The 115,343-nt window shown below is 32.0% G+C and carries 127 protein-coding genes, 1 tRNA gene, 1 other RNA gene and 1 pseudogene (2 of these 130 only partly in view); 23 read left to right on the plus strand and 107 right to left on the minus strand.

Going from position 1 to position 115,343, the window contains the following annotated elements; translation table 11 throughout:
• Together EKN01_RS03200 and EKN01_RS03205 are read right to left on the minus strand one after the other, a co-directional pair.
• Window positions 1–979, minus strand: the 5' portion of a protein-coding gene (locus EKN01_RS03200; RefSeq protein ID WP_129044943.1) for a formate--tetrahydrofolate ligase. 704 nt of this gene lie to the left of the window's left edge; only the first 979 of its 1,683 coding nucleotides appear in the window; its start codon is at window positions 977–979; the stop codon falls past the left edge of the window.
• A 1-nt stretch (window position 980) separates the two neighbouring features.
• Window positions 981–1,361, minus strand: coding sequence for an EbsA family protein (locus EKN01_RS03205; protein ID WP_129044944.1), 381 nt, complete (start codon window positions 1,359–1,361; stop codon window positions 981–983).
• A 28-nt stretch (window positions 1,362–1,389) separates the two neighbouring features.
• Here EKN01_RS03205 and EKN01_RS03210 point away from each other — a divergent pair, with 28 nt between their 5' ends.
• From EKN01_RS03210 to EKN01_RS03220, 3 genes are all read left to right on the plus strand, one after another.
• Entirely contained in the window at window positions 1,390–1,779 is a 390-nt protein-coding gene (locus tag EKN01_RS03210; protein WP_129044945.1) for an RNase H family protein, read from the plus strand.
• 65 nt (window positions 1,780–1,844) lie between these two features.
• On the plus strand, window positions 1,845–2,858 hold the full coding sequence (lplA, locus tag EKN01_RS03215) for a lipoate--protein ligase (RefSeq protein ID WP_129044946.1): 1,014 nt from the start codon (window positions 1,845–1,847) through the stop codon (window positions 2,856–2,858).
• A 63-nt stretch (window positions 2,859–2,921) separates the two neighbouring features.
• Window positions 2,922–3,866 carry a magnesium transporter CorA family protein gene (locus EKN01_RS03220; protein WP_129044947.1) on the plus strand — a complete coding sequence of 315 codons (945 nt, stop codon included), beginning with the start codon at window positions 2,922–2,924 and terminating at the stop codon, window positions 3,864–3,866.
• 2 nt (window positions 3,867–3,868) lie between these two features.
• Here EKN01_RS03220 and EKN01_RS03225 read toward each other — a convergent pair whose 3' ends face one another.
• From EKN01_RS03225 to EKN01_RS03240, 4 genes and pseudogenes are all read right to left on the minus strand, one after another.
• Window positions 3,869–4,984, minus strand: a complete 1,116-nt coding sequence (locus EKN01_RS03225; RefSeq protein ID WP_129044948.1) for a THUMP domain-containing class I SAM-dependent RNA methyltransferase — start codon at window positions 4,982–4,984, stop codon at window positions 3,869–3,871.
• Between the two features lie 76 nt (window positions 4,985–5,060).
• Window positions 5,061–5,418, minus strand: an RNA gene (gene rnpB / locus EKN01_RS03230) — RNase P RNA component class B.
• A 537-nt stretch (window positions 5,419–5,955) separates the two neighbouring features.
• A pseudogene (locus EKN01_RS08000) lies at window positions 5,956–6,094 on the minus strand (DivIVA domain-containing protein); the annotation flags it as partial.
• A 78-nt stretch (window positions 6,095–6,172) separates the two neighbouring features.
• Window positions 6,173–6,751, minus strand: coding sequence for an SLOG family protein (locus EKN01_RS03240; protein ID WP_129044949.1), 579 nt, complete (start codon window positions 6,749–6,751; stop codon window positions 6,173–6,175).
• Window positions 6,752–6,790: 39 nt separating this feature from the next.
• Here EKN01_RS03240 and recU point away from each other — a divergent pair, with 39 nt between their 5' ends.
• Both recU and EKN01_RS03250 read left to right on the plus strand, forming a co-directional pair.
• Window positions 6,791–7,429, plus strand: a complete 639-nt coding sequence (gene recU / locus EKN01_RS03245) for a Holliday junction resolvase RecU (RefSeq protein ID WP_129044950.1) — start codon at window positions 6,791–6,793, stop codon at window positions 7,427–7,429.
• On the plus strand, window positions 7,416–9,695 hold the full coding sequence (locus EKN01_RS03250) for a transglycosylase domain-containing protein (RefSeq protein ID WP_129044951.1): 2,280 nt from the start codon (window positions 7,416–7,418) through the stop codon (window positions 9,693–9,695). Before recU ends, EKN01_RS03250 begins: the two co-directional genes overlap by 14 nt.
• Window positions 9,696–9,708: 13 nt before the next feature.
• Here EKN01_RS03250 and EKN01_RS03255 read toward each other — a convergent pair whose 3' ends face one another.
• From EKN01_RS03255 to EKN01_RS03285, 7 genes are all read right to left on the minus strand, one after another.
• Window positions 9,709–10,353, minus strand: coding sequence for an endonuclease III domain-containing protein (locus EKN01_RS03255; protein WP_129044952.1), 645 nt, complete (start codon window positions 10,351–10,353; stop codon window positions 9,709–9,711).
• Window position 10,354: 1 nt separating this feature from the next.
• Window positions 10,355–10,978, minus strand: coding sequence for a DnaD domain-containing protein (locus tag EKN01_RS03260; RefSeq protein ID WP_129044953.1), 624 nt, complete (start codon window positions 10,976–10,978; stop codon window positions 10,355–10,357).
• Window positions 10,979–11,044: 66 nt separating this feature from the next.
• Window positions 11,045–12,343, minus strand: coding sequence for an asparagine--tRNA ligase (gene asnS / locus EKN01_RS03265; protein WP_129044954.1), 1,299 nt, complete (start codon window positions 12,341–12,343; stop codon window positions 11,045–11,047).
• 16 nt (window positions 12,344–12,359) lie between these two features.
• The gene (locus EKN01_RS03270) at window positions 12,360–12,839 is read right to left on the minus strand and encodes a cell wall elongation regulator TseB-like domain-containing protein (RefSeq protein WP_129044955.1); all 480 of its coding nucleotides are present in this window, start codon (window positions 12,837–12,839) and stop codon (window positions 12,360–12,362) included.
• 49 nt (window positions 12,840–12,888) lie between these two features.
• The gene (locus EKN01_RS03275) at window positions 12,889–15,690 is read right to left on the minus strand and encodes a helicase C-terminal domain-containing protein (RefSeq protein WP_129044956.1); all 2,802 of its coding nucleotides are present in this window, start codon (window positions 15,688–15,690) and stop codon (window positions 12,889–12,891) included.
• 18 nt (window positions 15,691–15,708) lie between these two features.
• Complete coding sequence (gene addA / locus EKN01_RS03280) at window positions 15,709–19,305, minus strand: helicase-exonuclease AddAB subunit AddA (RefSeq protein WP_129044957.1); 3,597 nt, start codon at window positions 19,303–19,305, stop codon at window positions 15,709–15,711.
• 3 nt (window positions 19,306–19,308) lie between these two features.
• Window positions 19,309–22,791 (minus strand): PD-(D/E)XK nuclease family protein, encoded by a 3,483-nt coding sequence (locus EKN01_RS03285; protein ID WP_129044958.1) that lies wholly within the window; start codon window positions 22,789–22,791, stop codon window positions 19,309–19,311.
• A gap of 110 nt (window positions 22,792–22,901) precedes the next feature.
• Between EKN01_RS03285 and mvk the strand changes: the two genes are divergently transcribed.
• The 4 genes from mvk to fni are packed head-to-tail and all read left to right on the plus strand — an operon-like array spanning window position 22,902 to window position 26,951.
• Complete coding sequence (mvk, locus tag EKN01_RS03290) at window positions 22,902–23,852, plus strand: mevalonate kinase (RefSeq protein WP_129044959.1); 951 nt, start codon at window positions 22,902–22,904, stop codon at window positions 23,850–23,852.
• Entirely contained in the window at window positions 23,845–24,804 is a 960-nt protein-coding gene (gene mvaD, locus EKN01_RS03295; protein WP_129044960.1) for a diphosphomevalonate decarboxylase, read from the plus strand. Before mvk ends, mvaD begins: the two co-directional genes overlap by 8 nt.
• A 13-nt stretch (window positions 24,805–24,817) precedes the next feature.
• Entirely contained in the window at window positions 24,818–25,915 is a 1,098-nt protein-coding gene (locus tag EKN01_RS03300; RefSeq protein WP_129044961.1) for a phosphomevalonate kinase, read from the plus strand.
• Window positions 25,899–26,951 carry a type 2 isopentenyl-diphosphate Delta-isomerase gene (fni, locus tag EKN01_RS03305; RefSeq protein ID WP_129044962.1) on the plus strand — a complete coding sequence of 351 codons (1,053 nt, stop codon included), beginning with the start codon at window positions 25,899–25,901 and terminating at the stop codon, window positions 26,949–26,951. Before EKN01_RS03300 ends, fni begins: the two co-directional genes overlap by 17 nt.
• On the opposite strand, the gene EKN01_RS03310 is transcribed toward fni, so the two are convergent.
• Genes EKN01_RS03310 through EKN01_RS03320 form a run of 3 tightly spaced genes read right to left on the minus strand, consistent with a single transcriptional unit; the run spans window position 26,940 to window position 30,053 of the window.
• Window positions 26,940–28,292 carry an RsmF rRNA methyltransferase first C-terminal domain-containing protein gene (locus tag EKN01_RS03310; protein ID WP_129044963.1) on the minus strand — a complete coding sequence of 451 codons (1,353 nt, stop codon included), beginning with the start codon at window positions 28,290–28,292 and terminating at the stop codon, window positions 26,940–26,942. The two genes, fni and EKN01_RS03310, sit on opposite strands and share 12 nt — an antisense overlap.
• 3 nt (window positions 28,293–28,295) lie before the next feature.
• A complete protein-coding gene (locus EKN01_RS03315; protein ID WP_129044964.1) occupies window positions 28,296–29,270 on the minus strand; it encodes a hypothetical protein in 975 nt (324 codons plus the stop codon).
• A 15-nt stretch (window positions 29,271–29,285) separates the two neighbouring features.
• Window positions 29,286–30,053, minus strand: a complete 768-nt coding sequence (locus tag EKN01_RS03320; protein WP_129044965.1) for a hypothetical protein — start codon at window positions 30,051–30,053, stop codon at window positions 29,286–29,288.
• Between the two features lie 139 nt (window positions 30,054–30,192).
• Between EKN01_RS03320 and lepB the strand changes: the two genes are divergently transcribed.
• Together lepB and EKN01_RS03330 are read left to right on the plus strand one after the other, a co-directional pair.
• Window positions 30,193–30,855 carry a signal peptidase I gene (gene lepB, locus EKN01_RS03325; protein ID WP_129044966.1) on the plus strand — a complete coding sequence of 221 codons (663 nt, stop codon included), beginning with the start codon at window positions 30,193–30,195 and terminating at the stop codon, window positions 30,853–30,855.
• 21 nt (window positions 30,856–30,876) lie between these two features.
• Window positions 30,877–31,068 carry an LBP_cg2779 family protein gene (locus EKN01_RS03330; protein ID WP_129044967.1) on the plus strand — a complete coding sequence of 64 codons (192 nt, stop codon included), beginning with the start codon at window positions 30,877–30,879 and terminating at the stop codon, window positions 31,066–31,068.
• A gap of 27 nt (window positions 31,069–31,095) precedes the next feature.
• Here EKN01_RS03330 and thmT read toward each other — a convergent pair whose 3' ends face one another.
• The 15 genes from thmT to rpsU form a co-directional block, all read right to left on the minus strand.
• Entirely contained in the window at window positions 31,096–31,284 is a 189-nt protein-coding gene (gene thmT / locus EKN01_RS03335; protein WP_099974806.1) for a 2-hydroxymuconate tautomerase, read from the minus strand.
• Window positions 31,285–31,401: 117 nt separating this feature from the next.
• Window positions 31,402–32,649, minus strand: coding sequence for a peptidase T (pepT, locus tag EKN01_RS03340; RefSeq protein WP_129044968.1), 1,248 nt, complete (start codon window positions 32,647–32,649; stop codon window positions 31,402–31,404).
• Window positions 32,650–32,661: 12 nt separating this feature from the next.
• Entirely contained in the window at window positions 32,662–33,447 is a 786-nt protein-coding gene (locus EKN01_RS03345; protein WP_129044969.1) for a Nif3-like dinuclear metal center hexameric protein, read from the minus strand.
• Window positions 33,447–34,139 (minus strand): tRNA (adenine(22)-N(1))-methyltransferase, encoded by a 693-nt coding sequence (locus tag EKN01_RS03350; protein ID WP_129044970.1) that lies wholly within the window; start codon window positions 34,137–34,139, stop codon window positions 33,447–33,449. The genes EKN01_RS03345 and EKN01_RS03350 overlap by 1 nt, the downstream gene beginning before the upstream one ends.
• Before the next feature lie 15 nt (window positions 34,140–34,154).
• Window positions 34,155–35,351: an SAM-dependent methyltransferase gene (locus EKN01_RS03355; protein ID WP_129044971.1), complete on the minus strand. Its 1,197-nt coding sequence runs from the start codon at window positions 35,349–35,351 to the stop codon at window positions 34,155–34,157.
• Between the two features lie 147 nt (window positions 35,352–35,498).
• Window positions 35,499–36,623 carry an RNA polymerase sigma factor RpoD gene (gene rpoD, locus EKN01_RS03360; RefSeq protein ID WP_129044972.1) on the minus strand — a complete coding sequence of 375 codons (1,125 nt, stop codon included), beginning with the start codon at window positions 36,621–36,623 and terminating at the stop codon, window positions 35,499–35,501.
• A gap of 24 nt (window positions 36,624–36,647) precedes the next feature.
• Window positions 36,648–38,474: a DNA primase gene (gene dnaG / locus EKN01_RS03365; protein WP_129044973.1), complete on the minus strand. Its 1,827-nt coding sequence runs from the start codon at window positions 38,472–38,474 to the stop codon at window positions 36,648–36,650.
• Between the two features lie 89 nt (window positions 38,475–38,563).
• The gene (gene glyS, locus EKN01_RS03370; RefSeq protein ID WP_129044974.1) at window positions 38,564–40,630 is read right to left on the minus strand and encodes a glycine--tRNA ligase subunit beta; all 2,067 of its coding nucleotides are present in this window, start codon (window positions 40,628–40,630) and stop codon (window positions 38,564–38,566) included.
• Window positions 40,623–41,528: a glycine--tRNA ligase subunit alpha gene (gene glyQ, locus EKN01_RS03375; RefSeq protein ID WP_129044975.1), complete on the minus strand. Its 906-nt coding sequence runs from the start codon at window positions 41,526–41,528 to the stop codon at window positions 40,623–40,625. Before glyQ ends, glyS begins: the two co-directional genes overlap by 8 nt.
• Before the next feature lie 230 nt (window positions 41,529–41,758).
• Window positions 41,759–42,517 (minus strand): DNA repair protein RecO, encoded by a 759-nt coding sequence (gene recO, locus EKN01_RS03380; RefSeq protein WP_129044976.1) that lies wholly within the window; start codon window positions 42,515–42,517, stop codon window positions 41,759–41,761.
• Window positions 42,517–43,425, minus strand: coding sequence for a GTPase Era (era, locus tag EKN01_RS03385; RefSeq protein WP_129044977.1), 909 nt, complete (start codon window positions 43,423–43,425; stop codon window positions 42,517–42,519). The genes recO and era overlap by 1 nt, the downstream gene beginning before the upstream one ends.
• Window positions 43,425–43,826, minus strand: a complete 402-nt coding sequence (locus EKN01_RS03390; protein ID WP_206731615.1) for a cytidine deaminase — start codon at window positions 43,824–43,826, stop codon at window positions 43,425–43,427. The genes era and EKN01_RS03390 overlap by 1 nt, the downstream gene beginning before the upstream one ends.
• Before the next feature lie 24 nt (window positions 43,827–43,850).
• Window positions 43,851–44,321: an rRNA maturation RNase YbeY gene (gene ybeY / locus EKN01_RS03395; protein WP_129044978.1), complete on the minus strand. Its 471-nt coding sequence runs from the start codon at window positions 44,319–44,321 to the stop codon at window positions 43,851–43,853.
• 1 nt (window position 44,322) lies between these two features.
• Window positions 44,323–45,288 carry a PhoH family protein gene (locus EKN01_RS03400; protein ID WP_129044979.1) on the minus strand — a complete coding sequence of 322 codons (966 nt, stop codon included), beginning with the start codon at window positions 45,286–45,288 and terminating at the stop codon, window positions 44,323–44,325.
• Between the two features lie 104 nt (window positions 45,289–45,392).
• Complete coding sequence (gene rpsU / locus EKN01_RS03405) at window positions 45,393–45,575, minus strand: 30S ribosomal protein S21 (protein WP_010623558.1); 183 nt, start codon at window positions 45,573–45,575, stop codon at window positions 45,393–45,395.
• Window positions 45,576–45,692: 117 nt separating this feature from the next.
• Here rpsU and EKN01_RS03410 point away from each other — a divergent pair, with 117 nt between their 5' ends.
• A complete protein-coding gene (locus tag EKN01_RS03410) occupies window positions 45,693–46,520 on the plus strand; it encodes a pyruvate, water dikinase regulatory protein (RefSeq protein WP_129044980.1) in 828 nt (275 codons plus the stop codon).
• 11 nt (window positions 46,521–46,531) lie between these two features.
• Here the strand turns inward: EKN01_RS03410 and EKN01_RS03415 are convergent, their stop codons facing one another.
• From EKN01_RS03415 to hisS, 6 genes are all read right to left on the minus strand, one after another.
• The gene (locus EKN01_RS03415) at window positions 46,532–47,425 is read right to left on the minus strand and encodes a deoxyribonuclease IV (protein WP_129044981.1); all 894 of its coding nucleotides are present in this window, start codon (window positions 47,423–47,425) and stop codon (window positions 46,532–46,534) included.
• A gap of 24 nt (window positions 47,426–47,449) precedes the next feature.
• Window positions 47,450–48,325, minus strand: a complete 876-nt coding sequence (locus tag EKN01_RS03420) for a YitT family protein (protein WP_099974822.1) — start codon at window positions 48,323–48,325, stop codon at window positions 47,450–47,452.
• 77 nt (window positions 48,326–48,402) lie between these two features.
• A complete protein-coding gene (gene msrA, locus EKN01_RS03425; RefSeq protein WP_129044982.1) occupies window positions 48,403–48,921 on the minus strand; it encodes a peptide-methionine (S)-S-oxide reductase MsrA in 519 nt (172 codons plus the stop codon).
• A gap of 6 nt (window positions 48,922–48,927) precedes the next feature.
• The gene (msrB, locus tag EKN01_RS03430) at window positions 48,928–49,365 is read right to left on the minus strand and encodes a peptide-methionine (R)-S-oxide reductase MsrB (protein WP_099974824.1); all 438 of its coding nucleotides are present in this window, start codon (window positions 49,363–49,365) and stop codon (window positions 48,928–48,930) included.
• Between the two features lie 112 nt (window positions 49,366–49,477).
• The gene (gene aspS / locus EKN01_RS03435; protein ID WP_129044983.1) at window positions 49,478–51,238 is read right to left on the minus strand and encodes an aspartate--tRNA ligase; all 1,761 of its coding nucleotides are present in this window, start codon (window positions 51,236–51,238) and stop codon (window positions 49,478–49,480) included.
• A gap of 2 nt (window positions 51,239–51,240) precedes the next feature.
• On the minus strand, window positions 51,241–52,506 hold the full coding sequence (hisS, locus tag EKN01_RS03440) for a histidine--tRNA ligase (protein ID WP_129044984.1): 1,266 nt from the start codon (window positions 52,504–52,506) through the stop codon (window positions 51,241–51,243).
• Window positions 52,507–52,826: 320 nt separating this feature from the next.
• Between hisS and EKN01_RS03445 the strand changes: the two genes are divergently transcribed.
• Window positions 52,827–54,146 (plus strand): N-acetylmuramoyl-L-alanine amidase family protein, encoded by a 1,320-nt coding sequence (locus tag EKN01_RS03445; RefSeq protein WP_129044985.1) that lies wholly within the window; start codon window positions 52,827–52,829, stop codon window positions 54,144–54,146.
• A 12-nt stretch (window positions 54,147–54,158) separates the two neighbouring features.
• Here the strand turns inward: EKN01_RS03445 and EKN01_RS03450 are convergent, their stop codons facing one another.
• The 8 genes from EKN01_RS03450 to EKN01_RS07800 form a co-directional block, all read right to left on the minus strand.
• Window positions 54,159–54,785: an HAD-IA family hydrolase gene (locus EKN01_RS03450; RefSeq protein WP_129044986.1), complete on the minus strand. Its 627-nt coding sequence runs from the start codon at window positions 54,783–54,785 to the stop codon at window positions 54,159–54,161.
• 2 nt (window positions 54,786–54,787) lie between these two features.
• The gene (dtd, locus tag EKN01_RS03455; protein ID WP_129044987.1) at window positions 54,788–55,225 is read right to left on the minus strand and encodes a D-aminoacyl-tRNA deacylase; all 438 of its coding nucleotides are present in this window, start codon (window positions 55,223–55,225) and stop codon (window positions 54,788–54,790) included.
• Window positions 55,225–57,456: a RelA/SpoT family protein gene (locus tag EKN01_RS03460; RefSeq protein ID WP_129044988.1), complete on the minus strand. Its 2,232-nt coding sequence runs from the start codon at window positions 57,454–57,456 to the stop codon at window positions 55,225–55,227. The genes dtd and EKN01_RS03460 overlap by 1 nt, the downstream gene beginning before the upstream one ends.
• Before the next feature lie 20 nt (window positions 57,457–57,476).
• Window positions 57,477–57,818, minus strand: a complete 342-nt coding sequence (locus EKN01_RS03465; RefSeq protein ID WP_099974831.1) for a hypothetical protein — start codon at window positions 57,816–57,818, stop codon at window positions 57,477–57,479.
• 1 nt (window position 57,819) lies between these two features.
• Window positions 57,820–58,578, minus strand: a complete 759-nt coding sequence (locus EKN01_RS03470) for an RsmE family RNA methyltransferase (RefSeq protein ID WP_129044989.1) — start codon at window positions 58,576–58,578, stop codon at window positions 57,820–57,822.
• Window positions 58,559–59,470, minus strand: a complete 912-nt coding sequence (gene prmA / locus EKN01_RS03475) for a 50S ribosomal protein L11 methyltransferase (protein ID WP_129044990.1) — start codon at window positions 59,468–59,470, stop codon at window positions 58,559–58,561. Before prmA ends, EKN01_RS03470 begins: the two co-directional genes overlap by 20 nt.
• Window positions 59,471–59,541: 71 nt before the next feature.
• Window positions 59,542–59,943, minus strand: coding sequence for a hypothetical protein (locus EKN01_RS03480; protein ID WP_129044991.1), 402 nt, complete (start codon window positions 59,941–59,943; stop codon window positions 59,542–59,544).
• Between the two features lie 132 nt (window positions 59,944–60,075).
• A complete protein-coding gene (locus EKN01_RS07800) occupies window positions 60,076–60,249 on the minus strand; it encodes a hypothetical protein (protein ID WP_164966353.1) in 174 nt (57 codons plus the stop codon).
• A gap of 64 nt (window positions 60,250–60,313) precedes the next feature.
• Here EKN01_RS07800 and EKN01_RS03485 point away from each other — a divergent pair, with 64 nt between their 5' ends.
• On the plus strand, window positions 60,314–60,805 hold the full coding sequence (locus tag EKN01_RS03485; protein WP_129044992.1) for an aminoacyl-tRNA deacylase: 492 nt from the start codon (window positions 60,314–60,316) through the stop codon (window positions 60,803–60,805).
• Between the two features lie 62 nt (window positions 60,806–60,867).
• Window positions 60,868–62,094 (plus strand): M20/M25/M40 family metallo-hydrolase, encoded by a 1,227-nt coding sequence (locus EKN01_RS03490; RefSeq protein WP_129044993.1) that lies wholly within the window; start codon window positions 60,868–60,870, stop codon window positions 62,092–62,094.
• 74 nt (window positions 62,095–62,168) lie between these two features.
• Here the strand turns inward: EKN01_RS03490 and EKN01_RS03495 are convergent, their stop codons facing one another.
• The 49 genes from EKN01_RS03495 to EKN01_RS03725 form a co-directional block, all read right to left on the minus strand.
• Window positions 62,169–63,344: a nucleotide sugar dehydrogenase gene (locus EKN01_RS03495; RefSeq protein WP_164966354.1), complete on the minus strand. Its 1,176-nt coding sequence runs from the start codon at window positions 63,342–63,344 to the stop codon at window positions 62,169–62,171.
• A gap of 1 nt (window position 63,345) precedes the next feature.
• Window positions 63,346–64,812, minus strand: coding sequence for a glycosyltransferase (locus EKN01_RS03500; RefSeq protein WP_129044995.1), 1,467 nt, complete (start codon window positions 64,810–64,812; stop codon window positions 63,346–63,348).
• A 413-nt stretch (window positions 64,813–65,225) separates the two neighbouring features.
• Window positions 65,226–65,735 carry a hypothetical protein gene (locus tag EKN01_RS03505; protein WP_129044996.1) on the minus strand — a complete coding sequence of 170 codons (510 nt, stop codon included), beginning with the start codon at window positions 65,733–65,735 and terminating at the stop codon, window positions 65,226–65,228.
• A 190-nt stretch (window positions 65,736–65,925) separates the two neighbouring features.
• Entirely contained in the window at window positions 65,926–67,059 is a 1,134-nt protein-coding gene (locus EKN01_RS03510; RefSeq protein ID WP_241685237.1) for a GH25 family lysozyme, read from the minus strand.
• Between the two features lie 4 nt (window positions 67,060–67,063).
• Complete coding sequence (locus EKN01_RS03515) at window positions 67,064–67,444, minus strand: hypothetical protein (RefSeq protein WP_129044997.1); 381 nt, start codon at window positions 67,442–67,444, stop codon at window positions 67,064–67,066.
• A complete protein-coding gene (locus EKN01_RS03520) occupies window positions 67,444–67,833 on the minus strand; it encodes a hypothetical protein (protein WP_129044998.1) in 390 nt (129 codons plus the stop codon). The genes EKN01_RS03515 and EKN01_RS03520 overlap by 1 nt, the downstream gene beginning before the upstream one ends.
• Window positions 67,834–67,835: 2 nt before the next feature.
• Window positions 67,836–68,399 (minus strand): hypothetical protein, encoded by a 564-nt coding sequence (locus tag EKN01_RS03525; RefSeq protein WP_164966355.1) that lies wholly within the window; start codon window positions 68,397–68,399, stop codon window positions 67,836–67,838.
• Window positions 68,400–68,403: 4 nt separating this feature from the next.
• Window positions 68,404–70,923, minus strand: coding sequence for a phage upper tail fiber protein (locus EKN01_RS03530; RefSeq protein ID WP_129045000.1), 2,520 nt, complete (start codon window positions 70,921–70,923; stop codon window positions 68,404–68,406).
• The gene (locus tag EKN01_RS03535; RefSeq protein WP_129045001.1) at window positions 70,916–71,143 is read right to left on the minus strand and encodes a hypothetical protein; all 228 of its coding nucleotides are present in this window, start codon (window positions 71,141–71,143) and stop codon (window positions 70,916–70,918) included. Before EKN01_RS03535 ends, EKN01_RS03530 begins: the two co-directional genes overlap by 8 nt.
• On the minus strand, window positions 71,127–71,345 hold the full coding sequence (locus EKN01_RS03540) for a hypothetical protein (protein WP_129045002.1): 219 nt from the start codon (window positions 71,343–71,345) through the stop codon (window positions 71,127–71,129). Before EKN01_RS03540 ends, EKN01_RS03535 begins: the two co-directional genes overlap by 17 nt.
• A gap of 9 nt (window positions 71,346–71,354) precedes the next feature.
• The gene (locus tag EKN01_RS03545) at window positions 71,355–73,472 is read right to left on the minus strand and encodes a phage tail protein (RefSeq protein ID WP_164966356.1); all 2,118 of its coding nucleotides are present in this window, start codon (window positions 73,470–73,472) and stop codon (window positions 71,355–71,357) included.
• Window positions 73,472–74,182, minus strand: a complete 711-nt coding sequence (locus tag EKN01_RS03550) for a phage tail domain-containing protein (RefSeq protein ID WP_129045004.1) — start codon at window positions 74,180–74,182, stop codon at window positions 73,472–73,474. Before EKN01_RS03550 ends, EKN01_RS03545 begins: the two co-directional genes overlap by 1 nt.
• The gene (locus EKN01_RS03555; RefSeq protein WP_129045005.1) at window positions 74,179–77,145 is read right to left on the minus strand and encodes a tape measure protein; all 2,967 of its coding nucleotides are present in this window, start codon (window positions 77,143–77,145) and stop codon (window positions 74,179–74,181) included. Before EKN01_RS03555 ends, EKN01_RS03550 begins: the two co-directional genes overlap by 4 nt.
• Window positions 77,146–77,160: 15 nt before the next feature.
• On the minus strand, window positions 77,161–77,313 hold the full coding sequence (locus EKN01_RS07805; protein ID WP_164966357.1) for a hypothetical protein: 153 nt from the start codon (window positions 77,311–77,313) through the stop codon (window positions 77,161–77,163).
• A 20-nt stretch (window positions 77,314–77,333) separates the two neighbouring features.
• Complete coding sequence (locus tag EKN01_RS03560) at window positions 77,334–77,726, minus strand: hypothetical protein (protein WP_129045006.1); 393 nt, start codon at window positions 77,724–77,726, stop codon at window positions 77,334–77,336.
• Window positions 77,727–77,823: 97 nt separating this feature from the next.
• Window positions 77,824–78,414 carry a major tail protein gene (locus tag EKN01_RS03565; protein ID WP_206731616.1) on the minus strand — a complete coding sequence of 197 codons (591 nt, stop codon included), beginning with the start codon at window positions 78,412–78,414 and terminating at the stop codon, window positions 77,824–77,826.
• Window positions 78,415–78,428: 14 nt separating this feature from the next.
• A complete protein-coding gene (locus EKN01_RS03570; RefSeq protein WP_129045007.1) occupies window positions 78,429–78,749 on the minus strand; it encodes a hypothetical protein in 321 nt (106 codons plus the stop codon).
• On the minus strand, window positions 78,746–79,105 hold the full coding sequence (locus EKN01_RS03575) for an HK97 gp10 family phage protein (RefSeq protein WP_129045008.1): 360 nt from the start codon (window positions 79,103–79,105) through the stop codon (window positions 78,746–78,748). The genes EKN01_RS03570 and EKN01_RS03575 overlap by 4 nt, the downstream gene beginning before the upstream one ends.
• On the minus strand, window positions 79,086–79,400 hold the full coding sequence (locus tag EKN01_RS03580; protein WP_164966358.1) for a phage head closure protein: 315 nt from the start codon (window positions 79,398–79,400) through the stop codon (window positions 79,086–79,088). Before EKN01_RS03580 ends, EKN01_RS03575 begins: the two co-directional genes overlap by 20 nt.
• Entirely contained in the window at window positions 79,390–79,674 is a 285-nt protein-coding gene (locus EKN01_RS03585; RefSeq protein WP_129045010.1) for a head-tail connector protein, read from the minus strand. The genes EKN01_RS03580 and EKN01_RS03585 overlap by 11 nt, the downstream gene beginning before the upstream one ends.
• 13 nt (window positions 79,675–79,687) lie before the next feature.
• Window positions 79,688–80,326 (minus strand): hypothetical protein, encoded by a 639-nt coding sequence (locus EKN01_RS03590; RefSeq protein WP_129045011.1) that lies wholly within the window; start codon window positions 80,324–80,326, stop codon window positions 79,688–79,690.
• Window positions 80,327–80,391: 65 nt separating this feature from the next.
• Window positions 80,392–81,618, minus strand: a complete 1,227-nt coding sequence (locus EKN01_RS03595; protein WP_129045012.1) for a phage major capsid protein — start codon at window positions 81,616–81,618, stop codon at window positions 80,392–80,394.
• Window positions 81,611–82,417, minus strand: a complete 807-nt coding sequence (locus EKN01_RS03600) for a head maturation protease, ClpP-related (protein WP_129045013.1) — start codon at window positions 82,415–82,417, stop codon at window positions 81,611–81,613. The genes EKN01_RS03595 and EKN01_RS03600 overlap by 8 nt, the downstream gene beginning before the upstream one ends.
• Entirely contained in the window at window positions 82,398–83,591 is a 1,194-nt protein-coding gene (locus EKN01_RS03605) for a phage portal protein (RefSeq protein WP_129045014.1), read from the minus strand. The genes EKN01_RS03600 and EKN01_RS03605 overlap by 20 nt, the downstream gene beginning before the upstream one ends.
• A gap of 12 nt (window positions 83,592–83,603) precedes the next feature.
• Window positions 83,604–85,298 (minus strand): terminase large subunit, encoded by a 1,695-nt coding sequence (locus tag EKN01_RS03610; protein ID WP_129045015.1) that lies wholly within the window; start codon window positions 85,296–85,298, stop codon window positions 83,604–83,606.
• The gene (locus EKN01_RS03615; protein WP_129045016.1) at window positions 85,295–85,663 is read right to left on the minus strand and encodes a hypothetical protein; all 369 of its coding nucleotides are present in this window, start codon (window positions 85,661–85,663) and stop codon (window positions 85,295–85,297) included. Before EKN01_RS03615 ends, EKN01_RS03610 begins: the two co-directional genes overlap by 4 nt.
• A gap of 201 nt (window positions 85,664–85,864) precedes the next feature.
• Window positions 85,865–86,179, minus strand: coding sequence for an HNH endonuclease (locus EKN01_RS03620; RefSeq protein WP_129045017.1), 315 nt, complete (start codon window positions 86,177–86,179; stop codon window positions 85,865–85,867).
• A 410-nt stretch (window positions 86,180–86,589) separates the two neighbouring features.
• Window positions 86,590–87,018 (minus strand): DUF722 domain-containing protein, encoded by a 429-nt coding sequence (locus EKN01_RS03625; protein ID WP_129045018.1) that lies wholly within the window; start codon window positions 87,016–87,018, stop codon window positions 86,590–86,592.
• Between the two features lie 149 nt (window positions 87,019–87,167).
• Window positions 87,168–87,533: a hypothetical protein gene (locus EKN01_RS03630; protein WP_129045019.1), complete on the minus strand. Its 366-nt coding sequence runs from the start codon at window positions 87,531–87,533 to the stop codon at window positions 87,168–87,170.
• 28 nt (window positions 87,534–87,561) lie between these two features.
• Window positions 87,562–88,032, minus strand: a complete 471-nt coding sequence (locus EKN01_RS03635) for a MazG nucleotide pyrophosphohydrolase domain-containing protein (protein ID WP_129045020.1) — start codon at window positions 88,030–88,032, stop codon at window positions 87,562–87,564.
• Entirely contained in the window at window positions 88,029–88,271 is a 243-nt protein-coding gene (locus tag EKN01_RS03640) for a hypothetical protein (RefSeq protein ID WP_129045021.1), read from the minus strand. Before EKN01_RS03640 ends, EKN01_RS03635 begins: the two co-directional genes overlap by 4 nt.
• Window positions 88,272–88,383: 112 nt before the next feature.
• The gene (locus tag EKN01_RS03645) at window positions 88,384–88,632 is read right to left on the minus strand and encodes a hypothetical protein (protein ID WP_129045022.1); all 249 of its coding nucleotides are present in this window, start codon (window positions 88,630–88,632) and stop codon (window positions 88,384–88,386) included.
• Entirely contained in the window at window positions 88,632–89,096 is a 465-nt protein-coding gene (locus EKN01_RS03650) for a hypothetical protein (RefSeq protein WP_129045023.1), read from the minus strand. The genes EKN01_RS03645 and EKN01_RS03650 overlap by 1 nt, the downstream gene beginning before the upstream one ends.
• Before the next feature lie 11 nt (window positions 89,097–89,107).
• Entirely contained in the window at window positions 89,108–89,794 is a 687-nt protein-coding gene (locus EKN01_RS03655; protein ID WP_129045024.1) for an N-6 DNA methylase, read from the minus strand.
• Window positions 89,791–90,027: a hypothetical protein gene (locus EKN01_RS03660; RefSeq protein ID WP_129045025.1), complete on the minus strand. Its 237-nt coding sequence runs from the start codon at window positions 90,025–90,027 to the stop codon at window positions 89,791–89,793. The genes EKN01_RS03655 and EKN01_RS03660 overlap by 4 nt, the downstream gene beginning before the upstream one ends.
• Before the next feature lie 109 nt (window positions 90,028–90,136).
• Window positions 90,137–90,742 (minus strand): hypothetical protein, encoded by a 606-nt coding sequence (locus EKN01_RS03665; RefSeq protein WP_129045026.1) that lies wholly within the window; start codon window positions 90,740–90,742, stop codon window positions 90,137–90,139.
• Window positions 90,735–90,899, minus strand: a complete 165-nt coding sequence (locus EKN01_RS07810) for a hypothetical protein (protein WP_164966359.1) — start codon at window positions 90,897–90,899, stop codon at window positions 90,735–90,737. Before EKN01_RS07810 ends, EKN01_RS03665 begins: the two co-directional genes overlap by 8 nt.
• A gap of 12 nt (window positions 90,900–90,911) precedes the next feature.
• Window positions 90,912–91,118 (minus strand): hypothetical protein, encoded by a 207-nt coding sequence (locus EKN01_RS03670; RefSeq protein ID WP_129045027.1) that lies wholly within the window; start codon window positions 91,116–91,118, stop codon window positions 90,912–90,914.
• Entirely contained in the window at window positions 91,118–91,531 is a 414-nt protein-coding gene (gene ssb / locus EKN01_RS03675) for a single-stranded DNA-binding protein (protein WP_129045028.1), read from the minus strand. Before ssb ends, EKN01_RS03670 begins: the two co-directional genes overlap by 1 nt.
• Entirely contained in the window at window positions 91,524–91,760 is a 237-nt protein-coding gene (locus EKN01_RS03680; protein ID WP_129045029.1) for a hypothetical protein, read from the minus strand. The genes ssb and EKN01_RS03680 overlap by 8 nt, the downstream gene beginning before the upstream one ends.
• Window positions 91,753–92,169, minus strand: a complete 417-nt coding sequence (locus EKN01_RS03685; RefSeq protein ID WP_241685238.1) for a RusA family crossover junction endodeoxyribonuclease — start codon at window positions 92,167–92,169, stop codon at window positions 91,753–91,755. The genes EKN01_RS03680 and EKN01_RS03685 overlap by 8 nt, the downstream gene beginning before the upstream one ends.
• Entirely contained in the window at window positions 92,159–93,067 is a 909-nt protein-coding gene (locus tag EKN01_RS07900; RefSeq protein WP_241685239.1) for a phage replication protein O, read from the minus strand. Before EKN01_RS07900 ends, EKN01_RS03685 begins: the two co-directional genes overlap by 11 nt.
• Window positions 93,068–93,069: 2 nt before the next feature.
• Window positions 93,070–93,726 carry a putative HNHc nuclease gene (locus EKN01_RS03695; protein ID WP_129045031.1) on the minus strand — a complete coding sequence of 219 codons (657 nt, stop codon included), beginning with the start codon at window positions 93,724–93,726 and terminating at the stop codon, window positions 93,070–93,072.
• Window positions 93,726–94,532, minus strand: a complete 807-nt coding sequence (locus EKN01_RS03700) for a PD-(D/E)XK nuclease-like domain-containing protein (protein WP_129045032.1) — start codon at window positions 94,530–94,532, stop codon at window positions 93,726–93,728. Before EKN01_RS03700 ends, EKN01_RS03695 begins: the two co-directional genes overlap by 1 nt.
• The gene (gene bet, locus EKN01_RS03705; RefSeq protein ID WP_129045033.1) at window positions 94,486–95,226 is read right to left on the minus strand and encodes a phage recombination protein Bet; all 741 of its coding nucleotides are present in this window, start codon (window positions 95,224–95,226) and stop codon (window positions 94,486–94,488) included. The genes EKN01_RS03700 and bet overlap by 47 nt, the downstream gene beginning before the upstream one ends.
• 180 nt (window positions 95,227–95,406) lie before the next feature.
• Window positions 95,407–95,604, minus strand: coding sequence for a hypothetical protein (locus tag EKN01_RS03710; protein WP_129045034.1), 198 nt, complete (start codon window positions 95,602–95,604; stop codon window positions 95,407–95,409).
• Between the two features lie 5 nt (window positions 95,605–95,609).
• A complete protein-coding gene (locus tag EKN01_RS03715; RefSeq protein WP_129045035.1) occupies window positions 95,610–95,840 on the minus strand; it encodes a hypothetical protein in 231 nt (76 codons plus the stop codon).
• Window position 95,841: 1 nt separating this feature from the next.
• Complete coding sequence (locus tag EKN01_RS03720) at window positions 95,842–96,183, minus strand: DUF771 domain-containing protein (RefSeq protein ID WP_164966360.1); 342 nt, start codon at window positions 96,181–96,183, stop codon at window positions 95,842–95,844.
• 5 nt (window positions 96,184–96,188) lie between these two features.
• Entirely contained in the window at window positions 96,189–96,677 is a 489-nt protein-coding gene (locus EKN01_RS03725; RefSeq protein ID WP_164966361.1) for a helix-turn-helix domain-containing protein, read from the minus strand.
• A gap of 51 nt (window positions 96,678–96,728) precedes the next feature.
• Between EKN01_RS03725 and EKN01_RS03730 the strand changes: the two genes are divergently transcribed.
• A complete protein-coding gene (locus EKN01_RS03730) occupies window positions 96,729–97,241 on the plus strand; it encodes a hypothetical protein (RefSeq protein WP_129045038.1) in 513 nt (170 codons plus the stop codon).
• On the opposite strand, the gene EKN01_RS03735 is transcribed toward EKN01_RS03730, so the two are convergent.
• On the minus strand, window positions 97,213–97,431 hold the full coding sequence (locus EKN01_RS03735; RefSeq protein WP_129045039.1) for a protein-tyrosine phosphatase family protein: 219 nt from the start codon (window positions 97,429–97,431) through the stop codon (window positions 97,213–97,215). The genes EKN01_RS03730 and EKN01_RS03735 overlap by 29 nt on opposite strands.
• Window positions 97,432–97,519: 88 nt before the next feature.
• On the opposite strand from EKN01_RS03735, the gene EKN01_RS03740 reads away from it, so the two are divergent.
• On the plus strand, window positions 97,520–98,065 hold the full coding sequence (locus tag EKN01_RS03740) for a TIR domain-containing protein (RefSeq protein WP_129045040.1): 546 nt from the start codon (window positions 97,520–97,522) through the stop codon (window positions 98,063–98,065).
• On the opposite strand, the gene EKN01_RS07815 is transcribed toward EKN01_RS03740, so the two are convergent.
• Together EKN01_RS07815 and EKN01_RS03745 are read right to left on the minus strand one after the other, a co-directional pair.
• Window positions 98,062–98,214 carry a hypothetical protein gene (locus EKN01_RS07815; protein ID WP_164966362.1) on the minus strand — a complete coding sequence of 51 codons (153 nt, stop codon included), beginning with the start codon at window positions 98,212–98,214 and terminating at the stop codon, window positions 98,062–98,064. The two genes, EKN01_RS03740 and EKN01_RS07815, sit on opposite strands and share 4 nt — an antisense overlap.
• A 72-nt stretch (window positions 98,215–98,286) precedes the next feature.
• Window positions 98,287–98,490, minus strand: a complete 204-nt coding sequence (locus tag EKN01_RS03745) for a helix-turn-helix transcriptional regulator (protein ID WP_129045041.1) — start codon at window positions 98,488–98,490, stop codon at window positions 98,287–98,289.
• A 147-nt stretch (window positions 98,491–98,637) separates the two neighbouring features.
• Here EKN01_RS03745 and EKN01_RS03750 point away from each other — a divergent pair, with 147 nt between their 5' ends.
• The 5 genes from EKN01_RS03750 to EKN01_RS03770 all read left to right on the plus strand — a co-directional run bounded on the left by EKN01_RS03750 (window position 98,638) and on the right by EKN01_RS03770 (window position 103,311).
• Window positions 98,638–98,982, plus strand: coding sequence for a helix-turn-helix domain-containing protein (locus tag EKN01_RS03750; RefSeq protein WP_129045042.1), 345 nt, complete (start codon window positions 98,638–98,640; stop codon window positions 98,980–98,982).
• Between the two features lie 5 nt (window positions 98,983–98,987).
• A complete protein-coding gene (locus EKN01_RS03755; protein WP_129045043.1) occupies window positions 98,988–99,791 on the plus strand; it encodes a type II toxin-antitoxin system PemK/MazF family toxin in 804 nt (267 codons plus the stop codon).
• A gap of 147 nt (window positions 99,792–99,938) precedes the next feature.
• Complete coding sequence (locus EKN01_RS03760) at window positions 99,939–100,349, plus strand: ImmA/IrrE family metallo-endopeptidase (RefSeq protein WP_129045044.1); 411 nt, start codon at window positions 99,939–99,941, stop codon at window positions 100,347–100,349.
• A 199-nt stretch (window positions 100,350–100,548) separates the two neighbouring features.
• Window positions 100,549–102,063, plus strand: coding sequence for an RNA/DNA-binding domain-containing protein (locus tag EKN01_RS03765; RefSeq protein ID WP_129045045.1), 1,515 nt, complete (start codon window positions 100,549–100,551; stop codon window positions 102,061–102,063).
• Between the two features lie 111 nt (window positions 102,064–102,174).
• Window positions 102,175–103,311 (plus strand): site-specific integrase, encoded by a 1,137-nt coding sequence (locus tag EKN01_RS03770; RefSeq protein ID WP_129045046.1) that lies wholly within the window; start codon window positions 102,175–102,177, stop codon window positions 103,309–103,311.
• Between the two features lie 204 nt (window positions 103,312–103,515).
• Here the strand turns inward: EKN01_RS03770 and EKN01_RS03775 are convergent.
• The 4 genes from EKN01_RS03775 to EKN01_RS03790 all read right to left on the minus strand — a co-directional run bounded on the left by EKN01_RS03775 (window position 103,516) and on the right by EKN01_RS03790 (window position 107,196).
• Window positions 103,516–103,605, minus strand: a tRNA-Ser gene (locus tag EKN01_RS03775).
• 21 nt (window positions 103,606–103,626) lie between these two features.
• Window positions 103,627–104,145 carry an adenine phosphoribosyltransferase gene (locus EKN01_RS03780; protein ID WP_099974846.1) on the minus strand — a complete coding sequence of 173 codons (519 nt, stop codon included), beginning with the start codon at window positions 104,143–104,145 and terminating at the stop codon, window positions 103,627–103,629.
• An 18-nt stretch (window positions 104,146–104,163) separates the two neighbouring features.
• On the minus strand, window positions 104,164–106,473 hold the full coding sequence (gene recJ, locus EKN01_RS03785) for a single-stranded-DNA-specific exonuclease RecJ (protein ID WP_129045047.1): 2,310 nt from the start codon (window positions 106,471–106,473) through the stop codon (window positions 104,164–104,166).
• A gap of 60 nt (window positions 106,474–106,533) precedes the next feature.
• Window positions 106,534–107,196, minus strand: a complete 663-nt coding sequence (locus EKN01_RS03790) for a class A sortase (protein WP_129045048.1) — start codon at window positions 107,194–107,196, stop codon at window positions 106,534–106,536.
• Window positions 107,197–107,341: 145 nt separating this feature from the next.
• Between EKN01_RS03790 and galE the strand changes: the two genes are divergently transcribed.
• Window positions 107,342–108,331, plus strand: a complete 990-nt coding sequence (gene galE, locus EKN01_RS03795; protein ID WP_129045049.1) for a UDP-glucose 4-epimerase GalE — start codon at window positions 107,342–107,344, stop codon at window positions 108,329–108,331.
• A 29-nt stretch (window positions 108,332–108,360) separates the two neighbouring features.
• Here the strand turns inward: galE and EKN01_RS03800 are convergent, their stop codons facing one another.
• The 6 genes from EKN01_RS03800 to hrcA form a co-directional block, all read right to left on the minus strand.
• Entirely contained in the window at window positions 108,361–109,311 is a 951-nt protein-coding gene (locus EKN01_RS03800; RefSeq protein ID WP_129045050.1) for a GW dipeptide domain-containing protein, read from the minus strand.
• Window positions 109,312–109,459: 148 nt separating this feature from the next.
• Window positions 109,460–111,295, minus strand: coding sequence for a translation elongation factor 4 (gene lepA / locus EKN01_RS03805; protein ID WP_129045051.1), 1,836 nt, complete (start codon window positions 111,293–111,295; stop codon window positions 109,460–109,462).
• A 90-nt stretch (window positions 111,296–111,385) separates the two neighbouring features.
• Window positions 111,386–112,525 carry a molecular chaperone DnaJ gene (gene dnaJ, locus EKN01_RS03810; protein WP_129045052.1) on the minus strand — a complete coding sequence of 380 codons (1,140 nt, stop codon included), beginning with the start codon at window positions 112,523–112,525 and terminating at the stop codon, window positions 111,386–111,388.
• Between the two features lie 75 nt (window positions 112,526–112,600).
• Complete coding sequence (gene dnaK / locus EKN01_RS03815; RefSeq protein ID WP_129045053.1) at window positions 112,601–114,433, minus strand: molecular chaperone DnaK; 1,833 nt, start codon at window positions 114,431–114,433, stop codon at window positions 112,601–112,603.
• 22 nt (window positions 114,434–114,455) lie between these two features.
• Window positions 114,456–114,998: a nucleotide exchange factor GrpE gene (gene grpE, locus EKN01_RS03820; RefSeq protein WP_129045054.1), complete on the minus strand. Its 543-nt coding sequence runs from the start codon at window positions 114,996–114,998 to the stop codon at window positions 114,456–114,458.
• A 14-nt stretch (window positions 114,999–115,012) separates the two neighbouring features.
• Window positions 115,013–115,343, minus strand: partial view of a heat-inducible transcriptional repressor HrcA gene (gene hrcA, locus EKN01_RS03825; RefSeq protein WP_129045055.1) — the end only. It continues 716 nt past the right edge of the window; only the last 331 of its 1,047 coding nucleotides appear in the window; its start codon lies off the right edge, out of view; its stop codon occupies window positions 115,013–115,015.

A 115,343-nucleotide genomic window follows, 5' to 3' on the forward strand; every position in this document is an offset into this window, starting at 1 on the left:
GCGATGCTCCTAATTTTGGAGTAACAATATCAAGAAATTTCTCTGCACCTAGATCAGCTCCAAAACCTGCCTCAGTAATTGCGTAATCACCTAATCTTTGAGCTAGTTGTGTTGCCAAAATACTGTTGCACCCATGTGCAATATTGGCAAATGGTCCGCCGTGTACAATTGCTGGAGTATTTTCAATAGTTTGTACTAAATTTGGTTTTAGTGCATCTTTTAGAAGCATGGCAATAGCTCCTTGCACTTCAAGGTCTTTCAAGAAAATAGGTTCTCGATTATAGTTATAAGCTACTAATATATTGCCTATTCTAGTTTTTAAATCATCTATACTTTCTGCAAGACATAGTATAGCCATTAGTTCACTAGCAACCGTTAATTCAAATTGATTTTCTCTAGGTATTGAATTGACTGGACTACCTAGTCCGATAACCGTTTGACGTAGAGATCGGTCGTTAATATCTAAAGCACGCTTCCAAATAATTCTTCTTTGATCAATATTTAATTCATTTCCTTGATGTAAGTGATTATCAATAATGGCGGCAATAGTGTTGGCAGCACTAGTTAATGCGTGCATATCACCTGTAAAGTGTAGATTAATATCTTCCATTGGAATAACTTGTGCCATTCCTCCGCCGGTTGCCCCACCTTTTAATCCCATAACTGGTCCAAGAGATGGCTCACGTAATGCAAGAACGGGTTTTTTACCGATTTTTTTTAACGAATCAGCTAGCCCAATTGCCACAGTCGATTTTCCCTCACCTGCTGGTGTTGGATTAATTGATGTAACTAGGACTAACTTATTAGGTTTTTTCTCTAATGTTTTATTAATTGTTTTGTATGAAAATTTAGCTTTATAATGACCATATGCTTCAATATCATCATCAGTTAATCCAATATTTTTGGCAATTTCAGTAATTTTCTTGATTTTTTTCTCTTGAGCGTCTTGCGCAATTTCAATATCTTTTGGGAAAGTCATATTAATCAATCTCCTCAAGTAATTTATTTAAGTTCTTTTTTGTAAGCAAAACTGTCTGTGGAAAATAGTCATGATTGTTAAAGATGATATTTAGTTTAAAAGATTTCGTTTTCTCTAAAGTAACATCTTCCAAATCAAAGGATCTAGCTTGGAAAAACATGGGTAATTTTATCCAGAATTTATTATTCTCTATTTTTATCCAAGAATTAAAAATAATGTGTCCTAGATACAATGCTGCAAAAACCCATATAATTATAGGTACAATCGTAAAAGATAGTTTTTCTAGTTGAACGATTATTCCAAGAAAGATTATTATAAGTAGGATAGACCACAGAATAATTCCCCATGATCCTGAGGCTTGAATATATATTTTTTTCTTCATTAAAATCTCCTAGAAAGGGGTTAAATACATGATTAAATTGTACACCGACGCCGGTATAAATACTAATCAAAATATTGCTGCAATTTCTTATTATATCGATGATAACGGAAATCAATATGAACATTCAGAAAATGTAAAATCTGAGAGCAATCACTACTTAGAATTTTTGGCTTTGAAAAAAGCTTTGGAATATTTAAAAGAAAAACATTCTAACGATATACTATTAATTTTTACTGATAGTAAAATTTTACATGATAGTATAAATAAAAATTACGCCAAGTCATTTCAAAATATTTTAGATGATATCATGGCTTTACTTAAGGATTACCCGGACTATTTTATTAAAGAGATTCGCGACAAGCAAAATAATCATGCACATATGTTAGTTCATAAACAAATTTATTCAAAATATAAATGAGTAATTATTTGTATTAAAATATTGTTGTGCTAATATGAAAGTGTTTTCAAATAGGAGGTTTCATTATGAAGTATGTTGTTATGAAGGACCAGGATATTAGAGATAACTTAGCTACAGAAACTTTTGTTATGAATAATATTAAAACAGATGAACCTGTAGTGCTATTTTATTTTGAAGGACCATGTATTATTGTTGGACGAAATCAAAATACAGTAGAAGAAATAAATAACGAGTATGTAAAGGAAAATGATATTACAGTTACTAGAAGACTTTCTGGTGGTGGTGCTGTATATCAAGATCTTGGTAATCTTTGTTTTAGTTTTGTAGTTAACTCAGATGATCAAAATTTTGGTGATTTCAAATCATTCACTCAACCTATCATTGATGTATTGAAACGTATGGGGGCATCAACTGCAGAAATATCAGGTCGTAATGACTTGTTAGTTGATGGTAAAAAATTCTCTGGTAATGCGATGTATTCAAGAAATGGTAAAACTTACTCACACGGAACACTTTCATATGATGTTGATCTTAGTGTATTGACTAAGGCTTTGAATGTTCCAGAAGATAAAATTAAATCTAAAGGTATTAAATCTATTAGAAGTCGTGTGACAAATATAAAACCATACTTGAATCCTGAATTTCAAAACCTAACTATAGAAGAGTTTAGGGATTCAATTTTACTTGAACTTTTCCATGCAAATAATTTAGATGAGATTAAAGATTCAGAATATCAAATAACTTCAGATGATCAAAAAGAGATAGATAAAATTAAAGAAAAATATTTCTATAACTGGAACTGGGTTTATGGAAAATCTCCTAGTTTTACTGCTAAACAACGTAAACACTTTGATATGGGAACTGTTGATGTTCGTTACCAAATCGAAAATGGTTTAATAAAAGATGTTAACATTTACGGTGATTTCTTTGGTATGAAAGATGTTAAAGATATTAAAGATTCACTTTTGGGAATAAAATTTGAACATGATGCCATCAATTCGGTATTAGATAAATTTAACTTAGATGACTACTTCAAGGGAGTCCCTACTGCAGAACTACTTAAGCTATTTATGCCATAGAAAAAGCCCACACTTATGTGTGAGCTTTTTTATGTTAATATACTTTTAATGAGGTAATAAATAATGATTGAAAATGTAGTACTAAAGGATAAAACTAACCTAGTTCTTATAAAATCCGAAGCATCACTCAGTGAAGATGACAAAAAGATTTTGCTTTCTGAAAAGTACAAGTTAACGGATGAAATTATTGAGTACGTTAGTGATAAAAATGAACGCGCAAGAACAGAGTTTGATGAGCACAATCAAAGTTGGTTAATTGTTTACAATATTCAGAGAGACCGGTCAAAAAATAAAACATTTAAACCTACAATACCTATTTCATTTGTAATCAAGGATAATAAAATATTCTGCTTCACTATAAAATATAGTGAATATATTGACGATTATATCTTAAGAGCAGATAATCACTACTCTGTCGACCATGATAATAGGCATTGGTCAATGATTTTTTATGTAATGGATCTTGTTTCAAGTGACTTTGAAGATTCAATTAATGATTTCAATATTGAAAGAAATAGAATTCAAAAGCATTTGAATAGCAAGAAAACCACTGATGAAGAAATACTTAATCTAGCTAAATTAGAAGATGCTATTATATATTTGAGCACTGCAATTAGTGGTAATCAATTTGTTGTTAGTCAGCTGTATGCTACATCAGATAATGTAAATTCTCATATGGGACTTACAAAGATAACGCGGGAATTACTCAATGATTCATTAATTGAAATAAATCAGGTTAAAGAGCAGGCATCTATTTGTTCAGACATAATTGGACGAACCACAAATACATATAATAATATTCTTAATAATCAAACAAATACAAGTATGAGAATTTTAACTATATATACAATTCTTTTAAGTATTCCAACTATTGTCTCTGGATTTTATGGAATGAACATGTTTCTTCCAATTGCGGATAAAAAAAGTTCATGGATAATTTCCTTAATCATTACTTTGGTGATTATGGTTGTTGTGTTACTAGATTTACGTCGAAGAAAAATTAAATAAGATTAGTTTCTTTTTCCCCAGAATTGGAAGTACTCAGTCTTAATACGACCGTTGTAAAGTTTTCTCTTTTTAGTTGCCTTTTCACCATAATTTTTTTCAAATTCTTCATCACTAGTTAGTATATATTTACTCCAAGTGGGGGCAGTTGCAAAGACTGTCCCCATTTCTTTGTATATACGACGAACAGTTTCAAGATCTTTCATACGTTGACCGTATGGAGGATTGGAAATAATTACACCGTTTTCCCCTTCTATCTTTAGATCCTTAACAGCTACTTGTTTGAAAGTAATGTCATGAAGAGTACCAGCTTTGTGGGCATTTAATTTAGCGATATCGATCATAGAACCGTCAATATCACTTGCCAAAATATTTAATTCAATATTTTTTTCGTTTTCTTTAGCTTCTGCTTTTAGATTATCTAATATTTTAGGATCAAACCAATCAAAATTTTCAAACAAGAAATGACGATCAATACCAGGAGCAACATTTTTAGCAATTCTTGCTGCTTCAATAGCAATTGTTCCTGAACCAGTAGTTGGATCAATGAAAGGCATATCAGGACTCCAGTTAGTTAGTAGAATCATTGATGCCGCAAAGTTTTCTTTCAATGGAGCTTCACCATGATCAGTACGATATCCACGTTTATAAAGAGATTCACCAGTAGTATCAAGTGTTACTTGAACTTGATCTTTTACGATTCTTACTTCAATACTAAAAGTAGAACCACTTTCTGGCAGTCTGCCTCTTCTTGAGTAAACATCTGAAAGTTTATTGGCAATGGCCTTTTTAGAAATTATTTGAATATCTCTCTCAGAATGCAATTGTGATTTGACTGAACGTGCTTTAATAGGAAATGCAGCATTAAGTGGCAACCAATTATCCCAAGGTATGGCATAAATTTGATCAAATAAATCTTCAAATGATTTTGATTCAAACTCGGAAATTAGAATTTTAATTCTATCTGCACTTCTTAACCAAAGATTTGCTTTAGCAATATCCTCGTATTCACCATCAAAATATACTTTTCCATTTTCTGTTTGAACTTCATAACCTAAATCTTGAAGTTCTTTTTTTGTAACAGATTCAAATCCACTTGCCATAGTTGCAATTAATTTCATTAGAGTTACTCCATTATTAATTATTGTTTTGTTGTAAAAAAAAAGGACGAACAAGTCGTCCTCTGCCTAGGTAAATTCCTATAAGCCACGTTTTGTTCTCATAATAAGTGGCAACAAATTATGAGCAGTAATCATCTATCTACAATAAAGTCTTCATAGTAGATTCATTTCTCGTTATGAAGCGCCCCTACCAAAGTTTGGGTTGCCCGCTCGTGGGGTTTACCGCGTTCCACTATCAGAATTTCTTCTGATACTCGTCTCTGTGGCACTTTCAAGTTAATAACACATAGCCAAAGCCTTAGTGCTTTCACTGCCGTTACTCCAAAGGAGTACCTTAGCTTATTGGGCTAAGCGCGAACACTACAAGCAATCTCAGCTTGTGCGGGCGTGGACTTTCCTCAGCTTGCATAAGCAAACCGCGATTACCAGGAACTTACCAATGAAAAATATTATACACTAAAAGTTACTCTTGTTGTTGAAATTATCATTGAAACCATTGAAATTTTGATTAGAATTGATTTCGTTGTGACCATTTTCGAATCTGTTATTATTGTTGTTTGTGTTGTATTGATTAGGAACAACAGCTGAAGAAAATTGTTGAACATTTTGGTTGTTATTTGGTTGAGGTTGTTGATTAGTTGGATTTGATTTTGGTTGATTGTTATTTGCAAAATCATGACCAAATACACGTTGTTCAAGATTTGATAATCTTCTCAAAATATCGTAGTATGTTTCATCCATTGAGTCAGAATTTATAGACTTGTTTGAATTTTGTGATTTATTTGGATTTGCAGCTGCCTGTTTAGGTGCTTGTGGACGAGCTTGCATGTTAGGATTTTGACCTGGTTGAGGTTGTTGCATAGGTCTTTGTTGTTGATTATTTACACGAGGACGTTGTGGTCCTTGTGGATTGCTGTTTCGTTCAGATTCTAGCATAGCTATTTCATTTTTTAGAGTAGCAATTTGACTTTCAAAAGATTCATAGTCTTTGATAACATTATCAAGGAATAAATCAACTTCATTTTGATCATAACCACGCATCTTAATCTTAAATTCTTTTGAAAGAATGTCATTTGGTTCAAAATTTAAGAAAAAGTCGTTATTATTCATATTTGGATCAGGTTGTGGACCTTGCTGAGGATTAAAATTGTTCATATTATTCATGTGTAGGAGCTCCTTTTATGTAATTCAATAATTGTCAAACATTGAGTTAGCAAAATCTTGCATAGAGTCAAAATCAACAAGTTCTAATGAGTAATCTGGATTCTTCTCAATATACTTGATGACCGCTTCGTAGTCATATTTTGGCTTACCAACATTCTCCAAATCGTAGAACATCAAGACGCCATCTGTATGTTTCAGCATGAAACTTTGCCAATTTATTAACTGTACGTAGTTAGTATAACTTAAATCTGATAAATAGCTAAAATAGTCAGCTTTTCTTAAAAAAATATTTAGTTTTTGCTTGTTGTTGTCATTCCAATTCCCCTCGAAATTTTGATAAGGAATAATAACTGCAAGCTCAATTTGATAATTTTCTTGTTTAAGCTCTTCTACAACTTCGCCAATTATCATCTCGGTACCAAGGTTTGCACCGGTTAGTATCCATTCTACCCCATTTTCAATATAGTTAATTATTCTATTTTTGAAATAATTTTTTATAACTTTTACCTTTAGGTCATCATCTTTAAATATTCCCAACTCATAAGATCGATAACCTGTAATCCATAAATTTTTCAGAAGATGTTCCCCTTTTTTATAAAATATCTAATCATGGTATAATGTCACACAATAGGAGTTGATTATTTGACATTAAATTATCCTGATGGACGCTCATTCAGTAGTAATGGTAACACATCTAATACCCAAAAAAGAACCAAAAAGGAAGTACGTTTTGGCGATCGTGGTATGCATCTAGAAGAAGAAATAAACGAGACAAATATATTTTATAGAGAGCATGATCAAGCTGTAATTTATAAAAAACCTATCCCCGTTCAAATTGTTAAGGTAGATTATCCTAAACGTAGTAAAGCAGTGATAAAGGAAGCTTATTTTAAACAGGCTTCCACTACCGACTACAATGGAATATATAGAGGATATTATGTTGATTTCGAAGCAAAAGAAACTACTTTAAAACAATCTTTTCCTTTGAAAAACTTTCACCAGCATCAAATTGATCATTTGAAAGCTTGCAAAAAGCAAGGCGGAATATGCTTTGTAATTATGAAGTATGTAACATTGAATCGTTATTTTTTGGTAGATGCCGATATTATATTTGATTATTGGGACAAGAAAAATATTGATGGATCAAAATCAATAAAAGTTGATCAAATTGAAAAAATTGGGATAGAACTAAAAAGTGGCTATCGACCAACACTCGATTATTTGCCGGCAGTTGATAAATTGATTGCTGCAAAACAAGGAGAACTAAATGAAGACTACTAAATATTGGAAAAAAGGCCTTAAATACTTTGGGATTTTCATAGCACTATGTATCGTGATATTCCTAAGCGTATTTACCTACTATGCCTTTAAATCACCTACTGTTACAAAAGAAGATCTACAAAGCGGTGGATCATCAGTAATAGTAGATACAAGTGGAAAACAAATTGTATCCTTAGGTAATAGCAAAAGAAATTATGTGACAATTGATAAAGTACCAAAGCAAATGCAAAATGCAGTTGTTTCTATAGAAGATAAACAATTTTACAATGAAACTTTTGGAATTAATCCAGTGAGAATTGTTAAATCAGTATTTAATAATGCATTTGGAGATGATGGTCTTCAAGGTGGAAGTACCCTAACCCAACAACTTATTAAACTAACTGCTTTTTCAACTGATGTAAAAGACCAAACGTATAAGCGAAAACTACAAGAAGCATGGTTGGCTATCAAGTTAAGTCAACAGTACTCAAAAGATCAAATTTTAGAATACTACGTAAACAAGGTATATATGAGTAATGGTGTTTATGGTATTCAGACAGCATCTAAGTACTATTACGGCAAATCATTAGACGAGTTGACTTTACCTCAACAGGCTTTATTAGCAGGATTGCCAAATGCTCCATCGAGTTATGACCCATATAAGCACCCTGATAAGGCCAAGGAACGTAGGGATCTAGTTATTCGTGCTATGTATAACAATAATAAAATAAGTAAATCTCAAGCGCAGGAAGCTATTGCAACACCTATCGACAGTGGTATGAGAGCTTACCATAATATTCAGTCGTCTGATGATAATAATCGTATGATAACAGATCCTTATGTTAAAGAAGCCATTACTGAGGTTCAGAAAAAAGGATACGATCCTTATAGAGACAATTTGAAAATCACTGTAAATATGGATTACGATGCACAAAAACGTCTTTATAATATTGTGAATAGTTCAAATTATGTTCAATTCCAAGATTCGAAGATGCAAGTAGGTGCTTCAATCGTCAATCCTAACAATGGTAAAGTAATTGCCATGATCGGTGGTAGAAATCTTCAAAATATTCAGTTTGGACTTAACAGAGCTGTTCAAACGTCTAGAAGTAATGGTTCTACTATAAAACCAGTGTTGGATTATGCACCGGCAATCGAGTACCTAAATTGGTCAACCTATCATCAATTAGACGATAGCAAATACACATATCCTGGTACAGATATCGTACTTGGTGACTGGGATAATACCTATCAGGGACAAATGAGTATGCGAGAAGCACTTATAGGTTCAAGAAATGTCCCTGCTGTCAAAACACTCCAATCTGTTGGATTTAGCAAAGCTATCAACTTTGCTTCCAACATGGGGATAGATGTAAGTAACAGCCAAGGTCTTTCAGCTGGTATTGGTGCTAATGCTTCGAGTCTTCAAGGTGCAAGTGCCTACTCCGCATTTGCCAACGGGGGAACTTATTATAAGCCAACATATGTAAGTAAAATAGAAACTGCAGATGGTATTGTTCATAACTATAGTTCTAAAGCTAAAAAGGTCATGAAGAATTCTACAGCTTATATGATTACAGATATGCTAAAGGGTGTTCCTTCATCTACTGGATTTGCTAGTTACGCTCAAATAAGTGGTATTCATCAAGCTGGTAAAACTGGTACGACAAATTATAGTGATGATGAAATATCATCAAATTACGCCTTAAGCGGTAAATCAAAAGATGCTTGGTATAATGGATACACCAAGGATTACTCAATGAGTGTTTGGACTGGTTATGATTCTCCTAACTCTGAGGGTGTTTCAAGTACTTATCAAAGTGTAGCAGGTAAAATATATAAAGCTGAGATGGAATATCTATACAATGATAAGACTAGTTCTAATTGGAAGAAACCAAGCTCAGTAGTTTCAATGAGAATACAAAATAATGGGTCAAAGACCCCTACTGTTGCACCGCCAGGAAGTTCAAACTATACAAAGGAATTATTTATTGAAGGTTATGAACCTTCAAATCCTTATTCCGAATCTGATTACTCTTCACAATCGTCTACAACAGTTTCAGGTAATGAAGTTGTGACAAATAGAAGATCTTCAGACAATTCCACATCAGACTCAGAGACTACAACTGATGATAGTCAAAATGGTAATACTGACACTGGAACAGGATCTACAGGAAACAACAATGGAAATACAGGAACTGGTAATACCGGTGGTGGAAACAATAACACTGGTGGAACAGGTACTGGAACTGGCGGTGGAGGAACTACAACTCCCCCAACAAATTAAAAAAAGCTAGAACTCATTGAGTTCTAGCTTTTTTATTTTTCTCAAACATTTGATCGCTTAATTGCGTTATCTGATTATCCAATGTTTTTATATTATATTTTCTTCCAAATTCAATTAGTGAGTGATGTGCTGTATGTAACTCATTATCTGGTAGAGCATCTACAATTCTATTTTCTATTGCAATAACTGATGCATTCGGATCTACAAAATGTAGTCTCTTAGAGATTTTTTCAACATGAGTATCAACTGCAAATGTCGGTTGATTAAATCTGTCACTTAGTACAACGTTTGCAGTTTTACGACCGACACCAGGAAGCTTGATCAAGTCTTCCCTATTATCAGGTACTTTGCCATTAAAATCAGATACTAACATTTTTGAGGTAGCAATAATATTTTTAGATTTATTTTTGTACAAACCGATACTTCTGATAATATTCTCAATGTCATCTTGATTAGCATATTGCATTTTTTCTGCGGTAGGATATTTTTGGAATAACTTTGGAGTCACTTTATTAACAGCTACATCAGTAGTTTGAGCACTCATTATTACTGCTATTAAAAACTGAAAATTTGTCTCCGCATTTAGTGATATACCAACCGGTCCCACATCATATTCGATCATTTTTATTAATTCAAATATCTGGTCATTATTTAACATGCTAATATCCCATTTTTTTCCTGCGGTCCTGTAATTGCTCTGCAGTTTTTATATTACTTTTTTCCCAACTAATTAATATACGATCCATATACTTCAAGGAATATGCTTGATTTAAAACAGCTTCTCTCAGTGCTAATTCAATTAATTCTACTGGGTAATGATCATCATTAATCCATTGATGAACTTGTTCTTGTTCTATTGGAGAAATTGGACGTCCAAATTCAATTTCTAATTTTTTAAATAAGTTTTGAACTTTATTCTGTAAATTTTCTTTTTGAGTTTCATTTTCTTCTTGATTTAGAAAATCCGCAATTTTGTAATAAACAGGAGACAATGAGTATACATCACGTTGAACATGATTTTCTATAACAGTTTTTAATTCAATAATTCCCAACTTAATTAGGTTTTGTATTATATCAAATACTTCAGTTTCTGGAATGAGAGTCATAGAGGATATATCTTTAGAAGGTGGAAAATCAATTCCCTCTTGATTACTCATGGTTAAAAATATGTAGACTACTAAATCTTTTTCAGTCATTCCTAGTTTTTTATAATATTGAATTACTAAGTTGTTGATAGATGTATACTTTGATTCTATTAATTTTTTTAAAATCTTATCTTTCATTAGCTCACCTAGTTTAGAAAAATAGCATAGACAGATAGATGTCTATGCTTATTTTTATTAATTTAATTATGGTCTTAAGCGATTAATCATTCTTGGGAATGGAATTGCTTCACGTAGATGGTCAAGATGACAAATCCATGTAATTGCACGTTCAAATCCTAAACCAAATCCTGAATGAGGAACTGATCCATATCTTCTAAGGTCAAGATACCATTGATAATCATCCATATTTAGACCCATTTTTTTAATTTCTGCTTCTAGTTGATCAAAGTCAGTTTCACGTTCAGAACCACCAATAATTTCCCCGTATCCTTCTGGGGCTAATAGATCAGCACAAACATATAGTCTTTCATCAGTTGGATGTGGTTTCATATAGAAAGGTTTGATTGATTTAGGGAAGTTAAGGATAAATACAGGTTGTTCAAATTGTTCAGAAATGTATTGTTCTTCGGGTGCACCGAAATCGTCACCCCATTTTGTGTCCATACCTGCCTTTTGAAGCATTTCAACGGCTTCATCATATGAAACACGTGGATATGGTAATTTTGTATATTTCTTTAGAGTATCAACATCTCTATCAAGAAGACCTAATTGGTATTCACAATTATCAATAACTCTTTGAACAAGATAAGCAATATATCTTTCTTGAATTTCCAAACTTTGTTCTTGATGCATGAAAGCCATTTCTGGTTCAATCATCCAAAATTCAGTTAGATGACGTCTTGTTTTGGATTTTTCAGCACGGAAAGTTGGTCCAAACGTAAATACTTTTCCAAGAGCCATTGCCCCTGCTTCAGCGTACAATTGTCCACTTTGTGAAAGATATGCATCGGTGTCGAAGTATTCAGTATGGAATAACTCTGTTGTTCCTTCAGGAGCGCTACCAGTGAAGATTGGTGGATCCATCTTGATGAATCCATTTTCGTTGAAAAAGTCGTATGTAGCATTAATCATTTCATTTCTAATATGCATAATGGCATTTTGGCGACGAGAACGAAGCCATAGATGACGGTGGTCCATTAAGAATTCTGTACCATGTTCTTTGTTAGTAATAGGATAATCTTCACTGCCACCAATTGGTTCAATATCTGAAACTTGAATTTCATAACCAAAGTGAGAGCGATCATCTTTATGAATAGTACCTGTAATCCACATACTTTCTTCTTGACGAAGTGATTTAGAAAGTTCAAATGTTTCTTCACTAACTTCGTTTTTTAGAACAACGCCTTGGAAAAAGGCAGATCCATCACGTAATTGAAGGAAAGCTATTTTACCTGAAGAACGTTTGTCTGTTAACCAAACACCAATTTTAACTTCTTGATCTACGTAATCTTTTGCATCAACAATACTAATTTGTTTTACCATTAATTAAGCCTCCGGATTATATATTATTTGTAGTTTTAATACTCTTGCCCGTTTCAAAATCTACTAAGTTGTATCCTATAGTTCCATTTTTATTTTGAAATGAAACTTCCCAAGTAGGTTTATTTTTATATAAACCTAGATTGATATTGAGAATTTTTTTAGCATTATATCGGTTTTGAACCTCAGATGTGATTTCAGATCTTTGTGGTGCATCGTTCTTATTAACTACAGTGGTCTGACCTGATTTTGCGTTAATAATGATGTATCGATATTTATTAGATTGAGTCAGTCCACCAATCGAATAATATTGCTTATCACGATTATATTCACCAAAATAATCTGAAGTAGTTATACCTGCTTTTTCCTTCGCAATAGTTTCTGACTGTGATTGAGCACTACTATATGGAGATATAGCCATATTCAAATATGTCAGAACAGAGATCAGTACGAGGGCGATAATTGAAACACTTAATAAAATTTTAGTTCCTTTATTCATATCTTTACCCTTAATTATTTTCAATAAGAATAGTATAGCAACTTTTCCATTAATTCAAAAACTTATTTATATCTTTTTTAATGGAATCCATACTTTTTGTTTCAACATCAACATTTTTAGGAATAGATTTTAAGATAGTATCACCATAATTTGTAGATGTTAAACGATTGTCTAGCATCAAAATAATACCCTTGTCTGTGGGTGTTCTTATTAATCTTCCAATCCCCTGTCGGAATTGTAAAATAGCTCTAGGCAATGTATCGACAAGAAAAACGTTTTGTTTTTTCTTTTTTAAAATATCATTTCTAATCTTTACGTCAGGTTGTTCAGGTGATTCAAATGGGATTCTCGTTATCACAATAATCTCTAAAAGTTTATCTGGAAAATCTACACCTTCCCAAAATGAATTAGCACCAAGTAAGACAGCACGATTGCCCAATGCAAATCTTTTTTTGATTTTTTCAGGGCTACCAGTAACATCCTGAGCCAAAAGCTCCCACTCTTCTTCTAGGTTGCCTTCTAATAGTTTGAAGTAAACATTTTTTAGAGTGTTTAGAGAATTGAAAAGAATCATTGTTTGACGATCTACATTCTTTAATAAATCAATAATATAGTTAGCAATCATGCGGTAATATTCATCATTATTAAGATCGTTTATATCTTTTAAATTATCTGGCAGATATATTTTAAGATTTTGGTCAATGTGATTTGTGTCATTTAGAATCAATGTTTTATTTATTCTTGTTTCTCTAAGTTGTAAATCAGATATGAAGAAATCAAACGAATTTTGGATACTTAAAGCAGCACCGATATTGATTATTTGACTAAATCTACTTTCAATTTGTTGGAGCGGTTTCTTGATATCATATTGTTTCCAACTAACTTCAATTGTTTTTGGATCATAGAAGTTAGACATTTGTAACTCTACACCAAATTTTCCTGATCGATTTTCTATTTGTTGAATGAGTTCATCAATATAGGAAATAGGTGTTAGTAATTTTTCATTCTCAATGACTAAACTCGAGATAATTCTTGATAACTCAATTGAAATGAAATTTTTCTGTGATGAATATTGATCGAATAATTGATCAATTCGCTTAGAAATAAAATTCAAATGCCCTAGTAACGATATGAGCATTTCCGTTAAATGTTCATTTTTTTTACCAAATTTTTGAGAATTATTAACTATAGAAACATCCCTCTCACGATCATTCAGTTTCACGTGACTTTGGATATAGTTTTCAAAAATATTAAATTCAATTCGTTCCATTAAGTTATTAATATCTTGAAAGTGCTCTTCGAATTCACTTAGATCTTTGGAACTCCATAACTTGGTTGGAGATTGATCAAATGCAAATTTTAAAGTATTTCTATTTTGATACAATATGTCACTAATTTTTTTAATGTATTCGTTGATTTGATAAAACTTTATTACTGGAGAATTAGCATCTCTTACACTTTGGGCAAAATGATTAGCTTCGTCAACCACTAGATAAGAATTTTGTCCCCAATAGTCCATATCAACATTTCTAGCTAAAAATGCCTGATTAGTTAATAGAATATTTGATTCCTTGAATTTATTTTGTTGAAATTTCCAGAAGTCGTCGTCAGCAAATAAAGTATTCTCATTTAGTTCTTTATGATGTCTGATCAATGAGAAAAATGGATTGTTATAATTTGTTAACTTTAGTTCTCCAAGATCACCTGTAGTTGTCATAGTTAACCAAACTATTATTTTCATCTCAATTAATGCTGTATGACCATGTGATTCATAACTTTGAAGAGCATCAAAAAAACGATCCAAATCTATATAATTGTAGCTACTCTTAACAATCTCAGCATGATAGTTATTTCCAGTAATATCGTTCAGAAGAGGAATTGCCTCGTCTAAGATTTGTTGTTGAAGCACTCTTGTAGAAGTAGCGACAATCAATTTTTGATTATTATTTGTAACATAACTTAATGGCAACAAATAGCCTAGGGTTTTACCCGATCCAGTGGGTGCTTCGATTATATTCCACTTTTGTTTTTTATTTCTACTGTTGCTTAGTTTATAGATAAAATCCATTAATTCTACTTGATTAGATCTATATTCTATTTTTTTATTGAATAATAATTGTTTCTTTTTTATAGTGTCCGGAAAATGATTATTTTTATGAATGTAATCAGTTATGTGTAAATCTTTTTTACGTAAAACCAATCCATTTTTTTCATACAAATAATCTCTTAGAGGAACATTATCTGATGTTTCTTCTAATGCTTGTTTGAAAACTATGTTTGTATCACGTATGGTATCTTTTCCAAGTTTTGCAAGAGTTTCTATTGTCGTTCTGGGTAAAGATCTCAGTCTTTCCTGCAATGTTTGAAATAATTCGGCAGTAACAAGTGCGTCGCTATCTGCACTATGTGGATTGTTATGTTCAATTTTGAGGTAACTTGTAAGATCCTGAAGTTTATAACTACTCAAAGTAGGAAACAAAATTTGTGACAGCTCAACTGTATCTATTGCCTTAATATTCAGTTCATTAAGACCAACTCGTTGAAATTCTCTATTAAGAAAAGTTAAATCAAAATTCACATTATGAGCAATGAATATTTTATTTTTTAGTAGTTTGAAAATATCTGGAGCAATATCTTCAAATATTGGTGAGTCTTTAACATCATCATCTGTTATGCCTGTAAGTGCGCTAATTCTTGAAGAAATAGGTACCTGAGGATTTATTTTTTGATTGATAAGACTTGTAATTTCCCCATCTTCAATAATTGCACAGCCAAATTGAATTATACGTCCATTATCATGCCAATTTGCATTAGTCGTCTCTAGATCGACAACAACAAATGAATTTTTCAAAGACTCACCTCCTGCTCTTTAAGCTAAATTTACTAGATTATTGTTATTTAAAAAGTATAAATATTTACCAGTAACTGGTTTATTCAGAATATTTTGAATTGCGATTTCATATAAGTTTAATTGACCAGAATATTCTTTGATCAATTCTGATTGATGATCTTCAGATTTTATATTGTCAGTTTTATAATCAAATATAATTACGTGATCTTCGTACTCAATTAAACCATCAATAATACCATGTACAAGTATTTTATCATGAGAATCATCATTGTTTTTGAACAATTTGTCAGATGGAATAAGTAGAGAAAATGCATACTCTCTACTTACATTTTCATTATTTTTAATAATTTGATCACCTAAATCACTATTATACATGTTTACTAAAGCATTAACGTCCACTTTTTGTGCTATTTCTTTAGTAAAAGTTTGATTCTGAATTAACCTATTAACTAACTCATTAAAATCCTGTGTTGTGGGTTTATGTTTTATATTTATTTTTTGAAGAATTAGATGGGTTGCGCTACCAACTTGTGCTGGAGATACTGATTTAGATGTTTTTAAAAAGCTAGGTTTATCAAAAGAATTTTGTACTATTCTGTTAGATTGTGATCTTTGTTCCAAATACAACATGGAATCTTCATCTGGATCAGAAAATACTCTTTTTATCTCAGAAACTGATTGATAAGCAGTTGTATTGACTGCACTTTGGTATGAATAATCAAAGTTTAAGATGTTTTGAACAGTAGTTTTAAATAAATTAGTAAGCTCAAAGTTACTCTCTACAATGTTAGACACTTGTTTAGCACTAGCAAAATTTTTGTCAAAAATTAATTCAAAGGTAAGAGCACAATTACTATTGTAAAAAACATTCTTATCATAATTTTTAATTTGCTTACTTTGCAAAGTAGATATTCCAATTAAATCTTGAAATGTCCTACTGTTTAGTCTACTTGCGACAGATATTAATCCATTATCATTCGCGGAAGCACTATCCCACTTGTTTAGAATAGTTTCAGGTGTTTTATCTGATCCCACCATAACCAATTTTTGTTTAGCTCTTGTCAAAGCAACATACAATAGTCGCATTTCTTCTGATATCGATGAAATATTTTTCTTATTACTTATAATAACTTTTTGAATATTTTTATATTTAACATGTTTCTGTTGATCCGTATAGTCAATACCTATCCCTAATTGGGTATCTAAAATATTAGCTGAAATAACATCTCTATTGTTGAACTTAGAACCTAAACCAACAAAGAAAACCACAGGGAACTCTAAACCTTTACTACCATGAATTGTCATAACTTTAACGGTATTGTCTTCGTTATCAATACTGCTGGGTTGTGCTAAATCTTTATCATTCTGTTCTAGTTTTTCAATATAAGTAATAAAATCATGAAGTCCACGAGATCGATTCTTTTCATATGAATTGGCACGTTGATAAAGAGCGTTTAAATTTGCTGCACGTTGTTTACCACCGGGCATACCTGAAATATAATCCAAAATACCAGTTTCTTTGTATATTTTCCAAATTAGTTGCGTAATACTGTTTTTATTTGAATACTCACGATAATTATCAAGTAAATTAAGAAAATTATTCAGATTGTTAGCAAGTTCGTCGTCATTTTTTTCAACGTAACTTTTTACTGCATTATAAAAATTGGTTCCTTTACTTGCCAATCGAATTTCTGCCAACTGTCTCTCACCTAGTTTTACAATTGGAGATCTTAACACTGCAACTAGAGGAATGTCCTGTATAGGATTATCTATTATTTTTAAAAATGATACTAAAATCTGTAGCTCGGTAGTTTGAAAATAGTTCTCTGAGGCAGTTACTAATAAAGGAATATCTGCTTTGGCAAATGAAGATACCATATCAGTATTCATACTTTTGTTTCTAGCCAAAATCACGATATCTGAATATTTGATTGGACGTTTTTCTTTTAGTTTAGTGTCATAAATTTCAAACTTATCACTAATCATTTTTTGAATTTTACTTATCGTAAAATCAATCTGGTCCTTCCTTTTATCGCTATTTTCATCATTATTTATCAAATATAATTCATTTTTAGTATCTATATCTTTTGGAAAACTGGTTCCTGGAACTAATTTTGCATCGTTATCGTAATTGATTTCACCAATTTTCTCATCCATAATTCTTTCAAAAATAGTATTAACAAAATTGTCGACATCAACCGCTGAACGGAAATTCATTGATAGTTGAATCAGTTCAGAATCGTTATCATTCTTTTGAAAATCACGATACTTTTGAGCAAAAATATAAGGCGCAGCTTGTCTGAATCCATAAATAGATTGCTTAATATCACCAACCATAAATAAATGATTAGATTCAGTTTTAATTCTCTGAATAATGTTTTCTTGCATAGCATTTACATCTTGATACTCATCTAACATGATTTCAGAAAATTTATTTTGATAGTAGTCTTGAGCTATATTTTCTCCATCAATTTCAGTATTTAAGATGTCATATGCGTAATGTTCTAAGTCATTAAAATCCATCAAATCATTGGCTAATTTTAGTGATTGATACTCATTAATAAATTTAATTTCTATCTCAACTAGTTTGGCAATAATATTAGCGGAACTACTACTTACACTAGTTAATAATTTGGCGTCCATTGAGAAATAGTTTTCACTAATCTTTTTAAAAGAGTCTTTCCAAGATTTTAATTGTTCTTTTAATGCTTCAACTATAGTTGGGTCTTCCCCTTCTTTGTCCTCTTTAGAAATTCTTTTAGCGGATGCCATTTTGAAATTTTGGAAATAATCTCTAATCTCATCAAATGATTTTTCTTCAATTTCTGAATAAACTTGCTTTAAATCATTCAGTGCTAAGGAGACTGCTTCTGTATATGCAGATGATAAAAGATCCTCTTGTGATAAGTAATAAATCTCAGTTAACTCATCAATTAAACTTGAAATGTTTAATTTTAAATTGGGTACCAGAGTAGATTTATAAAAATCGCTGGATTCAAACGGATCCTCTAAATCATAGAAAGATGACAAATTGTTAAGCCATTTTTCAGTATCTGTATTAGTTATTGCAAAATTATATAGTTGATCTATTAAGGTAGTTAATCCTTCATCGGAACGATCATTTGAAAAGTTGTCAGCAACATTTAAGAAATCACTATCATCTTTTTCGTAGTAATCAGAAAAAACATTTTCAATAGCTTGATCTTTAAGCATCTGAATCTGTGTATCATCAGTAATCAATTGCAGTGATGGATCTAAATTAATAACATAATAAAATTTTTCAATTATTGTGTTAAAGAAAGAATGAAGTGTGCTGATATTAGCCATAGGAATTTTATAAATCTGCGATTGCAAATGTTTTTTTAAATCAGGAGTAAGCTCTGGGTCTCTTGTTAACTCTTTCAACCTTACTTCTAATCGTTCTTTCATTTCATTAGCAGCAGCTTTAGTAAAAGTAGAGACTAAAAGACTGTCAATACTTGAACCATTTTTGAGTAATTCAACAATTCTTTCAATCAGAATCGTCGTTTTACCTGATCCGGCAGCAGCTGAAACTAAAATGTCATGACCAGTATGATATATTGCTTTTTCTTGATCTTCTGTCCATTTTGGCATCAGTTAGTCCTCTCCTAAGTCTTCTCTTATTTTTTGAAGTGCTGTTTCTTTATCATAGCTTTGAATATCATTGTAATTGTTCTCTTGTAACATAGCATCAAAGACCATAATTGGTTTGTAGTCACTGTATTGAAGAGCCGTTTGCTCTGTACCATCCCGATAAGGATTCAAGTTTAATTGACCTGAATAGATCTTTTTCCCGGCTTCTTTAATTAGATTAGTGTTATATCTCAAAATTAAATTTAATTCTTCAGAATTTACAGAAGAATTTTTAGCAATTTTAATTCCATTCTTGGTTTTATTTATAGGTAAAATATCAGATCTACCAGATAAATTTGGTTGGTAACTTTCCAGTAGAGTTTCGTCATTTAAAATTAAACCTTTTAATTTAAATTTCTTTTCTATTTCAGAGTCATTATTTTTACTTTCATCATAGCTAATTACGGGATTTTGAATATGTTCATAGAAACCTCCTGCAACTTCAGCAGTTGGTTTTGAAGCTAATAGTGGCAAGTTATCTTGAACACTTTGTAGATAGGTAGTTAATTGTAAATTTAAACCAGACATAAATTTTTTGTATAAGAAATCACGGGTACTTGATTTGTAATCAATAACCGTTAGGTATGATTTGTTATCAAAAATCATTTCGTCAATTCGATCAATTTTCCCACGAACATTAATAACATGGCGATCATCAATTGGTATAGTTAGTCCCTTTATATCTTGATGTTTGTTTAATAATCCAAAAGTAACTTCAGAACTTTTGGGATTGGAAGATAATTTTTTAAACTGATTTTGAGTTCTGTAAATTGTTGTTAATATTGTGTTTTTAATTTTTTGAGCAATATAATTCATTCTTTGAGATGAACGTAGAATATTAAATTCACTCTGGTTTAAGTTATTAATGAATAACTCATCTACCAATTTATTTAATTGGGTATTTGATAGATCACGAATATCAATATTTTCTTGGGATATTTTTTTAACAAATCCGTCCAATACCCCATGGAAAAGATTCCCTATTTGCATGGGACTAACTTCATAAACAGTTCTAGGGTTTAATTTCAATCCGTATTTTAAGAAATACTCATATTCATTTTCGTAAAATGTCTGAAGCCTTGAGACGGATACATCAATTTTTTTACCATACAAATCTTCAACTAATTGAGGACTTAGGTTCTCTGGTATATTACGATAATCGAGAGACGATAGTGTGATTTGTGCTCTTTCTTTAATATTTTCTACCAGTGAATCTCTGATATATTTCCAGCCACTTGAAAGGTCTTCCCTATTATCTAGTGCCGTTCTTGATGCTCTCGTTAAAAAATTCAAAGTAGAAATATCTGATCCAACATATCTAAGAATTTCTCCTTCTACTTTTGTTGAAGGATTTGGATTAATTTCAAAACTTTGCTTAGTTAGATTGAAATGATTCTGTATTCTTTGAACATAACTAGACACTTCATCATAGTTATCATCTTCAGTTATATTGGGGTACGTAAAGATAATACGCTCTTTTGCTGATGAGAAAATTAATCCATGCAAGTATGGTTCACTGTTATTTATAATCTCGTCATCTTCACGTAGATACTTGTAGTCATCATTTAAGTTATTTGCTAAAGATACCCTCTCTTCATTATTCAGGATAGTTTTAGTTGTTGTAGCTCCAGGCATATTGTTACTAGTTGAACCAATTACAATAATAATTTTTCTATTTAGAGGCTGTACCATTCCTATTTCTGAAACACTTACAGCGTCCAATGTACTAGGGATTTGAGAATAATTTGCAGTTTCAAAACCAGAATCTAAAACTTGAATTAATAATTTATCATCAAATTTTTCGTCACCAAATACATCAATGAATTCATCTAAAATACTATTGAATTTATTGACAACTTGATCAATCTTATCTGCGGTTCTAAGATCATTATTTTCGATGCTATTTATAGACCATTGTTTAAGAGTCGAAAAAACATTTTTTTCTTCTAAAAAACTATACAAATTAGAGATAGCTTCTAGATTGTTTTTAGAGTTATCTAAATATTTCATCAATTCAGTGAAAATATCACGTATAAATTTTTTAAGCGAATTTATTAGTATGAACTCTTTTGTTAAATTTTCATCTTCCAGATCTGGATTAGCAAAATCCTCTCCAAACCAAGCTTTCTTGAAGTTTATACCATTTGCAATAACATAATTTTCTAGTAAATCTACTGCTAAACGGTATTCTTCTTCAGATTCGAATTGATCTTCTGGTATTAATAATTCTGTCCTTAAAAGTGCAATTATATCTGAACTTCTGAAATTGTTAGACATGATTTCAAAAAGGAGATCTACCATTTTCTTTAAGGGATGATTTGCCATTTTACTTTGAATGTCAATATAGTAAGGTATCTGATTATTTTCTAATAAGGATTCAATAAATGATTCGTATTGTGATAAGTCTCTAGTAACTATTAAAAAATCCTTGTATCGATAATCTTGGGTTGCAACAAGTTGTCTGATATAAGTACTGACTATGGAGATTTCTGTTTGTTTGTCAGAAGCCTTCCAAATTTGAATTGAATTATCATTTTCTAGAGATTCCGGTTTACTGATTGGGGTTGGAGCATTGGAATCTAACCAAAAATCCTCTAATCTTTCTATATCAATGTTTATTCTAGATTTATCAGCAAAAAGACTGTGGAATGGTATTTTATTATTTTTAGCTACTTGGAAAAGTTGATTGAAGGTTTTTTTAACACGGTAAAAATAGTCTGTTTTTTCTGGTAATTCAATCGCTGGCTCATCCATTATCAATGAGACATTAATACTGTTTCCGTTGATAATAAGTGCTTCGATTAATTTGTATTCAGTAGCAGTAAATGAAGAAAAATCTGAAATATAAAAATTCATGTTTTTACAATCATTTGTATTCAGATACTCAATTAGTTCATCAATACGACTGCTATTTGTTTCAAACTGTGATATTTCTTGAACATATTGTTCATAGATAAGTTTTAGTTCAGCAATTTTATTTTTGTTTGATTGATCATTTTCTATTAAATCTAAATCATCAGGCTCAATTGCACCAGAAATCAATTCATCAAATTGACTGACAAGATCAGAGATAAATCCCTGTTTGTTAACCATACCCGAAAATAATTTCAAATTACTTTGATTGGAATTAACAATATTTCTAAGGATCATTGCTGATTTGGTAGTTGTGATACTTTCCTTATCTAAGAGATCAGTATCTCGCAATAGATACCAAATAAGCCTAGAAATAGAGAATACTTGTACATTATTTGCAGCTACAATATCACTGTTCCCAGTTATTTGACCAAATCTGTTCAGCCACTCAATTTCAGATTCGAATTTGATATGATTTGGAACTAAAAAGAAGAATTGATTTTTAGGATTTTTTTGATAATCATTTTCAAATAATTCTTGAATTTTTTGATGATGATCAACTTTGTTCTTGCCAAGAATGAAATTTAATGTCATATTTTAATCTCCTAAAAAAATTTTATCACATATATATCTAATCGTGTTTAGGTATGGAAATAAGATCTACAGATGTTTAAAATAGTAATTATTAGAACAGAGGTGTTAGTGTGCTTATTGGAACAGGAAAAAGTCACGGTAAGATAATTATTATGGGTGAACATGCAGTTGTCTACGGTTATCCAGCAATTGCCCTACCCTTGCTAAGCATTCCCGTGATAGTACAAATTAAACAAAGTAGTGAGAAATATATTTCTTCAAGATATTACGCAGGTACGCTAAAAGATATTCCAGAAACACTTTCAGGAATAAAAGTTTTGATAAATCAACTTGATGAAAAATTAAATCATAATAATTTATCCTATACAATTACTATAGATAGCAGTTTGCCTATAGAGCGAGGACTAGGTTCTTCTGCAGCTATTTCTGCAGCTATTGTTGACGCTTTTTTTGATTTCTTTAAAGTGAAATTGAAAAATTCTGAACAGCTTTCATATATTAATGATTCAGAAACTGTTAATCACGGTAAAGCTAGTGGATTAGACGGTGTTACAGTTATTTCTGATGAATCAATTTTGTTTAGTAAAGACAAACCTGTAGAAAGATTTAGTTTCTCATCATCAGGATTTATCATAATTGCTGATTCAGGAGTTAAAGGCAAGACTAAACAAACTGTTGCTGAAGTTAGAGATATGTACAATAAAGATGAAAAAACCATAGCACCTATTTTAGAAAAACTTGGTGATTATACTTTAGAAGCATATGAAGCTTTAAAATCTAATAATTTAGCAGAGTTAGGAAAAACATTTAATTCCGCTAATTTGTTGTTATCCCAACTAGACTTAGGTAGTACTGAAACTGACAGACTTATTGAAGCCGCAAATAGAGGTGGATCTTTAGGTAGTAAAATCACCGGTGGAGGTAAAGGTGGATGTATTATCTGTCTTGCTAGTAATTTACGTAGTGCCCAAAAAATTAGAAATGAATTACAACTAGCTAATGCTTACCAAACTTGGATTCAGCCACTTTCAATATACGAAGAGGAAACTGATATTGACTAAAACATCACGTGCTTATACTAATATTGCCCTAATCAAATATTGGGGAAAAGCAGACGAACAATATAAAATTCCATATACAGGTAGCCTTTCTCTAACATTGGACAAATTCTATACTGATACTACAGTGGAAATCATCGATAGTGAGTATGATCAGTTTATACTAGATGGACAAATTGTTGACAATACACGCATTTCAAAATATTTAGACTTTGTCCGTAATGAATACGGTTTTGACAATCATCTTAAAATCATTTCAGAAAATCATGTTCCTACTTCTGCTGGTTTTGCTTCATCTGCATCTGGTTACGCTGCATTAGCCGGTGCTTTGAATAGTAATTTAAATTTAGGTCTGAACCAAAAAGAATTATCTATTTTAGCAAGAAACGGTTCAGGGTCAGCAAGTAGATCTGTTTATGGTGGTTTTGTAGAGTGGCAAGCTGGAAATAGTAACGAAACATCTTTTGCCATACCTATTGATGAGAATCCAAAGACTGACTTGATGATCTTATCCGTTATTTTAAATGAAAATAAAAAAGATATATCTTCCACTCAGGGTATGAGATTATCTGCTGCAACTTCACCCTTCTATGGTGAGTGGAAAAATCTAGTGAATCGGAATCTTGAAGAAATTAAATCTGCTATTTTAGCCAACGATATTCAAAAAATTGGTGAAATTTCAGAACACAATGCAATGTCTATGCATGCATTAACGATATCTTCAAACCCAACATTTACATATTTTTCTGGAAATACATTAAGAGTAATAGAATTAGTTAAAGAACTTAGAACAAGAGGAATTCTTGCATATTGTACAATTGATGCAGGTCCTAATGTTAAAATAATAACTGATAAAAATAATATTGATATTGTAGATGAATATATTAAAAATAACGTTGAATCAGCAAAAACAGTTCAAGCAAAAATTGGACCAGGATTAAGAGATATTGATTGAGAGGCAATGATTCATGTATTCAGTGAAAGCACCTGGTAAATTATATATTTCTGGAGAATATTCAGTTGTTGAAAACGGATATCCTTCAGTAATTACGTCAGTAAATAAATATTTAAGAATAGATATCGAGGAAAAATCTGGAGAAGGCAGAATCTTTTCAGATATATTGAGTGATTCCTATGTTTCCTGGAATCGAGATGAAAATGATCAAATTGTATTTAGTGAAGAATTAGATGGTGAGTATATAAAATCTGCTATGGATATAGTGGAAAAAATTGTAGTAGAAAACGGTAAAAAACTAAAATACTATAACTTGCGAATTGACAGTGAACTAAATAATATCGATGGTAAAAAATTTGGTTTAGGAAGTTCTGCCGCAGTTACAGTAGCAACCGTTAGAGCTTTAAATGAATTATATGAATTATCCCTATCCAACCTACAAATATATAAACTTGCCTCTCTTATCCATATATCAGTTCAAGGAAATGGAAGTTTTGGTGATATTGCTTCAAGCACCTATGGAGGAATAATTGCCTATACCTCCCCTGATAAGAAAGAAGTAAATAATCTATTGAGCGAGTGTCAAACAATATCTGAAGTTATTAATCAACCTTGGAAAGATTTAAATATTGAATATCTGAGTTTACCTTCTAATTTAGATTTTTTGGTTGGATGGACTGGTAAACCTGCTTCAACAGGTAAAATGCTTAAATTAATGGATAAATTTAAATTAGATAAACAACAACAATATCAAAAATTTCTTTCTGAAACTAAAGCATGTGTTCTGAATGTTATTCAAGGATTCAAGGAATCAAATATAGATAAGATAAAAGAATACATTTCTCTTAATCGTGTACTTTTGAATAAACTTGCTGAACAAAGTGGTGTAGAAATAGAAACTCCATTACTAAGGAAATTATGTGATATTTCAGAAGAAAATCATGCATCTGCTAAGATTTCAGGTGCTGGCGGTGGTGATTGTGGTATAGCATTTGTAGAAAAAGATAATAATCAAAATTTAAGCGATATAAAAAAAGAATGGGAATCAGAAGGAATTGTTATCCTAAATCTGGGTATTGGAGAAGTAATCAACTATGCCAAAACAAGATGAACAAATTCAAAGAAAAGTTGAACATTTATTTTTAGCTGAAAAATTTTATGATGATAATTCAATGGCAGATTTTGATTCAGTAAGATTGCTACACAATGCATTACCTGAATTATCGATGGAAGATATAGATCTGTCTACAAATTTTTTAGGTTTCAATTCTTCCCTACCCATTTATTTCAATGCCATAACTGGTGGTTCAAAACAGTCAGAGAGATTTAATGGAGAATTAGCTGAAATAGCTAAAGAGTTTAATATTCCTGTATCTAGCGGCTCTATGGGGGTTTACTTTAGAATCCCTGATACTGCACCTACTTTTAGAATATTAAGAGAAAAAAATCCTGCCGGTTTTGTTATTGCTAATATATCTGGTAAATATAATCTAGAACAGGCTAAACAAGCAGTTGATCTTGTTGATGCCAATGCTCTTCAAATTCATATCAATACCTTGCAAGAACTAGCTATGCCTGAAGGAGATCGTGAATTTTACTGGTTGGATAATATTTCAAAAATAGTTAATAATATTGGTTTACCTGTAATAGTCAAAGAAGTTGGATTTGGAATGACGTCCAATGATATGGAAAGACTAATCAATATTGGTGTTAAAAATATCGATATTTCTGGATTCGGTGGTACCAATTTTGCTGAAATAGAAAGTGCTAGGAATCATGAATTTGATCTAACTTACCTGGATAATTTTGCATTATCTACTGTAGAATCTTTATTGGAATCTTCAAAAATTGCTGAATCTTCTGTAAATATTCTTGCTTCAGGTGGGATAAAGGCTCCTTTAGATGTTATTAAATCATTGAGATTAGGTGCGTCAGCTGTAGGTATTTCAGGATTGGCATTACACCACTTGCAAAAGTATTCTTTAGAAGAAACCAAATTGTTCTTTGAACATTTCTGTCAAGAATTAGAAATACTTATGGCAGCATTTGGTGCAAAAAATATTTTGGAAATAAAAAAAGCTCCCATCGTCTTCGATGAAAGCCTAGTTTCATATATGAAACAGAGAAACATTAATCTACCTTCTTAATCCTTTAGGATAGACATTTTTTATTTGGTTATTGCTATATCTTCCCCAGCTGAAAAGTTTATCCTGATATTTTAAACCAATCCACTTATTATCAAAGTTTTCTTCGATTTTAAGTGCTTCACCGTGGAGATATTTTTCAAACTCCACTTCATTCAAATTATAAACACTATTTAACAATTTAGACTGAATTCCTAATATCCAAGCGATATCTGGTTCCAGTCTATTTTTTTTGAACTCGCCTAGTTTCAAACCGTTTCTAAGTACGTGGAGATCTTTAAATCGATTATCCAAACTAGCTGCATTAATTAGATAGTCATTTAATTTTAGCAGATTACTTTCAGATATCTTATCAGTTAGATTTTGTTGTTCAAAATCTCTGAATAGTTTTAAATCTTCTTTTTTCAAATTATTATTAATTTCTTTGATTCGAGTTTTTTTAACTTCATTATCACCAGATTTGATCAATTTGCAGATAAAATGACCTTCACCGTCAAACTCATCAGGAAACATTCTGACCGATTTTTTGAGTAAGGTATTACCATTCCCCCACTTTGGTCTTCCATCTTCCATACCTGAAAAATATTCTATTTCTGAGATTTCTAAATCGGGATACTTTTCAAGCATATAGGCAATATTTTGTTCGTTTTCTTCTGGTGCAAAAGTACATGTAGAGTATACTAACGTGCCGCCAATTTTTAATAATTTATAGGCACTATCCAAAATGTTTTTTTGTCTGTTTGCACATTGTTCAACATATTCTTGAGACCAGAATTTTACAGATTCAGGATCTTTACGAAACATACCTTCTCCAGAACAAGGAGCATCAACTAAAATTTTATCAAAATACTCACTAAATGATTTTTCAAAATCTTTAGGCGAATTGCTAGTTACAACTGTATTCGATATGCCCATTCTTTCTATATTAGAAGACAAAATACGTGCACGTTTGTCATTTATCTCATTGGAGACTAATAAACCTTGTCCCATCATTTTAGAGGCCAAATGAGTTGATTTGCTTCCAGGTGCCGCACATAAGTCCAAAACTTTCTCATCAGACGGATTTACCACTTCGGCTGCAAACATTGCACTAGGTTCTTGAGAATATAAGTATCCTGCCAAATGATCAATAGAATTTCCGTCAATATCTCCGAAAAAACCTAATTTTGAATATTCAATTGGTGATTTCAAGCTTATAGATACGTTCTTGTAATTTTCTTTTAATGGATTGAGTCTAAAAGCATTACTTGATTCCAACTCCATAGCATCAAAAAGCCTACTAGCTCGATCTCCTAGTAGACTTTTATATTTTAATTTAAATTCTTGAGGTAAATTTAATTCCATCAATTAACTCCTGCGTCTAATGTAATAAATTTGGAAGATACCAATAAATGCAGTAATAATCATCGAGATTAGGACTACACGATTAAATAATGTATGACTTACAATAACGATATTGTTTGTAAACACAATAAACGAATAACCAATGACTATAGGAATTATTGTGTAGAGGAAGTATCTTAAAAGTAGTCCATTGCGATAATTGTTTTTCAAGTCACCTTTGAAAGTGGCTTTTTTCATATCATATCTTAATGGAACAAGAACGTATACATCAATGAAAATCATTGCTAACAACAATAATATTACGAATATCTTGTATTTATTAGTATCTGGTGATGTTACTTGCCTAAAATCTCTAGTCTGTGGAACATATCTATGTGTCGATGCAACTTTCATTTCTTTTTTTATACTCTTAAATGAGCTAGGTGTTGCAAGAGCTGCTCCATCTACTACAGTAACAACGTTTTTTAACTTAATATGACTGCTCTTTTGATTTGGAGAAATTGAAATCAATGTTTGTTGGTTTAATAATTCTGCCCCGCTAAAACCAATTTTACCAATTACAGAAATATAATTATCATGAAATTTAATATAACTTTCAGATTGAGGCTTGTAAGACTTAATAGCCGTATTATTACCCTGAACAGCAAAAGGTATCTGTGAATCAAAATCATTCATAGAAAAATATCTACCACTGATTGTTGGAACTTTTGTGATTTTTTTATTAGCGTATATAAATGCCAAATCAGGATTGTCTTTTTCAAAGAAAATAATTTGATAATTAGGTAGATCTTTCTTACTTAAATTTTTAACAACAGTATTGATTGATTTTTTTGATTTTGTGGTTAAAACAGTAGCATTTTCACTCATCCCAAATTTATTCATTGAAGTATTATAGGTTATAGAGTCACTGTTTGATATGACTACTCCTATCAAAATTGTTACTAAAAGAATTAAAATACTAGAAATAATTTTTTTCATTATTAAAACCTTACATTATTCTACCAAATATAGTCTGTCGTCTACTATGTCATAGTTAGAATAGAATTTATTTATTTTTTTAATTTTAGGATCATCAATTAATTGTGCATTACTCCAAAATTTAGCACTATTGGTTGCACCATTTTTTTCACCGATAACTAAAAACTGTAATTGATATTTTCTAACTAACTCTAATATATCATAATCAATCTCTTCTCGATCAGGACTCCAAGCTAAAATAATCGTTGATACTTGATTATGATATTTCTCTATAGCATTTAATGCATCTAATTCTTCAATATTGGTATACTGTTTTCTTCCAGTTTTGCTTTCCTTGGACCAACTGAGATTGTCTGTACAGATAGCAGTCCCACCTAACCTATTGATAGCGCTAGAGATATAACCATTCCCTGCCATTAGTTCCAAAAAACCCTCATTAGGATACTGTTTAACAAATTCTTCCATAAAATCTTCTGTGATATTAGCCCAATAACCAAAACTATTCTGTAGTTCTGTCCTTAATTCTCCTAATTGATGGTCGAATTCCTCTAAAGAGTTAACCTTAACTTCAAAATCATTTAAATCTCCCTGTAACGCAACCTGAAATAAACTAGTTATTTCATCTTCAGATAGCTCAATACCTGAAATATTTTCTTTAGGTAATAAATCGTTACTTAATGTGTCAAAGATGTTATCTATTTTTTCAATACGACTATCTATAATATTACTATCTGGGAAGAATTTTTTGACTTCATTTAGTTTTTCTATGTATTCATTTTTCATGTGTGAAGTATCCTTAGTGAATTTTCAGTTGGTGGATTGGATCTTAATTCTAAAATCTTAAAAAAAGTTTATACACATTTAGATTTTATTTATTTAATAAAAAGTGTAAAATTTTATGTATAAAGATGAGGTGGAATTAATGGCTAAAAAAAATGATAATTCAAAACCTGTTAAAGAAGAAACTACTTTAGCATTTTGGGTTCAAACAGCAATTTACACTATTGTAATGCTAGCAGCTCTATTTTTGTTATTTACTTATGTAATATCTAATGATAAAGTTTCTGGACCTTCTATGCAACCTACGTTTGAAGATAACGAACGCGTTATCACCGTTAGACATTCAAAACTTCAACGCGGTGACGTTGTTGTGCTGAAAGCACCTGATGAACCCGGTTCATTTTATATCAAGCGTATTATTGGTTTACCTGGAGACAAGATTGTTTCAAAGAATAACAAAATGTATGTTAACGGCAAAGAATTTAAAGAGGACTTCCTAGATGCTGGTAATAAACTAACAGAACCAGATACCAATTTGTATTATGGTAAAGGTTATGGATATACATATGATTTCACACTCAGTCAGTTAGCCAAATCTTCTAGCTCTTGGAAAGAAAGATACAGTGCTAGCGAACGAAAAGATATTGAAAAAACAAATCAAGTTCCTAAAGGTACATATTTTGTTATGGGTGATCATCGTACCGTTTCAAAAGATAGCCGTATTATTGGATTTATTGATAAAAAATCAATTGTGGGCGAAGTTAAACTACGTTACTGGCCACTAAATAGATTGTCACTATTTTAAAAATTCGGAGGAATTTTAGTTATGAGTAATCAATTAAATGATCTATCTGAAACAATTATTAAGTATGAACGTGAAAAAAATATGACTGATGCACAATTAGCATTTGAAAGTCATCTTGCTGTAGAAAGAATTCATAATTTAAAAGCAGGTTCTAGCTCAGTATCTGAAGATGAACAAAAAATAATTTTGGAATACATCAGATTACATCCATAAAAAAAACACCCAATTGGGTGTTTTTTTTTATTTTTCGTCACTCTTTAAAGTTCCACCAACTGAGTAGTTGTTCTTTGACATTTCATTTAGAACAATGTGAACTCTCTCTGCAGGAACATCAGCTGTTCTAGAAATAGCCTCTGTAACTTCTTTGACAAGATTTCTAAGTTGTTCATCACTACGACCTTCCACAAGATCAATGTGTACTAATGGCATAATATACCCTCCTTTTTATTTAATTTTATTTTATCTCAAGCAGTTTCAAATCACTAAAGTTTTTGCCTATGTGTATTTTCCAATACTCTGTTACATCTTCAAAATCTGATTTCTTTTTTATTTTTTATTTTCATTGTTCAATTTTATTATTTCAAAAATTACATCCATTGCAGATTCCATTGATTCAATTGCCACATATTCAAATCTACCATGCATATTTTCTCCACCTGCAAATAGATTTGGTGTTGGCAATCCCATAAATGAAATTTTTGATCCATCAGTACCACCACGAACTGCGGCTTCATCTGGTTCTATACCAAGATTTTTCATAGCTTTTTCGGCAATTTCAACTACATCCATGTGATCTTTAATAATATCGATCATATTATAGTACTGATCTTTCATATCAATTTTGACAGTATCTTTGCCATATTTCTTATTTAATTCATCGGTAATAGCAATGATTTTATTTTTACGTTCTTCTAATCCATCTCGTTCAAAGTCACGAATAATATATGACATTGTTGCTGAATCAACAGTTCCATTAAATTCCAATAGATGGAAGAATCCTTGACGACCGTCTGTTTTTTCAGGAACCTCATCACTTGGAAGAGCGTTTTGGAAATCAACACCTACTTGCACAGCGTTAATCATAATGTTTTTTGCTTCACTAGGGTGAACATTTTTACCAGTAATGCTTACCTTTAAAGCTGCAGCATTAAAAGTTTCATATTCTAGTTGTCCAACTGGACCTCCATCAACTGTATAAGCAAAGTCTGCTCCAAAGTCAGCAGTATCGAACTTATCAGCACCGGTACCAATTTCTTCATCAGGACCTAGTCCAATTTTGATTTTTCCATGTTTAATTTCAGGATTAGCAATCAGATATTCCATAGTAGTGATAATTTCACTTACACCAGATTTATCATCTGAACCAAGTAGAGTATCACCACTTGTTGTAATTAGAGTTTTTCCTTCATATTTTTTTAATGATGGGAAAACGGCTGGATCAAGTGTATATTGACCTTCATCATCTAGTTTAATAATACTTTTACCATCGTAATTCTCTACGATTTTAGGGTTAATATTTTCTGAATTAAAATCAGCGGTATCAATATGTGAAATCAAGCCCAAAACAGGTACGTCATAATCAAGATTTGATGGTAGTTCAGCAGTAAGGTAAGAATTATTAGGATTGATTTTAACATCACTCATACCAATCTCTTTTAATTCAGATTCTAATTTTTTCAAAAAAACTGTTTGTCTTTCTGTTGAAGGAATTGTTGTAGAATTTTCGTCTGATCTTGTATTTTGCTTAACATATCCTAAAAATCTAGGGATAAGTTTTTCGTATTTATTTGTCATTTTAATTTCTCCTTATAAAAAATTATATGGTTCTGTTATAACTTTAGACCTAATTACTTCTATATTCCAATTATTTATTGAATTCCACTGCTCTAATTTATCGGCTATTTTATCTATAAATATTTTTTCAATATTGTGTCCCGGATCAATCACATTTAATCCAAGTGACTGCATATCTTGTGCAGTATGATAATAAACATCACCAGTTATGAAAGTATCTGCTCCTGATTCCAATACATCAGGATAAAACTTGCCAGCATCTCCACCTATCAATGCAACTTTTTTAACAGAATTAGGAATTTCAGATTTTATATATCGTAAGTTTGGTACCTTGAAACTTTTGGCAACTTTATTAGCAAATTCTTCAATTGTAGTAGCTTGATCTAGTTCTGTAAATCTTCCTAGATTACTATCCGGACGCAATTTTTGAATGTTTTTAAATCCCAATTGCTCCATAAGCCAATCATTCATTCCACCATCAGCATTATCAGTATTTGTATGTGAAGAATATACAGAAATATTATTTGACAAAATATCACTGTACATTTTATTTTGAGGATTTGAAAGATCTAGATTCTTTGCCGATCTGAACATTATTGGATGATGTGAAACTATCAAATCTACGTTGTTTTCAATGGCTTCTTCAACAACTAGTGGTCTAACATCTAAGGTAGTCATTACTTTTCGTATAGGAGCATTCTTATCTCCAATTTGAAATCCAGTTGGATCCCCTTCTTCTCGCAACTCTATAGGTGCAAAGATTTCCATTTGTGTTATTACGTCATTAACATCTGTCATTATTTAAGTACCTCTTTAACTAGCTCAATATTATTAGTTATTTGGTTTACTTTATCTTGATCAATATTTTTGGCTCTTTGAATATTTTTTAGTGATTTTTCATAACTTTCTAACTTACGACTCCATTTTGAAATGAATGCTTCTTTTTTAGTCTTACTTAATATTGGTCCCATTAGTAACTCTGACTCACTTAAAACTTTAGGATTTTTAATTTTTTTAGCTTTTATGATTTCATATGTATGATTGTCTTCATTGATAATATTCTCATCAATGATTTCAAAATTATTTTCAGATAACCATTTTCTTACTAATGGTTCGCCAATATTTGGTTGAAGAATCAAATTTTTAACATTTTCTAATTGTTCTGATGTGGACTTAGATAAAATATTTTCAATTAAAATCCCACCCATACCGGCAATAATAACTGTATCAATTAAATCTGGACCCAAAATAACGTCTAAGCCATTGCCTAGACGCACTTGGATTTTATTAGAAAGACCAAAATTTTCAACGTGTTGCTTTGAAATATTCATAGGTCCCTCTACAACTTCACCAGCTATGGCAAAATCGATAATATTATTTTGGACTAATTCTATAGGAATGTAGGCATGGTCAGAACCAATATCAGCAACACGTGATTCTGGATCAACCATGTCATATACAGATTTCAATCTATTCGATAAAAGTTCCATCTAATCTCACCTATTTTAGTTTGATGTTTTACGATCAGCGTCTGTCATGTATTCACGAGTCATAGGTAATGCTGAGCCGCTAGGTCCGTTTGTAATTAGGAATTGAATTACGTCAATGTTTCCACTTTCAAATGAAGCAGCACATCCCTGTAAATATAAATCCCACATACGAACAAATCTGTCGCCATACATATCTTTGACCTGATCTCTAACTTTATTAAAGTTATCGTACCAGATTTCAACAGTCTTTTGATAATGTCTACGTAATGGTTCAATATCATCTAGTTGTAATTTTGCATCCATGATGTGGCCGATATTTTCCTTCAAATCAGGAATATATCCACCTGGGAAAATATACTTAACTAACCAAGGATCAACTCCTAATCCGTAATGTTGACCTGTAATACCATGAATTAGAGCTGTTCCATTTGGAACAAGTAATTCTTTGATTTTTTCAAAGTATCCGCCAAGATTTTCTTTACCAACGTGTTCAAACATACCAACTGATACGATATGATCAAATTTTTGATCAAGATCTCGATAATCTTCTAGAATAACAGTCATTTGATCTTCTAGACCTTCTTCTTTAATACGGTTATTAACAAAATCAAATTGTTCTTGACTCAATGTTACACCTGTGGCTTTTAAACCGTATTCCTTAGCAGCTGTGAGCATCATAGTTCCCCAACCACAACCAATATCTAGGAATGTTTCACCTGGTTTAGAGTTAAGTTTATTTAAAATATGATGTACTTTATTCCATTGAGCTTGTTCCAATGTGTCATCAGGTGTTCTAAAGTAAGCACAAGAGTAGGTCATGGTATCATCAAGCCACATTTTATAGAAATCATTTCCTATATCGTAATGTTCTTGAATCTCTTTTTTGTTACCTTCTTTTGTATGACTAAACTTAGGAACAAATCTTTTAAGATTAATGCTAGACATAAAACTATCAGACATTTGGTATGCAGAAGTAATAAGTTTTTGAAGTGAACCTTCAATTTCTATTTTTCTGTCCATATAAGCTTCACCAAGTGTCAATGTTGCATGTTTAAGTAAATCAGAAATTGCAACTTTGGTATTAAACTTAATTGTAATTTCTGGTGTATCACTTGGTCCATATTGCTTTTCACTTCCATCCCAGTAAACTACTCTAACTGGTATTGTGAATGATTTTTCAAAAACTTTATCATATACTGTGCGATCTAGCATAATATCCTCCTAAAACTATATAGCTAATATTGTAAATCAAATTTTATAAAATAAAACAGTATTTTCAAAATTAATATTTATATAAATGAAAAAAACCTGATGTTATGGATATCAAAAAATGATACCGAACATTAGGCTTTTCATTTATTATTCAAGAAAATCTTTTAGTTGTTTAGATCTTGATGGATGTCTTAACTTTCTTAGAGCTTTAGCTTCGATCTGACGGATTCTTTCACGAGTTACGCCAAATACTGAACCTACTTCTTCAAGGGTTCTTGTACGTCCATCATCAAGTCCAAATCGTAATCTAAGCACATTCTCTTCACGATCTGTAAGTGTGTCTAGTACACTTTCTAACTGTTCTTTAAGTAATTCATATGAAGCATGATCTTCTGGACTTGTTGCGTCAGAATCTTCAATAAAATCACCAAGATGAGAATCGTCCTCTTCACCAATAGGTGTTTCAAGAGAAACAGGTTCTTGAGCAATTTTTAGGATATCACGAACTTTAGCAGTTGGCATATCCATTTCAGCACCAATTTCTTCTGGCAGAGGTTCACGACCTAAATCTTGAAGTAATTGTCTTTGAATACGAATTAATTTATTAATTGTTTCAACCATATGTACCGGAATACGAATAGTTCTAGCTTGGTCAGCGATGGCACGAGTAATAGCCTGTCTAATCCACCAAGTTGCATACGTTGAGAATTTAAATCCAAGTCTGTAGTCAAATTTTTCGACAGCTTTCATTAATCCCATGTTACCTTCTTGAATTAAATCAAGAAATTGCATTCCACGACCAACATATCTTTTGGCAATAGAAACAACTAAGCGAAGGTTAGCTTCAGCCAATTGTTGTTTGGCTTCTTCGTCACCTTGTTCAATTTTTAAAGCTAGGTCAACTTCTTCTTGAGCAGTAAGAAGTGATACTCGACCAATTTCTTTAAGATACATTCTTACAGGATCATTAACCTTAATATCAGTTATTTCTGTATTTTTCTTTGTATCTTCTGCAGTGTCTTCTTCTTTTTTAAGAGCATAGGCACTTGGATTTCCTTCAGCATCAACAACACTGATACCTTGATCTTCAATGTTTTCGACAACTATAGAAATATCTTCTTCTTCTAGTTTGAATGGTGCTATTAGTTCAGCATTAAGATCTTCTTCTGAAAGTTCTCCGGCCTTTTTATAATCTTTAATGACCTTTTTGGTTGCTGTTGCTACTTCGTCATTTGTAATTTCTCTTACAGTAGATGTATTTTTCTTTGCCATATATGGATATCCTCCGCCAATTAACTATTGATTAGTCAATTGTTGTTTCACTTTAATTAATTTTTGAGTTATTTCTAACTGTAATGCAATATTTCCAACTAATGTAGCTTGTTTCAGTTGTTCTTCTAGTTCTTGATATTGACTTTCTAAGCTGGAATTTTGAACATTATTTATATAATCTGCAATCTCCTGTTCAGAATAGGAATCAGGCATACGCATCATTTCTATTTGTGCTAGTAAATTACGCTGATTATCATCAATGTAGTTCATAAATTCAGAAATGGAAATATCGTCCACATTCTGTTCAGACTGATATTCAATTAAAGAATTAAATAGTTGTTGATATTTATCATGTAAAAATGTAAAACCGTTTCCTTTAAGTGAAAGTCTAATATCAGTATGCTTAATTGCCCAATACATCAAACTCAATTCGGATTTCTCAATTTTATCAAACTTAGTTGGCACTTTAGCAGTTAATTCTTCTAACTCTTTAAGTTTAACATTTTTATAGTTGTTTGCGGGCTTTCGTATCTCCTGCCTTCGTCTATAGCTGTCGAACTCCTTTTTTACTGAATTGACAGATATATTCAATTCTTCGGATACCTTAGATAGATAAATATCAATCTCCACAGGAGAGTTCAGTTTAGCAATCTCACCTAATGCTTTATTTAAATATTCCAATTGATCTCGTTCGTTATCCAAATTATAATTTCTTTTCAAATAACTTAGATTGAAAGCAATTGGAGTTTGAATAGCATTATTAACAAGATTTTTAAAACTTTGAGATCCGTTTTCTCTGATATATTCATCTGGATCCTTTTGACCTGGTATGGAGATTACACCAAAGTTAAATCGATTATCATTTAAATGAGACAAAGCTCTATAAGTGGCTTCAACTCCAGCGTTATCGCCATCGTAACAGATAATTATTTGCTTTGTTATCCTACTCAAAGTATATAATTGATCGTCAGTTAAGCTTGTACCCATAGATGCTACACCGTTTGAAATGCCTGCACGATCAGCACTAAGAACATCCATAAAACCTTCAAACAGAATAACACTATTGGTCTCTCTGACTGCTCTTTTAGCATTGCTTAAATTGAATAAAATTTTACTCTTATTAAATATAGGTGTCTCAGGACTATTCAAATATTTAGCAGTGTTATCTTCTTTATCTAGAATTCGTCCTGAAAAGGCTACAACGTTGCCTGATTCATCGGTTATTGGAACCATAATCCTGCCTCTGAACCTATCAAATAATTCTCCACTATCATTTTCTACAAACAAACCAGATTTCTTTAAAACATCATCTGAGATATCTTTATCTTTGAAAAATTGTACTAGCAAACTCGAATTATTTGGAGCGTATCCTAGAGAAAATTTTTCAATTTGATTATTATCTATATCACGATTATTTAGATATTTTAAAGCATTAGAACCATTCTCGGTTTTCATTAAAATATGGTTGTATAGCTGTGTAACTTCTTTGTACATCTGGATAAGAGTCCTGCTATCAGAATTCTCATAATTATTTGAAGTAGATGGAGTGTAAGAATCTGGAACAGGTATATTAGATAAATTTGCAACCTCTATAACTGCCTCAGGAAATGATTTATTTTCCATTTCCATAACAAACTTAAAGACATTGCCTCCACGGCCACAACTGAAACAATGAAAAATCTGCTTATCCTCAGCAACAGAGAATGAAGCAGTTTTTTCTTCATGAAATGGACATAGTCCAAATAAATTTTTTCCAGCTTTTTTTAACTGAACATAATGACCTATAACATCAACTATATCCGTCTTGGAGGTAACTTCATCAATAAATTCTTGTGGTATTCTATTTGCCAATTTAGCTACCTCCAATCTATTTAGAGTAGAACAAGGACATATAATATAACACATATTATATTATATAACAAACAATGTGCTACCAATATCTACTTAGTGACTATTTTAGATAAATCACCTAGTTTTGCAATTATATTGTCTGCAATAACTAGTTGTGTTAGACGATTATTTTTTACATTATCATCGTCAGCCATAATCATATTTTCATCAAAATACAATTGAATGGTATTTTTAAGATTTGCTAACTGTGTATACAATTCTTCAGAAGTCATTTCATCAAACTTAATATTAGAAATGCCATTACGTAATTCTGATTCGGAAGGATTTTCAAAGTAGTTATCATCAACGCTAAGCTCATTGTTAAAATCAAACTCTGCTTTTTGAGCAAGATTTACAATTCTACTTAGTGACTCAATAATTTCCTTGAAATCATCATCATTTGAATGATTTTGTAGTATATGAGCTACATCAATCATCGCAACAGGATCAACAACATCATTAGATGTTACTGCTTCAATAATATCTGTACGAATCTTTTCACCATGTAGATATTGCTTTACTCTATCTGTAATAAAATCATCTAACTCTTTTGAATTTTTGTTTAAGTCCAATGAAGCAGGAACATCTAAATTATCTTGGAGATAATTTTGTAATTCATTAAAGTCTAGGGACCAATTATTTTCTTTTAGAATTCTGACAATTCCTGCTGCTTGTCTTCTAATAGCATATGGATCATTAGATCCACTTGGAATTAGATCGACTGCAAAGAATGTAATCATTGTGTCTAATTTATCGGACAAAGCTAGAACTGAGCCAACTTTTGAATCAGGTAAATCACCATCTGCAGAAATTGGCATGTAGTGTTCTCTGATAGCTTTTGCTACTTGTGCATTTTCACCCATTAAATTAGCATATTTTTCACCCATTATTCCTTGTAGTTCTGGGAATTCATCGACCATATTTGTAACAAGATCAAATTTGTAGATATCACTGGAACGAAGTAAGTCAGTTTTTTCTGTAGCTGATAATCCAAATTCATCTGCTAAATAACTAGCGATTTGATGTACTTGCATCATTTTTTCATATAATGTACCAATTTTTACATGGAAATTAACAGTTTTCAATTTCTCAACATAATCATTGATAGATTTTTTCTGATCTTCTTTGAAGAAGAAATCAGCGTCTTCTAGTCTTGCTACAAGAACTTTTTCATTTCCACGAATGACATTTTCTAAGTGTTCTGAGTTACCATTTCTAACCGAGATAAAATCAGGAACAAGATTACCGTTACTATCTCTAGCATAGAAATATCTTTGATTATCTTTCATAGAAGTTATTAAAACTTCCTCAGGTATTTCTAAATATTTTGGATCAAATTTTCCACTAAATGCTGTTGGATATTCTACTAGATTATTTACTTCTTCAAGAAGTCCTTTATCTAGGTCGACATTCCAATTGTTGTCTTTAGCAATTTTATTAATTTGGTCAACAATAATTTGTTTTCTTTCATTTGCGTCTACGAAAACAAAGTCGTTTTTTAATTGTTCTACATATGTATCTGCAGATTCAATTTCAATATCTTTTCCTAAGAATCTGTGTCCACGAGTATTTCTTCCGGATACAACATCCAAGATTTCAAGATTTACTACATCACTGTCTAAAAGTGAAACAATCCAATGAATTGGTCGAATGTATTCAAAATCGAATGAACCCCAGTGCATTCTTGTTGGGAAAGTTATTGACTTAATAACTTCTGTTAATCCTTCCAAAACGTCTTCGGATGATTTTCCAGTTTCATGCTTTTGTATATATGCGTATTCTTCACCCTTTAGTTCTTCAAAAAAGATATCATTTTCACTCAAACCTTGACCCTTAGCAAATCCAATAGCAGCCTTTGTCCAATTTCCGTCGGCATCTAGAGCAATCTTTTTAGATGGTCCTTTTGCTTTTAAATCGATATCTTCTTGTTTGTCCGCAATATCCTTAATGATTACTGACAATCTTCTAGGTGTAGAGTATTTCTCAATACTATTAAATGAAATACGATTTTCTTTTAAATATTTTTCTGTTTTTTCGGCAAGTTGATTAACACTATTAGTAACAACATGTGCTGGCATTTCTTCTAAGCCAATTTCTAATAGATAGTTTTTAGACATTTTTAGTCTCCTTTGCTGCATGATTTAATAGTGGGAATCCACGTTTTTCACGTTCGTCTACGAATGCTTGGGCAACCTTATGTGCCATACGTCTAATACGTGATAAGAAAGCAGCTCTCTCAGTTACAGAAACAGCTCCACGAGCATCCAAAAGGTTAAATGTGTGACTACATTTAAGAATATAATCATAAGCAGGATGTACTAAACCTAAATCCATCAATCGATTGGCTTCTGCTTCATATTTATCAAAGAAGTCAAACAACATATCTTGATTACTTTCTTCAAATGAATATTTAGAATGTTCGTATTCTGGTTCTTTGAAGATATCTCCATATAAAACACCATCTCCCCACTCTAGTGAGTAGACGTCGTTTACATCTTGAATATAAGAAGCTAATCTTTCTACACCATATGTTATTTCTGATGTTACAGGAGAACATTGAAGTCCACCAACTTGTTGGAAGTATGTAAATTGAGTAACTTCCATACCGTCTAGCCAAACTTCCCAACCAACACCGGCACAACCCATTGAAGGATTCTCCCAGTTATCTTCAACAAATCGAATATCATGTTCCAATGGTTCAATGCCCAACGCACGAAGCGAGTCTAAATAAAATTCTTGAATATTTTCAGGTGCGGGTTTCATAACAACTTGGAATTGATGATGTTGGTACAGACGATTGGGATTATCACCATATCGACCATCAGCTGGTCTTCTTGATGGTTCAACATAGGCAGCATTCCAAGGTTCTGGCCCGATCGCTCTTAAAAATGTATAAGGGCTCATTGTTCCAGCACCTTTTTCTGTGTCATATGCTTGCATAAGCATGCAACCTTTTTGACTCCAAAATTCTTGAAGCGTCAAAATCATTTCTTGAACTGTTAGTTTCTTTGACATATTTTCTCCTTATTTGTAAAAGACAAAAAAGTCGCCTCTTACAGAATTATATTTAATCTGTAAGGGACGACTAATCGCGGTTCCACCCTAATTCAGGTTTTCCCCTGCTCTTTTATATTTAAATGAAATATATAACTAGTTTCGCCATAAAAAATTGCGGTTCTCACTAATTCCGCATCACTGTATTTATATACATTTAATATTAACACCATGAATAAAGTTGTCAATATTTAAATATTCCATTTTTTTAAATCATCTAAATATTTTTTACTTTTTGGCAATTCTCCAACAAGGTCAACATGAATGGAATCTATAGCATGTTGCAAAAGTGTTTTTTCAGATTCTTTAACATGTATATCAGAAATATTATCCAAACTTGTTGTACTCAATTTTCTTATTAATTCAACAATATTTGAGGGTATGTGTAACCTATTGGGATCATCATCAAAGTGCTTATGACAAATTATTCCGCCATGTACTGTTGAAAAATCAAACGGCCCTTCAGTTTCATTCCCAATGACACAAGAATTCATATTAGGTTCAACACCAAATATTTCAAAAATTTGTATTTGTATTAAATTTGTCACTAATTGTGGATCATAGCCTTTATTAATCAGGCTAATTGTTTTAAAAATTTTTGTATACCAATCTATACCTAAGGGTTGCTCAAAAAATGCTGATCTTGTTAAATCAAAAATAAATATAGCATAGGCACTCAATTCAATATCATTAATAATATTTTCAAACTGTTTCACGTTTATTGCTGAATTAATATATGAAAATCCATCTTCTTTTATTAAGCCTGAATAATCTGCATAAGTAAATGGAATCACAGCACCAGATAATTTGGAGTTTGGTTTTTGAACTCCTCTAGCTAAAATACTTTTAAAACCATAGTCCTTAGTCAGTACAGTTAAAATTGCACTACTATCTTGGTATTTTGCTCTTCTAGTTATAATGCCAAAAAAACTAGAATTATTTTTGTTCATTAATTAATATCCTTTAGTGAATAACCTGCTCTTGTTAAGAATAGTGGATCATCACGCCAATTTTTCTTAACTTTAACCCATAACTGTAAGTTTATTTTTTCACCTAGAAGATGCTCAATCTTAATTCTAGAACCAATTCCAATGTTTTTGAGCATACTAGCTTGCTTTCCAATTACGATACGTTTCTGAGTTTCGCGTTCAACATAGATAGTAGCTTCTACCTGAAGTTTGCCCTTTTCTGTACGTTGATTCATTTGTTCAACAACAACTGCAACAGAATGAGGTATCTCATCATGGGTTTCTTTTAAGATTTTTTCTCTAATAAGTTCCCCGACAATAAAATACTCCGGATGATCAGTTATTTGATCATCATCATAAAATTTTGGACCTTCTGGTAAATACTTTGTTAGTGAATCTATTAATTCGTCCACATTATTACCTAGTGTGGCAGATATTGGTACAACTTCAGCAAATTCTAAAATATCACTATATTCCATAATTTGAGCTGGAATTTCATCAGGACTAATTAAATCAATTTTATTTAGTACCAAAAATACCGGAGCTTTGATATTTCTAAGCTCTTCCATAATAAATTTATCTCCAGGACCAACACTTTGTCCTGCTTCAGTCATAAACAAAACTGCTTCTACTTCTTTAAGGGCAGATAAAGCTGCCTTATCCATATACTGATCTAGATCATTTTTTGGTTTATGGATACCAGGAGTATCTAAGAAAATAATCTGACGATCATCATCAGTATAGATACCTTGTATCTTGTTTCTTGTTGTTTGTGCTTTCGGTGAAGTAATTGCTACTTCTTCTTTTAAAATACGATTCATAAATGTTGATTTTCCAACATTTGGTCGACCTACAATTGCAACAAAACCTGAACGAAATTTGTTTTCCATTAGTTTAATTCCTTACTATCAAATACTAAAGGCATTATTTGATCAAAACGATATTCTTCGAAATCATTCTTATTATTTGATAAAAATACTTGTCCGTCAGCGTCCATAAACTCTGTCATAACTTGTCGGCAAGCACCACAAGGCTTAGTCATTTGATCAGTCTTGTTTACAATAATAATTGCTTTTACTTTTTTAGCACCTTCTGAAACAGCCTTAAATATTGCAGTTCTCTCTGCACAATTAGTTAGACCATATGAAGCATTTTCTACATTAGCTCCAGTATAAATATTGCCATCATCACATACAATTGCTGCACCAACTTTGTAGTTTGAGTAAGGTACATATGCGTTGCCCATTGTCTTAATTGCTTTATCAAATAATTCTTTTTCGTTAATATTCATAATGATTAAACCTCAGTATAGTTTTTATTTTTTTAAACCAAAGTCACTTAGTATTGTTTCCTGAAGACCTATCATCTCTTCTTCTTCAGACAATTCAATATGATCGTACCCATTTAGATGGAGAATACCATGAACAATAGTATATCCAAATTCTCTATCAAATGAATGGTCATATTCTTCTGCATGTTCCGCCACAATATCTGTACTTATAAATAAATCACCTAAATCAATTGGTAGATCAGGTATTTGACTCTCAATAAAATCAAGCCCCTCATCACCATCGTTGATTGCAAAGCTGATCACATCTGTTGGTCTATCTACATTACGGTATTTTTTATTTATTTCGTGAATTTCTTCAACTGAAACTACATGAATTGAAAGTTCAGTATTATCTTTTAAGTTAAGTTTATTTGATGCGAATTGAACTAGCTCTTCAATCCAGTCGACTCTAGTTTGATCTATAAGGTTATCATCGTTAAAGATTTCTAATTCCATGCTATTCCTCTTCTTCATAAGCATCTATAATTTCTGCTACAACCGGATGTCTAACAACATCTGATGATGTAAATTCAACGAATTTAATATGTGGGAGATTTTTTAGAATGCTACGAACTTGTACTAGTCCACTTTTGGCGTTTCTTGGTAAATCAATTTGAGAAATATCTCCGTTTACGATCATTGTTGAGCCAAATCCCAAACGTGTCAAAAACATTTTCATTTGTTCTCGGGTAGTATTTTGTGCTTCATCCAAGATAACAAACGATTCATCTAATGTACGTCCACGCATATAAGCTAAAGGTGCAATTTCTATTACACCGCGTTCCATCAACCTCTCAGTATGTTCTTTACCTAAAATAGCATATAGAGCATCGTAAATTGGTCGTAAGTATGGATCTACTTTTTCCTTTAAGTCACCAGGAAGAAATCCCAAGCTCTCACCTGCTTCTACAGCGGGTCTTGTTAAAACTATACGTTTAACTTTACCAGCTTTTAAAGCAGAAACAGCCATGACTACGGCTAAATATGTTTTACCAGTACCAGCAGGACCAATTCCAAAAGTTATGTCATTATGATTTATGGCATTAATATATTGTCTTTGACCAAAATTTCTAACTCTGATGGGTCTACCAGCAAAATCTCTAATTAACTCTTCTTTATATAAATCTTCAAAATACTCTAATGTACCTTTTTCTGCCATTTTTAGACCACTGACAACGTCAGGTGCACCAATAGTAATGCCATTACCAGTAAGTTTCAATAATATTTTTAATAATTCCTTTGTAATGGCAACATTGTTTTCACTTCCAGAAATTTTGATCTCGTCTCCGAAAGCATTAATTGTTACTTTTAAATCATCTTCTATCAATTTTAGGTTACTATCATTAACCCCAAATATGCTAACTGGATCTTGAGATTTATCAATAAAAATTGAGTCATTTGATTGTTCAAGATTTTCTGTCAATTACCATACCTCCCATTTATTAATGCCATAATATCATATCTGACTTGTTTTAATGTATAAAAAAAGGTTAAAACATATAATAAAACATGTTCTAACCTAATTAATTAACGGCGCTTCTTGTTTCTCTTACGAGCTGCCTCTGATTTAAGCTTTCTTTTAACACTTGGTTTTTCGTAGAACTCACGTTTTCTGTATTCTTGAAGAGTACCACTCTTTGAAACAGAACGTTTGAAACGACGAAGAGCATCATCAAGCGATTCATTTTCATGAACGATAGTTTTGGCCATTTGATATCCCTCCTTCCGATTTTAAACGTAACTGCATTACTTGTATAACAGTTCATATGTTATTATATCAAAAAGAAGTTAATGTTCAAACATTTTTTTACAATAAGGAGAGGTATTATGACTAAACAAGCAAATATTTTTGTAATTTCAGACTCTGCGGGTGAAACTGCTGACAGTGTAGCCCATGCAGCTCTTGCACAATTTACTAACTTAGAAGTAAATTATACTAAATATCCATTTGTAACTACAAAAGAAAAGATTGATGCTATTTTGGCTTCTGCAAAAGAAAAAGATGCGATAGTTCTTCATACAATAATTTCAAAAGAATTCTATGAACAAATTGACTCTTACTGTAAGAAAGAAAACTTAATATGTTTTGATATTCTAAATCCAATCGTTAATGCAGTTGCAGAAAAGATGGATGAAGAACCACTTAGAGTTAAAGGATTGACTCACAGATTGAATGACGATTACTTTGATAAAATTTCTGCTATGGAATTTACTGTTAATAATGATGATGGTAAAAATCCTAAAGGATTGCTTGAGGCTGATCTTGTATTACTTGGAATTTCAAGAACTTCAAAGAGTCCCCTATCACTTTACTTAGCTAATCAAAATATTAAAGTTGCCAATTTGCCATTGGTTCCAAGTTCTGAACTTCCAAAAGAAATCTGGGAAGTTGACCCTAAAAGAATCATTGGTTTGACTAATGATATGAATGTTTTGATGAAAATAAGAAAACAAAGAATGATTGCATATGGATTGAATCCTGATACTGTCTACTCAGATGAAAGTGAAATTCAAAAAGAATTAGATTATTCAAATGGAATTTATGAAAAAATTGGCTGCCCTGTAATAAATGTTGCAGATAGATCTATAGAAGAAACAGCTGCTTTGATTATGGAACAATTAAATATAAATGGATTCAAAAAAACCGGCCTATAAGGTCGGTTTTTTTATTTGAATAAATCTGTTTTCATATTAGGATTGAATTTTTGATTGCGTAACATCTCAATCTCTAATTTGTATGGAGCTAAACCTTTTTTGTCATTCTCGTCTGCTTTTACATAAGGAGTTTCCATAATCTTAGGAATATCCTCTAGTTGAGGATGATGAGCAACATAATTTAGTACGTCAAAGCCTATAGTACCAAAACCGATGTTTTCATGACGATCCTTATGAGATCCTTGTTCATTTTTAGAATCATTTAAATGAACGACTGAAAGTTTATCTAAACCAATTATTTTATCAAACTCATTTAAGACACCATCGAAATCATTAACAACATCGTAACCTGCATCATTGATATGGCAAGTATCTAAAGTGATCGATAATTTATCACTATTTTTACTTTGATCTAAGATAGAAGCCAACTGTTCAAAAGTAATTCCTACTTCTGTTCCCTTACCAGCCATTGTTTCTATCGCAATGGAAACTTTTTGATCTGGAATAATTGCTTCATCTAACGATTTTGATATTTGAGTTAATGCAACTTCTGGACCTTCTCCAAGATGAGCACCCGGATGAAAACTTATTGCTTCTATTCCTAGTGCATCAGCTCTTAAAATTTCATCATGAGTGAACGATATAGCAAATGGTAAATTCTCTGGTTTCACAGTATTTCCAAGATTAACAATATATGGAGCATGTCCTATAACATGTTCAATACCATATTTTTCAATAAGTTCTTTACCCGCAGGGATATTCATTTCTGAAATATCTTTTCTACGGGTATTCTGTGGTGGACCAGTAAAAATCATCATTGCGTTAGCTTCATAGCTTTTTGCTTCTTCAGCAGAGCCTACCAACATCTTAGGAGCCTTCATTGAAACATGGGAACCAATTATCATTGTATTTCCTCCATATATTTGTTGTTAATAGATATGAGCTTGATAGAATCGACCCAAAATTTTTACTGTATCTGTAACACTTACGAATGCATTTGGATCTGAATCATCCATGGCCGTTTCTAAATCGCCTAACTCACTTCTTGATATAACTGTAAATAAAATAGTTTTTTGTTCATGTTTATAAGCACCTTCAACATCATGAACAATAGTTATTCCACGGCGCATTTCATTTTGAATCTCAGCAATGACTTTTTTAGGCTTTGATGTAACAATCATAACCTGTAATTTTTCATCTTTATTATAAATGAAGTCAATAACTTGACCATTAATAAAAATACCGATAGCACTATATAGTGAGTGAACCCAACCAAACAAGGCACCTGCTAGTACAACAATGACAATATTAAACATCATATTAATCGTACCAACACTACGTCCAGTTTTTTTACGTAAAATAATACCAAGAATATCAATACCACCAGTAGATATTCCGTTTCTCAATGCCATACCTGTACCAAACCCGTTGACAACCCCACCAAAAATAGCGCAGATAATAGGGTCAGCGGTTATTTTCATAGATGGTACCCAATGCATCATTAAACTGGCGCAGACTACTGTAAATACAGTAAATAGCGTAAATTTGTGTTCGATTTTAAGCCAAGAGAGTATAAACAACGGAGCATTTAGTGCAAAGAACATAACACCTGTTGTCAAATGAACAGGTGCTTTTGAAGTAACGGTTGAAATCAATTGAGCAGCACCGGTGATACCTGAACCATAGATTCCTCCCGGTGACCAAAACATATTAACAGCAATAGAAACAGTTATTGAATAAATTATTGCCACTGAAATTTTTGACAAGTTTTGATGTCTAGTAATCAGTTTATCGATTTCATCCATAATAGGTAATTAATACTCCTTAAGTATCTTTGATAATTATGTAGTTTATATTATCACAAAATTAAAAATAAATAAGACTATTTCCAATGTTTTTCTATAAATGACTCTCTTCCACCAGATTCTTCAAGTTGATATCTTTCTGGATTCTTTTTGTAAAAATCTTGATGATATTCTTCTGCTTCATAAAATGGTTTTGCAGGTTCAATCTGTGTAACTATTGGCTCATCAAATTTTCCTGAATTAGCTAAGTCATTTTTTGACGCTTCTGCAATATTTTTTTGCTCTTCGTCTTTATAGTAAATAACGGGTCTATAACTATCTCCCCTATCTTGGAATTGTCCACCTGCGTCTGTTGGATCTGTGACTGTCCAGTATATTTCTACTAAATCTTTATACGAAATAACATCTGAATCAAATGTTATTTTTACAGCTTCAGTATGTCCTGTTTTTTCTGTAGAAACTTCTTCGTATGTGGGATTTTCTACATGACCACCTGTATAGCCAGACCTTACTGAAATTATACCTGGTTGCTGATCAAAAGGATGTACCATACACCAAAAACATCCTCCTGCAAATATTGCTGTATCTTCTTTCATAATTTGTCACTCTCCCTCGTCAACGTATTTTTTATATTCTGAATAACCTTTTTCATCCATCTCTTCATAAGGAATAAATTTCAGTGCTGCAGAATTAATACAATATCTCAATCCCCCATCATCTTGTGGACCATCAGTAAAGACATGACCCAAATGAGAATCAGCGTCACCACTTCTAACTTCAGTACGTTCCATACCAAATGAAGAATCCCTCTTTTCAACTAGTTTTCCAATTGGTTGGCTAAATGAAGGCCATCCGCAACCTGCATCATATTTTTTTGCAGATGAGAACAAAGGCTCACCACTTGTAATATCAACATAAATACCCTTTTTATAAAAATCATCATACTTTCCAGTGAATGCTCTTTCAGTTGCAGCATCTTGAGTAACCTTAATTGATTCTTCACTAAGATTTTTAAGATTTTTTTCATATTTTTTTGTCATAAACAAGATACCTCCAAATTAGTTTAATAATAAGTATAGTCTCTATCGTAGAGGTTTCCATGTTTTTGCTCTAAAAAAAAGACATTCTACATAGAATGTCTTTTTAAATTAGTTATTTTTTTACAACATCAATTCCCAATTCAACCAATTGTTCTTCTGCAACAGCCATTGGTGCATGCGTCATTGGTTCAGTAGCATTAGAATTTTTAGGGAATGCAATAACATCCCTAATATTTTCTTTTCCTGAAAGTAACATAGCAAATCTATCTAATCCGATTGCCAAGCCACCATGTGGTGGACATCCGTATTCTAAGGCATCTAATAGGAATCCAAATTGTTCATGAGCACTTTCTGGTGTAAAGTCTAGTGCCTTCAACATCTTCTCTTGAATTTCCATGTCGTGAATTCTGATAGATCCTCCACCAATCTCATAACCATTCAGAACAATATCATAGCTTTGAGAATATGCTTTATGAGGATCCTCGTCTAAGTAATGTACATCTTCCTCGTTAGGCATAGTGAAAGGATGATGGGCAGCAGTCCATCTTTGGATACCTTCATCATATTCAAACAATGGCCAGTTGACGACCCAAACAAATGCAAACTCATTTTTGTCATATAGTTCAAGTTCTTTTGCAATTGCTGTACGAAGGTAACCTAAGGAATCAGCGACTACCTTAGCTCTGTCAGCAACAAATAGAATTAAGTCATTATTCTGTAACCCAAGACGATCTACAAGTTCTGATTCTTGATCTTTTATAAATTTAGCAACTGGACCTGATAATTCATCGTCATTAAACTTAGCCCATGCTAAACCTTTAGCTCCAAATTGTTTGATATGTTCTTGATAAGCTTCAATGTTCTTTCTTGAATACTTGTCAGCATTATTTTTTACAACAATTGCTTTAACTTGTCCTTCATTATCAATAGCACCTTTAAATACTTTAAATTCGCTATCTTTAAAAACATCATTTAGTTCTTGCAATTCCATATCAAATCTAATATCTGGTTTATCAGATCCGTACCTTGCCATTGCATCATTATACTGTAATCTTGGGAATGGTAGCTTGACATCGATTCCCTTTTCGTCTTTCATAACTTTGGCAATCAAGCCTTCAGTCATGGTTTGAATTTCTTCAGCTGACATGAAACTTGTTTCCATATCTATTTGTGTAAATTCTGGTTGACGATCACCACGTAAATCTTCATCACGGAAGCAATGTGCAATTTGATAGTATCTATCAAAACCACCTACCATCAGTAGTTGTTTAAATAGTTGTGGAGATTGTGGTAGTGCATAAAAACTTCCTGGATAAACACGAGATGGAACAAGATAATCTCTAGCACCTTCCGGTGTAGATTTTGTTAAATTAGGTGTCTCAATATCTATAAAGTTATTTTCATATAAATATTCGTGGACAGAATGCTTGATTTGAGCTCTTGTTCTGATCGCCTTTTGCATTTCAGGACGTCTTAAATCAAGATAACGATATTTTAACTTGGTTTCTTCTGAACTTTCAATATCGTCTAATATTTCGAAAGGTGTATTTTTTGATTTATTTAATATTTCAATATTTTCTACAATTACTTCAATTTTTCCTGATGGAAAATTATCATTTTGATTATTCTCATCGCGCATCTGAACTGTTCCATCAACACTTATGACATATTCAGAACGTAATTGATCAGCAATTGCCAAGGCTTCTTCATGCTCGTCATTGAACACCAGTTGTACAATACCCTTGTAATCACGGAGATCCACAAAGATTAGTCCCCCAAGATTACGTCTTTTTTGTACCCAACCATTTAATGTAACTTGTTGATTAACATATTTTTCGGTAATATTTCCACAATAATCTGTTCGTGTCTTCATACTTACTCTCCCTTAATTTGTTTAACTAAATTGGATATTGAAACCTTAATTTCTTCACCTGACTGCATGTCTTTCAAATTCACTAGATCATTGGTAATTTCTTCATCACCAATTGTAATAGTGTATCTAGCATTTAAATTATTTGCTGTCTTGAATTGTGCCTTAACTTTTCTACCAAGATAGTCTTTGTCGGCAGAAATATTATTATCTCGTAAATCTTTTAAAATTTTGACAGATGCCTTGTTAGCAACTTCTCCAATTGTAACTATGTAAACATCTAACTGTGATGAAGCAGGAATATTTTCTTCTTTAAGTAGAAGCATCAAACGTTCCATTCCTAATCCAAAACCGATGCCTGATGTTTCAGGTCCTCCGAGCTCTTCAACAAGACCATTATAGCGACCACCTGCCAAGATAGTAATTTCTTTATTACCAAAGGCTTCATCATTTGTTATAAATTCAAATATCGTATGATTATAGTAATCTAGTCCACGAACCATTGTAGAATCGACTTCAAATTTAATATCCATTTCTTTTAATAGTTCTTGAAGATATTCAAATCTGTTTTTAGATTCTTCATTTAGATAATCCAAAATTGAAGGAGCATTTTTAACTATCTCTTTGTCGTTTTTATCTTTACTATCCAAAATTCTCAAAGGATTTTTTTCTAAACGTACTTTAGAATCATCACTCAGTTGATCCTTAAATGGAGTAAAGTAAGAAACAAGTGCTTCATGATATTCTTGTCTGGATTGAGGATCGCCTAAAGAATTAAGAGATACTTTAATATCTTTTATTCCTAGTTTATTTAAAAATTGAATTCCCATTAAAATTATTTCTGCATCTAACTCTGGTGCATCAGAACCAAATGCTTCCACACCTAATTGATGAAATTGACGTTGACGACCTGATTGAGGTCTTTCATATCTAAACATAGGTCCCTTATACCAAACTTTGTAAGGCTTAGTATTTTCAGGTCCATACAACTTGTTCTCTACAAATGCTCTAACTACGCCTGCTGTACCTTCAGGCCTAAGAGCTACGTGGCGATCACCCTTGTCATAAAAATCATACATTTCCTTTGATACTATATCTGATGTATCCCCAGAAGATCTTTCAAATACTTCGTAAGATTCAAAAATTGGTGTTCTTATTTCTGAAAATCTATAATTTGAGAAAATATCATTAGCTACCTGTTCAACATATTCCCATTTATAAGATTCTGAAGGTAAAATATCCATAGTACCCTTTGGTTTTTGATATCTCATGTTGTGTTCTCCTTTAATAACCACACAAAAAAACACCCTTGCCAAATAAAAGGACAAGGGTGCAGTTGCACGGTACCACCTAGTTTTTTTCTACAGTTAACGCCTGTCATACGCTTTAAAATCATCACAAGTTTCAACTATCTGTTTTCACCAATATCAGATTCTCTGTAAGTTGATTTGTCAGTATTTATATATTTAAATTTAGTTAAATTAATCAGGATTGTCAAGTATTGAATAAAATCTTTTATTTACAGTGAATAATTTTATGAAAAATATAGTATTATTAATATTAAGAAGCAATCCTAAAGGAAATATAACATATGGAAGAGATTGTAAAATTAATTAAAAAATATAGATTGTTTATCATTATTGTTATCTTACTTTTAGTGTCTAGTGTTTCAACTGTAGTACTTGCCAATGCTAATACTGTAGTTGTCGGATCAGATTCTGTGAATGTCCGTGTTGGACCAGGTCTCTCCTATTCAAATATGGCACAAGTAAAAAAAGGTGACAAGTTAACAATTATTTCAGAAAAGAATAAATGGTATCAAGTTAGATTAGCTGGAGATAAGATTGGTTGGGTGGCCAGTTGGTTGCTAGACAATACTGACGTTAGTTCAACAACTAATAAAGTCGGTATTATTAAAGTGCCTAACACAACTATCTTCAAGTCTGCCAGTGCCTCCAGCGATGTTTTAGGAACTGCTAACCAATCTACAAAAGTTGCTATCCTATACCAAGAATCTGATTGGACACAAATTTTATATAAAGGCACTGCTGCGTGGGTTAAGAGTGAGTTCATAGAAAACACTTCTGAAACAACAGATTCGACTCATTCGAGCACAAGTAATAACAAAAAATCTTCTAATAGTAACTCTAATATAAAAACTGTTACTGTAACTCAGGCAAATACAAAATTAAGAATTGATCCTAATTCTTCTGGACGAATAGTGAAGACTGTTCAAGTGGGAAAAACATTTGATTACTTAGGTAAAGATGGTGACTGGTATCAAGTAAGAGATTCTGATGGATCTGTTGGTTATGTTGCTAGTTGGGTAGTAACAATTTCCGGTTCAAAAAGTGCTGTTAAAACCGCTGCATCCACAATCTCAGAATCAACAATTGTAATAGATGCGGGTCACGGTGGCGATGATGTAGGTGCTGAATCAGAAAATGGTAAGTACGAAAAAACATATACCCTTGCCTATGCAAAAGCTATTAAAAAAGAACTAGAAAAAACTGGTGCCCGTGTAATTTTAACTAGATCAGGTGATGATTCTAAGACACTTGGTGATAGAGCTCGTCTTTCAAGTAAAGAAAACGCTGATGCTTTTATAAGTTTGCACTTTGATTCTAGTGAATCAAACAATGATGGTTCTGGTGTAACTACTTATTACTATGCAGATAAAGACAAAAACCTAGCAACTTCAATTGATAATCAACTTAATACATTACCAATTGACAATAAAGGTGTTAAACAAAAAGATCTTTATGTCTTACATTACAATAGTCAACCAGCTGTTTTACTAGAGCTAGGATACATAAATACAAAATCTGATTATAAAAAAATAAAATCAGATTCTTATAAAGAAAAAGTTGCCAGTGATGTTGTTGCTGGATTAAAACAATATTTCAAATAAAAAAAGGCACATTTATAATGTGTCTTTTTTTATTATGCTCATTATTTCAGTTAAATTTTTTACTTGATAGGTAGAATTAGTTTTCTCATTATTTCTAATTAGAATTGTCTTTGCATTAACGGTATTTCCGAAATCAATATCTACTTTTCTATCCCCTATTACCCATAGCTGTTGACTTGAAATATAATATTTTGAAATCAAATAATTTAACATTTCAGGATCTGGTTTTCTAATGTGATTATCTGAAACACTAACTATTTCTTCAAAGTAATTATCAATACCTAATTTTTTTGTAACATCAAAAATTGAATTATCTCTATGTGTGATTATAAATTGAGTAATATTTTCCTTTTTAAAATAATCTAGAGTTTCGATAGTGTCTGGATACAATCTAATTAGATTTTGAAAGTTTTTTTCCTGAATACGATAGTTTTTATAAAATTCAGTAACTTTATTTTCATCTAAAAGCAAGTTTGAAACATAATCCCTGATTGAAGTTTTTATTACTTCTGACTTTATCTCTGATTCACTAATATTTATTCCAAAGTTTTTTTCCAATGAATACTGTGTGGCTTTTACCATTCCCGGATAACTATCGGCAATGGTGCCATCAAAATCCCAAACAATTGCTGATTGCATTATTATTTCTCCAAAATTATAGTAACGGGTCCATCATTCAGAATTGACACTTGCATATTTGCTCCGAATTCTCCCTCTTCAACTTTAATATCATATTTTCTTAACTCTTCATTAAATCGATTGTACAATTCTTTTGAATTTTCAAAATCACCTGCTTCAGTGAAGCTAGGACGATTACCATGTCTAGTGTCTGCTAGTAAAGTAAATTGAGAGATAGATAAGATTTTGCCATTTTCATTTATTAATGAATTATTCATTTTATTATCTTGATCTTGAAAAATTCTCATATTGACTATTTTTCTTGCAATGTATTTGATTGTTTGTTGATTGTCATAATCTGTGAATCCCACTAACAAACAAAGCCCCTGATCTATCTGACCAAGGACTTTGTTATCAACTGAGACACTAGCAGATTTAACTCTCTGTATAACTACTTTCATTAATCTACAGTCCTCTTTATTTCATAAACGTCTGGAATAATTTTAATTTTTGATATTAGAGTATCTAAGTGATCTTTATTATTCACACCGACAACTACATGAACAACCGCAGTCTTATTGGTATCCAAACGACCGTTGATGTTATTCAAAGTATTAGTTGTTGAATTAATAACTTGTAGAATATCATTCAACAAGCCATTTCGGTTGAATGCATAAATATCTAATTCGACCAGATATCTCTTATCATTTGTAACATTATCCCAACTTACTGCCATATGTCTCTTTTTAGCATCTTCTGTCTGCATGTTGGGGCAATCAGCACGATGAATTGTTAGTCCCCTACCCTTAGTGATGTAACCAACAATTTCATCACCAGGTATGGGATTACAACATTTAGCTAATCGTGTAAGCAAATTATCTACACCCTGCACATTGATACTTGAATCTTTGTTAGATTCTGGAGTTTTACTTGGTGATAATTCCTTTTTAGGTGTCTGTGCTGTAGAAGTTTCTTCTTCTGAAATTCTTCTCTCATCAATCTCTTTTTGTTCAGCAGCTTTTTTATTTTCTGGATCTTCACTTACTATTTTATGAATAACGTTAGTAACAGAAAGTTCTCCATAACCGATTGCATTGTAGAGTTCATCTATATCTGTGAAATTAAAGATTTTCATTGCTGAGTCTAAATGACTTTTATCAAGATATCTTTTAGAAAGATTCTTTTCTTTAATTTCATTTTCTAATGAAGATTTACCTAATTCTATATTATTTTCTCGATCTTTGATTCTAAAGTAACGTTTAATTTTATTTTTAGCACGTGATGTATAAGCAGTATTAATCCAGTCACGACTTGGACTTGCATTATTGCTGGTCATCATCTCTATGATATCGCCGTTTTTAAGTTGATAATTCAATGGAACCATACGTCCGTTAACTTTTGCACCAACAGTATGATTACCAACCTCAGTATGAACATGATATGCAAAATCTAAAGGAACAGAGCCTTTTGAAAGTTCAACAACTTCTCCTTGAGGTGTAAATACATAAACTCGATCGTTAAATATTTCGCCTTTAACAGAGCTCATAAAATCTGAAGCATTTTCCGAATTTTCTTGAAGTTCAATGATTTCTCTAAATAGATCTATTTTTTGTTCATTTTCGTCAATATTTGCACCCTCAAAGTTACCTTCTTTATAAGCCCAGTGTGCTGCCACACCGTATTCAGCAACTTCGTGCATTTGGAATGTTCTAATTTGTACTTCTAAAGGTTGTCCACCTGGTCCGATAATTGTGGTATGCAAAGACTGATAACCATTGGCTTTAGGTACGGCAATATAATCTTTAAATCTTCCCGGAATTGGTTTCCATTTTGAGTGAATTGAACCTAAAATGGCATAACAATCTTTCACAGAATCAACCATTATTCTTATAGCTAATAAATCATACAATTCGGAAAACTGCTTGTGTTTATCAACCATTTTTTTATAGATTGAATATATATGTTTAGGTCGACCATAGATTTCGTAATTCATACCTAACTCGTTAACAGCACCTTTAATGAAATCTATAGCTTCTTCAATGTACTCTTCACGTTGATCACGCTTGCTGTTCATCAGATGAACAATTCGATAATATTGTTGAGGATTTATATATAGAAGTGATAAATCTTCAAGCTCCCACTTAATTTTACTAATACCTAATCTATCAGCTAATGGAGCGTATATTTCCATTGTCTCGGTTGCAATACGTCTTTGCTTATCTGGTCTTAGTGCTTTTAATGTTCTCATATTGTGCAATCTATCGGCCAGTTTAACCATGATAACTCGCAAATCCTTGGAAGTTGCTAGCAACATTTTTCGATGATTTTCTGCTAATTCTTCTTGATGAGAGCTATATTTAAATTTACTTATTTTTGTTACACCATCAACAATAGTAGCTACTTGCTCACCAAATAGTTCTTCAACATCTCCAAGCGTTATATTTGTATCTTCAACAACATCGTGTAAATACCCTGCAGCAACTGTATATGGGTCCATTTTCAAAGATGCCAGTATTTCGGCAACTTGAGTTGGATGAACTATATATGGAATACCAGAAGCTCTTTTTTGTTCTTTATGAACATACGCAGCAAAATTGTATGCTTTATTAACAAACGCTACATGCTCTTCATTCATATATTCTTTACATATATCTAGAACCTGTTCGGGTGTATAATCGTCTATTTTTTTCATAAATTAAACTTCCCATTCATTTAATTTTTGTTCTGATTAAATACAAAATAAATCAAAAGACTTATGACTAAATAAATACCTGCTAAATAATAACCATATTGACCATGTTGTATGAAGACACTAATAATAAATATTAGTGGGAAAATAATTAGATTATAAAATGATAATTCATATTTATGAGCAAACCATCCAGTGAAGCCTGAAAAAATTATATTTACAATAAAGAATAACCATATAATACGGTCAGATTGTGAGATATGAAATACTGTAAATATTAATGGCAAAATAAAAACCAATATTAATGCTGTTAAAAACATATATACAGTTTTTGACTTACTTAGACGGTTATATAAATCCTTCATTCTAATTATCTCCTAATTGTTGTAATTCGTAGTTAAAAGAAATTGCAGATAAGAAGTACATTGGTGCTGTTTCTGCTCTCATGATACGGGGTCCTAAGCCAGCAGCCATGTAGCCACTTTCTTTGAGCAAATCTATTTCCTCAGGTGCAAAACCACCTTCTGGACCGAAAACTCCTATTATTGAGCTCGGTTTTTTTGCTAATTCTTTGGCCATCAAAGATTGTTCGCCATCTTTAGCTGACTCTTCATATGCCACAATTTTACTTTCAGCTGATTCTTTTAAAAGATCTTTCATAGAAGAGTAATAAATGACTTCAGGAATTATTCTTCGTTTGGACTGTTGTGCGGCATTTTTTACAATTTCATTTATTCTAGATATTTTCTTTTCTACTATATTACTCTTCCAATTCATAATTGAATACTTTGAGGAGAATAATATTATTTTTTTTGCACCTAATTCAGTCGATTTTTGAGCAATCCACTCTACTTTGTCTTTTTTTGATAACGAACAAGCAACAAGCACGTCTACAGGCATTTCAGTAGATGGTCTATTATCTTTCTCAACATTAAATATAATTTGTTTTCCATCTACATCGATCTGATCAATAATAGCTTTAAATAATGCTTTAGATTGATCTACTAGAAATAGTTCATCACCCGTTTGATGTCTAAGTACTACCGCAATATGTTTGAACAGATCCTTATCGTCAACTGTGTACCGATTGCTATTTATAATATTATTAACGAAGTATTGCTCCATCTTCTGCCTCTATCTCTATTTTTCTGCGACAAATTAACGTTGTCCATCCATTTAAATGCAAGCTCTCTAATACAACAAAACCCTGCTCACTCATTAAATCAGTAATCCACTGCTCTTTTTCTATAATTATTCCGGACAAAATTACATAACCATTTTCATTTAGATGGCTATCGATATCTGGAATGAAGATTTCTAATATGTTGTACAAAATGTTAGCTACAATTACATCAGCTGTTTCATCAATTCCATCTAATAAAGAATTCTTCAAAACCTTTATATCATTACAATCTGGATTAAGTGAAATATTCTTTTTGGTCATTACAATTGCATTATCTTCTATGTCCAATGCAGTTATATCGTTTACTCCTAGCATTTTGGCATAAATTGCCAAAATACCTGTTCCCGTACCTACATCAAATAACGACTTAGAATTACCCAATATTGTTTCAAGTGCCTGTAAAGATGTAAATGTTGTAGGATGAGTACCCGCTCCAAAGGATTCACCTGGGTCGATTAAAATAGTGCTCTCTTTTTCATCAAATGGTTGGTAATCAATCCAACTAGGTACAATAGTCAAGAATCTGCTTACTTGTACTGGATGATAATACTCTTTCCATGAATCTTTCCATTCAGCATCGTCCATATCTGATACTACAATTTTAATATCATCTACTGAAAATTGATACTTTTTCAAATCCTGTATTTTTCCTTTTAAATTATCTACAAAATTATTATCAAAATTTTGTTCTTCAAAATATGTATTAACTTCATTAAAGTCTGAATTTGAATCTACAAATTCTGTACCATTTGCACCGCATTCTTCAAAGATGTTTGTAATAATTTCATAATTAAATTCTTTAGGAATATGAACGCTAATTTTTTTCCAAATCATATTAACATCCCCTTTTGTGTTATTAATAGATTACTAAAAAAACACAACAAAAAAAAGACGTATTCACGTCTTTATTGAAGAATTAAACTGAAAGATTCTCTAAATTTAATAGATTTTTCTTCTATTAGTTTTTTTGACTCCTCGATTTTATCATAATTAACAGTATTTTTTTCAAAGTTAATGCCTTGCATACCGTCAATTAATACCACAAAATATTCATTTAAATTATTCGCAATATCTGATCCTTCTAGATTATATTTGTGTATAAATGAACTTGAAAAAATCATAAGTTTTTTTACATTCCAAATATAATTGTCTTCTAGCCTTTGATAATTTTCATAAGTCAGAGCTTCACCACTGTCTATTACTTTAATTGTTTTAAAGTACTCTGAAAATATATCTCTATATGTCAAAAATCTTTCAAGGAAGATATTTGCGTCAATAATTTGTTTTTCATTTTTTATTGTCATCATAATTATCAACACCTCTATTCTTAGTTATTTATATATTAATTATATCCATATAAATTTCTTATATCAATCATAAGATGAAAATGATGTTTAAGTTTTTTGATAAAAAAATAACCTATCTTAATGATAGATAGGTTATTTCTTATCTGTATCTTTTGTTGATTTTTTGCGAAGATCTTTATTATCCTTAAATAACTCTTGTGCCTTTTGGAGTTTTGCAGGATCCTTCTTGAATGCTTGAGTCATCTTACTAAAATCATTTTGGGTATTACCCAGTGTGGTTTTTTTCTTTTTATTAAATAGACCCATGATTATTACCTCAATTTTTATCTAATGTTATTATTATAAAAGAAAAGAGGGGCATTGTTAATCTATGAGTAAAAAAAATAAAAAAATTTCTAAAACTTTAGTTGAAAGAATATTAGATAAACAAAACATTGAATATACACCACTTGAGTTTCAAACAACTGATGGTGTTATTGATAAGTCTATGCAAGACGGATACAAAATTTATAAAACCTTAGTTTTAACAGGAAATAAAACAGGACCTATTGTAGGTGTTATTCCATTAGACATGCATTTAAGTTATAAAAAATTAGCTCAAATATCAGGAAATAAAAAAGTTGGCATGGTCCCTTTAAAAGATTTGATTAAAACAAGTGGTTTTGAACATGGTGCAAATAGTCCTGTAGGAATTAGGTCTTTACATAATTATCCCATCTATTTTGATGATAATGCAAAAACAGCTGACAAAATAATAGTATCTGCTGGTAAAGTTGGATTTTCTGTTCTGATTAATCCTCAAGATTTAGCAAAATCAGTAGATGGTAAATTTGGGGATTTTGCAGTAGATCAACCAGAATAAAACTTTTGCAATAATTTTAATTAATACTAAAATATGGAATATAAATATTTGGAGGAAAGAAAATGGATCAGTCAGAAAAATTAAATATATTGGATGATGTTCTTCGGATAAAAACGGTTAATGGTAATGAAAAAGCCGTCGCTGATTACCTAAAAGAACTATTTGAGAAACATGGAATTGAATCAGAATATGATAAAGTCGATGAAAATAGATTTAATCTTATTGCTTCCATAACAAAGGGTGAAGGCAAAATCCTTGGGTTCACTGGCCACGAAGACGTTGTTGCCACAGTTAACGACAGTGAGTGGAATAACGATCCATTTGAACCTACTCACATTGATGGTGAAATTTTTGCCCGCGGAGTCACTGATATGAAAGGTGGACTCGTTGGACTTGCAATTGCAATGATTGAACTAAATGAAGACGAAGACTTTCATGGCAATATCAAGTTTATTGCAACTGTTGGTGAAGAACTGGGAGAAATTGGTTCAAAACAATTGGCTAAAGAAGGATTTGCTAACGATTTAGATGCTTTAATAGTTGGTGAGCCAAGTAATGCTTCAAGTATAGAAACCATTCATAAGCTTATTCAAAGTGGACTTTTAGAAGTTCCCCAACCTAATCCAACTGACTATGGCCGTCACTCAGCTTTTTGTGCACACAAAGGATCTCTTGATTACGATGTTATCTCCCATGGACGTTCTGCGCATAGCTCAATGCCTCAATTAGGAATCAATGCTATTGATAACTTGGTTACTTTCTACAATAAAGAAAAAGAGTATTTTAATACAATTATTGGATATAAAGATGATATTTTAGGTAATACTTCCCCTTCTGTTACGATATTTGATGCTGGTGACCAAAGAAATACAATTCCTGATATTGCTACATTAAAAGGAAAAATCAGAACAATTCCAGAATATGATAATGACAAAATAATTGCAGGACTTCAAAAAATTGTTGATGATCTTAATACTTCTGATCCCAAAATGAATCTTGAACTTATCATTCAAAGTAGCAACTGGCCAGTTAAAACAACACTAGATTCTGAATTTCTAGCTGAAGTAAGATCTGCAGCAAAAGAAGTCCTTAATGAAGATATACTACTTGTAGGTGCACCAGGTGGAACAGACGCATCTCAATTCTTCAAAGAAAATCCTAATCTTCATGTTGTTGTTTTAGGTCCTGGTAATGAAACAGCACATCAAATAAATGAATTTATGGAAGAAAAAGATTATTTTGATTTCATTGAAATTTATAAGTTAATTGCAAAAAATTATTTAAAATAAAAAGCTAAGTGGAAATAATCCACTTAGTTTTTTTATTTATATTTAAATCAAAAAAAAGAGATCTCACGATCTCTTTAATTAACATGAAAAATGTCTCTTGTAAATATCTTATCTTCTATATCTTTTATATGATCATCAATTCTGTTAGCAACAATTAATTCAGAATCTGATTTGAATTTCTCCAAATCGTCTATCATTACAATATTTTCAGGAAGAAGAGACATTTGTTTTTCTGTCATCATTGGTTCATAGATATTTATTGTTTCAACATCTTTGGAAACTTGATTCAAAATATCTATAATTGCTGCAGATCTGAAATTATCAGATCCACTTTTCATGATTAGACGGTAAAAACCAACTTTTTGTAAATTCTTACTTTTAATTTCTTGTGATATAAAAATTTTACGGTCATGGTTTGATTCAACAATGCTATCCACTAGAGGACTCTCAATTCCTTTGAATTCCATGCGCATTTGTGCTGTATCTTTAGGCAAACAGTAGCCACCATATCCAAATGATGGATTATTGTACCCTTCTCCAATTCTCGGATCTAACGAAATACCATCTATCAATGCTTCAGAATCCAACCCATTTGCCATTGCAAAGGAATCAATTTCGTTAAAATATGCAACTCGCATAGCTAAGTAGCCATTAGAAAACAGTTTAATAGATTCTGCTTCAGAAAATCCAACCAATTTTGATGGAGATTTTTCTGAGATTTCTATGAACATTTCTGCAACTTCTTCTGATAACTCTTTATCTTCCCCACCAACAATAACTCGTGAAGTATTAAAGATATCAAAAACTGGATGATTTTCTGTTAAAAATTCCGGAACCATAAGAATATTTTTTATATTCTTTGATTTCTTTAGTTTTTCTGTAAAACCAACCGGAACAGTCGACTTTATAATAAATGTTCCTTGATAATTCAATTCCAATGCATTATCAATTGTATCTTCAATTGATTGTGTATCAAATGCACTCGTTGCAACATCAAAATTTGTCGGTGTAGAAATAATCATAAAATCTGTATCTATAGTATCTACAAATTGATCTGTGAAAGTTAAATTATCGTTATTCTTAATGATTTCAACAGCTCTAGATTCTTTCAGTGTTGAGACTTCATTTTTTAATAAGTTCATCTTTTCTTGATCAATATCAAAACCTATAATTTCATTTTTTAGAGATAGTGCTAATGCATTTGCTAATCCAACATATCCTAACCCAATAATAGCTATTTTATGTGCCATGTTAATTTCCCCCATTTTGATCTAAAGTTAGTTCGACACTTTGACGAGTTCCCCAATTTTTTGACTGTCTTAGTGTTAAGAGTGAATATACTTGAAGCATTGAACATAAATAAAAGTTTATGATTGTGCTCAATGGTGCCAATATTAAAAATTCTAAAAATTGTCTAGTTTTAGTCATATTCAAAGGATTAGTTTTTAAAGTTCTAATACTTCTTACATAAGATAAAATAATTACGTAAAATACTACTTCAAAAGGTATCTTTTGATTTAAAACTGGAAATATAATCAAAACAAAAGGCAAAATTACAGAATAAAGAACAAAAGAAATATACTGCGTAAGTGTTAACCACCAGACAGGTTCAGAAATTTTCTGATTTTTTAATAACCAGACTCCGCCCCACCAGAAGCTTTTCCACCATCTAACACGTTGACGAGTCAAATGACTAAACTTTTCAGGTAACATTGTATAGCCAATTGATGACTCTTGAAAGACTGTATCTCCTAATAGTGATGCATATTGAGTAAGCATGCGATCATCACCAAAATTGACTTTTTCTCCAAATATTTCTTGATTTAAATAATCATCTAAAAATTGATTAATTACATCTTTTCGATAGAATGCTAGGCCTCCACAATTAACTGCTACTGCCTTCCATTTAGACCAAGCTGAACGTCCATTTGTAAATGACGAGACAAATCCTAGTCCAGTAACCTTAGTTAAAAAATTAGTACTATTGTAATTCAATAATGTTCCACCAACTGACATTACACGGTCATCGTTAAATGGTAGAATCCCCTTTTCAATTGCATCTTCTTTTAGGATAGTGTCACTATCTATAGTAATAAATACATCTGCATAGTCCATAAAACGCTTAAATGCGTGTGACTGTGCTACACGTTTACCTGAATTTTCAATATATTTGTAGTAAATATTAACGTTAGCTTCACGGGCCTTTTTCTTAACTAATTCAGAAACGTTATTTTGTAAATCAGAACCATCTTCCATTACAGCGATGTAATCTACAGGAACGGTCTGATTTATAATACTATCTAAAACTTCAGAAACAATTTTTGGATCTTCATTATATACGGGAATAATAACCACTTTTTTTAAGTCTGGTATATTACCTTTGTACTCCACGTTCAAACATGCAGAAAGAATGATAAATGCCATCCATCCAAAGGAAATTATAATAAAAGGTCCAGTCCATGAATATCCACGAGACAGCTTAATTACTTGATATATTAAACATCCAACTATAAAGATAAATGTAGTTATATCTATTATTTTTTCCCCTATAGGAAATATAACTAATTGTGACTTAGGAAGTCTGTATTCGAATCTTTTCTTCTTTATAGCTTTCTTACGATCTTGATAGATCAACTGCGATTCTTTTCCACTCTTATTTATTAGCACCCCAATGCAAAAGAGTAATAAAATTATGAATCCAATAAAAACCCAGCCCATAAGGAACCCCACCTTTTTGCTCACAGATTCACAAAAATAACATCAATATATTCTGTTTTCAAAAAATAAATTTCACTTTTCTGCCATAAAAATTAAAATTTATATCAGTTTTTTTAATAAATTCAGATGTTTCTTTTTATGTTGATGTTATATTACCACAATATAATCGCTAATTTAACAGTATTTATGCAAAAAATTAAATTTTTTCATAATATATATTTGTTATTAATTATATTTTAATTTTTATTATCATATTAATTTAATTTGTAATAATTTTTGTAATAAAAAAGCCCATATACCATTTACAGGTATATGAACTTTCTGATTAAGGAAGATACAGGATTTGAAAGTATTGTATTATCAACCTATATTTCTTTTTTGTGCAAAATGTGTGCAAAGCAATTAAATTAAATTTATTTATAAATAAAAGTTAAAATGCTAACAACCAGTGCAACAATTGAAAAGATTATTGGCAAAATTACTAATATATTTTTTATTAATAAACTTTCCCTTATATCATGACTCTTTAGATATTCTGTAACTCTCCATAATAAAATAATAATTCCTAAAGTAATGGTTATTTTTTCAGTAATAATTGAATTTTCAGATATTCCTACATACATAACTAAAATAAAAACCTCTAGGAACATGAAGTATAAAAAAGTTTTACCTAATAATTTAATATTTTCTTCCGAATAAATTGAATAATTATAAAATTTATTTGTCCAAAGACCATATATTAGATATACCGTAAAAATAATTATATATATAATGATTAAAGTTCTTTCAATATTTATATATGTTCCTAATTCAAATAATATATTTGAAATTTCTATTACTGCATTTTCACTTAATAGAACAAAAATAAAATAATACAAAATACTGTATATTATTATAAATTTAGCAAAATTTCTATAATTCATTAAACTCAAAGTTCCTTACTTAAATTAATACTTAAATTATAACTATTATTAGATAAAATAAAAAGCCCCTACCAATTAAGGTAGAGGTTCTTTTTTTGCATCTAACAACTTATCAATATTAAATTACGTATTACATTCCAGCTTTAATGTATTCTTCCCAACTCATGTGTATTTACCTCCTTAATATTATTTATTCGCCGGTATATCCTGAACCTTGCATGTAAGTTACAGGGATATATTCATCGGTAGCCACTTTATATGACCAACCAATATTTTTAATGTGAACTAACTTATCTTCTGTTTTCCATTCAGTACCACCAGTGAAGCGTTTGTTACTATCTTTTATTACTTCACCTTTAGAATTATAAGCAAGAACACCATAGTCAGATCTGTAATTAATAACTACTTTATCTTTAAATGTTGTTGAACTTTGTGGCAGATACTCGGTTAACCCGATAGCAAAGTATGGTTTACCATTGATTTGATAAATTCCACCTGATACCCAATTTGTACCAGAAACTACATCAGTTCCGTAATTTAAAGAACCATCTGCTTTAACAGTTGAGTATGCAGCATACTTATCTCCTTTAACAGAAACAATATTATTAATTGTAGAATTAGTATCAACTAATGCGGGTTGACCTCCAGTGTAAAAATCATTGTTCAATTGAGAAACATCAAAATTACCATATGATCCAGTGAATGTATAAGTGCTTCCCCATTGCCAAGCGTTGTTATTGGTATACCAGTTCTTATCACTAGCATTGTATGGATAAGATGCAATCCAGCCTGTGCCATTTGATATATCCATCTTAGAACCGACCCATGAACCCATAGTATAGACATCAGTTCTATAACCATATGCTTTGACAGTATTCATAAATGCAGTATTGTTAGCATTCATTTGAGATTTACTTACACCTGATTGTGAGGAATCTTCAACATCTGCTACTAGCACAGCGCCTACAGGTAGACCTGCTTTTTGAGCTTGTGCGCCTGCATAGTTTCCTTCTGCAACAGCCTGTGTCTCATTAGTATATTTGGCATAGTGATAACCGTTAATATACAGTCCTGCTTGTTGAGCAGTAGCAATATTATTACTTGCTGTGTAATCAGAGTAATACGTTCCTTCTGATATTTTGGTAACTACAGACTTAACACCATAATTATTTCGCATATCTGTGAAATTTGATACTGTCATATATCCGTTGTGATTAGATACATCAACCATATCAGTTCTAGCACCTAAAACTGTTGATGATTGCATAAAAAATAGAACTACCAATGTTAGTCCTAGGAAAATTCTATTCATTTTCTTTTTCAAATCTTTAACCTCGTTTTTGTTTTTTATTTAAAAAATTGAAAGCATCTGTTAAATCAGTTACCTTTTTAACTAATTTTTTGTTTTCTTCTACTAGAGTTTGGTTAACTTCAACTAGCCCTTTGTTTTTATCTATAAGTTTTTTATTTTCTTCAACTATACTTATATTCTCTTTGCTAAGAGTTGCTAACTTAATTTCAAGACTTGTTAACTGTTTTTGTATACCAGAATACTGGTCTTGAAATTTTGTCCAATCTTTTACAGATTCCCTAACCTCTTTCGAAAGATCGACATCACTACCTCGTGTCATTCCTTTAAATTGGAAAGCTGCTCCTGTATAACCACCAACAAGTGCAATTAGCGAGGGTAATATACTTTTCCAATCCATTAATCACCCTCCATATAAGCGTGGGCTAATATCAATCCAATAATCACTACAGTGAAACCCAACCCTAAAGAAAATATCCCTGTTGCTATATCAATAGAAATGAGACCTAAAAAAAATAAAACCCAAACGAACATCATTGAAGCAGTTCGAATAGATTTTATTGCTTTTGTTTTTATATGGAATAGTGATGTGTAGAGTGTAAAAATTGCTACGATTATTTCTAACGTAACCATTGGCATATCATCAATTACTTTTAATGCACCAATATAGTCTGGTAATATATCAAAACTCTTTGGAACAGTTGAAGTAAATCCAGCCAAATTGAATGTAGCAATCGACAACCAAAACCAGATGTATTTCTTCTTATAGTTATAAAATACTTTTTTCATATCTAAGCCAAAACTACCTTACTTATATCGGCACGTAACTCTGGTGTATAGACATTGAAATTACCACGTCTGAATTTAACTGACATAGCTATATTACCAGGTATTGTTAATGATGCACCTAATTCGCCAGTTCCATTTCCGTACAGTTCACCTGTATCATAATTACCTTGATAGTAAAAATGACAAGAATTAACAACATAGTTTGCGTCTAGCCCAATACTAATACCTGAATTTCCCGTTGATTTCAACACATCAATAGAAATCCTAGTAGGTCCACTTGTAGAAAAACCAGATGGCAACTTTGCTAAATCTGAAAAATTAAAATAAGAACCATCATTAGCAACTTGTGATTTGTTATTGAAATAAACCAATAGATCTCTGTTTACATTTCTATAACGCATTTGAACAACACCAGTTGAAAGATTGTCTTTTGCGATTACAGTACCAGAAGGAAGGTAGTTTATCCTTTCTGTATAGATTTTTTTTGAACCATTCATAGAACTTGCAACATAACTGTTATATTGCCTTACGTTAACCGTTTTCTTACCATTATTCATTATTGGCATATCATCACTCCCATATGTTGTAGTTGGTTGTTGAAGATCTAGAAGTAAGTGCATCGTATTGTGCTTGACTACCATACCAATCATCACTAAAGCCAGCTTTGTTAGCTTCTGTCTTAAGATCAGTTGTTTTTAAGTAGTTAGCTAATGCTGTCTTCATTGCCACAATTTGATCAAGTGTAATAGTAGTATCTGCACCTGAACCATTTTTTGCAGTAATTTTTTTATTCATTAACATATCGTATAACCCTTGTGAAATCATTGCCGAAACCACATCTGTAGTTAACGTATTAGCTGGTATGTAACTTCCTATATCAGCTTTTTTGATGTAGTTTGCTTCCACATCGGTTTTCTTTATGTAGTTAGTTTCTAAGTCAGTTTTAGTTACAAATGAAGATGTATCAACGTTTGAACCTCCACCACTAGAACTAGATGATGAACCAACCACTCCGGATACTTCATTCTTATTAACATAGGCAATTAGCTCATCTCTTTTAACAAATTGATTAGATAATCTTTTTTTAGAAGAACTATCAGTTACTTCTGGAAGTAATGGAATATTTAAATCATTTTCTCTATAGTAGATTGAATTTTGCGATTTCCACACTCCCCAAGCATTAGGATTTCCTGTTGTAGATTGATAATTTGATATAATCCAAATAAAATCCCCATCCGAAACTATTGGACTACTATTATCTGGTATATCAATAGAATACATATCATTACCTAATGATTTATATGATATTCCATTCCAATTATCCGAATTAAAGTAACTAGATACATTGTTCTTTAAAGAGATAATTGCAGGATGTGTAACTTTGCCATTTTCAAAACTATTTTTATTTTTTGGCCAAGAAGTTGGAGCAGAAACAGGTAGAAATACAGTAAATGTTGCGGGGTATTTTTTAATCTTCACTTTGTAATATAAAAATTGATTATCACCGTTTACTCCAGTGAGTTCTGCAAATCCATCTTTTAAGGACGCGCTAGCAATAGAATTATAATGACTACTACTTATTTCATTCATATTTGCTGTTAAAGCACTAGATATAGTTTTATATGAATTCATATAAATTAGAGGATTTGAATTATAAGTTGTATTCTTATTACTAATCAATAAATTCTCTGTTTCTCCACCTTCTTTATAAACTGGTGAAAAATTAGAATTTGCTGTTGTATCAGTACAAATTGCCCTTAATTTTACATAAACATTCTTTTGTATTTTTATATCTATTTGAGCAGTTTTTTCTTTCGTGTCAAATGTTTTCCATGCCCCACCGTCTTCTGAGTAATAAATTGTGTATTTGTCCGGTAATGTTGTATTTATGTCAATTATTTCAACCACTAGTTTCCCTGAAACCAAAGAAATTTTTGCAGTCGGTGGAACTAACTGTTTCTTTCCAGAATCCAAAATTTTACTATCAACATCAACCAAGTAATCATTTACCATACTAGTATTTATCTGTGTACTATTAGCACCATTCAATGCCTGATTTGCTTTGTCCAAAGCGTCTTGGGCGTTTTTGTTTGCAGTATCAACATCCTTTTTGAATTGAGGTAAATCAATAGCAGCAACTTGTGTCTGGATATTGGTTAACTTAGTATTCAAATCATTTACGTTCTTTTGACTTGCTGTAATATCATCATTTACTTTTTTGATATCAGCATCGTTCTTAGTTAATGCTGTTGAAATATCAGAGTTATTTTTAGCAATAGCATTGTTAATTGTTGTTGTATTAGCTGTAAGACTATCATTAATCTTTTTAGTCATATTGGCTATTGCAGCATCAACTTTAGCTTGCTCTTCCTTAGTAAATGCGTCATTAGTTGCAATGATTTGTTTTTGAAGTGTGTCTAAGAAACCATTAACATCATTAATTTTTTTGTTTAAATCAACAATAGTTTTATCAAGTTCTTTTCCTAATCCTACTGCCTCTGATTCTTTAACTTTCATTTCAGCAGTAGTTTTATTCAATTCATCAACAGCACTATTAAATGTTGCCATGTATTGTTTCTTGGCGTCTTCCAGAGCTTGATCCATAAGTTTCTTCAACTCATCAGACATATCCATATTGGCTATATCATTTTGAAGTGATGTAATTCTCATTTCCCAAGAATTGACTGTTTGCTCCCACATCTTAGTAATGTTTTCTAGACCGGGTACATAGTCCTCAGAATTTCCAGATAAATTAATACCAGGAAGAATTGCAATATCAAATCTCTGTGTCGAAGTAGTTCCGTTCAACAAAAAATAAGCATTGTGAATAATTCCCGATTGCTGGGTCAATGCACTAGGAATAGTCAAAGTAACTACAGAACCACTTACTGACGCTGTAACGTTGGCAATCGCTTTGCCGTCTGGTTTTTGTGCGTTAAACGTTGCTTTTGTTGCTGAATAAGGAAATCCGTCTTGAACGATATTCGCTTTAATTATTTCATTAGTATCGCCTACTCCGAATATTACTGGAGTATTAGTATATGTTTTACCCTTTTTAATTTCTAAAGTTATTTCTTGTGTACTAGCCATTCTTAACTTCACCACCCAATATTTCAGATGATTGTTTACGTGCTAACTTTCTAAATTCTTCAAAATCTTTTTCTGCAATTCCAGTTTTATCTTCAGCAACTGGATTTTCAGTAATAGTTAATCTACCTGTGTCATCAAAATTAGCATTAAAATTCGATAGCAATATGTCGCCATCGCTTGATGTACCACTAAGGTAAATATTTTTATTTGTCTTTAACATTTTCTTCCTCCTCTATTACTAATTCTTCAGGAAATAATTCAGGTGAATTTTTAAAAAGAATAGTGATTATTTCCTGTAGTCTATCAACTTGAGCTGCAAGAGTAATATTTTGTTTGTGTACTCTCATATATTCCTCTTGAAATATTTCAATTACCTTGTCAGATTTAACTGATGTTAAGGCATTTAAATCTAGTTTTTTCATATTGTTCTCCTAACTAGCTATTAGTCTTCCGTTTACATACAGTGGACCGGTTAAATACAAAGCTCCGTTCGGTGATGAAATATTTCCACCACTTTCAATAATTAGATACCTTGCTCTCAGCTGATTCGTTACTGTGATATTTGAAGCCTGCATAAAGTTCAATCCATCAATTTCATCAACAGTAATACTTGGTGTAGAAATACCATAATAAGCTAACGAAGTCTTACGTGAACCTGATCCAAGATTAATCTGTTCAGTACCAGTTATCTGAGCACCAGTTATTCTTGCACCATTGATAACTCCACCTTCAATAGTTTTACCTGTAATTGTTTGTGCTGAAATATCATCAGCATAGAATCTTCCATCTGATGACATACCAGTAATTACAGTTCCATTTGATTTATGAAATCCTATTCCGTGATCATCTAGAAGAAGATATCCATAACCCGTTTTAACTTTTAATTGAGTCGGATTTTCTCTATCAGGTAGAAATTGAATAACATTTTGACCACCAGAATTCATAAAATCAGATAAATCCCTTTGAGCATCATCTACTTTTTTATCAATTCTATCTTGTTCAGCTTGAATTCTTTTCTCTTCTTCCTCATGGCGTTTTTGCCAATCGTTGGTTTCGTCACCCAAGGTGTCTACATTATCTTGAACATTACTAATATCATTTGAATTATTTTCAATAGCATTATTGGTTTGATCATTGGTATCATCAATCTTCTGATCATTCTCTTTAATTCTATTATCAAGATATCTGAAAATGGTCTGTTGATAAGTACCAGCTTTGATTAATGTATTAATCTCTTTATCAGAATCAAATTCTCTTTCAAAGATTATTTGTTCAGTAGCAATCTTGAAATCAGGATCATAGATTCTAGCTGTATCTCCTATGTGAGCATTTTGAATACTTACATTTTGTGTAGGCACAGTATCAATTGAAATTGTGTAAGTAGGTTCATCTACACCGGGGTTTTCATAGAAATAACGATGTGCCAATTCTGATAAATCAGCATCATTATCTACACGCGAAGAGTAATCAACTACTTTTCTATGAGGAAGTTTGTACTTCTTGTACATTGGTGAATATACTTCTGCACCCCAAACTCTCTCTTCTTCCTTAGGCGTAGTTGCTACTGCACGCATTACTTTAGTGGGTGTACTGTCAGATGAATAACTAACTACATTAGACTGTGCAGCAAAAGTTACATCTCCAGCACTAACCCAACAGTTAGTTCCGATGCGGTATTGTGTTGAACCTGATTTAGTTCTCTTTTGATCTGTGTACCAAGGTGTTCCCACACCAACTAATCTATTATTTTCAGGTTGGTTTGCGTCTGAATAACAGGTTGCGCCGGGTGATTTAGTTACAGTAACAACACCTTCATTAGAGGTAACTGTCCAACCTGTCTCTGGTGGATTAGTTGGAGTTGTTGGTTTATCAGGGTCGGTAGTATTAATTTCTTTTTCGGTATAGTACGGAACAATTGAAGTTACAATTGATTCAATATTTTTCTGAATACTAATACCAGAAATGTTTTTACCTTTTCTTAGATCGATTGATCTACCTGTGTACTTTTCAGCAATATTAATTGTTCGTCCATTACGTTCAATTCGACCACCCAAAATATTAACTAGAGAATTGCTATTACCAATAATCATTTCAGTAGGGTTCATGTTCGTGTAGGTAACATGTACATCCCCAATATTTCTCACCATACTTGTTTGATACTTGAACTGCTTACCTGTTGAATCAAGCAAATCAGTCATTCTCTTTAGTGCCGTTTGAACAGAAAGTCTATCTATTGATAGCGAACCTTTCATGTATCCGTTGTTAGCTAATATACTTTCATGATTACATGTAACAGTCATAGTATCTGGGCTACTCTTAACATCAGTACTCTTAATATAGAACCAATCTTTAGACGTTCCATTGACTGGAACGTAAATCATATATTCAGGTTTTATTAACTCAAAAAATCTTGAAGTTCTGGGTAAATTAAAAGTGAAAGTATAATCACCATTTAAAACTTCATGAACTTTACAATCAGTAGCGTCAGCAATAATTCCATATCCGCTACTTGGGTAATCTTCTTTTTTTGCAAATAAAGCTGGTTTCATTAAATTAACCTCCATCTTGGTTGTATTTGTAAATCAAAGTTGGAGGTTATTGTGTTTATACCCGGTTTTAATTTTGGAAATTCTTGATTGATATCATAGTCGCCGTCTGTCCACTGCTCTGTGTCATCACAAAGAATATTCCATTTATTAAGTACAGTGAACGAATAAGTATAAGTCTTTGAATTGATACCTATGTTAACTGTTCCTGCTTTTAATACTGTGATAAACGGAGCAGAAGAATAATTAAATCTATTATTTAGAGTGACTGTTGAACCAGCTGAAACATTAATTAAATCATCAGGTTTGTAATACTTAAACGCTTGTGCAGATAGTTTGATTTTTACATCAGTATAGTAACTATTTCTAACTACCCTATCTTGCTCAACAACATCAGCATTAGTAACTTTATAAACCATGTTAGGTTCACCATAATAGATAAAATCAACATAACTATCTGTATCGAACGCTGCATACAGTGCTGACAGACGCATTACACGTTCCTGTTCACTATTAGCTTGAACAGTCATACTTAAATTAACATCTCTGTTCTCATAAGAATTTTCGTCCAACACTATTGATGAACTAGCACCGTCAATTGATTGCAAAGTCTTCTTTCTCTTTGGCATTTTAATATCAGGATAGGTATTCAAAAAGGCATGCAATGTCTGCATGCCTTGTATATTGTTTATTAAAAAATCTCCATTAATCATGCTAGGTGTCCACCTCCAAATGCACTTGATTCACTGTTGAACATCTGTCTCATCTTTGCTTCTATTGCTTCTGCTACTGTATTTCCTAATTCTTGTGGATTGTCTCCACCGGTTACGTTAACCGTGATATTTATAGGTTGAGCAAAGTTTTGCATGTTCTTACTAATTTTGTCTCCGATAGTTCCTAGTGTTGATTTGTTTAATGGCAGCATTGCTTCTGGTCCTGCTTCTCCAGCTCCAGAAAGACCTGTTGGTCCATTAAATAATGCTGGCTTTTTAAAAATAGCACCTTTGGCATACCATTTAACGCCAATTGATGGAACACTTGGTGGATTGAAGCTAAAACCACCATTCATACTAAAATGAGGCATTGGGGGCATTTGAATCTTAGGAATTGATAAATGCATGTTTTTAAAGAATCCTTTAATTGCATCTACAATTCCAGAGATTGTTTTCTTTGCAGCTTCCACTGGATTAACCATTAAAGCTTTTAAACCACTCCATACAGATTGTGTAATAGATTTAACTCCATTCCACCCGTTTGTTACTAGAGTTTTCACACCATTAACAACACCGTTAATTACGGATTTAATACCATTCCATATAGAAGTAACAACACCTTTAACTGCATTAAATACGCTAGATGTAACAGATTTAATTGCATTCCATACACCAGTTACAACTGTTTTTATTCCATTTACTACAGAAGTAATAACAGCCTTAATTCCATTCCATATTGTTGTTATGACTGCTTTAATACCATTCCAAATTGTGGAAGTTATTCCTTTAATTAAATTCCATTCTGAACTTATGATTGATGCTATTACATGTATAACTGTATCAATAACAGTTTTTATTGCATTCCAAACCGTTGTAACAATATTTTTAATTTCATTCCATGCACCACTCCAGTCTCCTTTTATTACATCTATAATTGTTCTTATTATTCCTGCAATTACATTAAAGACTGTGCTTATTACGGTTGATATTATGGTAAAAACCGCACTAACTATTGGACCAAGTACTGCCCACCCAGCTTGCCAGATTTGAGAAATTATACCTAAAGCAGTTTGAATTATTATCACTATCACATTGATTACTGTAGTTATAACAGTTTGTATAACATTCCAAACCGTTGTGACTATAGGTCCAAATACTGACCAGTAAACATCCCAGTATAGTTTTAATCCATCAAAAATTGCTTTGATTACATTAACAATGCTTTGAATGATAGGTTCTATTGCGGATTTTAGTCCTGACCAAGCTACTTTAATTGCTTCTATAACAGGTTTAACTGTATCTACTATTCCATTCCATATATTCTTAGCAACTTCTCCAATCGCTGAAAATAAAGGATCTAAAAAATCTTTTAATCCCTGCCAAGCATCTTGGATAGCTTTTACAACGTTCTTAACAATCTCTTGTCCAGTTTTTGTTTGTGTAAAGAAATATACTAAAGCAGCAACCAATAAGCCTATTACTACGATAATAGCACCGATTGGATTATCCAATATTAAATTAAAGAAGTCCTTAACTGTGCTAGTTATAGAATTAATGGCACTCATTGCTGTAAAAGCAGCAACCAAAATCAATACAGTTTCTGCAAAGATTTTGACTGCTTCTTTATTATCCTTTAAAAAATTCACTAAATTTTTGACTTGATCTAACGCTTTAGTGACAATATCACTTAATTGATTGATTCCGTTTGTCAAACTACCAGAACCAAAAGCTTCAATTATATTTTGAACACCAGAAACAGCGTTTGCTTCTAAGTTACCGATTGCTCCTTCAAATGTTTCGGTGGACTTTGCTGCCTCAACAGCAACAGGTTTATTTCCGAGTTCCATAAGAGCTTGGTTAAATTCATCAGAAGTAATTTGACCCTGAGCCATGGCATCTCTGAAATTGCCAGTAAATGCACCATTCTTTTTTAAAGCTTCTTGAATAGGACCAGAAGCACCCGGGATTGCGTCAGCTAATTGATTCCAATTTTCAGTTGTTAATTTCCCCGCACCAGCTGTTTGAGTAAGAACCATAGAGACTGACTTAAATGTGTCAGCATTACCACCAGCAACAGCATTTAAATTTCCTGCTGCTTGTGTTAATTCTGTAAAATGTGGAACACCATTGGATGCAAGTTGAGCGGTTGTATTTGCAACTGTATCCAGATCGTACACTGTTTTATCAGCGTAGTCTTTCATTGAAATTCTAGCTTTTTTTATTTGAGAATCATTAAATCCTGCAAATTCCATAGTTGATTTAAATTTGCTTAAAGCATCTTCTGATTCAACTGCTTGGGAAACAATGCTGCCTATTCCACCAGTCAATGTTGTAAAAACCGATTGTGCGGCACTTAAAACTGTACCAAAAGAAAATGCTTGTTTAAATCTACCAACAGAACCTGAGGAATCATCTACTTTATTTTTTAACTTTGTAAAGTGGTCTCCTGCACTACTTATACCATTCCCTGACCTGCCCACATTATCCATCTCAGATTTTACAGAAGATAACTTTGCTCTTAATTCACTAGCTTCTTTAGAATTTTTCCCAAATTCATTTTCTGCTTTAGATAATGCACTTGCCAAACCAGCTTCTGAATTTTTAGTGCTTTCAAGTTGAGATTTATAACCCTTTAGCTGATTTTCCGTTTCAACAATTTCTCTCTTAAATCCACGGTATTGTTCTTCTCCGATAGTTCCTTTCTTAAATTCCGCATCTACTTGTGATTGCGCATTTTTTAAGGTTTGGAGTTTTTCAGAAGTGTTCTGTATTTGTTTAGAAAGCAAACTTTGCTTTTGAACAACTAGTTCTATACTCGATGGATCAAATTTGAGCATTCTATTAACATCCCTTAACTCAGAAGATGCTTGTCTTGCTTCACTGTTAACATTACTAAGTGCCTTGTCTAGCCCTTTAGTATTTCCATCGATTTCAATGGTTATTCCTTTAATTCTTCCTGCCATTACATTCTCCTTTCTTTAAAAATTATCAAAGTCTGATTGATTAGCTTTTCTGCTATTTTTTTCTTTCTTAGTTTCTTCTGACTTGACGTATTCAACGATAAAATCTTGTATCTGACCTATTGTTAAATCTTCAAGCTCTTTAGTTGATAGATGCAGTCTTTTTAGCATGTTTAAAAACGAGGCTGTATCTATCTCTTCGTCTGTTTGGTACTCGTCTTCAAGCCTTTTTTTCCTTGTACAGAAACCATCATAAGTTCTTGTATTTCTGGCATTATTTCCATTATTGGAAATTCTTCAAATGTACCAAACCATTCCATTGGTTCAGGTATCTTACTATCTGCTGTTTTGGCAGTTGCCCATACAAAATTGTATATAGGCGTAAAATTAAGTTTATCTAGATCTTCGTCTGTCCACTTTTCAGGGTCTTTTACCTTACCGTTTTTGTCAGTAGGCATTACATTTGCAAGTTTCATTAAATCTGCAAAAAAGTCATGATTAAATTGACTTCCATAAATCAATGCTGTGTTTCCCATCGATTTCAAAATTATTTCTCTGCCATCTACTGTTATTGTTTTTTCCATTGGATTCTCCTAATTTATATATAAAAAAAGAAGCCTACTTTCATAGACTTCTATTCCGACCTCCACCGCTCCAGTAAGGGAGTATGCTTTATTAAAATTATTTAGATGCTACAGTTTTTGTTGTAACAATCCCAACAGTGTTAAACCAGTCATCATATATTGCAACTGGAGTTGTTGGAGACGTCTTTCCCTTAACATTTCCTGTATAAATATTAGGGTTTGCATTAAATTCAAGTTCTTGTGCTTTTGGTTCTGCTTTTTCATTCTTGGTTTCTGATTGAATTTTTGGACGAGAGAAACTTACGTTGTATAGAACGTGTCTAGTTGCCTTCTTATCGCCATCAAATTCAAAACTTAGAGCAACAGCTTGAGGTTTAGATGTAATTGATTCATTAACAATTCCGTTATCATCAACAACAGCACCTAGAGCATACTTTTCAAATTCTAATGGAAAACTATACATACTTAATTTTCCTTCATATCCTTGGTTATTTGATGCAGAGTAATAAACTTGATCATCTGCATACACTTTAACCATATCTCCGTTAGGGTCTAATTCGATTTCTGTTGCCCCTACCCAAGGTTGTCCTGCATCAATTTTTAATTCTGTTCCTGTATCTGTAACTTTGTGCCAGTGCACGTTTTTAATACCATATTGTATTTTGTTTTCTGTCAATGTTTCGACCATTTACTGTGTTCTCCTTAAATTGTTATTTGATATAGCACCTGATACATTTTTTCGTCTTCGATATATGTTTCAAACGATTGATATGTAATATCGTGTGCACAAAAAAAGTCAGTGATTTTTTTCTCACTGACTAAATCTTTTTTATTTGTATATAATTCGACATTTACATCCGAATCATCAAAATAGTTCTTGTTATCTGCATACGTTGGATTGTTTGATATTTGATAATAGATTAAATAAGGTAAACTAGGTGACTCACCTTTTTTAAATTGAAAATAAGATATCGGCAAATCAACTTCTGCAGTTAGCAACTTGTAAAAATCTTGTAATTTCATTTTTTCAACTTACTTTCTACAGTTTTTTCAAAATTGTTTATCGCATGTTCTTCTGCTATTGAAATATGTGGAAAAGCTCTGACGCTTCCACCGTTCCTTTTCTTGTGCCCATATTCTAGTAAGTGAGTGATTTGATAATGATTTTTATTTCTAACAATTATTGCAGTTCCCTGTTTCTGAGTTCCCCAACTTTTAGCGTATGCTCCGCCTCCCTTATTTCTTTTGGGAGATGTTGATTTAAGTTCTTGAACAGCTTCCTTTGCAACTTTCTTTTTAGATTCTTCTAAATCACGTTCCACCTCAGTACTATAATCTTCAAGGGCTTGAGTTATTTCTTTAGTCAAATCTACCGCCATCAGCAATTACCTCCTGACAGTAGATTGTGGTAAATTCACCATTTTCAGCAATTCTATATATTTGATATCTTTTTCTTTTAAAAATAGCCTCTTGCTCATTTTTATATTCAAATGAATAGAATTTAAATGCTTTATCTGGTTTATATCCCAATTGACCAGCGCTTGAAAACTCGTTTATTCCTAACGCCAATTTGTTACAAAAAACTTCTCTTTTATTAGAAATAGGAATTCTATTCCCGAGATCATCCACTTCGTAACTAACAGATATTAATTGAATGACTTCGTTATATCTCATCAGCTTCACCACCATACATTGCCAACGTATTTTTTTTATCAATATATAAATTGTTGAATCGTCCAGCGTCTTGATTATCAAATCCAAAAGTTGCTTTACAATAAAATATTATTGCTTGCTTGGCTAATATATTAGAATCACTATTAGCTATTTCAGATTTAACACCTGCCGTTATAAGGTCATTCCTTGCAGCAGAAATAAGGTCTGTTAATTCAGTGTCAAACTGATTGTTTTCTTTAGATATCCTTAGTGCTAGCTTTACTTCGTTAAGCAAATTACCACCACCTTTAAGACCATTCTAGATTGATAGTAAAATCTTTTGATGTTGAGATATCCTCTGTAGAAACATTTTTAATGATGATTTTCTTAGTAGCACCAATTGCAGCACCTGCTCCGGGATTCTTATTGATCATTGACTCAGAAGCAAAGTCTACTTGTAACATTGGTGCGCCTTTAGTTGAAATTGTTGGATTAAGAATTGAAGGTGTATCGTCGAAAAATAGTTCAACCCCTTTATCCAAAACAACCAACTTGTCTGTTGGTTTACCATCTTTAGCAAAGTATTCATTAAAACTTTCAATCTTTTCAATCGGAATTCCTGTTCCTTCTGGAGCAGCATACTTCGCTCTGGCAAACATTACTTGTGCGCCGTCGATATTCTTAGAAAATTTTAGAGTGGTTTCATTTGAATTAACAAATTCTGTTCCAACTTCCATTGTTATATCTTCGCCATCAACTTTTGCGTACCACAAAAACCATCTAGCTGGAGGAGTTTTTAAAGTGAATTCTTGTCGATCAATTACATCTTCTCCGTCCTTTAGCTCATAAACATTTGTTGAACCACCCATGAAATCTTCAAAATCATATTCCTCACCTTTTAAGAAGTTATCTTTTTCTAAATTTCCATTTACGAATAACTTAGTCATATTAAACTCCCTTCAAAGTTGCTTTTGTTTCCGTTGTATTAGTTACCTCAACCTTTGTTGCAGTCTTACTTGGCTGAGGTTTTACTGGGTGTATCTGTTGATAAAATGGCAAATGCTTTTTCATCTAATACATCTGCATCTACAATTGTATATGCCACATAATCATCTTCACGTTCTTTAGCGTGTGTTTCAGTTGTAATAGATAGTGGTGCATTTTGGTTTTTAACTGAACCTGCATTTGCATTACCAAATAAAGTTTCACCATCAGGAATACTTGCATCAGGTTTAACAGTGTAACCAAATAATCTTCCTACACCACCAGAAGTTGTATCTGGAATAAAGTATGGACGACCATTTCCATCAACGATATTTGCTAGTGAATTCCAGATTGTAGAATTATTTGCATAGAAATTTGAACCTTGCGTATATGATGAATGAATTGAAGAAATTTGTTTGATTACATCAGCATATTTCATAGCATCTTTATAAGTAATAATTTGTTTCTTACCTTCATCTGTTTCTAGAAGAGCTGTTTTAATTCCTTTAGGTTGATCAACACCATTACCTGTATATGCTGCAACTCCAAGAGCTACACCAATACGTTCAGCAAGTTCTTGTTCTAAGAATCCAATGAATTCTGGAATTGCCATATTTTTCATTTTCCATGAAACAGTTACTGATTTAGATAATTCTTTACCATCTAATCTAAGTTGTGCAAAAGTATTCTTTTCATCAACAGTGGCTGTAGGTTCGTCATACCATGCTGCATCTCCTGATTCAATTGCTGTGTGTTTGTTAAATGTAAGAGTACCTGTAACAGCAAATCCTCGAATGTCTGCCCAAAGTGGATATTGTTCTTCTGCACGTTTCCAAATTCCAGCCACTACAGTATCTGGAATTAGAGTTGGTGTATTTTGAGTAGTATGTGTAAATGATGCATCATTCAAAAATGTACGGTTTGTGTTTTCAAAAACTGATACTTCTGAATCTGTCAAATCTTGTCCTAACAGTTTCTTTGCCCAAGCATTTGTATAGTTTGCTTCTTCGGGGTTATTATTCTCAATTACTTGCCCTGAAATTGTTTGTGATACGTTTTCTAATTTATCCATTGATTCATTTCCTTCTAATTTATTTTGATTTGCTAAATTGATAGCTGAATTTTCAAATTCTCGTGCTAGATCTTTAGCTTGATCTTGTAATTTTTCAGATTGTTCTAAATCGTTGTTATTAAGTGCTGTTTGAGCTTCATTTAACAATGATTCATATTTTTCATTAAATTCTGTTTTATTCATAAATTTTTCCCTTCAATTTTAAAATAGTTAATGAATTCGAAAGATTATCTTTCTTTTTATCGTCATCTTCATCATCTGAAGAAGTAGATTCTTCTTTATCTTTTTCAGGTTTGTTTTTATCATTTTCTTCTTCTGACTTAGATGTATCTTTATCACCTGATTCTTCTTTATCGTCCTCTTCATCTTTAGTTTTATTAATCAAGTTTAAAAACTTGTTTAAAGATTCTGGAGATACAACATTGTTTAAATCATTTGATAAAACTGGTTCTTCCTCACTGACAAATAGCATTTCGTCGGCAAATCCTTGTTCAATTGCTTTATCTGCACTCAACCAGGTTTCTGAATTCATCATTTTTAAGATTTCTTCTTTAGTTTTTCCAGTCTTTTGAACGTACGAATTAGCAAGTGATTCATTACAGTTTTTTAGTATTTCTGACATCTTATCCATATCACGATAATCGCCATTAGCTCCGCTGGATACATTGTGTATCATAATTTGAGCTGTTGGAGACATCTTGATAGTAGTCCCACCCATTGCAATAACACTGGCAGAACTTGCAGCTATTCCATAAACTTTAACGTCTACGTTTCCTGAATAATCTTTAAGCATGGAGTATATTTCTGAGCCAGCAAATACATCCCCGCCTCCTGAATTAATTACTATTTCAATATCTTCAGTATCCGATTCGTTCAAAAAATCTTGAACCTTAGCTGGACTTGTATAATCCATTCCAAAAAAGTCATACATCATTCCGTAATCATTTGATACTACTGCACCATTAATTTGTAGTTTCTTCATCTATACCACCTCCCTTCTGGTTGTCGTCATGTTCTGAATCACGTTCAGTATCCTTACGAAGAACATACTCATCACCACCATCTCTTGGAGATAGATTGAAGTAACTTCTAACCTCGTTAGCATTCATAATTCCGTCTTCAACAAATTTAGCTAGAGACAGCTTAGTTTGCATGGATGCAAAGGTCATTGAACTTGATTCAAATATTATTGAATTACCCATTTGTCGTTGCCTTGGATTAAATAGTTTCAAAGTAAATTGGTCAGACAGCTGTTTAAGTATTGGTTCAATTTGAGATTCGTAAAATGAAATCCATTGATTCTCGGTATAACTAGCTTGCAGAATATTTTTATTAATATTGAACAAGCTATAAATTCTATCAGTGACATTTTCTAGTTGATCTTTACCGGGAACATAAGGATTAACCTGTACTTGTTTGGCTTCTGCCTTAGCATCAACAGCAGCTACTCCAAAGGATTCAGATTCTGTACTTAGATAAGCTTTTGCAAATTCCTGTGCGCCTTTCGTTACATCTTCTGGCCTAGAACTCGTATTGTATTGGAGTAACCACCTTACTGCGTTTGAATTTTGCACAGCTTTAATGATTCCTTTATCAGAAGCTTCAACTACATCCATCAATGCAGAAATAGTTTCATTTATAGGTGTTCCAAAAATCTCGTTATCTGTGTAATCTTTACGTAAATGAATAAGATCTGAATATCTAAAGGTATAGATATCTCCCTGTCTCATAAAGAATCTAACGTAAACATTCCCTTGCTTATCAATTATTCCTTCAAAGGACGTTGCAGAAGAAATTGGATAAATTGCTTGTCCCAAACCATTCGAATCTCTTACAATCACTGCAAAAGCATTATTGTTTAGCTCTAGCATTGAAGTAAGCTTTTCTTGTAACATTTGACCAGTCATTAAAGGATTAGGATATTTAAGTAACTCCCGCATGTAATAATCAGGGTCTACAGAGTCTTTCTTTAGATGTTTAGCTACTGCTTTCCCTACAGTTGATGACTTAGTTCTGACAATCGATCTAATAATGTCTGACTTATATAAGTTTCCATTCCAAGAAAAAAAGCCGTTACCCTCACTGACTACCATTTGATAAGTAGGAGTGACGGTCGGCTTTTCTTGTCGACTAAAAATATTTGTAAAAATTCCCATTCAGTTCTCCTTTCATATTAAGCTTTGGTACTCGTCCATATGATTTTCCCAAGCAACATAAGCATCCAGTAGCGATGCTAGTCCATCAATTCGCTTATGCTGATTTGAACCTTTAGAGGGTTGAATATTACCATTTCTATCAATATCAACAGTAGTATTTGAAATACACCATTTAAGAATTGGATTATTATTGTAAACAATTTTTTGTGATTTAAAGTCAGCTCCTAATGAATTCATTGGTGCTGATAATGTTTTCTTACCTTGAATTACAGGCTCTGTTACTGCCTTACCAAAAGTATCTTGAAGCTCATCAGTTAAATACGTAGCAGACCATGAATCATATCCAATTTTAAACATATATATGTCTTCCTCTGTTTGGACTTCATAAAACCACTTCGTTATATCTTTGTAATTGATTTTATTACCTTGACTTAATCGCAATAAACCACGGTCTTTCCATTTATCGTATGGTATTTTATCTTCCTTTATACGTTGTTCAAATCTATCCTCTGGTAACCAATACATTTGCTTAACATATATGTGTTCATCATCAGGCACTTGAAAAATAACAGTTGCGCAAGTTAAATCAGTGGTCTTTGATAGATCAATGCCTCCTACCCCATACCTAGGTTTTAATTCAGCAGCATCAAATACCATTTCATTATTGAAATCTTCAAAGTTTAACCATGACTCTGTAGATGTCTCTCGAATATTAAATTCTTTACAAAGTAAGTTTTTTACCAATGCACTATTTTGCTTAGCACGTTCAACCTTTTCTGAAAGAGTTGTTCTATTCTTAATTGTACCTAGTCCAGGGTTGGCTTTTTTCCAATTCTTCTCTTCTGTCCATTCGCTTCTACTGTCAAGCTCATATATGAAGAATATTGATCGATGATCCTTATATCCGTCACTCTGGTCGTAACCACCGATAGTCATTTCAGCTTCTTCATAAATCTGATCATAAATATCCTCACGAACAGTACCAGCTGTTGAAGTGATAAATATTAATGGTTGTGTTCTAGCAGTAATACCATCAGCCATGATGTTATAAAGTGATTCGCCGTTCTTCCACTGATGAATTTCATCCATGAGAACGCCGTGAACATTTAATCCATCCAATGAGTCAGAATCGGAAGCAAGTGGTTTAAATATTCCATCGTTATAATCTTCTGAATCTAATTCATTAACTTTAGGTTTAATAATCTTTTTAAGTTGTGGCGATTTTTTAACCATAGATCTAGCTTCTTTCCAAATGATTTTGGATTGGTCTTTTTTAGTAGCAACAGCATAAATTTCTGGACCAGGTTCTCCATCAGCAACTTGAAGATACAAAGAAACGGCAGACCCTAGTAAGGATTTGCCGTTTTTCTTTCCAATTATTAATGTAGCTCTCTGATATTGTCTATGTTCTTCTTCATCAATGAAGCCAAATATAGATGCTAACATTGCTTTTTCCCATAATTCCAATTCAATAGTTTTTCCACCTTGCGAACCCTTAGAGTGATGACAATAGTTTTCAATGAATTCGAGTACATGGTTGCCTCTAAAGTTGGAATAGAAGAAACCATCTTCATTATGGGATAATTTCCAAACTAAATGTTTATACGTTGAATATATCTTTGTATCAACAATTTCTTTCCCACCGTTTTGTGCAAATGTATTCCAGTAATCTAGTATTGGATTATAGTCATCAGGATACTTAATCATTGTCTCTGTCCTAAGAACTTAGAAAATCCATTGTCATCATCAGTGACAGGAACAGATACTTCCTTAGGTAGTAAACCTATCAACTTATCGTAAGTGGAAGTAAACCTATTGATCATAGTGTTATATGATTTTTGAGCAGGATTTTCTATAAGTAATATTTGTTTACCGTTTACCATTTCAACCACTGGACCATTTGTTTTGATGTCTTCTTCCAAGTTTTCAAGAGTTACAGTCATAAATGAAAGTCTATCGATTAGTTTGTCAGCAATTGCTTGTTTCTCGTCAGGTATATCTTCAAAAGCTTGTTTTAGTGATTTTTTCTCTTTATTTATCTTTTTATCTTCTGGACTTAATTTTTTTGCCATTTATTAAACCCCCCCTTATGTGGAAAATTGGATTTGCGTTATTTTAAAGTTTGACATCGGTTCTTAACCCCACACCTACCTTTTCAAAGTGGACGGGGGGAGTCGCCGATTAAAAAATATTTTTTGAAATTTCCAAATAAAATTATTTTAAAATTTTTTGAATTAATATCTTAGTTTAGATTATTTATAAATAATTTTAATTTAATTTTCTTTTTTAATTACATTTCCTTTATCATCAAACATCAAATCATTTCTTATTACAGATGCTTGCCCATGATGTTCTTCATTGTGACAAGTCTGACAGAGATATTCAAAGTTATCTTTGTTCAGTGTAATGTCTGGATCATTAATGTTTAAGATAGTTAGATGTATCTTGTGATGAACTATAACTCCAGGAACATATTCTCCTTTAGCCAAACAACGTTCACATAGTCCATCAACTTCTTTAATATATTGTGATCTTGCCTTGTACCATTGCTTACTATGATAGAAGGACTTAGCCCATGGCTTTGCCATATATGTATACCTCCTATGGTGGTGTATGTATAGACTATATAGTTATCTACCATATATACCTATATGTGGTATAGGTATTTTAATACACCCTGTTCAAGTATGGGTACTGTAATCATGTACCCTAAAATAGATAGGGGTCTTCTACTACACCCTATTGTTTAACTACCCCAAAACAAAAAGCACAGTCGAATGAGCGACTATGCTTAATGTTGTAATTTTTTATAGGACTACCCGTGGTAGTCTTTCTATTTTTATTTGCCTGCTAGGAATACAGACATAAGCAAGTAGCAGGAATCGAACCTACTACACCTTTTGGGAAACCTATACTTGCTACTGGATAAAAATTTTATTTTTGCTACTATATCAATTTAACATGTTGACAAGGTTCATAAATACCGCTTTTTGTGCAGTTATTCAGAACTGGTCAGACCCTTCTCAACAGCCAATAGTTCTAATAGTTTATATCTTTTGTTGTAGATACTTCGTACACTGTAATTCAACCTATCAGCAATCTCATACCACCCAAGATAATCAGAGTTAGCAAATCTAAGATTATACATTTCTAATTGCTCATCGCTCATTTTATCTATAGCACGCTCACAATCAGCTTTCAATTTAAACAGACGTTGAAGTTCCTTATCTTCGTCTTTTTTTATTGCCAATATTTCTTGTGGTTTGATAATAACACCAGATGAACCACCACCAGTATTAGAATCACTTTCTGTCCAGGGATGTTCTAATGAAACAACCCTAACAGCAATGTTGTAATTAACTTGTTGGTATTCCTTAAAATCCTCTTCTAATTCTAGAAGTCTACTCTTAGTTAATTGTTGAATGATTTAATCCTCCTTTTAATGCAATAACTAACCGCCATGAATAGTAAGCTAGATTATTGGTAGCATCTAATATGTACTTTTCGTCATCTATCACTTGAAAGTCGTCCACAAGCATATATTCAATGCGGTGGCTCATTTCTTTTGAATATATTTTATTTTTTGTCATTCACGAATTCTTTTCCGATACTTTCAACCATAAGTTTTAATCCATCGTGTGAATTGTAATATTCTATAGTGTATTTATTAGTGGTTATTATATTTTTGTCAATTAATTTTTTTATAAAATCAACGTCAAATATTTTAACCAGTGCTTTAATACTACTAATATTCAATACAATAGGATCGGTGTGTAACGAACCACCTGTTATCATAAGTTCATTTGTTTCTGCGTATTTGCTAATTTCATAAAAGAATTCATTTACAGCGCCTAACCTGTTCTGTTTTTTTACTAATAGTTCCTTTAACTCTTCATTTTCCGTGTGCAATTCATCTATTCTTTTTTTAGTTTTTCGCAACATAAATTTCATTTGTCCTCTCTTTTTTGTATTAATACTCTAATTCAGGTTGAACAACGACGTATAATAGACCAGAATCTTTATAATCTTTGGCTATTTCTTTAGCCCTCTTATAAGTTAGCCCTTTTATTTCACAAATTTCACCATCTGCTTCGTATGAAACTACCCAATCATTCTTTTCTACATTGCTATTTTTACCATCTTTAACAAATACACCATCTACAGTCTTACCTGTTCTATCTTTAATTTCTTCATAAGCTCCATTTAAGCATTCGTTAATATCAACACCAGTTTGCTGACACAATATAATCAATACTACTAACGTATCACCTACACTGTCTTGAAATGAACCGTTTTTATTAGAGAAGTCTTTATTAACTAGAGCATCTGAAAGTTCTTGAACTTCTTCTTTTAATTTAATGAGTTGTTTTTCTGGGTCAGTTTTATTTAGTCCACGTTTTGTTGACCATTCTTGAATGAGTGTTATTAGATTGCTATTCATTCTTCTAACTCTTTCTTGATTTCAAGTATAGTTTTATTTTGAGATTCAGTTACTTCCTTCAAGTTGGAATACCATTCCTCTGCATCTTCTCTAATACTGTACACAGGTTCATCAAATTCATACGTAAGTACAGTATTTTTAATTAACTTCTCTAGTGCTACCCTTCCATCAGGGTTTTGCTTAGCAAAAAGTGCTGATAGAATCAGCGCAATCTCTCCTGCCGTAATTTGTTTATTCATTATTTGCCTCTACTTTATTTGTGTTATTTCAACGCCTTTAACCAAGCTTTAGTTGAAATCAAACTACCTAATACGAATCCTAATATGAATACTAGTAACATTGTATTCAGTATCATTCTTCCACTTCCTTTAATGCCTCAATAATATCTGGTACGGATATTTCTTGGACCTCTATTTCTAAATTCTCTTCAGGATTTTCAAGTAAATACTTCATTATTTCAATCGTTTCATTAGGGACTGGTTCTAGATAATATTCTTTAACACGTCCCCATCTACGTGCAGGACCTTCTATCCAACCAATATCAATAAACTCCCAGCCTTCATGTCCCCACTTAACAGACGTGATATACAGATTGTGCATTATTCTTCCACCTCAACTAACATCTTTTCGTATGCAGGGTTAATATCTAGCCATTCTTGCTTGGTGTGTTTAGCTTGTATACTAGATCCACCCTTAAACTTGCGAGATTGGTTTTGAGTAAACCATTTTAAGTAACTATCTTTTTCATATATGCCTCTTACTTCATATATGCGTTGATCTGTATATTTATCCTTCACATAATACAAAGGCTCTTGATATCCACCTTCTACATATTTGTTGAAGAATTCTTTTTCGAACCTTTCATTGTCAAGAGGATATTCAAAAACCTCAATTAAAAACATTGCCTTTTCGGCAGCGTTAGCACTAGGTTCATCAAATAGTAACCATGATGTTGTTCCTTCGTCTTTTATAAACTCATCTAATTCTTTTAATGACTCATAAGCGCCAAGCAATTCACATGTTAACTCCCAAAAATAATCCCCATATTCTTTTCTAATCTTCATATCTACTCTCCTTAATTACTAGCCGACCTAAGCAGCTCATTTAAGAACCTGTCTGCATCATTCCGTTTTCTGATATTTACACCCCTAGGTGTCTCTATATGTGGTTCGTATATTGAATTTACAAATTTAATATCAAGTGTTTGCTCCACTAATTCATTGCATGGAACTATATTCACATCACTAAATCCCATCGGGTCATCTAGATAGTTTTGAATTAGAAATACATTACTGGCTGTTTTATCTAAAGAGTCACCCATTACTATTACTGCGTTCATTCCTCTAATTGACATATTGAAAATTAATATCAATGTTGCTAGTTCATCTAGCTCCTCTAGGTAATGAAAATGTTCACTCGGTCTATATTCCCATGGGAACTCTTTTTGACATTCCTGCCACCAGTGAGCAATTGCTAGACCGCCTGAACCAGCTGCAAGTTCAAAATAGTTATCATCTTCAAATTCTGATAATTTATTTAAAACTTGTGCCACACTATCAGGTGTAAAGTCCTGTTTCTTTTTCTTGCGGTTAGCCATTTCAGACATAAAAAGTTCATGGAATTGGTCTTTTGATAAATCTGAATCCTCTTCTAAAAACTTTCTAAAAAAATCTTCTCTAGTTTGTTTGTCGAACAGGATATTCTTCAACTTGTCAGGCATTTTATAGAACTCGTTTTCTATACCGAATAAGTCAGCATTCATAGCTGTCTTCCGCACATTGGACAGTAGTTTATTTTTTCATAAACAGAATCATCTCCATAAACAGCAAGAGCAAAATCACCTTTTTTTAATTCAGATTGAAAATCATCAGAACCTATAAAAACTATATCCGCTTCTGTCCATATCCCTTTTATAGCTTTTGAAGAATAAACAAAGTCCGTAGTACCTGAATACTTAAATAAATTATCGGCATTACAATATCCACATTCTTCCATTAGAGTTTCCTCCCACAATTTGAACAGTATGTTGGTGGTAAATACACTTCACCGTAATTATCTTTCGTAAAAATTCTTGGTATCTGCATGTCGCAATATTCGCAATAGCTCATTTCTTATAAATACCTAGTCGCCATTTAAACCAATTGGTTTCAGATAGCTCGCCCTTTCTTATTTCTCTGGCAAGCAGATCTAACGTAATATTTAACTGTTTAGCTATCTCCGCTTTATCCATGCCAAGGTCTAACAGATTTTGCGCTTTGTATGAGTCGTAATTAAGCCTTACACTCTTTCTATTTTTTAAATATTTTGTCTTATCAAAAATATTATTTTTATAAAAGAATTTTAATATTGAATAACTCATACCTGTTTCTTTCTTGATGTCATCTTTCCTGCCTTTATCTAGCAATTCTTGTGCCTGTTTAAACTGCTTGTTATTACGTTTCCATTTTCTGATGTCTACATCATTCATTAAAATTGCATTCTTTACTGCTCCCGTTGAAACATCGGCACTATGAGCAATTCCTGTGATATTCTGTGTTCCAAAATCAAAAAATTTTTGAATTTTATATATTTCATGTGCAGTAATTTCATGTGCAGTTGAATCTACCATACGTCTAAATTCTTGTATTCTAGGATCGTCAGTATGTTCAATTAAATTCCCTACACCGTAATCTTTTTCAACAGCTCTTACTAAATGAGTGTAGTTAGTCAACTCTAATAACTCCTTTCATCTTCAATTCTTCAATCATTTGTAATAGGCAATCTTTCTCATTTTCTAATTGTTGGTTTTCATTCTTTAAATCTTGATTTTCTAATTCTAATTCGTGATTTTTTCTAATAAGAAGTACTTCTTTACTAGTTCTACCCATTAGTTAGCTCCTTTAAAATAAGCTAGTTTCTAGATAATGCTCTGGATACATAACTCGAACATACTCATTACCAACTGACAATAAAAATAAGCTGTTGTCATCTGGGTAAAAATGATATGTTCCTTTTTGTGTTTTGATAGCTAAAAATTTATTGTGATCAGTTACTTTTTCGATATGTTCTTCTGCCTCATCGAAAAACTTTTTTAATTGATCTGTCATTAGAACGGTAGATCATCATCATCAATCTCAACAGGTTTTGCACCATCAAAAGGACTTTCGTTTGATTGTTGATTTTGTGAGCTATCTTTATCTTTCTTGCTATCAAGTAATGAAAAGCTATCTACAATTACCTCTGTTACATAGACTTTATCGCCTTGTTGATCCTCATAAGAACGTGTTTGAATACGTCCCTCGATCCCGATTAGTGAACCTTTTGATGTGTATTTAGCTAAATTTTCAGCACCTTTGCGCCAAATTTGGCAACGAATGAAATCAGCTTCACGTTCGCCATTTTGATTTGTAAACTGTCGGTTAACAGCTAAATTAAAATCAGCTACTGCTGAACCACCAGTTGTATATCTAACTTCTATATCTTTGGTTAATCTACCTACTAGGACTACTCTATTAATCACGTGTTATTCTCCCAATTTTCAATTTATTAACTTTTTCTTCAAACTCATCAATTGTTAGTGGACTTCCTACATAAACTATTTCATCTTTTGGAAACTTGTAATCTAAGCACAATTGAACTTCGTGTTCGTTGAGATAGAATTGTTGTTTTCTTTCTTTTGAATCAACAATTGATACGCAGTAGCTTCCAAGTATTAATAAAAGTATTAGTAATACTAAAAATTCATACATGTTCATACTCCCTTATTGTTATTTCTGTACGTGGTTTATCGCTGTACAATTTAGTAGATTTAACTTGTATTATTTGGTTATCATCATGCCATGCGTAGCCATTTAGACCGTCCAAAATTGCTTTAGTGTAATTGTCAATATCAGGTTTAACAGTTGGTAAATGTTCGTTATTTAACCTTCTAGAGTATTCAACTTTACTAATTGATTTCTGTATTGGACGATAAAATTTAATGTCTACACTAAGAGCTATCCCTTGCTCAAAATGTTTATTTTTAAACTGTTCCTTACCAAGTTGTTCAACATACTTTTTGTAACTCTTGTATGGTTCAGCTATGTACGTTCCCCAACGTGCAACTCTTGGCCTAGAAGCAGGAACAGGTATTTCATTGATTACTAAATTAAGTTCCACTCTTAGCACCTCTGATTCTTGCTAAGCGTTCTTGTATATCATCAGTTTGTTCAACCGTCTTAGCTTTTTTCTTGCTCCAATCAGTACCCTTTTCAATTCGGCGATTAGGGTTATTTGATTGTTTCTTAAATTGCTGACTGGCTTGTGCTTTCATTTGGTCATACTTCTCTCGAAGTTTTTTGGCCGACAAAATATTGGCATACCAAAAGCCATCTGCCTGACACCAATCAATCATGTTACTTATCTTGGTGTAGTCTCGATTATCTTGTTCGTGCATCAAACGAATATCATCAGCCCACTTTTGAAGATTAGGTTTTTTGAACTCGCTGTTGTGTTCTAGTATCTTTTCAAAGAGCTTAGTAGCTAACTGATAATTAACGTCGTCTGGTTCGTAAGTCCGCTTTTTGGACTTCGAACGTGAGGTCTTATTATCTTTAGTTTTATTTAATTTACTTTCCTTTACTTTACTTTGTGTATTAATGTCAACATTAACCTCATTTGAAGTGTCATTATTGTTTACATTAATCCAGTAAAGAGATGGTTTTTGTGATTTTCGCCTTTTAGTAGCATCTAAATAGGTTTCTTGGATTCGTTGGCTTGTTAAGACACTAACCGAATTGAACAGTTCCTCGTCAAAGGTTCCATAAGCAACTAAGCGTGTAACAATTTGATTAGCCATTGTTGAATTTAATCCTTCAACTTTATTGACTAACTGCATCTCTGTTAATTTATCCCACTGTAAGAAGTATCCTTTTTTATACACCGCAGACAGCAGGTAAACCATCATGAGAACACCTTTACTACCAAATTCGCCCATAATAGCACTAGTTTTTTTATTATCTGGAAAATCAACATCAAATGGGAAGTAATCAAGACCATCTTTAACAGGTCTAGCCATGTTTAACCTCCTATGTGTAGCTTTTTAATATCTTCATCATCCAATTTGATTGGCTTGATGTGATATTTCTGTAGAAACGTCATTATTCCTGTCTTGTGTTGCTCTGTATGATGAGTTCTGCATAAAGCCATAAAATGATAGTTTGAATGATCTATTTGTTTTCTATTTCTACCAGTACCGACTGTTTCAAAATGAGCTACGTCGGCATGATTTCCACAAATACAACACTTTCTATATCTCAAACATCTCAATTGCATAGCGTAATCATTTGGGAGCATGTCCCATGTTTTAGTTGCAAAAGGAATATCATTTTCAAAACAGAAATCAATTAAAAATGTGATATATTCATTTGCTTTTGAAACAGAGCAATTTGAAAGACTAAAGTTAACTGAACCAGTTTCTAGGTAATACTGTAATTTCATATATTGAGGAGCTTCCTCAACAAACTTAAACCCAGACCAATCAGCAATATCTCCAATTAGTGCATATGCTTTCTTTCTCTGATCTGGTGATATCTTCCTACCATCATCAATGTTTAATTCAATTGTTGGAGTCTTACCATTTGAGTACTTTCTGATTCGATCCAAACTAAGTTCTTCATCAATTTCAATTTTTAAATTATTACCTTGAATACTTTTTAATTTGCCGAAAGTATTCATTAATTTAATAGCTCGTCCATACTTACTATTTCTTTTAATTCCTTATGTTGTCGGCAATATTCGCATTGGCCACAACTTTCAGGATCAGTAATACCATTCATTACATCAATGACTCTTTGTTGATTCTCTTCAATCTCATATTTTGCGTTTTCAAGGCGATAATTAGGAATTGAAATGATTTGCTTGTCTGGTATCTCTTGTTTGCTGACAGCTATAATATATGGATTACACCACACGTTAAACTGTTGATGAATTAATTCTCTATAGACATACATTTGAAGTGGATAATTGTATTCAGCAACAAATGATTGCCATTCTCTTGTTTCGTTATTCCAATATTTTTTATGAATATCTTGTGTAGTTTTTAAATCAAGAAAATATCCACGTTCTAAATTCAAACAGTCAATTTTGCCTTTCCAGTCAACGCCATTAATCTGGCCAGTAACAATTACTTCCTTGTCACCTTGGTAAAGATTGTTAAACATGTCGTCGCTAGATAACGTATTGATCATTTGATCAGCAATGGAATAATCTTTGTAAAGCGTCCCTTTTTTGGTATACATGGTTTCACTGTTTTTATCGATGAACTCTTGATGTGCTTCATCACTTTCAAAATAAGAGTGAAGATAATTGCCAATCAATAAAGCCTTGATATTATCTTCTTTAAATTCACCAGTTAACTTAGCTAATGCTTTTGATTCACACTTCTCAAAATCTTTAAATACTGTCGCTGATAAGTACTTAAAATCAGTATCGGAATCATAGTAATTCTGACTGTTCAGATTCTTCTTTGTTTTCGTTGTCATCTTGAACATCTCCTTCGACTTCTACAAATTCTTCTTCTACTTCGTTATCTAGTTCAGGGTTGTTATTGATAAGATCAGCTGCATTAGTAACGACATCAGACATCTCTGCATTAACATTCTTAGGCGCTGATTTAACTTCATTTAGGTCTTTATCATCTTCTGTATACATAGCACCTAATTCTGTTGGAAAGGCTTCTCTTAAGGCGTTAACTATTGCTGTTTTTCTAATCATTGTTGCCGGCATAGATTTCCAAGTGGCTTGACCTTTAGAAAATTCATCAATACCAATTTCAACTCTCGTATCAATATCTCTATCCGATCGTTTGACTTCTGCCCAAGCTCCTAAAATAGTGTCTTTTGGCAGAGTAAATGCTCCTTTGAGGTATTCAACTTCATCTCCTCTTTGAACAATTACACCAGCTATAAATCCTCTAAATTGTGGATTACTTTCAGCACGCTTCATAAATGCTTCTTTAGAAACAATTATTTGTGCTGGTTTACCATTGAACTTAACTAAGTAGGCTTCATTAAGAAATGGATTTAAATGTTGATATTTACATAACGATAGAAACATTATTGTTTCTTGATCTGTAATTTCAGCATTACCGCTTACTAAAAATTTCTTTATCATACTAGGGGATAAATTAATTTCTTCCCCATTAGATTCATATACAACCGTTTGATCATCTGCCATTATTCTTCTCCTTTAAATAATTGCTCATCTGCCCATTCGTCATAAGGGTCAGTATTAGGTTCAAATTCTTTTTTATATGTTGGTTCTTCTAAATTTGGTTCTTCTGGAAATGTCATATTCAATTCCTTTTCATATGTGCTATAATTTCTTTATAAAATATTTTTGAATGTTTCTGACTTCCTATTTGCCTAGGGAGTCTTTTTTTGTGCCTTCATTTCCAAATAGTAGATTTACTAACTTATCAGAAACGTTTTTAAATTTACTTTCAAAATCCACTTCAATATCAAACATATTGTTTAGCCCGACTTTCCCAACGAATAATCCAAGTCCAAACATTATTGACATCATTAGTAGATATCCTGTTATACTGACCGTCATTTGATTCACCATCTCAATTCATATTCATAGTAGATAGAAATTTTATCTAAATTTTCTTTACATGAAATACCTTCATTTTTTAACTCACTGATATCTTGTTCTGATAGTTCAGAATTCAACTGAATACTTGTTTTCCTTTTTCCGTCAGCAACATTTTTAACAATCAGGTCTCTAACTTGTCTTCTTGTTAGTGCTGAATTAATTTCTGCAATCTCTTCTCTTAATCCTTCAAACATATTAATTGCTCCATTTCATAAAAATTTGGGGATTGTTATCCACAAATCTTTCAAATTTTCTAACATGAAACTTCCAAGGACTACCCTTGCCTTTTGAATATTGAACACAACCACCTGAATCAACATCTAACAATTTTCTAATTCTAGGTTTAGTTAATATTTTTGTTAGTGTAGGTTTTGATAATTTGGTCTTTTCACTAGCCCATTCAAGATCTTTAATTACGCCATTTTTAATGTTGGCTTCTTCAACTATCCGACTAGCTTCAATAGCCCATTCTCTATCAACTATTACTTTGTCATCAGGTAATAAAATAGAAGTTTCAAACTCACTTATTGATTGCATTAGCATCATCTCCAAACTTGATTAACTTTGATGTTCTGATCTTTTAAAACTCTCATGGCACTCAAAAACATAAATGCACCAGTTTCTAACATTTCAATTACTGGAACCGCTAAATCATCTTTTTTAATGGTGTCTTTAGGTTTACTTAAATAGTTGAGTAAACTTTGAATTGCTTCATCGCTTTCAGCATCTTCTGATTGAGTTCCTACTAACATAGCTAATGGATTATCGTTATATCTATTTAAAATAGTTAAAAATGAACTGGGTATTTCATGACGATAGCAAAATGCTGCCAACATAAACCTTTCATCTCCATAACAATGTGCAATTCTTTCAAGATAGCTATTCTTTATAAGCGGTTTTTCGTTTTTCCACTCTCCGACAGCTTGCTTAGATATTCCACATGCTATTGCTATATCTGTATTACTTAAGTTCTTCCTAATTCTGAAATCTTGGTACTCTCGGTAGATATTTACTTGGTTCAACGTAATCACGTCCCTTCTTTTGTGTTTGTTATAATTCTCCTTAGAAAGGAGGTGTTGATAATGAAATTTCAAGATTTACAAAAATTACAAATTATTGATTACTGTTTAAGAATTTTTGATGAAAGTTCGGAAAATAAAATTTCATACAAAATAGTTACATCTGTAGAAGGAAAATTAGTAACTGCTTCTTTTATAAAATATGAAAATTTCGCTGTATATATAAATTCTATAGATGAAATGCTTAATATCTATGCAAAGAATTTTGCGAATAATATTGAAGACGAACAAAATATTTTTAAACAATCTAGAAATATATTTTTTGACCAACTTGGAACAAATGGATTTAACGATACAGTTATTCCAACGAACTTACTTGATCATCCAGACATTCTTATTTCCAAATTGGATACAATTTCAGAAACTGTACTAAAAAATAGTTCTTCATTTGAAGAATATCCAGTAGCTCCATTTGACATAGATTCTCTCGATAACAGTTTTCATCTTGATTCAATTAATTTGAATGAAATAGAAAGATTACCTTTTATTAGTCTTCGTAAAGTTTCAAATAATTAGACTCAAATTTAATTCTGTTGTATGAATATTGAAGGCAGGCGTATGCATCCTCATACGTTATGCCTTCTTTTTTCATTATCTCCACAATTTGATTACCTATTTTAGATATAAGTTCTTGATCAAATCCAAATTCATCTATTTTTTGTACTCTTTTAAATTTAGTTAGATAATCATCTTTATCTTTTTCCACTTACTTCACCTCCTTAGTTGTCTATTTGGTGTAATATAAGTTAAAATTTTGTATACTAGTTTTATAAAATTTAAAAAGGAATTAATACATGAAAAAAATATTTTTTATTACACCAATTGGATCTGAAAACTCTAAAGAAAGAACAGAATCAGATTTCGTATTAGAATCCTTTATATCACCTGTCGCTGATAAGTTAGGATACTCTGTTCTAAGAGCGGATTTAATTAATTCTTCTAATAGAATTGATGATGACGTAATTAATCAAATTAATATTTCAGATTTAGTAATCATAGATATTACAGGTTTAAATCCAAATGTTATGTTTGAATTTGGAATTAGGTATGGTTTAGGTAAACCTTTTGTGGCTATATCTCAAACTCACGATGATATACCTCTTGATATTAGAAACATAAGAATTTTAGAATATACAGTTAATGCTCCAAAAATTTCTAGAATTCAAGAAAAGTTATCAGCTATGATCGAAGAAACAAGTAAATCAAACAATACGAACAGAAATGCTGAACAAATTGGTCAAAACATGGCTATAGAAGCTTTACAATCCGGTGACACTTCAAAAATAGAGAACTTCATGAAATTAGCTGATATGATGGGAATAGATGTAAAAGATAACTAGCTTTGATTTTTATTTAATAACTTTATTCCTTCGTTGAATCCTGAAATGAAATTAATCCTTGCTTCTAAAATATTAATTTTTTTAATCAATTCTTCTAATTTAGAATTGGTTTTTTTTATTTCGTTTAAAATATCTTTATCTTTCTCCATTCATCTCACCTCCTTAGTTGTCTATTTGGTGTAGATTTGTAAATTTAATTTTTGTAATAATAAATGAGTGAACTACATTTTGTAGCTAAAAGCTGTAAAAAAAATATCTTCTTTAGAAACATGAAGAATATCTTCTATTTGTTGCATATATTTTGGAGCTGGTGTTCTAGTCCCTAACTCCCATGCACTTACTGTTTTTTGAGAAACATTTATTTTATTGGCAAGATCTTTTTGAGTCCAGCCTTGGTCTTCTCTAAGCTCTTTTAGTTTATTCATTAAAGCACCTCCTAACTACATAATGTAGCTTACAAAAATATAATAAACTACATTTTGTAGTACGTCAATCATAAATACTACATTTTGTGGATTTATTTCATACTACACAATGTAGTATTATTTCTTCAGGTAAAGGGGGGACTCATAATGTTTGGAATAAGATTACGAAATTTGAGAAACGAACATAATTTCACTCAAGAAGAATTAGCTGAAAAAATTGGTGTATCTCCCAAAACTATTGGAACTTGGGAAAGAGAAACTCGAGAACCTCCAATAAAAACAATAAATAAACTATCAAAAATATTTAATGTCCCTACTGATTACCTTTTAGGAAATTCTGAAAATAAATCTTCTATAAATAATGATGAAGTTGTCGATATGAAAGAAGCCTTTGACGGAAAAGTTGTAATGACTTACGAAGGAAAGCCTATTCCAAAACAAGATATTGAATTAATGAAAAGATTATTGAGAATTGATGAGGACGATGAATAATAAGCATGAGAAAGTCTATTGACGATTTAGTTAATAAATCAAATGAGCGGTTTTTATCTATTAGTAAAAATCCTATAAATAAAAAATTTGAACAATTACCCTATTGGCTAGATAGTGTTTCTTATCGATATGAGAAAGAAGTTAATAATGAAGAACCAGAGCGATACTACCATTATGAGCGTGGATCAGTAATTCAAGTAGATTTTGGTGTAAACATGGGGGCAGAGTTTTCCGGCTTGCACTTCGCTGTAGTTTTAGATAAAAATGATAATAATAAAAAAAGAACATTAACTGTAATTCCATTAACTTCAAAAAACAAAAATAATAGAATAAAACTTGGAAAGGAACTGTTTAATCAAACTACTACTATTTTCGATGAACAATTAAGTGATTTAACTGCTCATATTGAAAAAAATAAATTATTAGTTAGACAATTATTTGAATCCGACGAAGAGTTCGAAGATGCTCAAAAAGAAGCAAAAAACAATTCAAATGGGTTTGCAGATACTTCATTTATTGATATATCTGAATTAGACTCAGGTGATGATGAGTCAAAAAATCAATTAAGAATACTTATAGCAGAAAACATAAATGAAACAATACAAGAATTAAACGATAAATCTAAGGTTATGAAAATTTACAATAAATATAATCATGAAACGTTTGCAAGAATTACCGATATAACAACTATAAGTAAATATAGAATTAGAAAAATTAATAAGTACGATCCTTCAGGGAAAATTAAGTTGTCTTCTGAAATAATGTCGTCAATAAGTAACGAATTGATGAAATATTATATATCTAAATGATTTGACACTTGATCAATTGAATTAAAAATGCAATAATATATTCATCGGGAGCTAGGCTCCACAGATATATTATTTTATCCGGGCTTCGGGCCCCATGCATTGTTGGTCAATTGACTGACAATGCTTTTTTGTTTTCAAGGAGACTAAATGAATAACATTCTAAATAAGCTAATTACATTCGCACTATTAAATAATATAGAAATTATCAGTACAGACGAGTTAAGTACTGACTCACCTTCTGGTGCAAACGTTGATAAAAAAATCATCGTTCTTAATATGAACTGGCATGAGAACAATCAAATACCTTTTCAGTTAGCTCATGAAATTGGTCATATCTTGTGTGAGGACAAAGGTAGTCAGGTTCTGTATTTCACACCTACAAAGACAAAAATGGAATCTGGAGCAAATAAAAAAGCAATAGATTTACTATTGCCCTTCTATATGGAAGATAAAGAAATTGATGAAATTAGTTCTGTTGAATTTATGCAACAGTTTGGAATTCCAGAAGAATTAAATGATTTAGTTTTGAAAGAAATGGAAAACAAAATAAACAGCTAGCTTGTACGTTCAAAACTTATGTAGTATTGGAATATATAGAACTAACGGTTAACAGTAAAAGTCTCTTTTGTCAATTCTTTTGGTTTACTTTTGGTTTTTATGTATATATAAATTAAAAGCTTATTATATCAGTATGTTACGGGATTTTTTTACTTTTGATTTACTTTTGATACCTCAAAAGAAAGGAAAAATTTTATAAATGAACAATATCTACACATTATTAGATGAAAATAATTTAACTGTAGAATCTCTACATTTAGAATATAAAACTGCCAGTAATGCTCTTCCTAAAGAATTTTGGCCCACCTACTCAGCATTTGCTAACACTTCAGGCGGAAGTATAATCTTAGGAATATCTGAAGAAAAAAAAGGTGAATATAATATAACTGGCGTTAAAAACGCTCAACACATTGTCACTGATTTATTAACTACTTTAAACAACAAAAATAAAGTTAGTATTAATTTAATACATGAAAAAAATGACATACTAGAATACACTGTAGACGGCAAGAAGATCATTATTATTAATATTAAAGAGGCTTCATATAAAGATAAACCTGTATTTATAAACGGAAATAAAAGCAGCTGCTTTAAACGCATTGGTGATGGTGATACTAAACTTGATGATACTGATTATCGTTACATGATAACAAATTCTCAAGAAAATTTAGATGGTGGATTGCTTGATCATTATACAGTAGACGATCTTAATCCTAATGATATAGAAGATTACCGTAACACTTTAATCGAAAATAGTAATAATGATTATTACAAAAATCTCACAACCGAAAATTTTTTACAAGAAATTGGGGCAATGGAGATCGATAGAAGTAACTCCAATAGAACATTAAAATTGAACAAAGCGGGACTTCTTTTTTTCGGAAATTATAATGCAATTGTTTCACAATTTTCAGGTTTTCAATTAGACTTTTTTTATAAAAAATCTTCAAGAGATAGTAAATGGCAGGATAGAATATCAACTGGAGATCTCAACTATCCTAATTTAAATATATACTCGTTTTATAAATATACACTTGGTAAATTATATTTAAGAATTGAAGATTCTTTTAGTCAAGATGAAAATATGACAAGAGGGTCATATTTTTCAGATATAAAAATTGCCGTAAAAGAAGCTTTAGTTAACTCTCTCGTACACGCATATTATGGTTCAGATGAGCCAATAAAAATATACAGTTATGAGACATATTTTGAATTTTATAATCCGGGTGATTTAAGAATATCAAAAGAAGAGTTTATTCATGGTAGTAAATCAAGACCAAGAAATCCTGGTATAGCTACTCTTTTTAGAAAAATTGGAGTAGCAGAGCGTGCAGGTTCAGGTGGACCTACGATATTTCAAGCAGCATATAAAAATAGTTTAAGAAGTCCAGACATAATTAATAACCCTGAAAATACTACTATTAGAATTTGGAAAACTAATCTAATGGATAGTATGGACGGTTTATCTCCAGATGAAAAGAAAATTATTGAATACGCTGTGAAAAATCCAATTTTTAAGGTTAAAGACATTCTCGAAAATACTAATCTAAAGGAATGGAAAGCTCGTGATATATTAAAAACACTGGTAGAAAAAAATATATTAGACTTGAATAGAAAAGGAAAAGCCACATCATACAGTATCAGTCTTAATGACGAAAATGGTATTCTTTCGATCAACATGCTTCTAAAATCCATTGAAGATATTATTAATTAAGGGCATATGTCCTTTTCTTTTTTAGCTTCAAAAGAACATACGTTCGCATTAAATTTACTTTGATCACTAAAATGACAACATAAATTTACTTTTCGAAAGGAGTTGTAAACATTGGCATCTATTACCAAAAGAAATGGAAAATGGCAGTATAGAGTATCGTATAAAGATCCAGAGACTGGAAAATATAGAACTAAATCTAAAAGTGGATTTGATAGAAAAATTGATGCACAAAATGAAGCAAATGAACTCGAAATTGCTAAATCTAAAAAGTTTAATATTTCTGGAAACAGTGTTACATTCGCAAATTATTTCAAAGAATGGATTGAAACATACAAAATTGAAGGTAAAAGCCAATCAACGATTAATAGATATTACTTTACAGTGAAGTTGATTGAATCATATTTTCCTGACACCCTACTCTCTGATGTTACTAAAAAAGATTATCAACAGTTCATTAATGAATTCAGCAAAAATAGAACACAAGTTACAGTTGCTAAATATAATTCCTTTATTAAGGCTATGGCATTAGAAGCAATTGATGAAGGTATAATTCATCGTGACTTCACTAAAAATGTAACCCTCATTGGTGGCAAAGAATCCAGAAGTGATAATGATAAATTTTTAGAGCCAAAAGATTTCATTACACTTATAAATATCTCTCGTATTAAATCTAATTTTAATAATGTTTCAGCAATGATGATTTATTTGTGTTGCCAAACAGGTATGAGATATGAAGAGATCACTGGTTTATCATGGGACAAAATCAATTTTGATGATTTATTGATAACCGTTGATAAAGCATATACTAAATATTTAGATGATGTAAAAACAACAAAAACATCGGCAGGTTCTAGAATTATAGTTATTTCCCAAGAGTGCGCCGATGTATTAAAAGACTATAAATTAGAACAAGAACTATACTTCAAGAAAATCAATTACATTAATCCACAAAATTATATCTGTAGAACCAAACATAAAAAAATAGTTACCTCTAAAACAGTGAACGATACTTTGAAAGAAATCCTTAGTCTTGCTGGAATTTCTAAAATGATTAAATTTCACGATATTAGGCATACACATATTTCGTATTTAATAGATATGGGTATTAATCCACAATATGTATCTAGACGTGCAGGGCATAAAGAACTAAAGACAACATACAAATACTACACTCACTTATTCGATGAAACTTCTAAAAAAGAGAGCCAAAGTCTTCAATCGTTATTTAATCGTGTTAATGAGCAATAATTTTGCACCAATCATATCGTGCAAAATTAATTAAAAATGTGTAAAAAAGTAAAAATATGGAAATTTTGCACGTGTGCAAAACTTTGTGCAAAGAGCTTTTACTTTCTCTTTCTTTCTCAAACAAAAAAAGAGTATACAAATGCTGTTTTATCAACATTCATATACTCTGAAAATTCGTTTTTTTGTTCTCTTTATTTCTCTGAAAGGAAGATACAGGATTTGAACCTGCGCACGAATACGTATATTCGCTCGGCGGATTTCGAATCCGCTGCATTACCACTCTGCCAATCTTCCATAAAAATGCCTTACGACATTCTAGTATTTCATCAATGTAAACATATCATAGTCTTTAATTTTATCGCGGCCATGTAGATCCATTAATTCTATCATAAAGGCTGTACCAACTACTTCACCGCCCAGTTTTTCAATCAACTTGATAGTTGCGGCTAATGTACCACCTGTCGCCATCAAATCATCTACTACTAAAACTTTTTGTCCTGGTTTAATAGCATCAGTTTGCATATACAGTGACCCCTGTCCATATTCTAAATCATATGTAACAGATACTGTTTCTCTAGGTAGTTTCCCTTTTTTTCTTGCTGGGGCAAAGCCAACTCCCATACTATTTGCCACGGGACATCCCACAATAAATCCACGTGCTTCTGGACCAGCAATTAACTCTGCTCCACGTTCTTTTGCGTATTTAACAATCTCTTCTGTTGCTGCAGCATATGCTTCACCATCTAGCATTAGTGGTGAAATATCACGAAATAATACTCCTGGTTCCGGAAAGTCTGGAACGTTGGCAACATATTTCTTAAAGTCAATAGTCATCAAATTTCTCCATTCAATTTAACAATGACAATCATAATCAGATAACCAAATTAATAAGTCATCAAAATTAGATTCAATTAATATTTTTTCAACATCATTTCTCTTTAATCGCTTTAAAAACGCCTGCGATTCTTGGAGACTTCTCTGTTTGGAAGAATTTGCTTTTTCAACAAAACCATCTTCTATTCTAACAAAATCTAATTCAAAAAACACATTTAAATAAAAATCTAAATTATTCTTTTCAATTTTTAAATAATTTGCTAATTCGTCTAGTGAAGCTGTATTTATTCTTTCGTGTGTGTAGATATACTTAAGTAACTCTTTCATCTTTATCTCATCTGGTTTAGCATATCTTTGAATCAAATTAGTATGGAAATACAATGCAGTGTGTGAAGTATTATTGTTTTCTACAAAATGTTTCAACAAGTCAAGATCATGTGGACGATCATATATTAAAATATTTTGATCACTGAAATCTTGATCGTATTTAGCTAAATTAACATCAATTGAATTTTTCTTTGCTGATTCTAGATATATGTCATTGAAGAAGACAATTGAATCAAAGTGTTCTAACAATGGCTTAGATAACTGTTTATTACGATAGTCTATATAAGTTTCTTTGAGATTTTTTATCTTAATTCCTGATTGAGAAACTTGGACACCTTGAACCATTAACTGCAGATTTTTTTTACCTGCCCACTCATTAATTCCTAAAGTGCCATATACATCACAAGATTGATTAGATATTTCTTGAACCTCTTTAAACATTTTGAATCCAATTGAACCAACTTGATGAACATTCTGCCTTGTAAAAAATTTAATATGACTCTTATCTTTACCAATTGCCTGGGGCTGATCAATTGTTACATTTTTCAACTGAATGACAGGCTTTGGATTTCCATATCCAAAAGGTGCTAGCTTTGAAATTGATTCTATTAGTTCCAAGGTCAGCTGATTAACTGATAGCTCTAAATCATAAATTTTTTCAGGATCAGCAGTAACATCAAAGTTTTGATTAGCAACTTCTGCTTGTATTTTTTCCTGAAATTCATCTAAATTGTCAACATCAATGGAAAATCCACAGGCTTGAGAATGACCTCCGAAACTAGATAAAAGTTCGCGATATTTATTCATTGCTTCAAATAAATTAAATCCCTCTGGACTTCTTCCAGACCCTTTGTATAGATTTTCATTTTTATCAAGTGACATTACTAATGTAGGTTTATTAGTGAGTCCAACAACCCTACTTGCTACAATTCCTAGTATTCCTTGATGCCAATCATCTCCATGTAGTACTAATACTGGATTATCAATTTGGTCATCAATTTGATTTAAAGATGCATTATAAGCAATTTCAACTAGATCTTGTCTTCGAGTATTTACTTCTTCTGTTTCATCTGCTAATTCCTTAGAAAAACTTGCATCACTTGTTGTGAACAATTCCACTGCAGAACTAGCATTTTCTACTCTTCCCAAAGCATTTATCCTGGGTGCAATTTGAAAACCTATTGTTTCCTCATCAATATCACTGGGCTTTATTTTCATGCTTTTAACAAGAGTACTAATACCCAAGTTGGTACTCTTTTGAAGTTGTTTTAGTCCATTAGCAACTATGATTCTGTTTTCCCCTGAAAGATCAACGGAATCAGCAACTGTTCCTATTGCTGCTAAATCGATTAACTCTATTGCTTCTTCTCCTAAAATGGCATCAGCAATCTTAAATGCAACTCCGGCTCCTGATAAATTAGGACAAACATATTCAAATCCAGGAATACGAGGATGAACAATGGCGTCTGCTTCTGGTAATTCGTCTGGTAAATCATGATGATCTGAAATTAGTACAGATATACCCTGATCTTTCAAAAATTTAATTTCTTCTTTTCCACTAACACCATTGTCAACGGTAATTAATAAATCTACACCACGTTCAACAATTCTTTTGTATGCTTCTAAATTTGGACCATAACCATCTTGAAATCTGTCTGGAATATAGAATTCTGGTGTTAATCCCATCTTTTTCAATGTGAGATACATTATCGATGTACTTGTTACTCCATCAGCATCATAGTCACCATATATAACAACCTTTTTTTGATTTTCTACTGCATCATCAATTAACTCTAATGCTTTATCCATATCATTAAGACCAAAAGGATCTTGTAATCCATTAATATCTGGATTAAGAAATTCAGTTATTGCTTCAGGATTATTAAAATCTCTCTCTAGTAATAATTCGGATACAATTTTATTTTGTTGAAATTTTTGAGAAAAATCATCTATATCATTTGATGATAATTCTTTTCTTTTTTTCCATACTTTATTTATCAATTTATCACCTACTGATACCCATTATATCAATATAAATTTAAAAAAAATAAGCCGAATGACTTATTTTTTAAATAGTTCTAAATTTTTATCTGTTGCTTTTTCCTTAGAGACTAACTTACCCTGAACTGCCCACCTATTTGATCCACCATCGGCACAGGTTATCATAGTTATGATCGGTGTCCCCTTAGTATCATTCAACAAGTATACAGCTGTCGGAGCTACTTTCTGTTTATAATCAATTTTATATGCATAAACTTTTTTCATATCAGTTATATAGATTAAATCACCGATTTGTGCTTTTTCAAGCGGAGAAAATAGTGCACCATCTTTTGTCATGTAGTGACCTGCTAAAGCATAATTAGATTTCCCCATTTTTTGATCTTCCTTCATGGTTCCACCACCAGCAGAAAGTTCAGCGTCACCCATTCCCTTGACGATGGGTAACTTCATACCAACTGAAGGTACTGCAAGTTTACCAATTGTTGTAACATCACCAGAGACACTTGCTTTAGCAACTTGAGCAGCTGTTAGTGGTTTTACTTTTGAAAAATCAAACTCGCCGCTTTTCTTTTCATTTTTAGCAATCTGTTCTTTTGAAAGAGAATTCATCTCTCTATTTGACATTTGTTCAACTAGATACTGTTTTACAGGCGCATTAAAAATAAGTATTAATGCGAATACTAATACGATTGTAGTTACCAGTATTGTAAAAAATTTTCTCATTTAATTCACCTACTTATTTATAATACTATAATAGATTTTCTGGTATAATTTAATTCAATTTTCGATAATTTAAGGTTGCTTAAAGGTGCTAACTTTATTCTTGTAATAACATTATAATAAAATTATACAATAACGGAGGTAAATTATGAGTATTCTTGTCTTAGGTGGTGCCGGATATGTTGGCTCACACACTGTAGATCACTTATGTGATAACGATTACGATGTAGTGGTAGCTGACAACCTAGAAACCGGTCATAAAGAAGCAATAAATAATAAAGCAAAATTTTATCAAGGCGACATCCGTGATAAAGTTTTCCTAAATAAAGTTTTTCAAGAGGAAAATATTACCGATGTAATTCATTTTGCTGCTTTCTCTATTGTACCTGAATCAATGAAAGATCCACTTAAATATTTTGATAATAATGTTGCTGGTATGATTTCATTGCTAGAAGTCATGAGAGATTTTGATGTTAAGAGAATCATTTTCTCTTCAACTGCAGCAACATATGGTGAACCAAAGCAAATTCCTATCAAAGAATCTGATCCAACTGATCCAACAAATCCATACGGTGAAAGCAAGTTAGCTATGGAAAAAATTATGAAATGGTCAGATATTGCTTATGGTATAAAATTTGTAGCTCTTAGATACTTTAATGTTGCTGGGGCCAAGGAAGATGGTTCAATTGGTGAGGATCACGGGCCGGAAACACATCTAATCCCAATTATTCTACAAGTTGCAGCTGGCCAACGTGATGAAATTACTATTTTTGGTGACGACTATGATACTAAAGATGGTACAAATGTACGTGATTATGTTCATGTTATGGATTTAGCATCAGCTCACAGATTAGCTATGGAATATCTTATAGATGGCAATGATAGTAAAATTTTTAATCTGGGTTCACAGAATGGATTTTCTAATAAAGAAATTTTAGAAGCTGCTAGAAAAGTTACTGGAATGGATATAAAATCAAATATTGGTGATAGAAGACCTGGCGATCCAAGTACACTTATTGCTGATAGTACTAATGCTAGAAAAATTTTGGGCTGGCAACCTCAAAATGAAAATATTGAAAAAATAATCCAAGATGCTTGGAATTTTAAATCTAAACATATAAATGGTTTTTCTTCATAAAAAAAATAACCCTTAATGGGTTATTTTTTTTATGCTCCAAGTCCTGCTAAACCTGAAATTATTTTTCCTATAGTACTAATTCCAGAAGTTATACCTGAGCCAATTCCAGATAAATTAGGAGTAAGTGCTCCTACAAGTCCAGTTGCACTATTAATAATTTTTGTTCCACCATCAATTACACTTGTTGCACCAGATACAACTGAATTATTGATAGATGTTACACCGTTAATAGCTCCTGAAATGCCAGAAGTTACTGATGTATTTGTTTTTGAGATACTGTCAATTGTTCCAGAAATGCTTGAGTTTATAGATGTTATATTATCTAATGGTGTCTTAACAGCATTTGTAATAACTTTTCCTGGTTCTTGAACAACTGCTTGAGCAGAATCAACACCCTTTACTACTGAGTCTAAGGCTCCTGATACGGAGTTGCTAACGTCAGTAACTTTCTTAGCAGTGTTGATTATTTTATCAGTTGTTGTTGGAGCTGCTGGTGCTGCAGGATCAGTAGATGTTACTGCTCCAGAGTAAACCCAACCAGTTATATTATCGTTATTTGTTATGTGTATATATTTATTACCATTAGGACCAGTAGCTTCACCAAATCCTGTGAATTTTGTTTTAGCATAATCCTTTAATGAAGCAACTGCCTTTGCTGTTGAATCATATGGTTTATCCCAAACTGTATATTCAGGTGCTACTACATAATATGTAGTTGGACTAGTTTCTGTTTCTGCAATTGTACTTGTAGAAGCAGCATTAGTAGCTTGTGCACTACTATTATCACCTAAAATATATGAACCATCACCAGTTGAAACAACTACGTTACCTTGAGTTGTTGATGGTTGATTGGTTGTTGAATCAATCGTTGTGGCTTGTGTTGCAGCTGAATCATTATCAACAGAATCAGCGCTTACAGATGTTGTTACAAAAATTGCTGGTGCTGCAATAGCTACAGCTAAAAAATACTTCAATTTCATAATTTAATACCCCCATGTATTAATTATATTTAATATAGTACTAATGATACACTTATCACAATATGCAGTAAACGTTTTCACTAAATTATAGAAAAATATTTTCAAAAATTGCAAAAAAATAAAAAAAGGTTAAAAAATATTGTTATTTTTAACCTTTTCCCTTATTTAAATCTAATACTGTCATAAATGCCTCTTGAGGAATAGAAACTTTACCAACATCTTTCATTCTCTTCTTACCGGCTTTTTGCTTGTTTAGAAGTTTATCTTTACGAGTTTGATCTCCACCATACAATTTAGCAGTAACGTCTTTTCTGAACGCTTTAACTGTTGATCTAGCTACAATCTTGTTACCAATTGCGGCCTGAATAGGAATTTCAAACATTTGACGCGGAATAACTTCTTTTAGCCGTGCTACAATATCACGACCTCTTTCATATGCAAAATCTCTATGGACTATAAAACTCAATGCATCAACTGGTTCACCATTTAGTAATATATCCATTTTTACAAGGTCAGATGATTCATAATCATCCACTGAATAATCCAATGAAGCATATCCCTTAGTGTTTGATTTCAAATCATCAAAGAAATCAAATATTATTTCTAAAAGTGGCAATTTATAAATAATGTTCACTCTATATTTATCTAGATAATCCATTGTTATGAAGTTACCACGTTTTCTCTGGCATAGTTCCATAACAGCACCAACGTATTCTTCAGGAACCATTATTTCTGCTCTAACAAATGGTTCGCTTATATCTTTTATTTCTGAAGTATCTGGTAGATCAGCAGGATTATCCACGACTATCTTCTCACCATCAGTTTTTTCTACATGATAGTTTACAGATGGTGATGTGATAATTAATTCCAAATTAAATTCACGTTCAAGTCTCTCCTGAACAACATCCATGTGTAACAATCCTAAGAATCCACATCTAAATCCGAAACCAAGTGCTTGAGAAGTTTCTGGTTCAAAAACTAATGCCGCATCATTCAACTGTAATTTTTCTAGAGCTTCGTGTAGATCTTCGTATTTTGAATTATCAACTGGATACATACCAGAATAAACCATGGGAATACTCTTACGATAACCATCTAGAGGTTCTTCTGTTGGATTATTAGCCAGAGTAACTGTATCACCTACCTGTGTATCTTGGACAGATTTGATACTTGCAGTGATATATCCAACATCTCCAGCCATTAAATAATCTCTTGAAACTGCCTTAGGTGACATTACACCAACATCAGTAACTTCAAATTTCTTTCCATTACTCATAAGTTCAATAGTATCACCAGCTCTTACGATACCTTCACGAACTCTGATACTTAATACAACTCCTCGATAACTGTCATACTCTGAATCAAATATCAGTGCTTTCAGTGGTTTATCGATATCACCTTCTGGTGCAGGTACATCTGTAACTATTCTTTCAAGTAACTCATCAATACCGATACCAGTTTTGGCACTTGTCATCACAGCATCTGAAGCATCAATACCTATCATATCTTCGATTTCTGTTTTTACCTTATCTGGTTCAGCTGATGGAAGATCTATTTTGTTGATTATTGGTACAATTTCTAAATCGTTATTGATTGCTAAATATGTGTTAGCCAATGTCTGAGCTTCCACACCTTGAGCAGCATCAACTACTAACAATGCTCCTTCACACGCTGCAAGAGATCTAGAAACTTCATATGAGAAATCCACATGTCCAGGAGTATCAATAAGGTGAAAAATATATGTTTCTCCATCATTTGCTTTATACTCTAACTCCACAGCATTTAGTTTTATTGTGATTCCACGTTCTCTCTCAAGATCCATATCATCCAAAATTTGAGCTTTCATTTCTCTTTTTGAGATTGTATCTGTTTTTTCCAAAATACGATCTGCAATCGTGGATTTACCATGGTCAATATGAGCAACAATGGAAAAATTACGAATTCTCTTTTGACGTTCTTTTAAATCGTTTAAATTTAAGTCCATATTTTTTCCTGCCTATCATCTTCTAACAGTTTATTTTACACTATATCAGACCAACAAAAAAGAATCAGACTAATCTGATTCTTTTTTTGTTTATTCACCTTTGAAAGCATCTTTTACTTTATCAAAGAAATTACTGTCTTTTTCTTTAACTACATTTCCGCCTACTTCAGCATACTGTTTCAATGCGGATTTCTCTTCGGCTGTTAACTTCTTAGGTGTAACAATATTAACTGTAACTTTCTGATCACCATTGTTGTTGCCATGAAGTACAGGTGCACCTTTTCCCTTTAATCGGAATGAAGTACCTGTTTGTGTTCCTGCAGGAATAGTTAATTTAACTTTACCATGAACAGTATTTACTTCTATTTCATCACCCAATGCTGCTTGAGGGAATGATATATTTTCAGAAGAATATATTGTTGATCCTTCACGTTTGAATTCTTTACTTGGAGCTACGACAAAAACAACATACAAATCACCGTAAGGTCCACCGTTAACTCCAGCTTCACCTTGACCGTCAAGACGCATTTGTTGTCCATCTTCAATACCAGCAGGTACAGTAACTTTTAGTTCGTGTCTTTCATTTACTTTACCAGCACCGTGGCAGACATCACATTTTTCTTTAATGTCTTTACCAGTACCATCACAGACACTACATACTTCTCTAGTACGCATACGTCCAAGTGGAGTTTGACGATCAACTTCCACATATCCAGATCCATTACAGTTACTACATGTTTCTGGTGTAGTACCTGGTTTAGCACCTGATCCATTACAGTTTGAACAATCTTCTTCACGATTATAGGTAATGTTAGTTTCTTTACCAAAAATTGCTTCTTCAAACTTCAAATCCATGCGGTATTGTAGATCATTACCTTGTCTTGGAGCATTAGGATTTTGTCTAGCAGTACTACCACCACCAAAGAATTGGCTAAATATATCTTCAAAACCACCAAAGCCTCCGGCTTGTCCATTAAATCCTCCACCGCCAAAGCCACCAGCTCCGCCGTTCATACCAGCAGAACCATATTGATCATATTGGGCTCTCTTTTGAGGATCTTTCAAAATTTCATAGGCATCGTTTACTTCTTTAAATTTTTCTTCAGCGTCTGCCTCTTGATTAATATCAGGATGATATTTTTTAGATAATTTTCTAAATGATTTTTTAATCTCATCCTCTGAGGCATCTTTGCTAACACCTAAAACGTCATACGGATCTCTATCTGCCATATAATCTCACCTTTACATTGTTAAAAGAGCAGCCTTATTCTAGATTATCTAGTCTAACTCTGCTCTTTTAATTAATTATTTATCTTCTGGATCAACTTCTTTGAAGTCTCCATCAACTGTATCATCTTTTGATGATGTACTGTCATCTGAAGATGTAGCACCTTCTTGTGAATCTTGAGCTTGTTGATATAGTTTTACAGAAAGTTCTTGAACAATTTTGTTAAGTTCTTCAAGTTTAGCCTTCATATCATCAATGTTGCCAGATTCTTGTGCAGCTTTTAATGCATCACGTGCGTCTTCTGCTTTTTTAATTTCTTCTTCAGAAACTTTGTCTTTAACATCTTCCAATGTTTTATCAGTAGCGAACAATGCTTGTTCTACTTGATTCTTAACATCAACTTCTTCTTTACGTTTTGCGTCTTCTGCTTCGTTTTCTTTGGCATCTTTCATCATTTGTTCAATCTCTTCGTCACTTAAACCAGATGAACTCTTGATAGTAATTTTTTGTTCCTTATTTGTACCTAAATCTTTAGCAGAAACATTAACAATACCATTTTTATCAATATCAAATTTAACTTCAATTTGAGGTATTCCACGAGGTGCTGCAGGAATATCTGTTAATTGGAAACGACCTAATGTCTTGTTATCAGCAGCCATTGCTCTTTCACCTTGAAGAACGTGAATATCAACTGCACTTTGATTGTCAGCAGCAGTTGAGAAAACTTGTGACTTACTTGTTGGAATAGTTGTATTACGATCAATAAGTTTTGTTGAAACTCCACCCATTGTTTCGATACCAAGTGATAGAGGTGTAACGTCCAAAAGAACAACATCCTTAACATCACCTGAGATAACACCACCTTGAATAGCAGCACCAATAGCAACAGCTTCATCAGGGTTGATTGAGTGATCTGGAGTCTTACCAGTCCATTTTTCAACGGCAGCTTGAACAGCAGGAATACGTGTTGAACCACCATTCAAGATAACTTTATCAATGTCACCATTTGTTAATCCAGCATCTTTTAATGCATTTTCAACAGGGATTCTTGTTTTTTCAACAAGATCACTTGTTAATTCATCAAATTTTGCTTTTGAAAGTGTTTCTTCCAAGTGAAGAGGACCGTTATCTCCTGAAGAAATAAATGGAAGACTGATTGATGTTTGGCTAACACCTGATAAATCTTTTTTAGCTTTTTCAGCAGCATCTTTTAGACGTTGTAGAGCCATCTTGTCTTGAGACAAGTCGATACCATTCTTAGATTTGAATTCAGCAACTAACCAGTCAATAATAGCTTCATCAAAGTCGTCACCACCAAGATGTGTATCACCATTTGTTGATAGTACTTCAAAAACTCCGTCCCCTAGTTCAAGGATAGAAACATCAAATGTACCACCACCAAGATCATAAACAAGAACTTTTTCGTCAGCATTTTCATTGTCTAGTCCATATGCCAATGCTGATGCTGTTGGTTCGTTAACAATACGTTGAACATTTAGTCCGGCAATTTTACCGGCATCTTTTGTAGCTTGTCTTTGTGAATCATTGAAATATGCAGGAACTGTAATAACAGCATCTGTAACTTCTTCACCAAGATAATCTTCTGAGAATTTCTTGATGTATTGAAGAATCATTGCTGAAATTTCTTGTGGTGTATAAGATTTATCACCAACAGTTACTTTGTAACCTGCTTCGCCAATATGACGTTTGATTGATGAAATTGTATCTGGGTTAGTGATTGCTTGACGTTTTGCAACTTCACCAACTTGAATTTCACCATCTTTAAAAGCAACAACAGATGGAGTTGTTCTAGCTCCTTCTGGATTTGTAATAATTTTTGGAGAACCACCTTCAAGTACTGCAACAGCAGAGTTTGTAGTTCCTAAATCAATACCGATTACTTTTGACATTAATATTAACCTCTTCTATTTTTTATTTTGCAACGACTACCATTGCTGGTCTTAAAACTCGATCATTTAACATATAGCCTTTTTGGAGTACTTCAACTACTGTGTCAGCAGGATTGTCTTCAGTTGCTGGAACAGTTTGTACAGCTTGGTTAACAGTTGGATCAAATTTTTCGTTTTTATTATTTATTTCAATAACTTGATTATCTTTAAAAGCATTGATCAGATGTGTCTGAACCATCTCAATACCCTTTTTCAATTGAGCACTTGCTTCATCATCGGCTTCAACTGTCAGAGCTCTCTCTAAGTTATCTAGAACAGGAAGAATTTCGGTTGCTAGCTTTTGTCCATCATATTTTAGGATACTTGCAACTTCCTTTTGATGACGAGCTGTCATATTCTGCATTTCAGCTTGAGCACGTAAATATTTATCCTCAAGCTCTGATTTTTCTTCTTTGAGAGCTTCTATTTCTTCATTAGTTTCATCATTTTTAACAGAGTCATCTGATTCTACATCCAATTCTAATTCTTCATCTGTAGATTCGATTTCGTTTTCTTTATCTGCCATAAATTCCTCCTATATTATGAATCATCATACCTTGAATAATAATCCATTAGTCTTTTTGAGAACTCTTGTCTGAATTCACCCATTAAACCAATAAGTTGTGAATAGTGCATTTGCGTTGGTCCTAAAATTGCTATTAAACCTTTTCCATGTTCTCCAGCATCATAATTTGTGGTAATAAGACTATAATTTTTTAGAGTATCATTACCAAGCTCACTACCAAATCTAACAATTATTTCGTTGTTATCTTCACCAGTATCAAGTAACTGCTTCAAATCATCACTCCCATTAATCATTGAAAATAATGATTGAACATTACTGGAATCATAATCCTGCGCATAATTTAAA

Source organism: Companilactobacillus metriopterae, assembly GCF_004117915.1.
Classification (GTDB): Bacteria; Bacillota; Bacilli; order Lactobacillales; family Lactobacillaceae; genus Companilactobacillus; species Companilactobacillus metriopterae.

Excerpts from the sequence above, each read along its gene's own strand:
- EKN01_RS03205 (WP_129044944.1), bottom strand. The coding sequence starts at position 1,361 with ATGAAGAAAAAAATATATATTCAAGCCTCAGGATCATGGGGAATTATT.
- EKN01_RS03210 (WP_129044945.1), top strand. The coding sequence starts at position 1,390 with ATGATTAAATTGTACACCGACGCCGGTATAAATACTAATCAAAATATT.
- lplA (WP_129044946.1), top strand. The coding sequence starts at position 1,845 with ATGAAGTATGTTGTTATGAAGGACCAGGATATTAGAGATAACTTAGCT.
- EKN01_RS03220 (WP_129044947.1), top strand. The coding sequence starts at position 2,922 with ATGATTGAAAATGTAGTACTAAAGGATAAAACTAACCTAGTTCTTATA.
- EKN01_RS03225 (WP_129044948.1), bottom strand. The coding sequence starts at position 4,984 with ATGAAATTAATTGCAACTATGGCAAGTGGATTTGAATCTGTTACAAAA.
- EKN01_RS03250 (WP_129044951.1), top strand. The coding sequence starts at position 7,416 with ATGAAGACTACTAAATATTGGAAAAAAGGCCTTAAATACTTTGGGATT.
- EKN01_RS03255 (WP_129044952.1), bottom strand. The coding sequence starts at position 10,353 with ATGTTAAATAATGACCAGATATTTGAATTAATAAAAATGATCGAATAT.
- EKN01_RS03260 (WP_129044953.1), bottom strand. The coding sequence starts at position 10,978 with ATGAAAGATAAGATTTTAAAAAAATTAATAGAATCAAAGTATACATCT.
- asnS (WP_129044954.1), bottom strand. The coding sequence starts at position 12,343 with ATGGTAAAACAAATTAGTATTGTTGATGCAAAAGATTACGTAGATCAA.
- EKN01_RS03270 (WP_129044955.1), bottom strand. The coding sequence starts at position 12,839 with ATGAATAAAGGAACTAAAATTTTATTAAGTGTTTCAATTATCGCCCTC.
- addA (WP_129044957.1), bottom strand. The coding sequence starts at position 19,305 with ATGCCAAAATGGACAGAAGATCAAGAAAAAGCAATATATCATACTGGT.
- EKN01_RS03285 (WP_129044958.1), bottom strand. The coding sequence starts at position 22,791 with ATGACATTAAATTTCATTCTTGGCAAGAACAAAGTTGATCATCATCAA.
- EKN01_RS03300 (WP_129044961.1), top strand. The coding sequence starts at position 24,818 with ATGTATTCAGTGAAAGCACCTGGTAAATTATATATTTCTGGAGAATAT.
- fni (WP_129044962.1), top strand. The coding sequence starts at position 25,899 with ATGCCAAAACAAGATGAACAAATTCAAAGAAAAGTTGAACATTTATTT.
- EKN01_RS03310 (WP_129044963.1), bottom strand. The coding sequence starts at position 28,292 with ATGGAATTAAATTTACCTCAAGAATTTAAATTAAAATATAAAAGTCTA.
- EKN01_RS03315 (WP_129044964.1), bottom strand. The coding sequence starts at position 29,270 with ATGAAAAAAATTATTTCTAGTATTTTAATTCTTTTAGTAACAATTTTG.
- EKN01_RS03320 (WP_129044965.1), bottom strand. The coding sequence starts at position 30,053 with ATGAAAAATGAATACATAGAAAAACTAAATGAAGTCAAAAAATTCTTC.
- lepB (WP_129044966.1), top strand. The coding sequence starts at position 30,193 with ATGGCTAAAAAAAATGATAATTCAAAACCTGTTAAAGAAGAAACTACT.
- EKN01_RS03330 (WP_129044967.1), top strand. The coding sequence starts at position 30,877 with ATGAGTAATCAATTAAATGATCTATCTGAAACAATTATTAAGTATGAA.
- thmT (WP_099974806.1), bottom strand. The coding sequence starts at position 31,284 with ATGCCATTAGTACACATTGATCTTGTGGAAGGTCGTAGTGATGAACAA.
- pepT (WP_129044968.1), bottom strand. The coding sequence starts at position 32,649 with ATGACAAATAAATACGAAAAACTTATCCCTAGATTTTTAGGATATGTT.
- EKN01_RS03345 (WP_129044969.1), bottom strand. The coding sequence starts at position 33,447 with ATGACAGATGTTAATGACGTAATAACACAAATGGAAATCTTTGCACCT.
- EKN01_RS03350 (WP_129044970.1), bottom strand. The coding sequence starts at position 34,139 with ATGGAACTTTTATCGAATAGATTGAAATCTGTATATGACATGGTTGAT.
- EKN01_RS03355 (WP_129044971.1), bottom strand. The coding sequence starts at position 35,351 with ATGCTAGATCGCACAGTATATGATAAAGTTTTTGAAAAATCATTCACA.
- rpoD (WP_129044972.1), bottom strand. The coding sequence starts at position 36,623 with ATGGCAAAGAAAAATACATCTACTGTAAGAGAAATTACAAATGACGAA.
- glyS (WP_129044974.1), bottom strand. The coding sequence starts at position 40,630 with ATGTCTAAAAACTATCTATTAGAAATTGGCTTAGAAGAAATGCCAGCA.
- glyQ (WP_129044975.1), bottom strand. The coding sequence starts at position 41,528 with ATGTCAAAGAAACTAACAGTTCAAGAAATGATTTTGACGCTTCAAGAA.
- recO (WP_129044976.1), bottom strand. The coding sequence starts at position 42,517 with ATGAACAAAAATAATTCTAGTTTTTTTGGCATTATAACTAGAAGAGCA.
- era (WP_129044977.1), bottom strand. The coding sequence starts at position 43,425 with ATGGAAAACAAATTTCGTTCAGGTTTTGTTGCAATTGTAGGTCGACCA.
- EKN01_RS03390 (WP_206731615.1), bottom strand. The coding sequence starts at position 43,826 with ATGAATATTAACGAAAAAGAATTATTTGATAAAGCAATTAAGACAATG.
- ybeY (WP_129044978.1), bottom strand. The coding sequence starts at position 44,321 with ATGGAATTAGAAATCTTTAACGATGATAACCTTATAGATCAAACTAGA.
- rpsU (WP_010623558.1), bottom strand. The coding sequence starts at position 45,575 with ATGGCCAAAACTATCGTTCATGAAAATGAATCGCTTGATGATGCTCTT.
- EKN01_RS03410 (WP_129044980.1), top strand. The coding sequence starts at position 45,693 with ATGACTAAACAAGCAAATATTTTTGTAATTTCAGACTCTGCGGGTGAA.
- EKN01_RS03415 (WP_129044981.1), bottom strand. The coding sequence starts at position 47,425 with ATGATAATTGGTTCCCATGTTTCAATGAAGGCTCCTAAGATGTTGGTA.
- EKN01_RS03420 (WP_099974822.1), bottom strand. The coding sequence starts at position 48,325 with ATGGATGAAATCGATAAACTGATTACTAGACATCAAAACTTGTCAAAA.
- msrA (WP_129044982.1), bottom strand. The coding sequence starts at position 48,921 with ATGAAAGAAGATACAGCAATATTTGCAGGAGGATGTTTTTGGTGTATG.
- msrB (WP_099974824.1), bottom strand. The coding sequence starts at position 49,365 with ATGACAAAAAAATATGAAAAAAATCTTAAAAATCTTAGTGAAGAATCA.
- aspS (WP_129044983.1), bottom strand. The coding sequence starts at position 51,238 with ATGAAGACACGAACAGATTATTGTGGAAATATTACCGAAAAATATGTT.
- hisS (WP_129044984.1), bottom strand. The coding sequence starts at position 52,506 with ATGAGATATCAAAAACCAAAGGGTACTATGGATATTTTACCTTCAGAA.
- EKN01_RS03445 (WP_129044985.1), top strand. The coding sequence starts at position 52,827 with ATGGAAGAGATTGTAAAATTAATTAAAAAATATAGATTGTTTATCATT.
- EKN01_RS03450 (WP_129044986.1), bottom strand. The coding sequence starts at position 54,785 with ATGCAATCAGCAATTGTTTGGGATTTTGATGGCACCATTGCCGATAGT.
- dtd (WP_129044987.1), bottom strand. The coding sequence starts at position 55,225 with ATGAAAGTAGTTATACAGAGAGTTAAATCTGCTAGTGTCTCAGTTGAT.
- EKN01_RS03460 (WP_129044988.1), bottom strand. The coding sequence starts at position 57,456 with ATGAAAAAAATAGACGATTATACACCCGAACAGGTTCTAGATATATGT.
- EKN01_RS03465 (WP_099974831.1), bottom strand. The coding sequence starts at position 57,818 with ATGAAGGATTTATATAACCGTCTAAGTAAGTCAAAAACTGTATATATG.
- EKN01_RS03470 (WP_129044989.1), bottom strand. The coding sequence starts at position 58,578 with ATGGAGCAATACTTCGTTAATAATATTATAAATAGCAATCGGTACACA.
- prmA (WP_129044990.1), bottom strand. The coding sequence starts at position 59,470 with ATGATTTGGAAAAAAATTAGCGTTCATATTCCTAAAGAATTTAATTAT.
- EKN01_RS03480 (WP_129044991.1), bottom strand. The coding sequence starts at position 59,943 with ATGATGACAATAAAAAATGAAAAACAAATTATTGACGCAAATATCTTC.
- EKN01_RS07800 (WP_164966353.1), bottom strand. The coding sequence starts at position 60,249 with ATGGGTCTATTTAATAAAAAGAAAAAAACCACACTGGGTAATACCCAA.
- EKN01_RS03485 (WP_129044992.1), top strand. The coding sequence starts at position 60,314 with ATGAGTAAAAAAAATAAAAAAATTTCTAAAACTTTAGTTGAAAGAATA.
- EKN01_RS03490 (WP_129044993.1), top strand. The coding sequence starts at position 60,868 with ATGGATCAGTCAGAAAAATTAAATATATTGGATGATGTTCTTCGGATA.
- EKN01_RS03495 (WP_164966354.1), bottom strand. The coding sequence starts at position 63,344 with ATGGCACATAAAATAGCTATTATTGGGTTAGGATATGTTGGATTAGCA.
- EKN01_RS03500 (WP_129044995.1), bottom strand. The coding sequence starts at position 64,812 with ATGGGCTGGGTTTTTATTGGATTCATAATTTTATTACTCTTTTGCATT.
- EKN01_RS03505 (WP_129044996.1), bottom strand. The coding sequence starts at position 65,735 with ATGAATTATAGAAATTTTGCTAAATTTATAATAATATACAGTATTTTG.
- EKN01_RS03515 (WP_129044997.1), bottom strand. The coding sequence starts at position 67,444 with ATGGATTGGAAAAGTATATTACCCTCGCTAATTGCACTTGTTGGTGGT.
- EKN01_RS03520 (WP_129044998.1), bottom strand. The coding sequence starts at position 67,833 with ATGAAAAAAGTATTTTATAACTATAAGAAGAAATACATCTGGTTTTGG.
- EKN01_RS03525 (WP_164966355.1), bottom strand. The coding sequence starts at position 68,399 with ATGCCAATAATGAATAATGGTAAGAAAACGGTTAACGTAAGGCAATAT.
- EKN01_RS03530 (WP_129045000.1), bottom strand. The coding sequence starts at position 70,923 with ATGGCTAGTACACAAGAAATAACTTTAGAAATTAAAAAGGGTAAAACA.
- EKN01_RS03535 (WP_129045001.1), bottom strand. The coding sequence starts at position 71,143 with ATGTTAAAGACAAATAAAAATATTTACCTTAGTGGTACATCAAGCGAT.
- EKN01_RS03540 (WP_129045002.1), bottom strand. The coding sequence starts at position 71,345 with ATGAAAAAACTAGATTTAAATGCCTTAACATCAGTTAAATCTGACAAG.
- EKN01_RS03545 (WP_164966356.1), bottom strand. The coding sequence starts at position 73,472 with ATGAAACCAGCTTTATTTGCAAAAAAAGAAGATTACCCAAGTAGCGGA.
- EKN01_RS03550 (WP_129045004.1), bottom strand. The coding sequence starts at position 74,182 with ATGATTAATGGAGATTTTTTAATAAACAATATACAAGGCATGCAGACA.
- EKN01_RS03555 (WP_129045005.1), bottom strand. The coding sequence starts at position 77,145 with ATGGCAGGAAGAATTAAAGGAATAACCATTGAAATCGATGGAAATACT.
- EKN01_RS07805 (WP_164966357.1), bottom strand. The coding sequence starts at position 77,313 with ATGCTAAAAAGACTGCATCTATCAACTAAAGAGCTTGAAGATTTAACA.
- EKN01_RS03560 (WP_129045006.1), bottom strand. The coding sequence starts at position 77,726 with ATGGAAAAAACAATAACAGTAGATGGCAGAGAAATAATTTTGAAATCG.
- EKN01_RS03565 (WP_206731616.1), bottom strand. The coding sequence starts at position 78,414 with ATGGTCGAAACATTGACAGAAAACAAAATACAATATGGTATTAAAAAC.
- EKN01_RS03570 (WP_129045007.1), bottom strand. The coding sequence starts at position 78,749 with ATGAAATTACAAGATTTTTACAAGTTGCTAACTGCAGAAGTTGATTTG.
- EKN01_RS03575 (WP_129045008.1), bottom strand. The coding sequence starts at position 79,105 with ATGGCGGTAGATTTGACTAAAGAAATAACTCAAGCCCTTGAAGATTAT.
- EKN01_RS03580 (WP_164966358.1), bottom strand. The coding sequence starts at position 79,400 with ATGAGATATAACGAAGTCATTCAATTAATATCTGTTAGTTACGAAGTG.
- EKN01_RS03590 (WP_129045011.1), bottom strand. The coding sequence starts at position 80,326 with ATGACTAAGTTATTCGTAAATGGAAATTTAGAAAAAGATAACTTCTTA.
- EKN01_RS03595 (WP_129045012.1), bottom strand. The coding sequence starts at position 81,618 with ATGAATAAAACAGAATTTAATGAAAAATATGAATCATTGTTAAATGAA.
- EKN01_RS03600 (WP_129045013.1), bottom strand. The coding sequence starts at position 82,417 with ATGAAGAAACTACAAATTAATGGTGCAGTAGTATCAAATGATTACGGA.
- EKN01_RS03605 (WP_129045014.1), bottom strand. The coding sequence starts at position 83,591 with ATGGGAATTTTTACAAATATTTTTAGTCGACAAGAAAAGCCGACCGTC.
- EKN01_RS03610 (WP_129045015.1), bottom strand. The coding sequence starts at position 85,298 with ATGATTAAGTATCCTGATGACTATAATCCAATACTAGATTACTGGAAT.
- EKN01_RS03615 (WP_129045016.1), bottom strand. The coding sequence starts at position 85,663 with ATGGCAAAAAAATTAAGTCCAGAAGATAAAAAGATAAATAAAGAGAAA.
- EKN01_RS03620 (WP_129045017.1), bottom strand. The coding sequence starts at position 86,179 with ATGGCAAAGCCATGGGCTAAGTCCTTCTATCATAGTAAGCAATGGTAC.
- EKN01_RS03630 (WP_129045019.1), bottom strand. The coding sequence starts at position 87,533 with ATGTTGCGAAAAACTAAAAAAAGAATAGATGAATTGCACACGGAAAAT.
- EKN01_RS03635 (WP_129045020.1), bottom strand. The coding sequence starts at position 88,032 with ATGAATAGCAATCTAATAACACTCATTCAAGAATGGTCAACAAAACGT.
- EKN01_RS03640 (WP_129045021.1), bottom strand. The coding sequence starts at position 88,271 with ATGAATAAACAAATTACGGCAGGAGAGATTGCGCTGATTCTATCAGCA.
- EKN01_RS03645 (WP_129045022.1), bottom strand. The coding sequence starts at position 88,632 with ATGCACAATCTGTATATCACGTCTGTTAAGTGGGGACATGAAGGCTGG.
- EKN01_RS03650 (WP_129045023.1), bottom strand. The coding sequence starts at position 89,096 with ATGAAGATTAGAAAAGAATATGGGGATTATTTTTGGGAGTTAACATGT.
- EKN01_RS03655 (WP_129045024.1), bottom strand. The coding sequence starts at position 89,794 with ATGAATGCTGACTTATTCGGTATAGAAAACGAGTTCTATAAAATGCCT.
- EKN01_RS03660 (WP_129045025.1), bottom strand. The coding sequence starts at position 90,027 with ATGGAAGAATGTGGATATTGTAATGCCGATAATTTATTTAAGTATTCA.
- EKN01_RS07810 (WP_164966359.1), bottom strand. The coding sequence starts at position 90,899 with ATGGGTAGAACTAGTAAAGAAGTACTTCTTATTAGAAAAAATCACGAA.
- EKN01_RS03670 (WP_129045027.1), bottom strand. The coding sequence starts at position 91,118 with ATGACAGATCAATTAAAAAAGTTTTTCGATGAGGCAGAAGAACATATC.
- EKN01_RS03680 (WP_129045029.1), bottom strand. The coding sequence starts at position 91,760 with ATGTATGAATTTTTAGTATTACTAATACTTTTATTAATACTTGGAAGC.
- EKN01_RS07900 (WP_241685239.1), bottom strand. The coding sequence starts at position 93,067 with ATGGCTAGACCTGTTAAAGATGGTCTTGATTACTTCCCATTTGATGTT.
- EKN01_RS03695 (WP_129045031.1), bottom strand. The coding sequence starts at position 93,726 with ATGAATACTTTCGGCAAATTAAAAAGTATTCAAGGTAATAATTTAAAA.
- EKN01_RS03700 (WP_129045032.1), bottom strand. The coding sequence starts at position 94,532 with ATGACAACGAAAACAAAGAAGAATCTGAACAGTCAGAATTACTATGAT.
- bet (WP_129045033.1), bottom strand. The coding sequence starts at position 95,226 with ATGGCAGATGATCAAACGGTTGTATATGAATCTAATGGGGAAGAAATT.
- EKN01_RS03710 (WP_129045034.1), bottom strand. The coding sequence starts at position 95,604 with ATGACGGTCAGTATAACAGGATATCTACTAATGATGTCAATAATGTTT.
- EKN01_RS03715 (WP_129045035.1), bottom strand. The coding sequence starts at position 95,840 with ATGTTTGAAGGATTAAGAGAAGAGATTGCAGAAATTAATTCAGCACTA.
- EKN01_RS03720 (WP_164966360.1), bottom strand. The coding sequence starts at position 96,183 with ATGCAATCAATAAGTGAGTTTGAAACTTCTATTTTATTACCTGATGAC.
- EKN01_RS03730 (WP_129045038.1), top strand. The coding sequence starts at position 96,729 with ATGAAATTTCAAGATTTACAAAAATTACAAATTATTGATTACTGTTTA.
- EKN01_RS03740 (WP_129045040.1), top strand. The coding sequence starts at position 97,520 with ATGAAAAAAATATTTTTTATTACACCAATTGGATCTGAAAACTCTAAA.
- EKN01_RS07815 (WP_164966362.1), bottom strand. The coding sequence starts at position 98,214 with ATGGAGAAAGATAAAGATATTTTAAACGAAATAAAAAAAACCAATTCT.
- EKN01_RS03745 (WP_129045041.1), bottom strand. The coding sequence starts at position 98,490 with ATGAATAAACTAAAAGAGCTTAGAGAAGACCAAGGCTGGACTCAAAAA.
- EKN01_RS03750 (WP_129045042.1), top strand. The coding sequence starts at position 98,638 with ATGTTTGGAATAAGATTACGAAATTTGAGAAACGAACATAATTTCACT.
- EKN01_RS03755 (WP_129045043.1), top strand. The coding sequence starts at position 98,988 with ATGAGAAAGTCTATTGACGATTTAGTTAATAAATCAAATGAGCGGTTT.
- EKN01_RS03760 (WP_129045044.1), top strand. The coding sequence starts at position 99,939 with ATGAATAACATTCTAAATAAGCTAATTACATTCGCACTATTAAATAAT.
- EKN01_RS03765 (WP_129045045.1), top strand. The coding sequence starts at position 100,549 with ATGAACAATATCTACACATTATTAGATGAAAATAATTTAACTGTAGAA.
- EKN01_RS03780 (WP_099974846.1), bottom strand. The coding sequence starts at position 104,145 with ATGACTATTGACTTTAAGAAATATGTTGCCAACGTTCCAGACTTTCCG.
- EKN01_RS03790 (WP_129045048.1), bottom strand. The coding sequence starts at position 107,196 with ATGAGAAAATTTTTTACAATACTGGTAACTACAATCGTATTAGTATTC.
- galE (WP_129045049.1), top strand. The coding sequence starts at position 107,342 with ATGAGTATTCTTGTCTTAGGTGGTGCCGGATATGTTGGCTCACACACT.
- EKN01_RS03800 (WP_129045050.1), bottom strand. The coding sequence starts at position 109,311 with ATGAAATTGAAGTATTTTTTAGCTGTAGCTATTGCAGCACCAGCAATT.
- lepA (WP_129045051.1), bottom strand. The coding sequence starts at position 111,295 with ATGGACTTAAATTTAAACGATTTAAAAGAACGTCAAAAGAGAATTCGT.
- dnaJ (WP_129045052.1), bottom strand. The coding sequence starts at position 112,525 with ATGGCAGATAGAGATCCGTATGACGTTTTAGGTGTTAGCAAAGATGCC.
- dnaK (WP_129045053.1), bottom strand. The coding sequence starts at position 114,433 with ATGTCAAAAGTAATCGGTATTGATTTAGGAACTACAAACTCTGCTGTT.
- grpE (WP_129045054.1), bottom strand. The coding sequence starts at position 114,998 with ATGGCAGATAAAGAAAACGAAATCGAATCTACAGATGAAGAATTAGAA.